Source organism: Streptomyces sp. P9-A4 (assembly GCF_036634195.1).
Taxonomy (GTDB): Bacteria; Actinomycetota; Actinomycetes; order Streptomycetales; family Streptomycetaceae; genus Streptomyces.
Genome location: NZ_JAZIFY010000001.1, coordinates 4,691,676 through 4,803,363, shown reverse-complemented (window position 1 = coordinate 4,803,363; position 111,688 = coordinate 4,691,676). Strand labels below are relative to the sequence as shown.

General features: G+C 72.6%; 108 protein-coding genes and 2 pseudogenes (2 of these 110 only partly in view). 59 read left to right on the top strand and 51 right to left on the bottom strand.

From position 1 onward, the window contains the following. Window positions 1–337, bottom strand: partial view of a DUF5949 family protein gene (locus tag V4Y03_RS21820; protein WP_317875691.1) — the 5' portion only. 170 nt of this gene lie to the left of the window's left edge; the window shows 337 of its 507 coding nt (coding positions 1–337); its start codon is at window positions 335–337; its stop codon lies beyond the left edge, outside the window. Window positions 338–512: 175 nt separating this feature from the next. On the opposite strand from V4Y03_RS21820, the gene V4Y03_RS21815 reads away from it, so the two are divergent. Both V4Y03_RS21815 and V4Y03_RS21810 read left to right on the top strand, forming a co-directional pair. Then, window positions 513–926 (top strand): tyrosinase family oxidase copper chaperone, encoded by a 414-nt coding sequence (locus tag V4Y03_RS21815; RefSeq protein WP_332436003.1) that lies wholly within the window; start codon window positions 513–515, stop codon window positions 924–926. Next, window positions 910–1,776 carry a tyrosinase family protein gene (locus V4Y03_RS21810; RefSeq protein WP_332436002.1) on the top strand — a complete coding sequence of 289 codons (867 nt, stop codon included), beginning with the start codon at window positions 910–912 and terminating at the stop codon, window positions 1,774–1,776. Before V4Y03_RS21815 ends, V4Y03_RS21810 begins: the two co-directional genes overlap by 17 nt. Window positions 1,777–1,843: 67 nt before the next feature. On the opposite strand, the gene V4Y03_RS21805 is transcribed toward V4Y03_RS21810, so the two are convergent. After that, window positions 1,844–2,122: a chaplin gene (locus V4Y03_RS21805; protein ID WP_317875688.1), complete on the bottom strand. Its 279-nt coding sequence runs from the start codon at window positions 2,120–2,122 to the stop codon at window positions 1,844–1,846. Window positions 2,123–2,427: 305 nt separating this feature from the next. After that, the gene (locus V4Y03_RS21800; RefSeq protein ID WP_332436000.1) at window positions 2,428–2,904 is read right to left on the bottom strand and encodes a hypothetical protein; all 477 of its coding nucleotides are present in this window, start codon (window positions 2,902–2,904) and stop codon (window positions 2,428–2,430) included. A 211-nt stretch (window positions 2,905–3,115) separates the two neighbouring features. Here V4Y03_RS21800 and V4Y03_RS21795 point away from each other — a divergent pair, with 211 nt between their 5' ends. Next, on the top strand, window positions 3,116–3,670 hold the full coding sequence (locus V4Y03_RS21795; RefSeq protein ID WP_332435999.1) for a hypothetical protein: 555 nt from the start codon (window positions 3,116–3,118) through the stop codon (window positions 3,668–3,670). Between the two features lie 478 nt (window positions 3,671–4,148). Here V4Y03_RS21795 and V4Y03_RS21790 read toward each other — a convergent pair whose 3' ends face one another. Both V4Y03_RS21790 and V4Y03_RS21785 read right to left on the bottom strand, forming a co-directional pair. After that, complete coding sequence (locus tag V4Y03_RS21790; RefSeq protein WP_332435998.1) at window positions 4,149–4,430, bottom strand: hypothetical protein; 282 nt, start codon at window positions 4,428–4,430, stop codon at window positions 4,149–4,151. A gap of 543 nt (window positions 4,431–4,973) precedes the next feature. Further along, complete coding sequence (locus V4Y03_RS21785; RefSeq protein WP_317878697.1) at window positions 4,974–5,213, bottom strand: chaplin; 240 nt, start codon at window positions 5,211–5,213, stop codon at window positions 4,974–4,976. A gap of 379 nt (window positions 5,214–5,592) precedes the next feature. Here V4Y03_RS21785 and V4Y03_RS21780 point away from each other — a divergent pair, with 379 nt between their 5' ends. From V4Y03_RS21780 to V4Y03_RS21740, 9 genes are all read left to right on the top strand, one after another. After that, window positions 5,593–6,651: a DUF3344 domain-containing protein gene (locus tag V4Y03_RS21780; RefSeq protein ID WP_332435996.1), complete on the top strand. Its 1,059-nt coding sequence runs from the start codon at window positions 5,593–5,595 to the stop codon at window positions 6,649–6,651. Window position 6,652: 1 nt separating this feature from the next. Beyond that, window positions 6,653–7,789 carry a glycosyltransferase gene (locus tag V4Y03_RS21775; RefSeq protein WP_332435994.1) on the top strand — a complete coding sequence of 379 codons (1,137 nt, stop codon included), beginning with the start codon at window positions 6,653–6,655 and terminating at the stop codon, window positions 7,787–7,789. Beyond that, window positions 7,786–9,237, top strand: coding sequence for an exopolysaccharide biosynthesis polyprenyl glycosylphosphotransferase (locus V4Y03_RS21770; protein WP_332435992.1), 1,452 nt, complete (start codon window positions 7,786–7,788; stop codon window positions 9,235–9,237). The genes V4Y03_RS21775 and V4Y03_RS21770 overlap by 4 nt, the downstream gene beginning before the upstream one ends. A 2-nt stretch (window positions 9,238–9,239) precedes the next feature. Further along, window positions 9,240–10,553 carry an O-antigen ligase family protein gene (locus tag V4Y03_RS21765; protein ID WP_332435991.1) on the top strand — a complete coding sequence of 438 codons (1,314 nt, stop codon included), beginning with the start codon at window positions 9,240–9,242 and terminating at the stop codon, window positions 10,551–10,553. Window positions 10,554–10,872: 319 nt separating this feature from the next. Further along, a complete protein-coding gene (gene murJ / locus V4Y03_RS21760; protein ID WP_332437241.1) occupies window positions 10,873–12,561 on the top strand; it encodes a murein biosynthesis integral membrane protein MurJ in 1,689 nt (562 codons plus the stop codon). Continuing rightward, window positions 12,458–13,261 carry a polysaccharide deacetylase family protein gene (locus V4Y03_RS21755; protein ID WP_317879027.1) on the top strand — a complete coding sequence of 268 codons (804 nt, stop codon included), beginning with the start codon at window positions 12,458–12,460 and terminating at the stop codon, window positions 13,259–13,261. Before murJ ends, V4Y03_RS21755 begins: the two co-directional genes overlap by 104 nt. Beyond that, window positions 13,258–14,391: a glycosyltransferase gene (locus V4Y03_RS21750; protein ID WP_332435990.1), complete on the top strand. Its 1,134-nt coding sequence runs from the start codon at window positions 13,258–13,260 to the stop codon at window positions 14,389–14,391. The genes V4Y03_RS21755 and V4Y03_RS21750 overlap by 4 nt, the downstream gene beginning before the upstream one ends. A 13-nt stretch (window positions 14,392–14,404) precedes the next feature. Continuing rightward, window positions 14,405–15,088: a lipopolysaccharide biosynthesis protein gene (locus V4Y03_RS21745; protein WP_332435988.1), complete on the top strand. Its 684-nt coding sequence runs from the start codon at window positions 14,405–14,407 to the stop codon at window positions 15,086–15,088. Continuing rightward, window positions 15,085–16,227, top strand: coding sequence for a GNAT family N-acetyltransferase (locus tag V4Y03_RS21740; RefSeq protein WP_332435986.1), 1,143 nt, complete (start codon window positions 15,085–15,087; stop codon window positions 16,225–16,227). The genes V4Y03_RS21745 and V4Y03_RS21740 overlap by 4 nt, the downstream gene beginning before the upstream one ends. Window positions 16,228–16,266: 39 nt before the next feature. On the opposite strand, the gene V4Y03_RS21735 is transcribed toward V4Y03_RS21740, so the two are convergent. Continuing rightward, window positions 16,267–17,856 carry a glycoside hydrolase family 26 protein gene (locus V4Y03_RS21735; protein WP_332435985.1) on the bottom strand — a complete coding sequence of 530 codons (1,590 nt, stop codon included), beginning with the start codon at window positions 17,854–17,856 and terminating at the stop codon, window positions 16,267–16,269. Window positions 17,857–18,133: 277 nt separating this feature from the next. Here V4Y03_RS21735 and V4Y03_RS21730 point away from each other — a divergent pair, with 277 nt between their 5' ends. Together V4Y03_RS21730 and V4Y03_RS21725 are read left to right on the top strand one after the other, a co-directional pair. After that, window positions 18,134–19,381, top strand: coding sequence for a carboxylate--amine ligase (locus tag V4Y03_RS21730; protein ID WP_332435983.1), 1,248 nt, complete (start codon window positions 18,134–18,136; stop codon window positions 19,379–19,381). Window positions 19,382–19,395: 14 nt separating this feature from the next. After that, window positions 19,396–20,664, top strand: coding sequence for an FAD-dependent oxidoreductase (locus tag V4Y03_RS21725; protein WP_332435981.1), 1,269 nt, complete (start codon window positions 19,396–19,398; stop codon window positions 20,662–20,664). Window positions 20,665–20,732: 68 nt separating this feature from the next. On the opposite strand, the gene V4Y03_RS21720 is transcribed toward V4Y03_RS21725, so the two are convergent. Next, window positions 20,733–20,966: a chaplin gene (locus tag V4Y03_RS21720; protein ID WP_317876862.1), complete on the bottom strand. Its 234-nt coding sequence runs from the start codon at window positions 20,964–20,966 to the stop codon at window positions 20,733–20,735. Window positions 20,967–21,136: 170 nt separating this feature from the next. Continuing rightward, on the bottom strand, window positions 21,137–21,550 hold the full coding sequence (locus V4Y03_RS21715; protein ID WP_317876861.1) for a rodlin: 414 nt from the start codon (window positions 21,548–21,550) through the stop codon (window positions 21,137–21,139). A 218-nt stretch (window positions 21,551–21,768) separates the two neighbouring features. On the opposite strand from V4Y03_RS21715, the gene V4Y03_RS21710 reads away from it, so the two are divergent. Beyond that, a complete protein-coding gene (locus V4Y03_RS21710; RefSeq protein WP_317876860.1) occupies window positions 21,769–22,179 on the top strand; it encodes a rodlin in 411 nt (136 codons plus the stop codon). 120 nt (window positions 22,180–22,299) lie between these two features. Here the strand turns inward: V4Y03_RS21710 and V4Y03_RS21705 are convergent, their stop codons facing one another. Next, entirely contained in the window at window positions 22,300–22,506 is a 207-nt protein-coding gene (locus V4Y03_RS21705) for a hypothetical protein (RefSeq protein ID WP_317876859.1), read from the bottom strand. Between the two features lie 119 nt (window positions 22,507–22,625). Between V4Y03_RS21705 and V4Y03_RS21700 the strand changes: the two genes are divergently transcribed. Then, a complete protein-coding gene (locus V4Y03_RS21700) occupies window positions 22,626–23,666 on the top strand; it encodes an LCP family protein (RefSeq protein WP_332435979.1) in 1,041 nt (346 codons plus the stop codon). A 94-nt stretch (window positions 23,667–23,760) separates the two neighbouring features. Continuing rightward, complete coding sequence (locus tag V4Y03_RS21695; RefSeq protein WP_317876857.1) at window positions 23,761–24,168, top strand: rodlin; 408 nt, start codon at window positions 23,761–23,763, stop codon at window positions 24,166–24,168. 79 nt (window positions 24,169–24,247) lie between these two features. Here the strand turns inward: V4Y03_RS21695 and V4Y03_RS21690 are convergent, their stop codons facing one another. Next, window positions 24,248–26,266, bottom strand: a complete 2,019-nt coding sequence (locus V4Y03_RS21690; protein ID WP_332435978.1) for a thioredoxin domain-containing protein — start codon at window positions 26,264–26,266, stop codon at window positions 24,248–24,250. Between the two features lie 107 nt (window positions 26,267–26,373). Here V4Y03_RS21690 and V4Y03_RS21685 point away from each other — a divergent pair. Next, a pseudogene (locus tag V4Y03_RS21685) lies at window positions 26,374–26,520 on the top strand (Uma2 family endonuclease); the annotation flags it as partial. A gap of 35 nt (window positions 26,521–26,555) precedes the next feature. On the opposite strand, the gene V4Y03_RS21680 reads toward V4Y03_RS21685, so the two are convergent. The 5 genes from V4Y03_RS21680 to mca all read right to left on the bottom strand — a co-directional run bounded on the left by V4Y03_RS21680 (window position 26,556) and on the right by mca (window position 29,745). Further along, window positions 26,556–27,266, bottom strand: a complete 711-nt coding sequence (locus V4Y03_RS21680; protein WP_332435977.1) for a TenA family transcriptional regulator — start codon at window positions 27,264–27,266, stop codon at window positions 26,556–26,558. Between the two features lie 140 nt (window positions 27,267–27,406). Beyond that, window positions 27,407–27,964, bottom strand: coding sequence for an EF-hand domain-containing protein (locus tag V4Y03_RS21675; RefSeq protein ID WP_332435975.1), 558 nt, complete (start codon window positions 27,962–27,964; stop codon window positions 27,407–27,409). A 131-nt stretch (window positions 27,965–28,095) separates the two neighbouring features. Beyond that, window positions 28,096–28,371, bottom strand: coding sequence for a TetR-like C-terminal domain-containing protein (locus V4Y03_RS21670; RefSeq protein WP_443079811.1), 276 nt, complete (start codon window positions 28,369–28,371; stop codon window positions 28,096–28,098). Between the two features lie 255 nt (window positions 28,372–28,626). Next, window positions 28,627–28,863, bottom strand: a complete 237-nt coding sequence (locus V4Y03_RS21665; protein ID WP_317876853.1) for a hypothetical protein — start codon at window positions 28,861–28,863, stop codon at window positions 28,627–28,629. Then, window positions 28,864–29,745 carry a mycothiol conjugate amidase Mca gene (gene mca, locus V4Y03_RS21660; protein WP_317876852.1) on the bottom strand — a complete coding sequence of 294 codons (882 nt, stop codon included), beginning with the start codon at window positions 29,743–29,745 and terminating at the stop codon, window positions 28,864–28,866. It abuts the gene before it with no gap. Window positions 29,746–29,843: 98 nt separating this feature from the next. Here mca and V4Y03_RS21655 point away from each other — a divergent pair, with 98 nt between their 5' ends. The 4 genes from V4Y03_RS21655 (at window position 29,844) to V4Y03_RS21640 (ending at window position 35,825) form a co-directional block, all read left to right on the top strand. Then, window positions 29,844–30,245: a DUF4307 domain-containing protein gene (locus tag V4Y03_RS21655; RefSeq protein WP_332435974.1), complete on the top strand. Its 402-nt coding sequence runs from the start codon at window positions 29,844–29,846 to the stop codon at window positions 30,243–30,245. Window positions 30,246–30,434: 189 nt separating this feature from the next. Next, window positions 30,435–30,932: a transcription elongation factor GreA gene (gene greA, locus V4Y03_RS21650; RefSeq protein ID WP_317876850.1), complete on the top strand. Its 498-nt coding sequence runs from the start codon at window positions 30,435–30,437 to the stop codon at window positions 30,930–30,932. 99 nt (window positions 30,933–31,031) lie between these two features. Further along, window positions 31,032–33,497: a serine/threonine-protein kinase gene (locus V4Y03_RS21645; RefSeq protein ID WP_332435973.1), complete on the top strand. Its 2,466-nt coding sequence runs from the start codon at window positions 31,032–31,034 to the stop codon at window positions 33,495–33,497. Window positions 33,498–33,518: 21 nt separating this feature from the next. Beyond that, window positions 33,519–35,825: a protein kinase domain-containing protein gene (locus tag V4Y03_RS21640; RefSeq protein ID WP_332435972.1), complete on the top strand. Its 2,307-nt coding sequence runs from the start codon at window positions 33,519–33,521 to the stop codon at window positions 35,823–35,825. Window positions 35,826–35,865: 40 nt separating this feature from the next. Here the strand turns inward: V4Y03_RS21640 and V4Y03_RS21635 are convergent, their stop codons facing one another. Further along, window positions 35,866–36,672 carry an ABC transporter permease gene (locus V4Y03_RS21635; RefSeq protein WP_317878659.1) on the bottom strand — a complete coding sequence of 269 codons (807 nt, stop codon included), beginning with the start codon at window positions 36,670–36,672 and terminating at the stop codon, window positions 35,866–35,868. Further along, window positions 36,669–37,712, bottom strand: a complete 1,044-nt coding sequence (locus V4Y03_RS21630; RefSeq protein WP_332435970.1) for an ATP-binding cassette domain-containing protein — start codon at window positions 37,710–37,712, stop codon at window positions 36,669–36,671. Before V4Y03_RS21630 ends, V4Y03_RS21635 begins: the two co-directional genes overlap by 4 nt. A 210-nt stretch (window positions 37,713–37,922) precedes the next feature. Between V4Y03_RS21630 and V4Y03_RS21625 the strand changes: the two genes are divergently transcribed. Then, complete coding sequence (locus V4Y03_RS21625) at window positions 37,923–38,498, top strand: helix-turn-helix domain-containing protein (protein ID WP_332435969.1); 576 nt, start codon at window positions 37,923–37,925, stop codon at window positions 38,496–38,498. Window positions 38,499–38,707: 209 nt separating this feature from the next. On the opposite strand, the gene ilvA is transcribed toward V4Y03_RS21625, so the two are convergent. Then, window positions 38,708–39,937 (bottom strand): threonine ammonia-lyase, encoded by a 1,230-nt coding sequence (ilvA, locus tag V4Y03_RS21620; protein ID WP_332435967.1) that lies wholly within the window; start codon window positions 39,935–39,937, stop codon window positions 38,708–38,710. A 146-nt stretch (window positions 39,938–40,083) separates the two neighbouring features. On the opposite strand from ilvA, the gene V4Y03_RS21615 reads away from it, so the two are divergent. Genes V4Y03_RS21615 through V4Y03_RS21600 form a run of 4 tightly spaced genes read left to right on the top strand, consistent with a single transcriptional unit; the run spans window position 40,084 to window position 41,662 of the window. Then, on the top strand, window positions 40,084–40,653 hold the full coding sequence (locus V4Y03_RS21615; protein ID WP_317878851.1) for a MarR family winged helix-turn-helix transcriptional regulator: 570 nt from the start codon (window positions 40,084–40,086) through the stop codon (window positions 40,651–40,653). Window positions 40,654–40,684: 31 nt separating this feature from the next. Next, entirely contained in the window at window positions 40,685–41,179 is a 495-nt protein-coding gene (locus V4Y03_RS21610; RefSeq protein WP_332435965.1) for a sigma factor-like helix-turn-helix DNA-binding protein, read from the top strand. After that, entirely contained in the window at window positions 41,176–41,427 is a 252-nt protein-coding gene (locus tag V4Y03_RS21605; RefSeq protein WP_332435964.1) for a hypothetical protein, read from the top strand. The genes V4Y03_RS21610 and V4Y03_RS21605 overlap by 4 nt, the downstream gene beginning before the upstream one ends. Window positions 41,428–41,470: 43 nt before the next feature. Continuing rightward, on the top strand, window positions 41,471–41,662 hold the full coding sequence (locus V4Y03_RS21600) for a DUF1059 domain-containing protein (protein ID WP_317878555.1): 192 nt from the start codon (window positions 41,471–41,473) through the stop codon (window positions 41,660–41,662). Between the two features lie 88 nt (window positions 41,663–41,750). On the opposite strand, the gene V4Y03_RS21595 is transcribed toward V4Y03_RS21600, so the two are convergent. Continuing rightward, a complete protein-coding gene (locus V4Y03_RS21595) occupies window positions 41,751–42,905 on the bottom strand; it encodes a cystathionine gamma-synthase (RefSeq protein WP_332435962.1) in 1,155 nt (384 codons plus the stop codon). 72 nt (window positions 42,906–42,977) lie between these two features. Between V4Y03_RS21595 and V4Y03_RS21590 the strand changes: the two genes are divergently transcribed. Together V4Y03_RS21590 and msrA are read left to right on the top strand one after the other, a co-directional pair. Then, window positions 42,978–44,084, top strand: coding sequence for a hypothetical protein (locus V4Y03_RS21590; protein ID WP_332435961.1), 1,107 nt, complete (start codon window positions 42,978–42,980; stop codon window positions 44,082–44,084). A gap of 176 nt (window positions 44,085–44,260) precedes the next feature. Further along, entirely contained in the window at window positions 44,261–44,926 is a 666-nt protein-coding gene (msrA, locus tag V4Y03_RS21585) for a peptide-methionine (S)-S-oxide reductase MsrA (protein WP_317878552.1), read from the top strand. 309 nt (window positions 44,927–45,235) lie between these two features. Here msrA and V4Y03_RS21580 read toward each other — a convergent pair whose 3' ends face one another. Continuing rightward, on the bottom strand, window positions 45,236–46,288 hold the full coding sequence (locus V4Y03_RS21580; protein WP_317877734.1) for an NAD(P)-dependent alcohol dehydrogenase: 1,053 nt from the start codon (window positions 46,286–46,288) through the stop codon (window positions 45,236–45,238). 129 nt (window positions 46,289–46,417) lie between these two features. On the opposite strand from V4Y03_RS21580, the gene V4Y03_RS21575 reads away from it, so the two are divergent. Continuing rightward, the gene (locus tag V4Y03_RS21575; RefSeq protein ID WP_332435959.1) at window positions 46,418–47,290 is read left to right on the top strand and encodes a helix-turn-helix domain-containing protein; all 873 of its coding nucleotides are present in this window, start codon (window positions 46,418–46,420) and stop codon (window positions 47,288–47,290) included. Between the two features lie 73 nt (window positions 47,291–47,363). Here the strand turns inward: V4Y03_RS21575 and V4Y03_RS21570 are convergent, their stop codons facing one another. After that, complete coding sequence (locus tag V4Y03_RS21570; RefSeq protein WP_317877732.1) at window positions 47,364–48,635, bottom strand: L,D-transpeptidase; 1,272 nt, start codon at window positions 48,633–48,635, stop codon at window positions 47,364–47,366. Between the two features lie 221 nt (window positions 48,636–48,856). Beyond that, window positions 48,857–49,198, bottom strand: a complete 342-nt coding sequence (locus V4Y03_RS21565; RefSeq protein WP_056551818.1) for a hypothetical protein — start codon at window positions 49,196–49,198, stop codon at window positions 48,857–48,859. Between the two features lie 111 nt (window positions 49,199–49,309). Here V4Y03_RS21565 and V4Y03_RS21560 point away from each other — a divergent pair, with 111 nt between their 5' ends. Further along, window positions 49,310–49,579 carry a hypothetical protein gene (locus V4Y03_RS21560; protein WP_317877731.1) on the top strand — a complete coding sequence of 90 codons (270 nt, stop codon included), beginning with the start codon at window positions 49,310–49,312 and terminating at the stop codon, window positions 49,577–49,579. 79 nt (window positions 49,580–49,658) lie between these two features. Here the strand turns inward: V4Y03_RS21560 and hutH are convergent, their stop codons facing one another. Then, a complete protein-coding gene (gene hutH, locus V4Y03_RS21555) occupies window positions 49,659–51,200 on the bottom strand; it encodes a histidine ammonia-lyase (protein WP_332437240.1) in 1,542 nt (513 codons plus the stop codon). Window positions 51,201–51,463: 263 nt separating this feature from the next. Beyond that, complete coding sequence (locus V4Y03_RS21550) at window positions 51,464–52,168, bottom strand: hypothetical protein (RefSeq protein ID WP_332435957.1); 705 nt, start codon at window positions 52,166–52,168, stop codon at window positions 51,464–51,466. Window positions 52,169–52,358: 190 nt separating this feature from the next. Here V4Y03_RS21550 and V4Y03_RS21545 point away from each other — a divergent pair, with 190 nt between their 5' ends. Beyond that, window positions 52,359–54,047, top strand: a complete 1,689-nt coding sequence (locus V4Y03_RS21545; protein WP_332435956.1) for a phospholipase A2 — start codon at window positions 52,359–52,361, stop codon at window positions 54,045–54,047. Window positions 54,048–54,361: 314 nt separating this feature from the next. Then, window positions 54,362–57,103, top strand: coding sequence for a S8 family peptidase (locus V4Y03_RS21540; RefSeq protein WP_443079881.1), 2,742 nt, complete (start codon window positions 54,362–54,364; stop codon window positions 57,101–57,103). Window positions 57,104–57,228: 125 nt separating this feature from the next. Here V4Y03_RS21540 and V4Y03_RS21535 read toward each other — a convergent pair whose 3' ends face one another. The 4 genes from V4Y03_RS21535 to V4Y03_RS21520 form a co-directional block, all read right to left on the bottom strand. Then, window positions 57,229–58,362: a GGDEF domain-containing protein gene (locus tag V4Y03_RS21535; protein WP_332435953.1), complete on the bottom strand. Its 1,134-nt coding sequence runs from the start codon at window positions 58,360–58,362 to the stop codon at window positions 57,229–57,231. Window positions 58,363–58,442: 80 nt separating this feature from the next. After that, on the bottom strand, window positions 58,443–59,231 hold the full coding sequence (locus tag V4Y03_RS21530) for an enoyl-CoA hydratase/isomerase family protein (RefSeq protein WP_332435952.1): 789 nt from the start codon (window positions 59,229–59,231) through the stop codon (window positions 58,443–58,445). A 60-nt stretch (window positions 59,232–59,291) separates the two neighbouring features. Then, window positions 59,292–60,431 (bottom strand): adenylate/guanylate cyclase domain-containing protein, encoded by a 1,140-nt coding sequence (locus V4Y03_RS21525; RefSeq protein ID WP_317874145.1) that lies wholly within the window; start codon window positions 60,429–60,431, stop codon window positions 59,292–59,294. Window positions 60,432–60,562: 131 nt separating this feature from the next. After that, the gene (locus V4Y03_RS21520) at window positions 60,563–61,417 is read right to left on the bottom strand and encodes a biotin--[acetyl-CoA-carboxylase] ligase (protein WP_332435950.1); all 855 of its coding nucleotides are present in this window, start codon (window positions 61,415–61,417) and stop codon (window positions 60,563–60,565) included. Between the two features lie 134 nt (window positions 61,418–61,551). On the opposite strand from V4Y03_RS21520, the gene V4Y03_RS21515 reads away from it, so the two are divergent. Both V4Y03_RS21515 and V4Y03_RS21510 read left to right on the top strand, forming a co-directional pair. Continuing rightward, window positions 61,552–63,144, top strand: coding sequence for an acyl-CoA carboxylase subunit beta (locus tag V4Y03_RS21515; protein ID WP_332435948.1), 1,593 nt, complete (start codon window positions 61,552–61,554; stop codon window positions 63,142–63,144). A 26-nt stretch (window positions 63,145–63,170) separates the two neighbouring features. Further along, window positions 63,171–63,383, top strand: a complete 213-nt coding sequence (locus tag V4Y03_RS21510) for an acyl-CoA carboxylase subunit epsilon (RefSeq protein WP_079044482.1) — start codon at window positions 63,171–63,173, stop codon at window positions 63,381–63,383. A 66-nt stretch (window positions 63,384–63,449) separates the two neighbouring features. Here V4Y03_RS21510 and V4Y03_RS21505 read toward each other — a convergent pair whose 3' ends face one another. Then, window positions 63,450–64,826 carry an MFS transporter gene (locus V4Y03_RS21505; RefSeq protein ID WP_332435947.1) on the bottom strand — a complete coding sequence of 459 codons (1,377 nt, stop codon included), beginning with the start codon at window positions 64,824–64,826 and terminating at the stop codon, window positions 63,450–63,452. A 70-nt stretch (window positions 64,827–64,896) separates the two neighbouring features. On the opposite strand from V4Y03_RS21505, the gene V4Y03_RS21500 reads away from it, so the two are divergent. The 3 genes from V4Y03_RS21500 to V4Y03_RS21490 all read left to right on the top strand — a co-directional run bounded on the left by V4Y03_RS21500 (window position 64,897) and on the right by V4Y03_RS21490 (window position 66,391). After that, complete coding sequence (locus tag V4Y03_RS21500) at window positions 64,897–65,532, top strand: TetR/AcrR family transcriptional regulator (RefSeq protein ID WP_317874141.1); 636 nt, start codon at window positions 64,897–64,899, stop codon at window positions 65,530–65,532. Between the two features lie 71 nt (window positions 65,533–65,603). Further along, window positions 65,604–65,732, top strand: a complete 129-nt coding sequence (gene mmpB / locus V4Y03_RS21495) for a morphogenic membrane protein MmpB (RefSeq protein ID WP_277922076.1) — start codon at window positions 65,604–65,606, stop codon at window positions 65,730–65,732. A 44-nt stretch (window positions 65,733–65,776) separates the two neighbouring features. Then, a complete protein-coding gene (locus V4Y03_RS21490; RefSeq protein ID WP_317874140.1) occupies window positions 65,777–66,391 on the top strand; it encodes a nucleoside triphosphate pyrophosphatase in 615 nt (204 codons plus the stop codon). A gap of 64 nt (window positions 66,392–66,455) precedes the next feature. Here V4Y03_RS21490 and V4Y03_RS21485 read toward each other — a convergent pair whose 3' ends face one another. Next, entirely contained in the window at window positions 66,456–66,884 is a 429-nt protein-coding gene (locus V4Y03_RS21485; RefSeq protein WP_332435946.1) for a hypothetical protein, read from the bottom strand. A gap of 384 nt (window positions 66,885–67,268) precedes the next feature. Here V4Y03_RS21485 and V4Y03_RS21480 point away from each other — a divergent pair, with 384 nt between their 5' ends. Further along, window positions 67,269–69,023, top strand: coding sequence for an acetyl/propionyl/methylcrotonyl-CoA carboxylase subunit alpha (locus V4Y03_RS21480; protein WP_332435945.1), 1,755 nt, complete (start codon window positions 67,269–67,271; stop codon window positions 69,021–69,023). Window positions 69,024–69,104: 81 nt separating this feature from the next. Further along, window positions 69,105–69,650 carry a TetR/AcrR family transcriptional regulator gene (locus V4Y03_RS21475; protein WP_332435944.1) on the top strand — a complete coding sequence of 182 codons (546 nt, stop codon included), beginning with the start codon at window positions 69,105–69,107 and terminating at the stop codon, window positions 69,648–69,650. 73 nt (window positions 69,651–69,723) lie between these two features. Here the strand turns inward: V4Y03_RS21475 and V4Y03_RS21470 are convergent, their stop codons facing one another. Further along, window positions 69,724–70,647 carry a DeoR/GlpR family DNA-binding transcription regulator gene (locus V4Y03_RS21470; RefSeq protein WP_056551870.1) on the bottom strand — a complete coding sequence of 308 codons (924 nt, stop codon included), beginning with the start codon at window positions 70,645–70,647 and terminating at the stop codon, window positions 69,724–69,726. Window positions 70,648–70,884: 237 nt separating this feature from the next. Further along, entirely contained in the window at window positions 70,885–72,324 is a 1,440-nt protein-coding gene (locus V4Y03_RS21465) for an NAD(P)H-quinone dehydrogenase (RefSeq protein WP_332435943.1), read from the bottom strand. Window positions 72,325–72,551: 227 nt separating this feature from the next. Between V4Y03_RS21465 and V4Y03_RS21460 the strand changes: the two genes are divergently transcribed. The 4 genes from V4Y03_RS21460 (at window position 72,552) to V4Y03_RS21445 (ending at window position 77,309) form a co-directional block, all read left to right on the top strand. Beyond that, window positions 72,552–72,989, top strand: coding sequence for a gamma-glutamylcyclotransferase (locus V4Y03_RS21460; protein ID WP_317874135.1), 438 nt, complete (start codon window positions 72,552–72,554; stop codon window positions 72,987–72,989). Window positions 72,990–73,157: 168 nt separating this feature from the next. Next, window positions 73,158–73,961 (top strand): purine-nucleoside phosphorylase, encoded by an 804-nt coding sequence (locus tag V4Y03_RS21455; RefSeq protein ID WP_332435942.1) that lies wholly within the window; start codon window positions 73,158–73,160, stop codon window positions 73,959–73,961. A gap of 348 nt (window positions 73,962–74,309) precedes the next feature. After that, the gene (locus V4Y03_RS21450; RefSeq protein ID WP_332435941.1) at window positions 74,310–75,962 is read left to right on the top strand and encodes a phospho-sugar mutase; all 1,653 of its coding nucleotides are present in this window, start codon (window positions 74,310–74,312) and stop codon (window positions 75,960–75,962) included. Between the two features lie 165 nt (window positions 75,963–76,127). Continuing rightward, on the top strand, window positions 76,128–77,309 hold the full coding sequence (locus V4Y03_RS21445) for a hypothetical protein (protein ID WP_332435940.1): 1,182 nt from the start codon (window positions 76,128–76,130) through the stop codon (window positions 77,307–77,309). Between the two features lie 6 nt (window positions 77,310–77,315). On the opposite strand, the gene V4Y03_RS21440 is transcribed toward V4Y03_RS21445, so the two are convergent. The 12 genes from V4Y03_RS21440 to V4Y03_RS21385 form a co-directional block, all read right to left on the bottom strand. Further along, on the bottom strand, window positions 77,316–78,122 hold the full coding sequence (locus V4Y03_RS21440) for a phosphate ABC transporter ATP-binding protein (RefSeq protein ID WP_317878297.1): 807 nt from the start codon (window positions 78,120–78,122) through the stop codon (window positions 77,316–77,318). Window positions 78,123–78,177: 55 nt separating this feature from the next. Next, on the bottom strand, window positions 78,178–79,053 hold the full coding sequence (locus V4Y03_RS21435) for a class E sortase (protein ID WP_332435939.1): 876 nt from the start codon (window positions 79,051–79,053) through the stop codon (window positions 78,178–78,180). Then, window positions 79,050–80,279 (bottom strand): hypothetical protein, encoded by a 1,230-nt coding sequence (locus V4Y03_RS21430; protein ID WP_332435938.1) that lies wholly within the window; start codon window positions 80,277–80,279, stop codon window positions 79,050–79,052. The genes V4Y03_RS21435 and V4Y03_RS21430 overlap by 4 nt, the downstream gene beginning before the upstream one ends. Before the next feature lie 137 nt (window positions 80,280–80,416). Then, window positions 80,417–81,391: a substrate-binding domain-containing protein gene (locus tag V4Y03_RS21425; protein ID WP_317878294.1), complete on the bottom strand. Its 975-nt coding sequence runs from the start codon at window positions 81,389–81,391 to the stop codon at window positions 80,417–80,419. A gap of 131 nt (window positions 81,392–81,522) precedes the next feature. Further along, window positions 81,523–84,063, bottom strand: coding sequence for a hypothetical protein (locus V4Y03_RS21420; RefSeq protein WP_332435937.1), 2,541 nt, complete (start codon window positions 84,061–84,063; stop codon window positions 81,523–81,525). Further along, a complete protein-coding gene (gene pstS, locus V4Y03_RS21415; protein WP_332435936.1) occupies window positions 84,060–85,853 on the bottom strand; it encodes a phosphate ABC transporter substrate-binding protein PstS in 1,794 nt (597 codons plus the stop codon). Before pstS ends, V4Y03_RS21420 begins: the two co-directional genes overlap by 4 nt. Continuing rightward, complete coding sequence (gene pstA / locus V4Y03_RS21410; RefSeq protein ID WP_332435935.1) at window positions 85,850–87,049, bottom strand: phosphate ABC transporter permease PstA; 1,200 nt, start codon at window positions 87,047–87,049, stop codon at window positions 85,850–85,852. Before pstA ends, pstS begins: the two co-directional genes overlap by 4 nt. Before the next feature lie 13 nt (window positions 87,050–87,062). Next, on the bottom strand, window positions 87,063–88,133 hold the full coding sequence (gene pstC / locus V4Y03_RS21405) for a phosphate ABC transporter permease subunit PstC (protein WP_332435934.1): 1,071 nt from the start codon (window positions 88,131–88,133) through the stop codon (window positions 87,063–87,065). A 78-nt stretch (window positions 88,134–88,211) separates the two neighbouring features. Continuing rightward, window positions 88,212–88,583, bottom strand: coding sequence for a DUF1508 domain-containing protein (locus tag V4Y03_RS21400; RefSeq protein ID WP_332435933.1), 372 nt, complete (start codon window positions 88,581–88,583; stop codon window positions 88,212–88,214). A 143-nt stretch (window positions 88,584–88,726) separates the two neighbouring features. Next, window positions 88,727–89,407 (bottom strand): PH domain-containing protein, encoded by a 681-nt coding sequence (locus tag V4Y03_RS21395; protein WP_332435932.1) that lies wholly within the window; start codon window positions 89,405–89,407, stop codon window positions 88,727–88,729. A 34-nt stretch (window positions 89,408–89,441) separates the two neighbouring features. Beyond that, the gene (locus V4Y03_RS21390; RefSeq protein ID WP_332435931.1) at window positions 89,442–90,086 is read right to left on the bottom strand and encodes a class F sortase; all 645 of its coding nucleotides are present in this window, start codon (window positions 90,084–90,086) and stop codon (window positions 89,442–89,444) included. 158 nt (window positions 90,087–90,244) lie between these two features. Continuing rightward, window positions 90,245–91,366 (bottom strand): hypothetical protein, encoded by a 1,122-nt coding sequence (locus V4Y03_RS21385; protein ID WP_332435930.1) that lies wholly within the window; start codon window positions 91,364–91,366, stop codon window positions 90,245–90,247. Window positions 91,367–91,617: 251 nt separating this feature from the next. On the opposite strand from V4Y03_RS21385, the gene deoC reads away from it, so the two are divergent. The 3 genes from deoC to V4Y03_RS21370 are packed head-to-tail and all read left to right on the top strand — an operon-like array spanning window position 91,618 to window position 94,941. Beyond that, entirely contained in the window at window positions 91,618–92,607 is a 990-nt protein-coding gene (deoC, locus tag V4Y03_RS21380) for a deoxyribose-phosphate aldolase (protein ID WP_332435929.1), read from the top strand. Between the two features lie 5 nt (window positions 92,608–92,612). Next, window positions 92,613–94,049 carry an aldehyde dehydrogenase family protein gene (locus V4Y03_RS21375; protein ID WP_332435928.1) on the top strand — a complete coding sequence of 479 codons (1,437 nt, stop codon included), beginning with the start codon at window positions 92,613–92,615 and terminating at the stop codon, window positions 94,047–94,049. Then, window positions 94,042–94,941 carry an aldehyde dehydrogenase family protein gene (locus tag V4Y03_RS21370; protein WP_317875132.1) on the top strand — a complete coding sequence of 300 codons (900 nt, stop codon included), beginning with the start codon at window positions 94,042–94,044 and terminating at the stop codon, window positions 94,939–94,941. Before V4Y03_RS21375 ends, V4Y03_RS21370 begins: the two co-directional genes overlap by 8 nt. A gap of 16 nt (window positions 94,942–94,957) precedes the next feature. Here the strand turns inward: V4Y03_RS21370 and V4Y03_RS21365 are convergent. Together V4Y03_RS21365 and V4Y03_RS21360 are read right to left on the bottom strand one after the other, a co-directional pair. Next, window positions 94,958–95,730 (bottom strand): annotated as a pseudogene (locus V4Y03_RS21365) (IS5 family transposase). A gap of 216 nt (window positions 95,731–95,946) precedes the next feature. Beyond that, window positions 95,947–96,699 (bottom strand): TetR/AcrR family transcriptional regulator, encoded by a 753-nt coding sequence (locus V4Y03_RS21360; protein WP_332435927.1) that lies wholly within the window; start codon window positions 96,697–96,699, stop codon window positions 95,947–95,949. 114 nt (window positions 96,700–96,813) lie between these two features. On the opposite strand from V4Y03_RS21360, the gene V4Y03_RS21355 reads away from it, so the two are divergent. Together V4Y03_RS21355 and V4Y03_RS21350 are read left to right on the top strand one after the other, a co-directional pair. Next, window positions 96,814–97,404, top strand: a complete 591-nt coding sequence (locus V4Y03_RS21355) for an NADPH-dependent FMN reductase (protein ID WP_332435926.1) — start codon at window positions 96,814–96,816, stop codon at window positions 97,402–97,404. A 3-nt stretch (window positions 97,405–97,407) separates the two neighbouring features. Then, the gene (locus tag V4Y03_RS21350; RefSeq protein ID WP_332435925.1) at window positions 97,408–98,958 is read left to right on the top strand and encodes an MDR family MFS transporter; all 1,551 of its coding nucleotides are present in this window, start codon (window positions 97,408–97,410) and stop codon (window positions 98,956–98,958) included. Here the strand turns inward: V4Y03_RS21350 and V4Y03_RS21345 are convergent. Next, the gene (locus V4Y03_RS21345; protein WP_317875128.1) at window positions 98,891–99,289 is read right to left on the bottom strand and encodes a hypothetical protein; all 399 of its coding nucleotides are present in this window, start codon (window positions 99,287–99,289) and stop codon (window positions 98,891–98,893) included. The genes V4Y03_RS21350 and V4Y03_RS21345 overlap by 68 nt on opposite strands. 52 nt (window positions 99,290–99,341) lie before the next feature. Here V4Y03_RS21345 and V4Y03_RS21340 point away from each other — a divergent pair, with 52 nt between their 5' ends. Then, window positions 99,342–100,037, top strand: coding sequence for a uridine kinase family protein (locus V4Y03_RS21340; protein ID WP_332435924.1), 696 nt, complete (start codon window positions 99,342–99,344; stop codon window positions 100,035–100,037). Window positions 100,038–100,237: 200 nt separating this feature from the next. Here V4Y03_RS21340 and V4Y03_RS21335 read toward each other — a convergent pair whose 3' ends face one another. Further along, complete coding sequence (locus V4Y03_RS21335; protein ID WP_317878613.1) at window positions 100,238–100,960, bottom strand: SigE family RNA polymerase sigma factor; 723 nt, start codon at window positions 100,958–100,960, stop codon at window positions 100,238–100,240. Window positions 100,961–101,128: 168 nt separating this feature from the next. On the opposite strand from V4Y03_RS21335, the gene afsQ1 reads away from it, so the two are divergent. The 5 genes from afsQ1 (at window position 101,129) to V4Y03_RS21310 (ending at window position 105,071) form a co-directional block, all read left to right on the top strand. Further along, complete coding sequence (afsQ1, locus tag V4Y03_RS21330) at window positions 101,129–101,806, top strand: two-component system response regulator AfsQ1 (protein WP_017239746.1); 678 nt, start codon at window positions 101,129–101,131, stop codon at window positions 101,804–101,806. Next, window positions 101,803–103,332: a HAMP domain-containing sensor histidine kinase gene (locus V4Y03_RS21325; protein ID WP_332435923.1), complete on the top strand. Its 1,530-nt coding sequence runs from the start codon at window positions 101,803–101,805 to the stop codon at window positions 103,330–103,332. The genes afsQ1 and V4Y03_RS21325 overlap by 4 nt, the downstream gene beginning before the upstream one ends. Then, window positions 103,329–103,961: a hypothetical protein gene (locus V4Y03_RS21320; RefSeq protein WP_332435922.1), complete on the top strand. Its 633-nt coding sequence runs from the start codon at window positions 103,329–103,331 to the stop codon at window positions 103,959–103,961. Before V4Y03_RS21325 ends, V4Y03_RS21320 begins: the two co-directional genes overlap by 4 nt. A 235-nt stretch (window positions 103,962–104,196) precedes the next feature. Continuing rightward, the gene (locus V4Y03_RS21315) at window positions 104,197–104,778 is read left to right on the top strand and encodes a VanZ family protein (RefSeq protein WP_332435921.1); all 582 of its coding nucleotides are present in this window, start codon (window positions 104,197–104,199) and stop codon (window positions 104,776–104,778) included. Between the two features lie 92 nt (window positions 104,779–104,870). Continuing rightward, window positions 104,871–105,071, top strand: coding sequence for a PspC domain-containing protein (locus V4Y03_RS21310; protein WP_317878702.1), 201 nt, complete (start codon window positions 104,871–104,873; stop codon window positions 105,069–105,071). A gap of 96 nt (window positions 105,072–105,167) precedes the next feature. Here the strand turns inward: V4Y03_RS21310 and V4Y03_RS21305 are convergent, their stop codons facing one another. Both V4Y03_RS21305 and V4Y03_RS21300 read right to left on the bottom strand, forming a co-directional pair. Continuing rightward, entirely contained in the window at window positions 105,168–105,548 is a 381-nt protein-coding gene (locus V4Y03_RS21305; RefSeq protein WP_317878703.1) for a hypothetical protein, read from the bottom strand. Window positions 105,549–105,723: 175 nt separating this feature from the next. Continuing rightward, window positions 105,724–106,878: an adenosine deaminase gene (locus tag V4Y03_RS21300; RefSeq protein ID WP_317878704.1), complete on the bottom strand. Its 1,155-nt coding sequence runs from the start codon at window positions 106,876–106,878 to the stop codon at window positions 105,724–105,726. Window positions 106,879–106,982: 104 nt separating this feature from the next. Between V4Y03_RS21300 and V4Y03_RS21295 the strand changes: the two genes are divergently transcribed. Both V4Y03_RS21295 and V4Y03_RS21290 read left to right on the top strand, forming a co-directional pair. Further along, window positions 106,983–107,756: a GNAT family N-acetyltransferase gene (locus V4Y03_RS21295; RefSeq protein ID WP_332435920.1), complete on the top strand. Its 774-nt coding sequence runs from the start codon at window positions 106,983–106,985 to the stop codon at window positions 107,754–107,756. Window positions 107,757–107,844: 88 nt separating this feature from the next. Continuing rightward, window positions 107,845–108,618, top strand: a complete 774-nt coding sequence (locus tag V4Y03_RS21290) for an alpha/beta hydrolase (RefSeq protein WP_332435919.1) — start codon at window positions 107,845–107,847, stop codon at window positions 108,616–108,618. 118 nt (window positions 108,619–108,736) lie between these two features. On the opposite strand, the gene V4Y03_RS21285 is transcribed toward V4Y03_RS21290, so the two are convergent. Next, window positions 108,737–109,708: a LysR family transcriptional regulator gene (locus tag V4Y03_RS21285; protein ID WP_317875916.1), complete on the bottom strand. Its 972-nt coding sequence runs from the start codon at window positions 109,706–109,708 to the stop codon at window positions 108,737–108,739. A 62-nt stretch (window positions 109,709–109,770) separates the two neighbouring features. Between V4Y03_RS21285 and V4Y03_RS21280 the strand changes: the two genes are divergently transcribed. After that, the gene (locus tag V4Y03_RS21280) at window positions 109,771–111,054 is read left to right on the top strand and encodes an MFS transporter (protein ID WP_317875917.1); all 1,284 of its coding nucleotides are present in this window, start codon (window positions 109,771–109,773) and stop codon (window positions 111,052–111,054) included. A 76-nt stretch (window positions 111,055–111,130) separates the two neighbouring features. Beyond that, window positions 111,131–111,688 carry the 5' portion of a L,D-transpeptidase family protein gene (locus tag V4Y03_RS21275; protein WP_317875918.1) on the top strand. It continues 150 nt past the right edge of the window, so 558 of the gene's 708 nt are visible here — the first part of the coding sequence; its start codon is at window positions 111,131–111,133; the stop codon falls past the right edge of the window.

The following is a 111,688-nucleotide window of genomic DNA, read 5'->3' as shown; positions in this document are numbered from 1 at the left end:
CGGCCGTCTGCCACTCGTCGGGCACCGGGCACTGCACCTTGAGGAAGGGCAGGGTCAGGACGGCGGAGCCGCCCTCGACGAGCAGGGAGGCGTGGATCCCGGCGTCCTTGCCCAGGTCGAAGAGCCGGTCGCCGACGGACAGGCCCATGGATTCCAGGGCCGCCCGCATGGCCTGCTGACCGGCCTCCGGCCCGTCCCGGCCGTCGCCGAGCGAGTACGCCATGAGGAAAGGCGTACCGGCCGATTCGGCGGAGGGCTCGCTGGACCACGGAATCACCGTGAGAGTTCCCAGCGGAGAGGCGCTGCGCGCCGAGGAAACGACGTTGGAAGTGGTCATGAATCCGGATGCTAATGCTCCAACCACCTTTTCCCCGCGCTGCTTTCACTCGAACGGCCGACATTCACACCGCCGGCATTTCCGCCGCAACGAACCCGGGGTTCCATCGTTGTGCCCTGAGGGCTCTCCCTGCCTGCGGCGGGGGAACCCCCAGCCGACCCCGAGGAGATCACCCATGATCGTCCCGCGCCGCGTCGCACTGCGGTCCCTCTTCGCCGTGGCCGTCACCGCTTTCACGGGGGGCGCGCTCGGCCGCGTCACGTCCCGGCCGCCGTCCGGGAACCGCGCGGAGGGTCCCCGTGACCCCCACGCCTTCGACGAGATGTACCGGGGCCGCCGCATCCTCGGCTTCTCCGGCCCCGAGGGCACACCGACGGCCCTCGTCGACGGCCGGCCGCTGCATCTGATGCGCTGTGCCGACGGCGGCTACGTCACCCCGATCGACCACTACGAGTCGTGTCCGACACCGCTGGCCGCCACCCGCGCGGCCGTGGACGAGCTGGGTGCGGCCCCGCTCTCCCCGCTCGCCGGCGCCCACGGTGTCCACGCCGACCCGACGGGAGGGAGCCCGCGTGGTGTACACGCGTAAGAACCAGCGCGATCTGACGGCCGCCGAGCGGCGCAAGTTCGTCGCCGCCGTCCTGGAGCTGAAGCGCACCGGCGCGTACGACCGATTCGTCCGCACCCACATCGACCACTACACCGCGGACGGCGAGGGGCGGCTCCGCGTCGCCCATATGACGCCGAGTTTCCTGCCCTGGCACCGGAAGTTCCTGCTGGACTTCGAGACGGCCCTGCGCCGGCTCGACCCGACGGTCTCCGTGCCGTACTGGGACTGGACCCGCGACAACACCCCGGCGTCCTCCCTCTGGCGCGAGGACTTCCTCGGCGGCAACGGCCGGCGCGCCGACCTCCAGGTGATGACCGGGCCCTTCGCGCACTCCTCCGGACGCTGGGACATCACCGAGGCGATGACCGAGGACCGCTTCCTGACCAGGGACTTCGGCCGCCCCCGCGACCCGATCGCGCTCCCCACCCCGGCCCAGCTCGACGAGGTGATGCGGGAGCGGGTGTACGACACGGCCCCGTGGAACTCGACGAGCGCCTCCGGCTTCCGCAACCGCCTCGAAGGCTGGGCGCCGGGCCGGGGCAACGAGCGGTTCCGCGTCCACAACCGGGTGCACCGCTGGGTCGGCGGTCTGATGCTGGGCGGCGGCTCCGTGAACGACCCGGTGTTCTGGCTGCACCACTCCTTCGTCGACCTGGTGTGGTCGCGGTGGCAGCAGCGCAATCCGGGGGCCGCGTACCTCCCCGCCGAGCCGCCGCCGCTGGGCGACTCCCAGTACCGCAAGGTCGTGTCCCGGCACCAGCCGATGGCGCCCTTCGGGGTGACCCCGGCGTCGGTGCTCGACCACAGCCGGATCTACCGGTACGCCTGACGTCCGGCTCCGGACGCACGTGTCCCCCCGGCCCGACGGGCCGGGGGGACACGTGTGATGCGGGGGATCAGCCGCCGTAGCCGCCGTCACCCTTGTCGTGGCCACCGTCGGCGTTGACGCAGGTGTTGCCGAAGGCCGGGTTCAGCAGACCGATCACGTTGACGGTGTTGCCGCAGAGGTTGACCGGAACGTGGACCGGGACCTGGACGACGTTGCCGGAGGCGACACCGGGCGAGTGAGCGGCGACGGCCTCGGCGCCCGAGTCGGCGACGGCCAGGCCGGCTCCGCTGAGGGCAACGGCACCCGTGCCGGCGAGAACAGCGGCAGCCTTCGCGATGCGAGACATCAAAAACTCCTTGGACGTGGAAAGCGACCGCAGGGATCACGGCCGTCGAACCCGTTCAACGCCGGGCGGGCGGGCGGGTCACGGGCATTGGGCCGAAAGAGAAGAGGAAAACCCGAAAAGAATGGCCCGCGGTCCGAGTTCGCCCCCGCCGCCGGATACGGCGGGGCGACGTCGGACCGCGGGCCGCGGCCATGCGACAAGCCTTCCCGTGCAACGAACGAAATCCCTTGGGGTGGCGGGGAAGAAACGCGTCTTCACTCGCCCGGTTCCGATCAGCACAAATGACCGAATGACTCCCGTCGGGGTCAGTGCGCCTCGGGGGCCAGGCCGAGCTGGGAGTCCAGGGCGCCGCTGACCATCGGGGGGAGCAGACCGACCCGGGGCTTCGCGAGGTCCGGCAGTGCGGCGAGGCCGTTGCCCGTGGGCGCGGTCACCGGGTTGCCGAGGACGGCGCCCGGGGTGGCCGCCGCCATCTCCGAGTGCGGGGTGGCGAACAGGGCGTGGCCGGGCTCGCTGCCCCTCAGGAGCTCGGGCAGCGGGGCGTCGACCACCGTCGCGGGAAGGGTGCCGGTGAGCGGCACGCTGGGCAGCGCGACGTCGGGCAGCGAGCCGACGCCCTTCTGGAAACCGGTCGGCGCGCCGGGCATCGGCACCGGGACGCCGGTGGCCACCGTGGGGACATCCATCGGAAGCACCGGATCGAGGCCCTGGAGGGGGATGATCACCGGCGCCTCGACGGCCGCGGCCGGGGAGGCCAGGGCGGCGGAGGCAAGTGCGGTCATGAGGAGTCCCATGCCGGCGTGAGAGCGCAGATTCATGTTCTGACAACGAGACCTTCGGGGGAACGTCGCGGAACTCCCCCGTGTGCAGCAACGGGCGAGGCCCTCACCGGTGACGGCGAGGGCCTCGGTTGACGCTTCGTCGGCCGGGGCCGTACGAGGTCAGTGGCGGCGGGCGACCCGGCCGCCGCGGAGGCGGACGACGGTGCCGCCGATGATCAGCGCGGCACTGATCGCCGCCGCGCCCCAGAGCGCGGGGTCGCTACCGGTGTCGGGGAGGTGCGGGTGCCCGGGGACGCTGGGCGTGGGGGTCGGAGGCGTGGTGGGAGGCGTCGTCGGAGGCGTCGTGGGCGGCGTGGTCGGCGGGTGCGTCGGCGGGTGCGTGGGAGGCGTCGTCGGCGGGTGCGTCGGAGGCGTCGTCGGCGGGTGCGTCGGAGGCGTCGTCGGCGGGTGCGTCGGAGGCGTCGTCGGCGGGTGCGTCGGCGGGTGCGTCGGAGGCGTCGTCGGCGGGTGCGTCGGAGGCGTCGTCGGCGGGTGCGTCGGAGGCGTCGTCGGCGGGTGCGTCGGAGGCGTCGTCGGCGGGTGCGTCGGAGGCGTCGTCGGCGGGTGCGTCGGAGGCGTCGTCGGCGGGTGCGTCGGAGGCGTCGTCGGCGGGTGCGTCGGCGGGTGCGTGGGAGGCGTTGTCGGCGGGTGCGTCGGCGGGTGCGTGGGAGGCGTTGTCGGCGGGTGCGTCGGCGGCGTCGTCGGTTCACCCGGTTCGTCGCCGTAACCGCCGGGTTCCTCCTCGTGGGCGCAGAGGTCGCCGACGGCGGCGGCGACGAACTCGCCGAGGTCCATGCCCTTGCCGCAGACGTCCGCGGGCAGCTGGGCCTGCGCGTGACCAGCGGAAGCGGAGCCGGGACCGTCGCCCGTGGCCGGGTGGGAGTTCGCGGCCAGGGCGAATCCGCCACTCAGCGACAGGATGCCCGTCGCTGCCGCCGCGGTGAGTACTTTCCTGCTGATGATGGACCGCATACCGCTCTTCCTCTGGAGAAAGGGAGAGGCCGGCGAGGATCCCCCCTCGCTCCGACCGGCCTGTTCCACGCAGACGTTCGCGTGGGACTGGCCAGAGGGTACGGGCGCGCGCACCCGCCATCGCGGGGGCAACACGGCAGCTGATCAGAAAATCATTCGATCAGCCGACCGTGAGGAACGGTCACCCGAAAGGCGCCGTAAGTGCCCGGAAGGGCCGTTGCGCTGAGGGAACGTCAGCCGCCCAGCGGCAGGCCGCCGGGGACCGGGAGGCCACCGAGCAGCGGGGCGCCCTTGGTGGTCTTGTTCAGCTGGGTGGTGGCGTCCGTGACGGTCTTCACGGGCGAACCGTCCGTGGTGCTGCTCAGCACGTCCGACTTCAGCCCGTTGGCGGCGATCGCCTCCAGGCCACCGTTGAGGCTGGTGGGGGTGAGCGCCTCCGTGGCCATGGCGGGCGCGGCGGCACCCAGCGCCATCAGCGAACCGGCGAAGATCGCGGCGACCTTGGTGGGCTTCATGGGGAGAGTCCTTCCTCTGCACTTCAAGTCACGTACAGCACAGGCTTCTTGACCGAATCCCGCGCTTCGTTCTGCTTCTGTAACGAGAGGTGCGCTCCCCGGAAACTCCGGGAGCAAGGATTTCTCGACACTGCACCCGATCGATGCGGACCGGTGCTATTTGCCGACCGCGACTTGCCGACCGGCAGCGGGGCGGCCCGGGCGGTCGCCCTGGCCTTGTCGACCGCTGCCGCGATCTTGGGTGAGACGGCGGGCAGCCCGGGGGCGCATATGTGTTCCTTTTCCTTACGCGTCGGACAACCGCTCCCTCACGGTGCCTGCGGGTATAGCCCTCCGCGATCGGGGAACTACGGAGCGCCACACACCCGTTCGAGTGAATCCACCCTCCCGCCCTGCCCCCCGAAGGGGCGTACGCCGTTGCACCGAACGGCGCACGACGGTGCACCCGAACGAGTACCCCACCAGTCCCGGCAAGGAGAAAGCCGGTGCGCCCACCCCATGGGGGGCGCACCGGCTTCGGAAGGACCGATCAGGCGTGCCAGATCAGGCGTTGACGCAGGTGTTGCCGAAGGCCGGGTTCAGCAGACCGATCACGCTGACCGTGTTGCCGCAGAGGTTGACCGGGATGTGCACCGGGACCTGGACGACGTTGCCGGAGCCGACGCCGGGGGACTTCACGGCCGCGGCCTCGGCACCGGCGTCGGCGGCGGCGGCACCGGCGGCACCGGCGACCGCGGCGGCGGCACCCACGGTCATGACAACGGCCTTGGCGATACGGGACATGGGGAAGTGCTCCTCGATCGAAATTCAACGCGGACTGCGCGGACTGTTCGGCCCGACCCCCTCAACAACGCCCCGACTTTTCATCGGTTGCTCTCCCGAACGGGTGACGTTCAACCGATCTTTGGGCCATAAGAGGGCCGCCGGAGGGACTGGGCGCGGAATGGCGCAACACGCTCAACGAGGAACCGGCCTCGCAGATACGGGAGTTAGCGTTTCCAGGCATCTAATGCTTACTATCGCCCCGCGCCGGGGTTATAACGTTCCCGAACGTTGCTTCCGGGCCCGCCGCGCGTTCACCCATTTCGTGCGGACGACACCTTCCTCTCTCCCGGCGTTCTCGGGTCTTCCCTTCCTTCTCTCATCAAAGCGGAGAACCTGTATGCGGAATTCAGCGGTTCTTGCTGTGCGTCGCAGCGTGTTGTGCGCCCTGTCGTGTGCGGCGTTGTCCGCCGCGCTGCCGGTCGCCTCCGCCGCGGCCCCCCGTCCCCGGGAGGCGAGCCGCGTCCCCTTCGCCGCCCGCTACCAGGCCGTGCAGCACGGTGGGGTCGTGCGCGCCGCCAACTCCTCGGCCCGGGGCGCGAAGGGCACCGAGTCGGTCAACGACGGCGCCACGATCGCGTACGTCGACGTGGACGACGACCCCAACACGTACAACTCCAGCCGTGCCGAGCTCGCCGTGCCGGCGGGCGCCCGGGTCAGCTGGGCCCGTCTCTACTGGGGCGGCAACCTGCGGGTGGGCGAGCAGAAGCCCCCCAAGGACAACGGGCGGGTGCTGATCGCCGAGCCCGGCGGACGGTACAAAGCCCTGCTCGCCGACACCCTCATCGGCCACCGCGCGGCCGACGGCGCCGACGCCTTCCAGGCCTCCGCCGACGTCACCGACCTGGTCCGCTCCGCCCGTCCGGGCCAGTGGACCGTCGCCCAGGTGAATGTCGCCATGGGCCGCTCGAAGGGCGGCGGCTGGGGCGGCTGGACGCTGGTCGCCGCGTACGAGAAGGCTTCGGAACCGCTGCGCAGGATCGGTGTCTGGGACGGATTCGAAACGGTCGGTCCCAAGACCGGCGAGTTGCGCGTCCCGCTCGACGCGAACCGTTACGGCAAGGCCGCCGCCGGGCGGCTCGGAGTGATCGCCTATGACGGCGACCGCGGTACTTCCGGTGATTACCTGGCGGTACGCACGAGCCGCACGAAGAGCACCCGGCTCGCCGATTCCGCCAATTCCGCGGACGACGTGATGAACTCCAGCATCACCGAATTCGGCGCCGCCCGTACGGTCCGTTTTCCCGATCGTACGAACACCATGGGGTACGACTCCGACGTCTTCGATCTGCGGAGGGCACTGCGCGATGGGGCCGACCGTGTCCACCTCCGGTTCGGCAGCCGGAAGGACACCGTCTGGCTCGGCGCGCTCTTCTTCCAGGCGGACGTCCGGCGCTGACGTGCAGCCTCCACGAGAAGCGGACCCCGCGTCCGTCACCGTCCTGCACGCGGTCCAGCCCGGCGACGGCGGGGTCGCCCGCGTCGTCGTCGACCTGGTCCGCGCCCAGCGAGCCGCCGGCCTCCGGGTCGCCGTCGCCTGCCCGCCCGGCACCCGCCTGTCCGCCGCCGTCCGCGCCGAGGGCGCCGAGACCCACGCCTGGCGGGCCGGCCGGAACCCCGGGCCCGGCCTCGTCCGCGAGACCGGGGACCTGGCCCGGCTGATCCGTACGGTCCGGCCAGGACTCGTCCACGCGCACAGCGCCAAGGCCGGGCTCTGCGCCCGACTCGCCCTGCGGGGACGGATTCCGACGGTGTACCAGCCGCACGCCTGGTCGTTCGAGGCGGTCGAGGGAACGACCGCCGCGCTCGCCCGCCGCTGGGAGCGGTTCGGCGCCCGCTGGGCGCACCGGATCCTCTGCGTGAGCGACGCCGAGCGGCGTACCGGCGAGGCCGCCGGCGTCACGGCGGCCTGGTCCGTCGTGCACAACGGTGTGGACGTCGCCCGGTTCGCGACCGACGGGCCGCCCGGCAATCCCGCGCCCACCGTCGTCTGCGTGGGCCGGCTCTGCCGCCAGAAGGGACAGGACGTGCTGCTCGCCGCCTGGCCCGCCGTACTCGCCGAAGTGCCCACGGCCAGGCTCGTCCTCGTCGGCGAAGGACCCGACGGCGAGCGGCTGCGCGCGGCCGCCGGCCCCTCGGTGCGCTTCACCGGGGCCGTCGACGACACCGCCCCCTGGTACCGGGCCGCCGATGTGGTCGTCCTGCCGTCCCGCTGGGAGGGCATGGCGCTCGCGCCCCTGGAGGCCATGGCGGCCGGCCGGCCGGTCGTCGTCAGCGATGTCGACGGGGCCCGCGAGAGCCTGCCGCCCGCCCATGAACCCCAGTGCCTGGTCCCGCCCGAGGACCCGGCCGCGCTCGCCACCGCTCTCGGCCGCCTCCTCGGCCGGCCGGAGCTGCGGCACCGCCTGGGCCGCGAGGCCCACGAACACGTACTCAGCAGATTCGATGTCCGGCGCACCGGCGCTGCCGTCGCGGACGTCTACCGCGAACTGACCGGAGTGCGGGGCACCGAGCACAGAGAGCCGATTGCGCAGTGACCACGGAAAGCACCAGCGTCCCCTCCTCGCCGGGCCCCTGGCCCACGGCGGGCCAGGCCTTCGGCCTCGCCTCCCTCGCGCCGCCCCGCGGCACGACCGACCGGCTCGCGCTGCCGCGCCACCGCCGCGTCCGGCCACGCTCCGGCGTGGCCCCGCTCGCGGCCGTCGACGGTCTGGCCGTCCTCACCGGCGCCACATTCCTCGGCGCGGCCCACCACGACGCCCGGCTGCTGCTGCCGGTCCTGGCGCTCGTCCTGGTCCTCGACGGGCACGCCGGGCTCTACCGGCCCGCCGCGCGCACCCGGGCCCTCGACGAACTGCCCGCCCTCGCCTCCCGGGCCGGCGTCGTCTGGTGCCTGGCTGCGGCCGGAGCGGCCGCGTACTCCCCCGACCTGGCCATCGGGCCGCTGCGGCTCTGCGCCGCCTACGGCGCCCATGTCGGCGTCGCGGTCCTGGTCAGGGCCGTGCTGCTCGCCCGGCGCCGCCGGATCGCACGGGCCCACCCGCGCTCGGCGCTCGTCGTCGGCGGCGCGGGGGCCGCGCGCCGGTTCGCCGCCTCGGCCGTCCAGCACCCGGAGTACGGGATGCGGCCGGTCGGCATCGTCGGCGTGCCCGAGCAGGGCGGCGCTCCCCGGCCGGGCGGGGAGGCCGGGCTCCCGGTGCTCGCCACGACCGAGGAGATCCACCGGGCCGTCATCCAGAACACCGTGCGCGACGCGGTGTTCCTCGACGACGACCCGGGGCTCGTGACCCTCTTCCAGAACTACGGCTGCACCACCTGGCAGGTCGGCGGACGGCACCAGGACGGGCCGATGGGCGAGCACATGTGGGGCCACGCCTGGCACCGGATCGTCCCGCTGGAGCAGCGGCGCGGGCGGACCGCCAAGCGCGCCCTCGACCTCGTGTTCACCGCGCCCGCGCTGGCGCTCGCGCTGCCGGTGCTGCTGCTCTGCGCGCTCGCCGTACGCCTCTCCGACGGCCCCGGTGTCCTGTTCCGGCAGGAGCGGGTCGGCCAGCACGGGCGGCACTTCACGCTGCTGAAGTTCCGTACGCTGCGCCCCTCCGACGACACCGAGTCGGCGACCCGCTGGAACGTGGCGGGCGACCGGCGGATGAGCGCGGCCGGGAACTTCCTGCGGAAGACCTCGCTCGACGAGCTCCCGCAGCTGTGGAACGTGCTGCGCGGTGACATGAGCCTGGTCGGGCCCCGGCCCGAACGCCCTTACTTCGTCGCCCAGTTCAGCAAGATCCACGCCGGCTACGCGGCCCGCCACCGGATGCCCGTGGGCCTGACCGGTCTGGCGCAGGTGCACGGGCTGCGCGGCGACACCTCGATCGAGGACCGCTGCCGCTTCGACAACCACTACATCGACCACTGGTCGCTCTGGCAGGACGTCTGCATCCTGCTGCGTACGGCGGCCGGGCTCGTCCGACCCGCGGGGAGCTGAGGATGGCCACGGCCGTGACCGGGCCGGTGCTCGCCCCGGACGACGTACGCGACTGGGCCCGCCGGGCCGGGGCGCTCTCCCCGGTCCTGGCCGTGGTCGCGCTCCTGCTCGTCCCCGGCGGGGGCGGAGCCCAGGGCGGCACCGGTGGTACGGGAACGGTCGCCGACGCGGCCTCCGGACTGCTGGTCCTCATCTGTCTGGTCCGGGTGCTGCGCGGCGGCGCCCGGCCGCTGACCCGGACGGCCGCCGTCGTCCTCGGCCTGCCGGTCCTCGGGATCTGCCTGGCCGCGATCACCTCGAACGACCCGGCGGCGAGCCTGCCGGGCGTCGCCCGCTACCTGCAGATCTTCGTCCTCGTCCCGGCGGCCGTCCTGCTGATGATCCGCGACCGGCGGGACTTCGCGGTGGTCGCCTGGGGCCTGGTCGGACTCGCGCTGCTCCAGGGCGCGGTCGGCGTCGGCCAGTATCTGACCGGTACCGGCGCCTCCTACCAGGGCGAGGACATCCGGGCCGTCGGCACCTTCGGGCCCACCGACGTGATGGGCATGGCGACCGTCGTGGCGTACGGCCTCGTCGTCGTCACCGGCATCGCGCTCGGCAGCGGGCCGGGCCGGACGCGGACGGCGGCCCTCGGCTGCGCGGCACTGCTCTTCGTGCCGCTGGTCCTCTCCTTCAGCCGGGGCGCGTGGATCGCGACCGTCCTCGCCTGCGGCCTGCAGCTGCTGCTGTCGGGGCCCCGGCGGGCGGCCCGCGTGGCGCTGGCCGCCGGTGCGCTCGGGGTGGTCCTGGTCGGCGGTCTCGGCATCGGTTCGTCGATGGTGAAGGAGCGGGTCACCAGCATCACGCAGGTGGCGGCGGCGCCGGACCAGTCGGTCACCGACCGGTACACGATGTGGGCGGCAGCCGGGCGGATGTGGCGGGCGGAGCCGGTCACGGGCGTCGGCCTCAAGGGCTTCCCCGCCTACCGCGACTCGAACGCCTCGCTCGCGCTGTCCTCCGGCAGCGACACGGCGGGCGCGGGCGCCGCCTTCCAGCGGCAGCCGCTGCTGTCCCCGCACAACATGTACCTCCTGGTGCTGAGCGAGCAGGGCCTGTTCGGGCTGCTGGCCCTCGCGGGCAGCTGGGTGGCGCTGCTGGTCGGCGCGCTGCGGCGGCGCCGTCTCGGCGCGGACTGCGCGCTCGTCGCCACGGGCCTGCTCGTCTGGCAGCTCATCGACTTCTTCTACGCGGACATCGGCGGCCCCTCGACGGTCCTCATGTCCGTCGTGCTGGGCCTCGCGGCCTGGTGGGCGCCGGCGGAGGTCAGGCGTGCGTGACCCGTGGGCCGGGGAGCCGGAGCCCACGGACGCGCCGCGGGCGGGCGAACCGCGCCCCCCGGCCCGCCCGCCCTGCGGCACCCCGCTCACCGACCCCTGGCCGACCGCGCCTCCGGGCCCCACGGACTCCCCGTGGACCCCGGAGGCCGTCGTGCTGCCGGGGTCGGGGGCGGGAGCGGCCGTACGCGAACTCCGCGCGACCGAAACCCGTACGTCTTCGGGGTGCGCGACCGATACCCGTACACCTTCGGGAACCGCGGGCGCTCCCCCGTCCCCGCCCGCCGCCTCCCGTCCTCCCGGCCGCCGCGCCCACGCGCGCGTGCGGCCCGCCCGTGCCGGGGCGGCCGAGGGGCGCGGGTTCCTCGCCAGGGCCGCCGCCGTGACCGCCGGGCTCACCGCCGTCGGGGCGCTGCTCGGGCTCGTACGGGACCAGATCCTGGCCGGGTACTTCGGCGCCGGGGCCGAGACCGACGCGTTCCTGGTGGCGTGGACGGTCCCCGAGTTCGCCTCGACGCTGCTCATCGAGGACGCCATGGCGCTGATCCTGGTGCCCGCGTTCTCCCGGGCGCTGGCCCGCCGTGCGCACAGCCCGTTCGGCGACCCGGTGCGGGCCCTGGTGCGCGGCACGCTCCCCCGGATCGTCCTCGTCCTCGGTGTCGTCTCCGCGCTCCTCGTCGCCGCCGCCCCGCTGCTCGTCCCGGTCCTCGCGCCCGGGCTGCCCGATCCGGCGCTCGCAGTCGACTGCACGCGGCTGACCGGCACCTGTGTGCTGACCTTCTCGCTGGTCGGCTACTGCTCGGCGGCGCTGCGCGCGCACGGCCGCTTCCTGCCGCCGGCCGCGATCTACGTGGCGTACAACGCGGGCATCATCGGCACCGTCCTCGTGCTGCGCGAACCGCTGGGGGTGCGCTCCGCCGCCGCCGGGGTCGCGGTCGGCGGGGTCCTGATGGTGCTCGTACAACTGCCCTCGCTGCTGCGCGAGCTGCGCGCCCGTCCGCTGCCGATGCGCGAGCCCGAGGCGCCCGCGTCCGGCGGCAGCGTGGGCGAGGGCCGCGTCCTGGTCCTCGGGCTCATCGCGCCCGTCGTCGCCTTCTCGCTCTGCCGCCAGTCGCAGACCCTGATCGAGCGCTTCCTCGCCTCGCCGCTGCCCGCCGGTGCCATCTCGCATCTGAACTACGCGCAGAAGGTCGCGCAGATGCCGATGATCCTCTCGCTGATGCTGTGCACGGTCAGCTTCCCGATGGTGGCCCGCGCGCTCGCCGCGGGCGACACGGAGACGGCCCGCCGCCGGGTCGAGCGGGATCTGCTGCTGGCCGCCGTCGTCGTGCTCGTCGGCGCGTCGACGGTGATCGCCGCCGCCCCCCGTATCGTCGAACTGCTTTTCGAGCGGGGCGAGTTCGGACGCGCCGACACGGTGGCGACCGCCGCCGTCATGCGGGTGTACGCCCTCGGCCTGCTCGGCCAGACCATGGTCGGCGCCCTCGTCCGCTGCTACTTCTCCGCCGCCCGGCCGCTCTGGTACCCGGCCGCCGCCATGGCCGCCGGGCTCGCCACCACGGCCGCCGCCGGTGTTCCCGCCGCCGACCACTGGGGCGCCGTCGGCATCGCCGCCGCCAACGCCCTCGGCATCACCGTCGCCGCGGTGCTGCTGCTGCGCGGCGCGCGCCGCCAGTCCGTCCCGGTGCACGTCGACCGGCTCGGCAAGGGTCTGCTGCGGCTCGCCACGGCGGGCGCCTGGGCCACCGGCGCCGGCTGGCTCTGCTCGATCGCGATCGGCCCCGCCTTCCTCGCCGTCACCGTCGCGGGCCTGGTCGTCATCGGTGTCTTCCTGCTCTTCATCGCCTGCGCCGCCAAGGCGCCCGAGATTCCACCCCTGCCCCGCTCCGCCTACCGGAGGACCGCCCATGCCCGCCGCCACCGCGCTGCGCCGTCTGCTGCCGAAGCCGCCCCTGTGGGTGAAACCGCCCCTGTGGGTGGCGATGTACCACTCGATCACGGACACCGCTGACGACCCGTACCGGGTGACCGTCTCCCCGGTGCGCTTCGCCCGGCAACTGCACTGGATGGCCGACCGGGGACTGCGCGGGGTCTCGGTGCGGGAACTGCTCGCCGCCACCGCCGAGGGGCGCGCCCGGGGGCTCGTGGGCCTGACCTTCGACGACGGGTACGCGGACTTCGTCGACTCGGCGCTGCCGCTGCTGCGCCGGCACGGCTTCACGGCGACGGTGTACGTCCTGCCGGGGCGGCTCGGCGGGGAGAACGGCTGGGACACGGACGGGCCGCGCAAGTCGCTGCTCACCGAGGACGGCATCCTGCGGATCGCCGACGCCGGTATGGAGATCGGCTCGCACGGGCTCACCCACGTCCCGCTCACCGAGGCGGACGACGCGGCGCTCGCCGCCGAGACCGGGCGCAGCCGCGAACTCCTGGAGGAGATGACCGGCGGCCCCGTGGACGGCTTCTGCTATCCCTACGGGCAGGTCGACGCGCGCGTGATCCGCGCCGTGCGCAAGGCCGGCTACCGCTACGCCTGCGCGATCGACCCGGGCCCGCACACTGGCGCGTACGCCCTGCCCCGGGTCCACATCGGCGAGGACGACACCCCCTGGCGACTCACCGCCAAGCGCGTCCTGCACCCCCTGCGCCGCCGCCACCCCGCCGATCTGACGCCCGCGCCGTACGGCCCCGCCGTGGTCGGTGCGCCGTGAAGGTCCTGCACGTCATCACCGGGCTCGGCATCGGCGGCGCCGAGCAGCAGCTGCGGCTGCTGCTGCGGCACCTGCCGGTGCGGAGCGACGTGGTCACCCTGACCAACCCCGGGGCCGTCGCCGCGGGCATCGAGGCGGACGGCACCCCCGTCACCCATCTGGGCATGACCGGGAACCGCGACCTCGGCGCGCTGCCGCGGCTCGCGCGGATCGTCCGGCAGGGCCGCTACGACCTCGTACACACCCATCTGTACCGGGCGTGCGTGTACGGCAGGACGGCGGCCCGGCTGGCCGGGGTGCGGCGGGTCATCGCCACCGAGCACTCCCTCGGCGAGACGCAGATCGAGGGCCGTCCGCTCTCCGCGGGGACCCGCGCCCTGTATCTGGCGTCCGAGCGGCTCGGCACCTCCACGGTCGCCGTCTCGCCCAGCGTGGCGCGCCGGCTCGCCGACTGGGGGGTGCCCGCCGAGCGCATCCGGGTCGTCCCCAACGGCATCGAGACGGACCGCTTCACCTTCGACGCCCGCGCCCGCCGCCGCACCCGCGAGGCCCTCGGGCTCCCCGAGGACGCCCATGTCGTGGGCGGGGTGGGGCGGCTGACGCCGGGGAAGCGCTTCGACCGGCTCGTCCGGGCGGTGGCCGAGGTCCCGGAGGCCCGGCTGCTGCTCGTCGGCGAGGGCGAGCGGCGCGAGGAACTGCTGCGGACGGCCCGCGCCTGCGGGGCCGCCGACCGGGTGCTGCTGACCGGCGCCTGCGAGGACCCGCCGACCGCCTCCTCCACGGGCCCTTCACTGCCGGAACTGCTCGCCGCCATGGACGTGTTCGTGTCCACCTCCCCCGACGAGACCTTCGGGCTCGCCGTCGTCGAGGCCCTCGCCGCCGGACTGCCCGTGCTGTACGTGGCCTGCCCGGCGATCGACGACCTGGCACCGGACGCCGCCCCGGGCGCGCGCCGGATCGGCGGGTCCGTGCCCGAGCTGGTCTCCGCGCTGCGCGGCATCCGGGACGCCCGGCTCGCCCGCCTCCCGCTGCCGGCGGCGGCCCGCCGCTACGACATCGCGCACAGCGCCGGCCAGTTGATGTCCCTCTACGACCAGGCCGTCCACGGCATCCCCTCCCCCGCGAACTGAGAGAGCCCGACCGATGAACACCACCCCACCCCGCACCTCCCTCCCCGCCGCCCTGCGCAGGCCCGGCCGCTGGGCGGTCCTGCCCGCCGCCGTCCTCGCCGGGGCGGCGCTCGGCGGGGGATACGGGGCCCTCAAGACCCCGCAGTACGCGGCGACCAGCTATGTCATCGTCGTACCGGCCGAGAAGTCCGACCCGGCGGCAGCGCTGGGCTTCGCGCAGGCGTACGGGCGGGTCGCCACCGACATCGCGGTGACCGGCGACGCCCAGGTGTGGGCCGGGGTCACCGCCGACACCCTGCGCCGGAGCGTGCGGGCGGAGACCTCCCCGGACGCGCCGATGATCTCCATCACCGCCCAGGCGGAACAGCCCTCGAAGGCCGTGTCGATGGCCGACGGGGTGGCCCGCGCGCTCGTCCTCAACAGCTCGCACGTCGCGGGCAGCACGGGCGTGAAGGTCGTCCAGTTCTCCCGGGCCACGAAGCCGATCGCCCCCGTCTCCCCCTCGGCGCCGCTCTCCGCGCTCGTCGGCGCCTGCGCGGGCGGCCTCCTCGGCGGTCTCGCCCTGCTGGTCCGCCCGAAGCGCGCCGCCTCGCGCGGCGAGGCCCGCCACTCCCGGCAGACGGCCGCCCCGGCCGGGTCCGCCCCCGCCGCCGTGCCCGCCCCGGCCACCGCCGCGCACCAGCCGGAGGCGGTGTGACCCCGAGATCGCTGAGCACCGGGATCTGCCGTGACGAGGACGCGTTCGGGCGCCTGGCGGCCGAGTGGACGGCGCTGTACGGGCGCTGCTCCACCGCCACCCCCTTCCAGTCCCACGCCTGGCTGCACTCCTGGTGGCTCTCGTACGGCAGGCCCGGAGCGCTGCGGGTGGTGCTCGTACGGGGCGCCGACGGCGCGCTCGTCGCCGCCGCGCCCCTGATGCGGGCCCGGGGGCCGCTGCCCGTCCTCACCCAGCTCGGCGGCACGATCACCGACTTCACGGACGTGCTCGTCGACGACGACTGCCCGGAGGCGGCGCCCGCGCTGGCCCGGGGCATCGCCAGGGCCGCCCGGGGCGCGGTGATCGACCTGCGGGAGGTACGGCCGGGGGCGGCCATCGAGCAGGTCCTCGCCCACTGGCGGGGCCCGCGCAGGCGGCTGCCCGACTCGCTGTGCCTGGAGCTGCCCGCCGTACCCATGGAGGGGCTCCTCGAACGCATCCCCTCCGGGAAGGCGCAGCGGGTCCGGGCCAAGCTGCGGAAGCTGGACGCCCTCGGGATCGACGCGCAGGTCGTCAGCGGGGCGGAGGTGCCCGCCGCGCTCGACCGGCTCCTGAGGCTCCATCAACTCCAGTGGCAGGGAAGGGGGGTGACCGCCGAACACACGAGCGAACGCTTCGCCCAGCACCTCACCCGTGCCGTGCGTCCGATGGTGGAGCGCGGGGACGCGATGGTCACGGAGTTCCGGCTCGCCGGGGACGTGGTGGCCGCCGACCTGACCTTGATGTCCCCCCGGCTCGCGGGCGGCTATCTGTACGGCGCCGATCCCGCGCTGCGCGCCCGCAAGGTCGACGTGGCGACGATGCTGCTGCGGCACGGCGCCGGGGAGACCAGCGCGGGCGGGCGGGCCACGCTGAGCATGCTGCGGGGCACCGAGGCGTACAAGCACCACTGGCGGCCCGAGACGGTGGGCAACCAGCGGCTGATGCTCACCGGGCGCGGTACGGCCCCGCTGCTGTGGCTGCGCGCGGGCGCCGCCGACGCGCGCCGCTGGGCCGCCCGGCAGGCGCGCGAGCGCCCCTGGGTGGGGCGGGCGCTCGGCCGGCTGCCGGGGCGGACGCCGCGCGGCGGCGACGGATGAGTTCCGCCGCCTCCGCGCACGACCACCGGTACGGACCGGTCAGAAGGGCCAGACGCCCTTCAGCGCGCCCTTCCAGTCGAGGTCGACCTTGTCCTTCCAGGAGTCCTTGGGGACGCAGACCGGCCCGCCGATCCAACTCTCGACCCATGAACCGAGGTTCACGGTCCAGCAGGAGGGCTTGGGCTTGGGTTCCGGCTTGGGTTCCGGCTTCGGCTCCGGCTTCGGTTCCGGCTTCGGCTCCGGCTTCGGCTCCGGCTTCGGCTCGGGCTTCGGCTCCGGCTTCGGCTCGGGCTTCGGCTCCGGCTTCGGCTCGGGCTTCGGCTCCGGCTTCGGCTCGGGCTTCGGCTCCGGCTTCGGCTCGGGCTTCGGCTCCGGCTTCGGTTCCGGCTTCGGCTCGGGCTTCGGCTCCGGCTTCGGTTCCGGCTTCGGTTCCGGCTTCGGCTCAGGCTTGGGTTCCGGCTTCGGCTCAGGCTTCGGTTCCGGCTTCGGCTCAGGCTTCGGTTCCGGAACCGTCGGGTCCGTCGGGTCCGTCGGCCATGTCGGATCCGTCGGCCACGTGGGGTCCGTCGGCCACGTCGGCCACGTCGGGTCGGTCGGATCCGTCGGCTGTGTCGGGACTTCCGGTTCCGTGCCGTACAGCATCTGGCGGAACGTCGCCGAAGACCGGGGATTGTCGTCGCACTGCCAGACGCCGTGCGGGCAGTAATCGGTGATCGTGTGGTAGAGCGGCTTGTGCAGCTTCATCCATTCGAGCATGCGCCGCACGTATTCGGGGTTGTCCCCGTTCCGGAAGAGACCCCATTCGGGATAGGAGATCTGCTTTCCGTGCTCGGCGGCGAAATCGACCTGCTTCTGGAGCCCGTACGGCTCACTGACGTGCTGGTCGAAACGCGAACCCGAGGGCTGGTCGTACGAGTCCATCCCGATGATGTCGACGACGTCGTCACCCGGGTAGCACTCGGTCCACGGAACGGCGTCGAGCCCCCGGCTCGGATTGAAGTCGAAGCGGAACCTCTGGCCGGGTACCGACCGCATCGCGGCGACGATCCGGTTCCAGTACTTCTTCCACGCGGTGGGGTCGGGCCCGCACCGGTGGGTGTAGGTGGTGCCGTTCATCTCCCAGCCGAGGGCGACGACGGTGTCGGCGGCCCGGAGCCCGACGAGGCGGCGGGCGAGGGTCCTGAAGTGGTGGTCGTAGTAGCCGGAGGCGCCGAGCCGGAGCTGCCGGCGGACCTCGGCGTCGGAGACCCCGGCCTCGTTGCGCTCCAGCATGGGCACGTTGAGGACGAACATGCGGTCGGACTTCTCGTTGCGCCAGTCCGCCCAGGCGTCGAGGAAGCCGGGGGGTCCCTCGATGTTCTTCCAGAGGTCGCCGGGAAGGTAGGTGTGGCCGACGCGGAGCTCGCGGCCACCGAGCCACTGCTGGAGGGCCTCGATACGGGCGACCCCGAGCGCGCCCGAATCGAGGAAGGCGCCCATGGCGCCGGAGAGCGACGGCCCGGGATCGCCCGCCGTGACGGACTCGGCGGCGTGCGCGGGGGACGACAGCACGACTGAACCCGAGGCGAGAAGACCGGCGGTGAACACCCCCAGCCACGCTCTCGCCGTTCTCCGGTGTGCAGCTCCCATGGCCACTCCCTCACTTCGTACGCCTTTTGACGCTCCGTCAATCTGATACTCCGAAAGTATTCCTAATGAGCCGACCGTGAACTCGGCTTCCCTCCGATCAGTAGTCCATTAGAGGATTTGATCGCCCAGTTGGGGCACCCGAGATGAAGGGCATGCCGTGCCGCGCAGTCAGCGTTTCGACACCAGCGTCCCCACCGTCCTTGTGCGGCTCGATCCGAACCCCTTCCATCACGGCACTCTCGGAGCAGCGCGCTCATTGGGCCGGGCGGGAATTCCGGTGCACGCCGTCATCGAATCGAGCACCAGTCCGGTCGCCCGCTCCCGCCATGTCCGCTCGGTGCGCGCCCGCCCCGCGACGGACTCCGCCGGGGAGCTGGTCGCCCTCCTCCACCGGATCGCCGACGAACTGTCGGAGGGCAGAACGGACGGCCGGACGAGAGACAGGACGGACACACCCGGCGACGACGCCCCCGACGCACCGTCACCTTCCCTTCTCGTCCTCCCGCTCGACGACGTCAGCGCCCTCGCGCTGGCCCGCCGCCGCGCCGACCTCTCCCCCCGGTTCCTGTTGCCCGAGCAGACCGAGGAACAGCTGCTGCGCGTCGCCGACAAGGCCTCGCTCGCCAGGACCTGCGCGGACCTGGGGCTGCCCCACCCCCGTACCGAACTCCCCACCGGCGCCGACGAGGCCGCCGCCATGGCCTGGTCGATCGGGCTTCCGGTGGTGGCCAAGTGGAGCCGGCCCTGGCTGCTCCCGGCCGGCGCCGGGCTCCGCAGTACCTCGATCGTGCGGTCGCCGGCCGAGGTCCGGGAGCTGTACGCCCGCACCCCGGAGGCCGGCAGCCGGCTGCTGCTCCAGGAGCTGCTTCCGGCCGGCCGGGACCTCGACTGGTTCTTCCACGGGTACGTGGACTCGGCGGGCCGCTGTACGACGGGGGCGACCGGCCGCAAGGAGCGTTCCTGGCCGGACGACGCCGGGCTCACCGCCGTCGGCCGCTGGACGGTGAACCCGGCCCTGGAGCGCACGGCCCGGGAACTGCTCGACGCGCTGGGCTACCGGGGCGTGTGCGACCTGGACTTCCGGCTCGACCGGTCCACGGGCGCGTACCACCTGCTCGACTTCAACCCCCGGCCCGGCGCGCAGTTCCGGCTCTTCGCCGACCCCTCCGGCCTGGACGTGGTCCGGGCCCTCCACCTGGACCTCACCGGCCGTCCCGTACCGCAGCACTCCCCCGCGTACGGGCGCCGGTTCGTGGTCGAGAACTACACGGCACTCTCGGTGCTGGCCTCGCCGCGCCGCCGGTACGCGGCCGAGCCCGGGGCCGCGCGCCGGACCGAGTACGCCTGGTGGGCGGCCGACGACCCGGCGCCGGCGCTCGCCATGGGCCGCGCCTGGCTCGCACACCTGCTGCGCAAGGGGCTGTCCGTGCTGCGCGGCGCCCTGGGCTCCGGCCGGACCGGCCCGCCGGCGCCGCCCTCGGCGCCACCGGCCCGCAGCTCCTCCCAGCAGCTCACCCCACGATGAAGGCGGAAGGCACGATGTCGAACACGTACGACCTGGTGGTCGTCGGGGCCGGACCCTACGGCCTCTCCGTGGCCGCGCACGCGGCCTCCCACGGGCTGCGCCTGCGGACCTTCGGCCGCTCGATGGAGTCCTGGCACGCGATGCCCCCGGGCATGTTCCTGAAGTCGGAGCCCTGGGCCTCGCACCTCTCCGACCCGGAGGGGGCGTACGGGCTCGACGCGTACGCCGCCGCGCGCGGCGTGCGCGCCGAGCACGGGGTGCCTCTCCCGGTGGACTTCTTCGCCGCGTACGGCGACTGGTTCGCCCGGCAGGCCGTGCCCGCGCTCGACGAGCGGCTGATCGGCTCGGTCACCCCGACCGCCGACGGCTTCGCGCTGCTCACCGAGGACGGCGAACCGCTCCGCGCCCGGACGGTGGCGCTCGCCGTCGGCGTCCTGCCCTTCATGGAGGTGCCAGGACCGCTGCGCGGCCTGGACCGGCGGTACGTCACCCACTCCAGCCACCACGGCGCGCTGGACCGCTTCGCCGGGCGGGACGTCACGGTCGTCGGCGCGGGCCAGGCGGCCCTGGAGACGGCCGCGCTCCTCGTGGAGCGGGGCGCGGGCACGGTCGGGATCGTCGCCCGCGCGGACCGGCTGAACTGGAACACCCTGCCCCCGGCGCTCGACCGCGGCCTCTGGCCCACGCTGCGCGCCCCGCACACGGGACTCGGCTGCGGCTGGCGGAACAGGCTCTACGCCGACACCCCGGGCATCTTCCGGCGCCTCCCGGCCACCACCCGCGAGCGGATCTTCGACTCGGCGCTCGGCCCGGCGGGCGCCTGGTGGCTCCGTGAGCGCTTCGCGGCGGTCGGGGACGTACGCCTGGGGCAGCGGATCACCGCGGCGGCGGTGACCGGGGACGAGCGGCTGCGGCTCGATGTGACCGGTCCGGGCGGTACGACGGTCCTGGAGACCGACCACGTGATCGCGGCCACCGGTTTCACCCCCGCCCTGGACCGGGCGCACATGCTCTCCCCGACGCTGCGCGGCGCGCTGCGGACGGTCGGCGCGGGCGGCGCCCCGGAGGTGGGCGGGCTCTTCGAGTCCTCGTGGCCTGGCCTCTTCCTCGCCGGACTGCTCACCGCCCCGTCGTACGGGCCCTCGATGCGGTTCGTCTTCGGCGCCGAGTACACGGCGGGGCGTCTGGTGCGCGGGGTGCGGCAGCGGCTGCGCGCGGGGGCCCGGGGCGGCGGCGCGGTGGGCCGGCCGCGTGCGGGCGGGAGGGCGCCGGTCTCGGCATGACGCAGGGCCGGCCCCGGAGAGCGGGTGCGCTCCGGGGCCGGCCCCTGTACCTGTGTGCCGCTGAGGACTCAGGCGTTGATGCAGGTGTTGCCGAAGGTCGGGTTGAGCAGACCGACGACGTTGATGCTGTTGCCACAGGCGTTGATCGGGATGTGGATCGGGACCTGGACGACGTTGCCGGAGAGGACGCCCGGCGAACCGACCGCGACACCCTCCGCGCCCGCGTCGGCGAAGGCGGGGGACGCCGCACCCATGGCCATGATGATTCCGGCGACGACGGCAGCAGCCTTCTTACAGTTCATTTTCGTCTGCATCCTTTCGGTGGCGGAACACGTTTCAGGGAACACAACGAACATCCCGCACAAAGGAAACCGGAAGAACGTCTAGTTCTACTCATTCACTCCGTTGCACGTAAGAAAAGGGCCGGAAGAGAACACGAAGGTTCTCTTCCGGCCCAGTCGCGCGCTGCGGATCAGCCGTTGAAGGCACCGTTGCCGGAGAGCACCGGGATGTCCTCGACGAGGTGCGACAGCGGCTCGTCACCCTTGGCCTGGGTGGAGTTCTCGGCGCACTGCTGGTTCTGCGGGGAGGAGAGGACGTTGACGTCCTGCACCGCGACCGGGACGAGGACACCGACGACCGAGCCGACGTTGCCCTTGACCGGAGCGCCGAGGCAGAGCTTGTTCAGCGAGCCCTGGACGGCCGAGAACTGGGGGCTCATGTCACCCGCGGTCGCCGAGTTGCCGAACGCGGTGTGCGCGCCGTTGCCGCTGAGCGAGGTCGTGCCGCCGTCGTCGGCGATGGCGAGCGCCGGGGAGGCCGCCGCAGCAGAAGCGCCGACAACAGAGGCCGTAACAGCCGCAGCCGCCATAATCTTCTTGATCACGGTGATTCCGTTCCTGTTCCCACCAATCGACCTGATTGATGCGACGGGATCAACTGCGGGGACGGGCTTTGGTTCCGGAGCTTCACCCGTTCGACTGGGACCGTCTTTCGCGCTGCCGCGTGCGCTCCGCCAACGGAGTGACACAGCGGAACCCTTGCGTCCGGGGCCAGTTGATCAGGTCGCTCCCTGCACGGAGCCGGTTCTAGAAGGGAACTCCCGTGATCAAGAAGGTTATGGCCACCGCGGCCGCGGCCGTCTCCATCGTCGGCGCCACCGCCGCCGTGGCCTCCCCCGCGCTCGCCATCAGCAACGACGGCGGCACCACCTCGCTCAGCGGCAACGGTGCGCACCAGGAGTACGGCAACTCCGCCACGTACGGCAGCATGAGCCCCCAGTTCGCGCTGGTCCAGGGCTCGCTGAACAAGCCGTGCATCGGCCTGCCGGCCAAGGTCAACGCCGGTTCGCTCATCGGTGCCATCCCGATCAGCGTCCAGGACATCAACGTGCTGTCCTCCCCGCAGAACCAGCAGTGCACCGAGAACTCCACCCAGGCCAAGGGCGACGAGGCCCTGTCGCACATCCTGGACGACATCCCGGTCCTGTCGGGCAACGGCGTCGGCAACAACTGACGTTCCACCGCCTGCCGGCGTCCGCGCCCGCGCGCGACGACGTCACACGTCAGGGGCCGCCCTCCGGGGCGGCCCCTTTCGCCGTGCCGTGCTCCGTACCGCCGGTGCTTCGCCGCCCGGTTACCAGGTCGGCCAGACCGGCGTCGCCATCAGTCGTTCCCATTCCCGGTCCGGCACCCCCGGCACCGTCCGCCCCGACTGGACCCATTGGGCCACCAGCGCCGAATACACCGGGAACGGTGTGCGGTCGGCCGGGGGCGGGTCACTCACATATCGGCTCTTCGGAATGAAGGCCATCCGTTCCCATTTACCGGGATCCGGCGCCATCTTCGCTCCTTCCGCTGCGATTCCCGCATCATTACACAGGCACCGCAGGAGAGTGATTCTCCCTGTTCAATGTCGCGTCGTGTATCTGTGTGCGATCACAATCGAAATAGCGTGCGGACATGAAATTCCCGCGTGTACGGCGGGCCCGGCGTCCGCTGCTCGTCCCGGCGGCGCTGACCGCGATCGCCGCCCTCGCCCCCGGAGCCCTCGCCTCGGCCCCCACCGATCTCCCCGCCCCGGAACACGGGCTGAACCTCCTCGTGGTCGGCATCGACAGCCGCAGGGGCGTCACCGAGCAGGAGAAGGAGCGCTACCGGCTCGGCGGGAAGGAGTGCGACTGCACCGACGTGATCATGCTGGTGCACGTCTCCGCCGCGAACGACCGGGTCGACGTGGTGAGTCTGCCGCGCGACTCGCTCACCACCTTCCCCGGCCGGCACCGCGACCGGCGTACCGGGGAGCTGCACGCCGCCCACCCCGCGAAGATCAACAACGCCTGGGCCGAAGGGGGTTCCGCGTTCGCCGTGGAGACCGTGGAGTCGATGACCGGGCTGCCCGTCCACCGGTATCTGGAGATCGACTTCCGCCGCTTCATGGACACCGTCGACCAGCTCGAAGGCGGCGTGCCCGTCTGCACGGAGAAGCCGCTCAAGGACCCGGTCACCGGCATCGACCTGACCCCCGGCACCAAGCGCGTCCACGGCGGCGAGGCCCTCCAGTACGTGCGGTCGCGGCGGGCCGACGGGCAGATGGACTTCGGCCGGATCCGGAAGCAGCAGGAGTTCGTGGTGAACACCCTGGAGCGGCTCCGCGACGGCGTCCTGGACGACCCCGCCCGACTGGAGGCCTTCGCCTCGACCCTGCGCGGGACCGGGGCGGCCGAGCGGGGCGTCTCGACGGCGGAACTCCTCGCGCTCGCCGGGCGGCTGCGGGACCTGACCCCGGCCCGTACGGAGTTCGCGACCGTACCCGTACGCGGCTTCAACCCGGACATCGAGAACGTCGGATCCACCCTCGCCTGGGACGAGGAAGGGGCGGCCGAGGTCTTCGCGCGACTGCGCGCGGACGAGCCTCTGCCGCCCGCCGGCACCGTCGCGCCCAGCGAGATCCCCGTGGGCGCCTACCGGCCCACGCCGGGGGTTTCGCTCATCTGCCCGTAGTCCGTCCGGTGGACATCGCGGAACCTCCGGGCCTCCGACCAGTTGATCAGCACGGCTCGGCACTCAGCGAGCCACAACCCGAAAGGCCTGAACAATGAAGAAGCTGTTGGCTACGGCTGCTGTGGCTGCGTCGGTCCTCGGCGCGACGGCTGCGGGTGCCGGTCAGGCGCTCGCGATCGCCGACGACGGTGGCACCACCTCGCTCAGCGGCAACGGTGCCCACCAGGAGTTCGGCAACTCCGCCACCTACGGCAACATGAGCCCGCAGTTCGCGCTGGTCCAGGGCTCCCTGAACAAGCCGTGCGTCGGTCTGCCGGCCAAGGTCAACGCCGGTTCGCTCATCGGTCTCATCCCGATCGCGGTGCAGGACGTCAACGTGCTGTCCTCCCCGCAGAACCAGCAGTGCACCGAGAACTCCACCCAGGCCAAGGGCGACGAGCCGCTGTCGCACATCCTGGACGACATCCCGGTCCTGTCCGGCAACGGTGCGGGCAACAGCTGAGCGACGACGCTCAGCCGGGTGCGGCCCCGCAGCCCCTCCTCGGAGGGGTCGCGGGGCCGTCCCCGTTCCGGCCCCGGTCTCAGATCTTCCGGCGCAGCTCGGCCGGGTCGGTGACCGGCGCGTCACAGGTGAAGTGACGGCACACGTACGCGGCGGGCGCACCGGCCACCAGCGGGCGGTCCCTCAGCAGCGGGAACTCCTCGCTGTCGGGGGTGCCGAAGGCGAGCACCGCGCCCGGGGCGGTCGCCAGGAGCGCGGTACGGCGCAGCTCGCGGAAGGCCTCGTCGCCGGGGGCGCCCACGACGGCGATCTCCCGGGGCCCGTCGAGGAGGGCCTCGGAGACGGCCAGGCCCCAGCCGATGAAGCGGGGCGCGCGGGGGCCGAGGGCCTTGACGACGCCGAGGGCGCCTTCGGCGGCGGCGCGATGGGCCTCCGAGCCGGTCTGGGCGGCGTACGAGAGCAGCGCTCCGGCGGCGGCGGTCCAGCCGGACGGGGTCGCGTTGTCCGTGGGGTCCTGCGGGCGGCGGATCAGAGCCTCGGCGTCGTGGGCCGTGTCGTACAGGGCGCCGCCCTCGGCGGTGAAGCGGTCGAGGACCAGGTCCAGGAGGAAGCCGGCGAACTCCAGCCAGGCGCCCTCGCCGGTGACGGCGGCGAGGGCGAGGAAGCCTTCGGCGACGTCGGCGTAGTCCTCGAGGACGCCCGCGTTGGTGCCGGCCCGGCCGTCCTTGGACGTACGGGTGAGGCGGGCGGACTCGTCCATGTGGACCCGTACCAGCAGGTCGGCGGCCTCCGTGGCGCGCTCGACGAGGTCGGGGCGGTCGAAGAGGGCGCCCGTCTCGGCCAGGGCGGCGATCGCCAGGCCGTTCCAGGCGGCGACGACCTTGTCGTCACGGCCGGGGCGCTCGCGCTCCTCGCGGGCGGCGAGGAGGCGGGCCGCGATCGAGGCGATCCGGTCGGCGTCGGCCGGGCCGGTCCCCTCCGGGAGCTGGAGCACGGAGCTGCCGTGCTCGAAGGTGCCGTCCTCGGTGACGCCGTAGTGGGCGGCGGCGAGGGCGGCGTCCTCCGCTCCGAGGACCTCGGTGAGCTGCTCCGGGGTCCACACGTAGAAGGCGCCCTCGACGTGCCTGCCCGTGCCGTCGTCGCTGTCCGCGTCGAGCGCGGAGGCGAAACCGCCCTCGGGGGTGCGGAGTTCGCGGACCAGGAAGTCGGCGGTCTCCAGGGCGACCCGGCGGGCCAGGTCGCTGCCGGTCGACTTCCACAGGTGCGCGTACACCCGGCAGAGCAGGGCGTTGTCGTACAGCATCTTCTCGAAGTGCGGCACGACCCAGGCGCGGTCGACGGCGTAGCGGGCGAAGCCGCCGCCGAGCTGGTCGTAGATACCGCCGCGGGCCATCGCCTCGCAGGTGTCGGCGGCCATCTGGAGGGCGCCCTCGGAGCCCGTACGGGCGTGGTGGCGGAGCAGGAACTCCAGTGCCATCGACGGCGGGAACTTGGGGGCGCCGCCGAAGCCGCCGCGCTTGGCGTCGTACTCGCGGACGAGGCCGAGGAGGGCCTGCGCGAGCTCCTCCTCACCGGGGACTCCGTCGCCGCCGTAGGCGAGGGAGCGGCCCGCGAGGTCCTTGACGATCCGCTCGGCGACCTCGCCGACCTCTTCGCGGCGGTCGGCCCAGGCGCCCCGGACGCCTTCGAGGACCTCCGGGAAGGAGGGCATGCCGTGGCGGGGCTCCGGCGGGAAGTACGTACCGAAGTAGAAGGGGGCGGCGTCCGGGGTGAGGAAGACGGTCATCGGCCAGCCGCCCTGACCGGTGGCGGCCTGGACGGCCTCCATGTAGACGGCGTCGACGTCGGGGCGCTCCTCGCGGTCGACCTTGACGGCCACGAAGTTCTCGTTGACCAGGGCCGCGGTGACCTCGTCCTCGAAGGACTCGTGCGCCATGACGTGGCACCAGTGGCACGCGGAGTAACCAACTGACAGCAGAACGGGCACATCGCGCCGTTTCGCTTCCTCGAACGCCTCGGGCCCCCACGGCCACCAGTCGACCGGATTGTCAGCGTGCTGAAGCAGATAAGGCGAGGTCGTACCAGCCAACCGGTTCATACGCCCCAGCCTCTCACGGCGCCTGGCGCGACCGACGAAACCTTCACGAGATCTGGGCTGGGCGCGGCAGCGCCGGACCTGCCGAGGCTCCTCGACGGAGGTACACCATGACCGCCGAGAGGGTGACGCCCGCGTGGATGCATTCGCAGATCAGCGCGGAACAGTACGACTCCTGGTCCGAGGAGCAGTGCGCCGGCATCGAGATCGTGGACAGGATGGTCGTCGTGAGCCCGAGCGCCTCGAAGACGAATTCACCGCGCTCGCAGCCTTCCTGCTCGCCCAGCCGTGATCAGTTTTGCTGCGAAAGACCCAGTTCGAACAGATCACTGTAGAGGCGGTTCAGCGCGTACGCGCCCAGGCCGAGGCCCTGGTCGATTCGGCGTCGTCCGGCCGGGTTTCGGTAGTGGGGTTCCAGCAGCAGGAAGAAGTCCTCTGCGTGTTGTTCGTCGATTTCGGAGTGGAGGCCGTAGTGCATCAGGTCGGCTTGAGCGACCCAACCGCGGTTCACAGCCGCGTTGCCCGTGATGGCCGATACCGAGGCGAATGCGTACTCGATCGCACCCATGCAGCCAATTCCTACCTGCGGGTCCTCCAACGTACACACCGCACTGAGAACGCTGTTGTACGCGTGGACGGCCGGCATCATCTTCAGGCCGTTCAGCCGTACGGTGTCGCTGCCGATGCTGGCCAGAAATCCGCGGAAGGTCTCGTGATGGAATTCCTGAGGGCGGAATCCGCCGTGCTCTTCCACGACATTGCCCAGGATGCCGATGCGATCCGCGGGGTGCTCGATCCGGGACACCAGCGCAGCCATCGGGCGGGCGAAGTAGGTGACGGCGAAACCTAGTTGCTCCTGGCTTGTGCGGAAGTTCTCCAACGACATGCTTCCGTCTACCAGCGTTCGGAAGTACGGATTGTTCAGGACGCCGGTCTCGGCCACGATGCGCTTGGCGTGCGCTGTCACCAGCGGGGCCTTGGTTGTCCGCAGATGGGTGGTCACGGTCGTTTCTCCTGGCGTGTTGTTCCTGAGCGCGGCTCGATGCGGGACCGGCGGAGCCCCTCTGATCGCCGGTGCCGAATGGAATCAGCACCCGACGGCGAGGGGCTCTGGACGAGAGGACGCTGTCCGGTTCTGTCGGCTCAGGAACGCAGGGGTCCCAGGAGGCGGTGACCTCGGTCGTTCGGATCAGTACTGCTGTGGAACACGCGAATGGCTGCTCTCAGCTCGTCAGTTGAGATGGAGCCGGAGTTGTCGGTGTCGATGTCGGCGAACGACACGTCGATGTCTTCGTCGCTCAGCGCGAAAGAGGACTGAAACAGGCGCTTGAACTCGGACTTGTCGAGTTCGCCGTCTCCGTCGACGTCGGCGGTGGCCACGAAGACCTTGGCGGACGGCGTGACAATCCGCGCGTAGTCATCCGGCTTGTCCCCCAGGCTGACGAACCCGGCCAGGAATTCGTCGCGTGATACGACGCCGTCCCCGTCCGTGTCCATAGGGACAAACAATCTCTTCCAGTACTCCAGAAGGGATTTCTGCAGCGCGCTGGCGGGGGCGGTTCCTGGCGTGAGGTTGAATTCCCGCGTCGTGCGGCCCACCCAGGCGTACACGTCGGTTTCGCCGACCCACCCGTCGCGCTCGTGATGGAACACGTCGTAGTAATGCTGGGCCTTGCTGTGGATAATGGATTCTTCCGGCACGCGAAGACCTCGAATTTTATTGTTCGGTGGGTGAATCGAATACCCGCCGCGACCTGGTCGACGGGCAATGACTCGTGAGCTCAGGGTGGCAGCGTTTCCCTTCCCGGGCGCCGGCACCAAAGCTTCACCACTCATTCGAGTGAATAATTCGACCTGGAGAACACCTCAAGGGCGACGAGGCCATGCAGGTCTCCCCACGCGATCAGCAGGAGCGCGGGTGAGAGTGCGGGGGTGTCGACTGCGGCGCGTTGCGCCGAGGTGAACTCCTCGAACATCTCGCGCTCGAAGATCACACTCATCCGGCGCGACGCCTGGGTGGTCGGGCCTTCGACGGGTGCCGCGTAGTCCCGTAGCGGCGTTCCGCAGAGGAGCTGGAAGTGCTCGGGATGGGAGATGGACGACGGCACCCTGCTGGATGCTCCGCGACAGACGCTGCTGGACACGGTGGCGGGGCAGTCGTCCTCCAGCGGCTCAGCGGCGGACGGCTCCGCCGAGCGGCACGCCCGTTTGCCGGTGGGTGACGACCGGAGGCGGTCGTCCCTGACCCGTGGGTCCCTGGGCCCGGACCGGCCGGAGGCGGGGTCGCCCGGAGGCTCTGTCGCCCGGGCACGCGTCCGCCCCCCGTCCCGTACCACCGGGGTACGGGACGAGGGGCGTCGTGGCTACTTCCCCGCGGCGGCCGGGGCGGCCGGCGTGTCCGTGCCGGGTGCCGTCGGGTCCGGGGCCTCCTCGAAGGAGACCTTGCCCATGTGGCGGTTCATCGACTTCATCAGCAGCCAGACCGCGACGGCCAGGACGGCGAAGACGACGAACCCGAGGACGCCGGGGGTCACCTTGTTCTTGTCCAGCTCTTCGGCGGCGAAGGGGACGAGCTGGGTCAGTGCCAGATGTGCGCTCATCTATGCATTGTCGCGGATGCCCGCGAAGAGATCTTCCTCGGGGAGGGAGGTGGGCACCAGCGCCTTGCTGAGCTCGTACTCCTCCGTCGGCCAGACCTCCTTCTGGAGGTCCATCGGCACCCGGAACCAGCCGCCGTCGGGGTCGATCTGGGTGCGGTGGGCGATCAGGGCCTTGTCGCGGATCTCGAAGAAGTCCGCGCAGGGGACGAAGGTCGTGAGGGTCCGCTCCGTGCGCTCGAACTCCTTCCAGCGCTCCAGCCACTCGCCGTACGGGGACTCCAGGCCGCGGGCGAGGAGCGCCTCGTGCAGGGCGGTGGTGCGGGCGCGGTTGAAGCCCTGGTTGTAGTAGAGCTTCAGGGGCTGCCAGACCGGTCCGAACTCGGGCTCCGGGTACTTCTCGGCGTCGGTCGCGCCGTCGAAGGCCGCCATCGTGATCTTGTGGGTCATGATGTGGTCGGGGTGCGGGTAGCCGCCGTTCTCGTCGTAGGTCGTGATGACCTGCGGACGGAAGGAACGGATCTCGCGGACCAGGGTCCCGGCCGCCGTGTCGACGTCCGCCAGGGCGAAACAGCCTTCGGGGAGCGGGGGCAGCGGGTCGCCCTCGGGCAGACCCGAGTCGACGAATCCCAGCCAGTGCTGGGAGACGCCGAGGATCTCGCGGGCCTCGTCCATCTCCTTGCGGCGCACCTCGTGGATGTTCGCCTCGATGTAGGGGTCGCCCTGAAGCTGGGGGTTCAGGACCGAGCCGCGCTCGCCGCCCGTGCACGTCACGACCATGACGTCCACCCCCTCGGACACGTACTTGGCCATCGTGGCCGCACCCTTGCTCGACTCGTCGTCGGGGTGGGCGTGAACGGCCATCAGTCGCAGCTGCTCAGTCAAGACTCGATCCTCAGTGATTCGACTCGGAGGGTGGTCTCTATAGTGACGGAATCGGGGGGGTGAAAATTCCGCCACCCCCGGCTTCGAGAGGATCGATCATGAGCGCGGTGCGAGAGCAGCTGCCCGAGGGGCGCTACGGGCGCTCGGCGGACGAGGCGGCGGACCGCAAGCTCAAGATCACCGGCGCGGTGCTCGGGGTGCTCTTCCTCGGCATGATGGGCTGGTTCGGCTGGCACTACGTCGTCGACAACAAGATCAGCGCCGAGATGATCAAGTTCGACGTGGTGAGCGCCACCGAGGTCCAGGTGCACCTGGAGATCCGCAAGGACGAGGGCGTCAAGGGTGTCTGCACCCTGCGCTCGCGCTCCGAGGACGGCGCCGAGGTGGCCCGCAAGGACGTCCGGGTCGACGACCCCGGCACCCGGGTCGACCGCGTCTTCTCGCTCCGTACGACCGCCCGCGCGACCAGCGCCGAGCTGATCGGGTGTACGGCCCGGTAGCGGTGGGTAGGGACGTGGTGTCGAGTCCCGGCGGGTCACCACGGTGACCTGGGATGACGCCATCCTGATGGTTTATGTCCTCCCGCTTTTCGCCACTCATTGTTAGGCTCGTGGTTTCGCCCACCCGGGACGCACAGCTTTCCCGTGTAGGGCGATGCTTTGTATTCCCAGTACCTACGAGGAGCACCCGTGACCCAGACCAGCGACAACGTCACCTGGCTCACCCAGGAGGCGTACAACAAGCTCAAGGACGAGCTTGAGTACCTGTCTGGTCCCGCGCGTACCGAGATCACCGTCAAGATCGCCGCGGCACGCGAAGAGGGCGACCTGCGCGAGAACGGCGGGTACCACGCGGCCAAGGAGGAGCAGGGCAAGCAGGAGCTGCGGATCCGCCAGCTCACCCAGCTGCTCCAGCACGCCAAGGTCGGCGAGGCGCCGGCGGACGACGGCATCGTCGAGCCGGGCATGGTCGTCACGATCGCTTTCGACGGCGACGAGAACGACACGATGACCTTCCTGCTCGCCTCCCGCGAGTACGCGAGCGGTGACATCGAGACCTACTCGCCGCAGTCGCCGCTCGGCGTCGGCGTCAACGGCAAGAAGGCCGGCGACGACGCCCAGTACGAGCTGCCGAACGGCAAGAAGGCCACGGTGAAGATCCTCAGCGCGAAGCCGTACACCGGCTGAGGCACCTGTTCCGAGTGAAGGGCCGGACCCCATGGGGGTCCGGCCCTTCATGTCGTACACGCGTGTCATGATGCGGCCTGACATCGCGTCACAAGGGGGATGGGCTCAGTGCTGGAACCGCTGCGCGAGGGGGCGCCACGCTGGATCGGACCGTACGAGGTGCTCGCCCGGCTCGGGGCGGGCGGCATGGGCGAGGTGTACCTCGGGCGGGGTGACGGCGGCGCTGAGGGCCTCGCGCCGGAATCGGGCCCGGCCGGAGGGGCCGCCGCCGGCGGGACCTTCGTCGCCGTGAAGACCGTGCGGCGGGACGTCGCCGGTGATCCCGCTTTCCGGGACCGGTTCCGGCGTGAGATCCGGGTCGCCGCGCTCGTCGACAGCCGCTACGCCGCCGCGCCCGTCGGCGGCGACGCCGACGCCGAGGTGCCCTGGCTGGCCACCGCGTACGTCCCCGGGCCCAGCCTCTCGCAGGCCGTACGGCGCGGCGGCGCGCTGCCCGTCGCCACCGTCCGCGCGCTCGGCGCCGACGTGGCCCGCGCCCTCGCCGACCTGCACCGGGCCGGGGTCCTGCACCGCGACCTCAAGCCCGGCAACGTCATGCTCTCCGTCGAAGGCCCCCGGCTGATCGACTTCGGCATCGCCCGCAGCAACACCGCCACCACCATGACCGCGACCGGGGTGATGGTCGGCACGCCCTCCTTCATGTCCCCCGAGCACGTGGCCGGGGCCCGGCGGGTGACCGCCGCCTCCGACGTCTTCTGCCTCGGCTCCCTCCTCTGTTACGCGGCGACCGGCGAGGACCCCTTCGGCGACGGGCCGCTCGCCGCCGTCCTCTACCGGGTCTCGCAGGCCGAGGCCGACCTGAGCCGGGTCCCGGAGGAACTGCGGGCGACCGTCGCCGCCTGTCTGGCCGTCGACCCGGCGGACCGCCCCGCCCCGGAGGCGCTCGCGGAACTCCTCGGCGGCGGGGCGCCGAAGGTCTTCCCGTGGCCGGAGGCGGTACGGGACCACATCGGCGCGTACGGGACGGAGCTGGCCCAGCTGGTGGCCTCGGGCGGCCCGCTCGTCGAGGTCGCTCCGGCGGTCGGTCCCCGGGGGCCCGTGGTGAACCCGGCGGTCCCCGGGCCGCACTCCGTACCGACGCAGGCACCGCTCTCGCCGCCCGCACCGCCCGCCGCTCCCCCGCGCGGGCGGCGGGGGCGGCTGGTCGCGGCCGTCGTGGCCCTGGCGGTGGTGGCCGGTGGAGTCGGCGCGTACCTCCTGTGGCCGGAGGGCGGGACGGGCGAGTCCCCGTCCCCCGCGAAGGCCGCGCCGCCCGCCGCCCCGCGCGTCCCGGGCGTCGACGACCGGGGACTCGCCGACGCCTCCGGGGTCGTCCCGCAGAACGCCGCCCAGCGGCCGGCCGGCTGGAAGCCCTGGCAGGGGAAGCTGAGCGCGCCGGCCCTCGGCTGTTCGGCCGGCGACCAGGTGCTGGTCTGCCGGACGACCGACGGACGGTTCGAGGCACTGGACCCGGCGAGCGGGAAGAAGCTGTGGGAGGTGGCCCTCCCCCCGGACACGCCCGGCGACACCTACATCAGCCCGACCGGTTACCCCTTCGTCGCCGGGGGCGCCACCCGGCCCACCGTCCACGACGGCGCCGTCGTCCTCGTCTCCGGCTTCGAGCTCCAGGTCCGTGACGCCCGCACGGGCGCGGTGCGCTGGAAGAAGCCCGCGCGCGGCCCCCAACTGCTCTGGGACAGCCGCCCCGTGGTCGCCGACGGCACCGTCTTCGCCGCGACCGAGGTGGCCTCGGACGTCAGCTCGGACCGGGTCGCGCTCACCGCCTTCTCGCTCGCCGACGGACGGGTCCTCTGGTCGAAGGCGCTCACCAACGCCGAGATCAGCTCGGCCGAACGGCAGGCCTACGAGCCGGTGGCCTACGCGAAGGGCATCGTCTACGCCCACAGCCAGGGCGGACTCGTCGCCTACGACGGGAAGAAGGGGACCCAGCTCGGGCAGGCCGACCCGGACGCCCGCGCGTGCCAGGAGCTGAAGGTGCTCGGCGCCTCGGCGTACTGCGCGGGCGCCGGATACGGCACCGCCAAGGACACCACCCTGCATCTGCTCGACGCCCGCACCCTCGCCTCGAAGGCCTCGCTGCCCGCTCCGCTCGGCGGGACCGCCCCCACGGCGGTCGGCCCGCGCACGCTCGTGAGCTGGGACAAGGGCCTGCACGTCCTCGATCCGCGCAGCGGCGCGGAGCTCGCCTCCTTCCCGGTCGGGAAGACCCCGGCCGGGCTCGCGCAGAGCTGGTCGTCGCCGCTGCTCGCCGGTGACCGGGTCGTGTACGCCGACTTCTCCGCGCTCTACACCGTGCGGCTCGGCGCCGACGGGAAGCCGGGCCGGCTGGAGGTCACACCGGTCCCGGGGGCGCCCCGGCCGCGCGTACCGGAGGAGGACTTCGACCTCTCCACGGGCACCACGATCGACAAGCAGGTCCGGCCGCCGGAGGTGCTGCCGGTCGGCGGGATCGCGTACATCGTCTACGACAAGGGGGCCGTGGCCTCCGTGGAACTCCCCAAGTAACCGCCCGGAAGGACCTGTTCGGTGCTGGAAGCTCTGCCCCCGGGGCAGCCCCCGACGCTCGTCGGCCCCTACCGGCTGCTCGCCCGGCTCGGCGCCGGCGGCATGGGCGAGGTGCACCTCGCCTGCCGGGCGGACACGCCGACGGCCGATCCGTACCGGATGGTCGCGGTGAAGACCGTACGGAGCGACCTGGAGGTCGACGGGGACTTCCGGACCCGGTTCCGGCGGGAGATCACGGCGGCGCGGACCGTGGACGGGCCGGGGGTGGCGCGGCTCGTGGACGCCGACGCGGACGCGCCCTCGCCATGGCTGGCGACCGAGTACGTGCCCGGTCCCTCGCTCGCGGAGGCGGTCGTACGGGCGGGGGCGCTGCCCGTCCCCGCCGTACGGGCCCTGGGGGCCGCCCTCGCCACCGCCCTGGCGGGGGTGCACGCGGTGAAGGTGCTGCACCGGGACCTCAAGCCGGCGAACGTCCTGCTCGGCCCGGCCGGGCCCCGGCTGATCGACTTCGGCATCGCGCAGGCCTTCGAGGCGACGGCCCTGACCTCGACCGGTCTGGTGGTGGGCTCCCCCGGCTTCATGTCGCCCGAGCACCTGGAGGGCAGCCGGGCGGTGGTGCCCGCCTCGGACGTGTTCTGTCTGGGCGCGGTCCTCGCGTTCGCGGCGAGCGGCCGGGGGCCCTTCCACGACGACGAGATGGCGGCGGTGGTCTACCGGATCATCCGGGCCGACGCCGACCTGGACGGGGTGCCGGAGGAGATACGGGCCGTCGTCGAGCACTGTCTGCGGCTCGACCCGGCCGGGCGGCCGACGGCGGCGGAGGTCGCGGCGCTGCTCGGTGACGGTGGCGATGATGGCGGTGGTGACGGTGGGGCCGCCGCGGAGGTCTTCCCCTGGCCCGGTGGCGTGCTTTCGCTGTGCGCCTCCTACGGGGAGGCGGCGCGCGAGGCCGGGGAGGCGGCGGCCTCCGGCGCGGGCGTCGCGGACCTGCCGACGCTCGGCCCGGTGGTGCCGTACTCCCCCACCGCGATGACCGGCCGGCCGGTGGTCCCGGCCGCCCCCGGCGAGCGCCGCCGCCCCTGGGGGGCGGTCGTGGCGGGCGCGGTGGCGGTGGCCGTCCTGGCGACGGCGGGCGTGGTGCTGCTGAACCGGACGGACGGGACGGGGGGCGCGTCGACCGGCGGGGCCGCCGGGCCGAGCGCGAGCGGCAGCCCCGGCGCGAGCGGCACCGGGGCTCCGGCGCCCGTCGCGCTGGACCGGGTCGTCCTGCCGTACGGCGGCCCGGGGCACACCGGCGACTTCAGCGGGTCCGCGACCGGCCGCTCGTCCCGGCCGGCCGACTGGGCGCCCTGGACGGCCGAGGTCGAGCCGGGCGTCAGCGCCTGCGCGCTCTCCCCGAAGGTCCTTGTCTGCCCCGGTAACGGCGGCGCGGTCACCGCCCTCGGCGCGGCGGACGGCAAGCAGCTGTGGAAGGTCCCCGGGCGCGGCGAGGGGCTGCGCAGCGGGCCGCAGTACCCGGCGGTCGTCGGCGACACCGCGTATGTGACGGGTCCGGACGGGGTCGTCGCGTACGGGCTCCGGGACGGCCGGGAGCTGGGCGGGATCCCGGGGCCCGGGGACGAGTGGGCCGTGAAGGGCACGGACCTCCTGGACGGGGTCCTCTACTCCACGTACGTCAACCAGCGCGACGAACGGACCGGGCTCGTCACCGCCGTCCGCCTCGACCGCCGGGAGGAGCTGTGGCGCTCCCCGCTGGACGGTCTTCCGGAGCAGCCGGTCGCGGCGGGCGGCCGGGTGCTGGTCACGGTGGGACACCTCCCGCTGTCGCTGGACGCCCGGACCGGGAAGGCCGTGGCGCGCGGCACGGAGGACTGCGGCGGCCTCACCGTCCACGAGAAGAGCGGCAGCGTGCTCTGCTCCGGACGGCAGGACGGCACGATCGGCGTGCTCGACGCCGGGACGCTCCGGCTGCGGCGCACCCTGGGCGGTACGGTCTCGGCCGAACCGGCGGTGAACGCCGACGGTCTCGTCGCCGTCGTCGACGGGGACACCGAGGTCGTCGCGTACGACCTGGGGAGCGGCCGGGAGCGGTGGCGGCGGCAGACGAGGGCCGGGGACCGCGTCTATCTGGTGGGCGACCGGGTGGTGACCACGGGCCGGGACACGGTGGAGTCCCATCCGGTCTCCGGCTCCGGCGACTCGCAGGACTACCGGATCAATCTGCCCGACGACTTCGATCAGGAGGTGTCCGGGAACATGCTGGCCGCCGGAGGGGTGGTCTACCTCTCCCTCCCCGACGGCCTGGTGTCCTCCGCGTACCTGCCGTGATCGTTCCGGCCGTTCTCCGGGTGGCCGCCGCGGCCGGCCGTCATCCCGCCGCGTTGCGGTACTTGCGGACGGACAGGGTGCGGAAGACGGCGACGATCAGGATCGAGTAGATCAGCGACGCCCACACCGGGTTCTGCATGGGCCAGGCGTCGGAGGGTGACAGGCCCGGGTCGCCGAAGAGTTTTCGGCACGCCTGCACGGTCGCGCTGAACGGGTTCCACTCCGCGATGGGCTGGAGCCAGCCGGGCAGGTTGCTGGAGTCCACGAACGCGTTCGAGATGAAGGTGACCGGGAAGAGCCAGATCAGTCCGCCCGAGGTCGCCGCCTCCGGGGTGCGGACCGAGAGGCCGATCAGGGCGCCGATCCAGGTGAAGGCGTAGCCGAGGAGCAGCAGCAGGGCGAACCCGGCGAGGATCTTCGCGAAGTTGGTCGGTGCCGCGTACCCGGGGCGCCAGCCGATGATCAGCCCGACGATCGCGAGGACCAGCAGGGTCAGCGCGGTCTGGACGAGGTCGGCCAGGGTGCGGCCGGTGAGGACCGCGCCCCGGGCCATGGGCAGCGACCGGAAGCGGTCGATGAGGCCCTTGTGCATGTCGTCGGCGATGCCCGCGCCCGCGCCGGCCGTGGCGAAGGTGACCGTCTGGGCGAAGATGCCCGCCATCAGGAAGTTCTTGTAGACGTCCGGGTCGGTGCTGCCGCCGATCTGCATGGAGCCGCCGAAGACGTACGTGAAGAGGATCACGAACATCACCGGCTGGATCAGCCCGAAGAGGATCATCTCGGGGATCCGGGTCATGCGGATCAGGTTCCGCTTGGCGATGACCAGGGAGTCGCTGGTGTTGCTCACGCCGCCGTCTCCTTCTCCTCCGCGCGCTTACGGCCCCGGCCGTCCGGCCCCGCCGGGCCGCCGCCGTCGCCGTTCTCCTCGGCCAGCTCGGCCGCGTGGCCGGTGAGGGAGATGAACACGTCGTCGAGGGTCGGGCGGCGCAGTCCGATGTCGTCGATCTCGACGCCGAGGCCGTCCAGGTCCCGGATGACCTCGGCGAGCAGCTTGGCGCCGCCGGCGACGGGGACGGTGAGCCTGCGGGTGTGCTCCTCCACGGAGACCTCGCCGTGGCCGATGCCCGCGATGCCGTAGCGGGCGAGGACGTCCTTGGCGTCGGGGATCATCCCCGGCTCCTGGACGACGACCTCGACGCGCTCGCCGCCCGTCTGGGCCTTGAGCTGGTCGGAGGTGCCGCGCGCGATGACCTTGCCGTGGTCGACGACGCAGATGTCGTGGGCGAGGTGGTCGGCCTCCTCCAGGTACTGGGTGGTGAGGAGCAGCGTCGTACCGCCCGCGACGAGTTCCTTCATGACCTCCCACAGGGCCTGCCTGTTCCGGGGGTCGAGGCCGGTGGTCGGTTCGTCCATGAACATGACCGGCGGGGAGACGACCAGGGCGGCCGCGAGGTCCAGCCGCCGGCGCATGCCGCCCGAGTACGTCTTCGCCGGGCGGTCGGCGGCGTCGGCGAGGCCGAAGCGGTCGAGCAGTTCGCCGGCCCGCTCCTTCGCCGCCTTCGCCTTCATCTGGTAGAGCCGGGCGACCATCTGGAGGTTCTCGCGGCCGGTGAGGTACTCGTCGACGGCCGCGAACTGGCCGGAGAGCCCGATCGCGCGGCGCACCCGGTCGGGGTGTTCGAGCACGTCGATCCCGGCGACGAGGGCCCGGCCGCTGTCCGGCAGGAGGAGGGTCGTCAGGACCCGCACGGCGGTGGTCTTCCCGGCGCCGTTCGGACCGAGCAGGCCCAGGACGGTGCCCTCGGGTACGTCGAGGTCCACTCCGTCCAGGGCTCGTACGTCGCCGAAGGTCTTCACCAGCCCCTCGGCGTAGATCGCGCCTGGCATGTCGATTCCCCCAGGGAGATTCGGGCGTTTTCCACCGATCGTAGGCATATCGAACGGCTTCCGCACAGTGGATTTGTGATCCACGCCACATGATCATGGTGGTGGCGGGGGCGGCGCGGGACGCCGTTGGCGGGCTGTTGGAGGGCTGTTGGATCAGCGGGGGAAGCTGGGGTCCTGACACGGAGTACGACGGAATCGGGGGAACCGTAGATGACGGTCGGAACGCACCGCACGAGTGACACCGGCTGCATGGGAATCAACGGCCGGACGGACGGGACGGAGGCCATGACGGAGGGACGGACGCGGGGTGCGGAGGAGAGATCCGGCGGGTGCGCCGGCTGCGAGGGCTGCGAGGCGACGCCGTGGGCGGAGCTCGCCGCCGAGATGCGCCGGATCAAGAGCACCGCGGAGCTGAGCTACGGGCAGCTCGCGCAGCGCACCCACTACAGCCGCTCCTCCTGGGAGCGGTTCCTGAACCAGAAGCAGCTGCCGACCCGGATCGCGGTCGAGCAGTTCGCGGCGGCCTCGGGGCAGGACCCCCGGCCGCTGCTGATCCGCCTGGAACGCTCCCTCGCCCATGAGACGGCCGCGCGCACGGGGGTCGCGCGGACGGAGGCGCCGCTGGTCGGCGCGGCGGCGGGCACGCGCTCGGGCGGGGGGCCGGGAGGCGACCGGCCCGAGCACGTCCCGCCGCTCCAGCCCCTCGGCCTGGTCGTGGTGGGGGCGCTGGTCGGCGGGCTGGCGACGCTGCTCGCACGCGCGAACAGGGCGCGTCGGCTGGGGTGAGGGGGGCGGGGGCCGGGTCTCCGGGGGCGCCTGGCGGGTCTCCGGGGGCCACGGGGGACGCCCGGCGGGATTCCGGGGCCACGGAGCGCGGGTCCTGTCGGGTTTCCGGGTCTACGGGGGACGCCCGGCGGGATTCCGGGCCACGGGGCGAGTCCTGTCGGGATTCCGGGGCTACGGGGGTGCCCTGCGGGATTTCCCGCGGGCGCCCCTCAGTCCAGGATCTTGTAGCCCGCGTCCCGCAGCGCCTCCTCCACCTCCCGGCAGTGCTCCGGGCCCTTCGTCTCCAGGTGCAGTTCGACCTCCGCCTCCGTCAGGCCGAGCCGGGGATCGGTCCGCACATGGCTCACGTCCAGGACGTTCGCGTCGACGACGGTGAGCACCGTGAGCAGCATCGCGAGGGCCCCCGGCCGGTCCGTCACCCGCAGCCGCAGGCTCAGATAGCGGCCCGCGGCGGACATGCCGTGCCGCAGGATGCGCTGGAGCAGCAGCGGGTCGACGTTTCCGCCGGAGAGGACCGCCACCACCGGCCCCCGGAAGGCCTTGGGGTCGCCGAGGATGGCCGCCACCGGGCTGGCGCCCGCCGGTTCGACGACGAGCTTGGCCCGTTCGAGGCAGAGCAGCAGCGCGGAGGAGAGCTGGTCCTCGGTGACCGTACGGACCTCGTCGACGTACTCCCGGACCAACGCGAACGGCACGTCGCCCGGCCGCCCCACCTTGATGCCGTCCGCCATCGTCACCGGCGACTCGACCACCACCGGGTGCCCGGCGGCCAGCGAGGGCGGGTAGGCCGCCGCGCCCTCCGCCTGCACCCCGACCACCCGCACGTCCGGGCGCACCGACTTCACCGCGAGGCCGATGCCGGCCGCGAGCCCGCCCCCGCCGACGCCCACGAGGATCGTCCGGACCTCCGGGCACTGCTCCAGGATCTCCAGTCCCACCGTGCCCTGCCCCACGATGACGTCGGGGTGGTCGAAGGGGTGGATGAAGACGGCGCCGGTCTCCCGCGCGTACTGCTCCGCCGCCGCGAGCGTCTCGTCCACGACATGGCCGTGCATCCGGACCTCGGCGCCGTACTCCCGGGTCGCCGCGACCTTCGGGAGCGGGGCGCCGACCGGCATGAAGACGGTGGCGTGCACCCCGAGCAGCTTCGAGGCGAGCGCGACGCCCTGCGCGTGGTTGCCGGCCGAGGCGGCGACGACGCCCGCCGCCCGCTCCTCGGGCCGCAGGCCGGCGATCCGGACGTACGCCCCGCGCAGTTTGAAGGAACCGGTCCGCTGGAGGTTCTCGCACTTGAGCTGTACGGGCGCCCCCACCAGCGAGGACAGATGGCGGCTGCCCTCCATGGCCGTCACCCGGGCCACCCCGGACAGCATCTTCTGCGCCCCCCGCACGTCATCGAGCATCAGGCGGTGCAAGGGGTCTGGCCCACGGAAGCTCATGACAGCAAGTCTCGCAGCTCACGGCCCTGATGGCCGCCCGGCGGGCGGGGGCCGCGGCGGGTTTGCGCAGCCCCGGTACGGACCTCCCCGGGGCCGCGTACTCTGTCCCCCACCAACCGGCCCCCGCACGAGAGAGACCCACAGCCATGCCCACATCTCAGGACATGACGACTGCGCTCGACCCCGGTCTCCTCGATGCCCTCCAGCACCAGGTGGCCGTCTTCGCCCGGCGGGCCGAGCAGACCCGCCTCGGCGGGACCGGCCAGCTCCGCAACTCGATGGACCGCGCCGCCTATCTCCTCCTCAACCGGCTCGACCAGGAAGGCCCGATGGGCGTCAAGGCGCTCGCGGCGGGGATGGGAATCGACTCGTCGACCGTCACCCGGCAGGTCGCCCCGCTCGTCGACACCGGCCTGGTGAAGCGGACTTCGCACCCGGAGGACGGGCGGGCGGTCGTCCTCCAGCTGTCGCAGCGCGGTCTCGCACGGCTCGAGGAGGTGCGCTCCTCGCGCCGCCAACTGATGGTGGAGGTCACCGAGGGCTGGACGCCGGACGAGCGGGAGTCGTTCTGCACGCTGCTCACACGCTTCAACACCGCACTGTCCGCGAGGCAGTCGGGTCAGGCGGCGGGAACGGGGAGCGGATCGGCCGCGGGGTCCGTGCCCGGCGCCGACGCCGGGAAGGTCTCCGGGAGCGAGTCCGCGCCGACCTCTTGACCCCGCCCTCGCGCTGCCCTCAGATGAGGAGGTGCGAGAGCGTCGGAGCAGCGCCAGAGAGGCCGAACGCGCCTACCGCACCCGGGAGTTCGACTCGTTCGTGGCCGGGGCGGCGGGTCGGCTGCTGCACGCCGCGACCCTGCTGACCGCCGAGACCCGCTCCCACAACCCGTATGCCCAGGCCCTGTTGACGGCCTCGCTGGCGCATACCTACGCGGTGTGGGGCCGGTTGCGCGGCGAGGACCCGTACGAGCTGACACGGTCCGATCTCGCCGCCCGTTTCGCGCGCACCGCGTGGCGGCACCACGGCGGCCGGGGCGTGCTCGCCGCGCTGCACCCGAGGGAACGGCTCGTCGTCGTCCTCCGGCTGTACGAGGGGGTCGCCGAGGAGCAGCTCGCGGCACTGCTCGGGCTGCCCGAGGCCCGCGTGCGCGCCGTCTGCGCCCGCGCGGTCGCCGCGCTCGGGGCGGCGGCCCGGCGGGAAGCCGCCCGGCCGGTGCCGGTACGGCGGGAGCCTGCCGCGTGAGCCGGTACGAGGACCGGGAGGACGCCGTCCGGCGGCTCCTCGACACCCCGCACCCGCCGGTGCCGGGCGGCCTCGGGCGCCGGGCGGCCGAGCGGGGGTCCCGGCGGCTGCGGCTGGCCGGGAAGGCGCGCCGGGCGCTGTGGGCCCTGGGGGTGCTCGCCGTGTTCGCGTTCGTGGTGTGGGCGTCGGCGGTCCGGCCGTGGGAGGTCCCGCCCGCGGCGACGACTCCGCCGCTCGAAGGCTGGTGAGCACGGGCTTAACCTGGGAGGAGCAGAGGGTCAGGAGGTCGACATGACCAGGAAAGCAACCGACTGCCGCGACACCCCCAGCGTGTCGAACTGCTCGCTCTACATCTCGGGCGAGGAGGAGGAAGTGATCCGGGCGGCCGCCGAGCACATGGTCTCCGTCCATGAGCACCAGGACAGCCCCGCGATGCGGGAGGAGATCCGCGCCAGCCTGAAGGAACCGGTGGCGGGCTCCTGACGGGTGCGGGACGCACCTTCGCGAGGCGGCGCCGTACGCCCCGGACGCCGGACGCCCCGGTGGGGACGCCCGGCGGTCACCGTGGGGACTAGCCCAGCGCCTGGCGCAGGTCCGCGAGCAGGTCGTCGACGTTCTCGATGCCCACCGAGAGGCGGACGAGGTCGGCGGGGACCTCCAGGGCGGAGCCCGCGACGCTCGCGTGGGTCATCCGGCCCGGGTGCTCGATGAGGGACTCCACGCCGCCGAGGGACTCGCCGAGCGTGAACAGCCGCGCGCGGTCGCAGACCGCGACGGCCGCCTCTTCGCCGCCCTCCACGCGGAAGGAGATCATGCCGCCGAAGGAACGCATCTGCTTGGCCGCGATCTCGTGGCCCGGGTGCTCGGGGAGCCCCGGGTAGAGGACCTGGGTGACCTTCGGGTGCTGGGTCAGCATCTCGACGATCTTCCCGGCGTTCTCGCTGTGCCGGTCCATGCGGACCGCGAGGGTCTTGATGCCGCGCAGCACGATCCACGAGTCGAACGGACCGGCGACCGCGCCCATCGCGTTCTGGTGGTACGCCAGTTCCTCGCCGAGCGCCTCGTCGGCGGTGACGAGCGCGCCGCCGACGACGTCGGAGTGGCCGCCCATGTACTTGGTGAGCGAGTGCACGACGACGTCCGCGCCGAGCGCCAGCGGCTGCTGGAGGTACGGCGAGGCGAAGGTGTTGTCGACGACGAGCTTCACGCCGGCCTGCCGGGCGACGCCCGCGACGGCCTCGATGTCGGTGATGCCGAGGAGGGGGTTCGAGGGGGTCTCGACCCAGATCAGCTTCGTACGGTCGTTGACGGCCGCCCGCACCGCGTCGACGTCGGAGGTGTCCGCCACCGAGAAGTCGACGCCCCAGCGCTGCACGACCTTGGCGAACAGCCGGAACGTGCCGCCGTAGGCGTCGTTCGGGATGACCACGTGGTCGCCCGGCGCGAGGAGGGTGCGCAGCAGGCAGTCCTCGGCGGCCAGTCCGGAGGCGAAGGCGAGACCGCGCCGGCCGCCCTCCAGGGCCGCCAGGTTCTCCTCGAGCGCGGTACGGGTGGGGTTGGCGCTGCGGCTGTACTCGTAACCGCCGCGCAGCCCGCCCACGCCGTCCTGCTTGTAGGTGGACACCTGGTAGATGGGCGGGACGACCGCGCCGGTCAGCGGGTCGGCGGTGTTGCCCGCGTGGATCGCGCGGGTCTCGAAGCTCTGATGGGAGTGCTGGTCGCTCATGGGTCAGGAGCGTAGTCCCGAGCGGAGCCCGCCGCCGCGATCGTCTCATCGGGTGTCCTGGACAATGGACACATGGAGATTCTCTGGTTCCTGATCGCCCTTGGCCTGCTGTTCGGTGTCCTCGGGCCCTACGTGCTGCGCCGCCGCGCCGGCGGGATCCGTCAGGTCGCGCCGGGCACCCCGGACGCGGCGGACCCGGACGCGTACGGATTCGCGCGTCAGGAGGAGCTGGACGTGCGGCTTCCGGGTGCGGACGACGAGCTTCTGCACGTGCTCGACGTCGTCCAGGCCACCCAGGACTGGCGGGCGGCCTCGCGGCTGCTCGACGCCACCGACAAGGACGGCGAGGTTCGCTGGCAGCGCGTCCAGGCCTTCGCGGGCGCCGCGTCGCTGGAGCTCCAGCGGCGGCCGGGCGTCGGCGGGGCGTGGCTGCGGACCTGGCGGGCGGAGGCCCCGAAGGACGCGGGCGGCGCGGCCGTGCACGCCGAGTTCCTGGTGCAGCAGGCGTGGCGGTCGTCGGCGGCCGGTACGGACGACTTCCGGATCATCCTGGAGGAGGGGCTGAAGGTCTCCGAGGAGGCGGCGCTGCTCGCCCCGGGCGACCCCGTCCCCTACATCACTCAGCTGGCCGTGGCACGCGGTCTGGGCTACGGCCACGAGCAGTTCGACCAGGTGTGGGCGAAGGTCATCGACCGGGCGCCGCAGCACATGGGGGCGCATCTGGCGGCCCTGCACTACTGGTGCGAGAAGTGGCACGGTTCGCGCGAGGAGGCCGACCACTTCGCGACGACGGCCGCGGCGCGCGCGCCCCGGGGTTCGCTGCTCGCGGCGCTGCCGCTGTTCGCGGTGTACGAGCACGTGCCGGACGTGGTGCTCGTGCAGGACTTCTTCCGTACGGCCGTGGTGTCGAAGGCGATGGACGGCGCGCTGTACGCGGTGCACTCGGCCCGGCCCGACGACCCGATGCTGGCGCACGTCCGCCATCTGCTCGTCTGGTTCCTGGTGCGCGCGCAGCGCTGGTCGGAGGCCATGCACCAGCTGGTGCGGGTCGACGGGCACGTGGGCGCGGTGCCGTGGACGCTGAGCGCGGACCCGGCGGCGGAGTACACGGTGTGCCGGAACCTGGCGGTGGCGGGCTACGAGGCGAACGGCGGCAGCCCGGCGACCCTGCCGCGCTGAGGGCGGCGCTCGCGGGAGCCTCGTCGAGGACCGGGACCGCGCAAGGACCGGGACCGGGACCGGAGCCAGGCCGGACCGGGAGCGCGTCAGTACCGGGACCGCGCGAGGGCCGGAGGGGAATCCCTTCCGGCCCCGCCTTGTTGTGACCACTGCCGACCGTCGAGGAGAGATGCAGCATGTTCCTGTCCCGCACCCCCGTCCTCCCCACCCCCGAGCAGGCCCTGCGCGGGCGCGCCGAGCCGGAGTTCGCCGTTCCCGAGCGCCACACCGTCCTCGGCAACCCGCTCGTCGGCCCGTACCCGGAGGGCCTGGAGGTCGCCGACTTCGCCCTCGGCTGTTTCTGGGGCGCCGAGCGCAAGTTCTGGCAGACCGACGGCGTCTGGACGACCCTCGTCGGCTACCAGGGCGGCCTGACGCCGAACCCGGCGTACGAGGAGGTCTGCTCGGGCCTGACCGGCCACACCGAGGCCGTCCGGGTCGTGTTCGACCCGTCGAAGGTCTCGTACGAGAGCCTCCTGAAGCTGTTCTGGGAGTCGCACGACCCGACGCAGGGCTTCCGCCAGGGCAACGACGTGGGCACCCAGTACCGCTCCGCGATCCACACCCACACGCCCGCCCAGGCCGCGGCGGCCGAGTCCTCCCGCGAGGCCTACCAGCGGGTCCTGGCGGGTTCGGGCTACGGCACGATCACCACCGAGCTGCTGCCGGCCGACGACACCCGCCCCTTCTACCCGGCGGAGCCGTACCACCAGCAGTACCTGGACAAGAACCCGGCGGGTTACTGCGGCATCGGCGGCACGGGCGTCTCGTGCCCGATCGGTGTCGCCAGGGCCGACGGCTGACCGCAGGCCTCCCCGCGTGAGCTGCCCTCGTCCCCGACGACCGGGCGCGGGAGCTCGCGGAGCTGCACGGCCGTCTCGACGCCTGCGGCACGGCGTACCTCACCGCCCTCGGGCGGCCGGACGATCCGGTACGGGAGGAGCTGGCCGGCACCCTCGCGGGCATCGGCCGCCGGCTGACCCCGGGGTACGGCGCACCGCTGGACCTTCCCCTGCCGCGGTGGCTGCGTTTCGCGGAGCTTCTCGCCTACGCGGCCTCCGCTCACGCGGCGCCGGCCGCCGTCGGGCCGTAGCCCCCGGGGACACCGGCCGTCAGATCGTCGACGTGTCGATCACGAAGCGGTAGCGGACGTCGCTCGTGATGACGCGCTCGTACGCCTCGTTGATCTGGTCGGCGCGGATCAGCTCGATCTCGGCGCCCAGCCCGTGGGTGGCGCAGAAGTCGAGCATCTCCTGCGTCTCCGCGATGCCGCCGATCATCGAGCCCGCGAGGGTCTTGCGGCCTCCGATGAGGGAGAAGAGGCCGATCTTGACGGGCTCCTCGGGGGCGCCCACGTTCACCAGGGCGCCGTCCGTCTTCACCAGGCTCAGGTAGGCGTCGAAGTCCAGCGGCGCCGAGACCGTGGAGATCACCAGGTCGAAGGTGCCGGCGAGCTTCTTGAAGGTCTCCGGGTCGCCGGTCGCGTGGAAGTGGTCGGCGCCCAGCTTCAGGCCGTCCTCCTGCTTGCGGAGCGACTGGCTGAGCACGGTCACCTCGGCGCCCAGCGCGTGGGCGATCTTGACGCCCATGTGGCCGAGGCCGCCGAGGCCGACGATCGCGACCTTCTTGCCGGGGCCGGCCTGCCAGTGGGCGAGCGGCGAGTAGAGGGTCACGCCGGCGCAGAGCAGCGGGGCGGCCTCGTCGAGGCCGATGCCCTCGGGGATGCGCAGGGTGTAGTTCTCGTCGACGACGATGTGGGTGGAGTAGCCGCCGTAGGTGGGCTCGCCGTTCTTGTCGAGGGCGTTGTACGTGCTGGTGCCGCCCTGTGTGCAGTACTGCTCCAGGCCCTGCGCGCAGTGGTCGCACGCGCGGCATGAGTCGACGAAGCAGCCGACGCCGACCCGGTCGCCGACCTTGAACTTCGTGACGCCGGGGCCGGCCTCGGCGACGATTCCGGCGATCTCGTGGCCGGGGACCATCGGGAAGATGCCCTTGCCCCAGCCGTCGCGGGCCTGGTGGATGTCGGAGTGGCAGATGCCGGCGTACTTGATGTCGATGAGGACGTCGTGCTCGCCGACGGCCCGGCGCGGCACGGTGGTGCGCTCCAGCGGGGCGTTGGCGGCGGGTGCGGCGTAGGCGGGGACGGTGGTCACGTTCGTGGTCATGGATACGAGCCTGCCGGATCGTTCCTTCACCGCCCAGCCCCCTGCTCTGCCTACGACCACCGTGCCTACCACTGGCAGGGACAGGAACACCCGTCCGTCCGGCCCGGCGGCCTGGGATAATCGGGACGCATGGATCTCAGTGCCGAACTCAGCGAATTCCTGCGCTCGCGCCGGGCCCGGCTGAAGCCGGAGGACGTGGGGCTGCCGGAGCTCGGGCGCCACCGGCGGGTGCCGGGGCTGCGCCGCGAGGAGCTGGCGCAGCTGGCCGGGGTGTCGGTGGCGTACTACACCCGGCTCGAACAGGGCAACGGGCGGAACGTGTCCATGGAGGTGCTCGACTCCATCGCGCGGGCGCTGCGGCTGAACGACAGCGAGCGGGCGCATCTGACCCACCTGGCCAAGCCGACGGCGAAGAAGCGGCAGCACCGGGCGGCCATCGTCCGCCCCCAGCAGGTGCGGCCCGGTCTCCAGCACCTGCTGGACTCGATGGACGGCGTCCCCGCGCTCCTCGTCGGCCGGCGCATGGACCTGCTGGCCTGGAACCGGATGGCGCGGGCGCTGATGGGTGACTTCACGGCGATGGAGCCGGAGGAGCGCAACATGGCCCGGCTGGTCTTCCTCGGGGCGAACGCGCGCGATCTGTACGTGGAGTGGGAGTGCAAGGCCACCGAGGTGGTGAGCATGCTGCGGATGTACGCGGGCTGCTACCCCGACGATCCCGCGCTGCTGGCGCTGGTCGGCGAACTGTCGGTGAAGAGCGAGGAGTTCCGGTCGCTGTGGGCGGCGCACACCGTCGCGGACAAGGGGCACGGGACGAAGCGGCTGCGGCATCCGCTGGTGGGCGAGATGACGCTGTCGTACGAGAGCATGAAGGTGGCGGGCGGTGACCCGGACCTGGTGCTGGTGACATACCAGGCGGAGCCGGGGACGGCCTCGGCGGACGCGCTGCGGCTGCTGGCGCAGTGGGGTGTGGACGAGGCGGCGGCGGACGTACGGAAGTAGGTGGCGGGTACGGGAACGGCCCCCTCCCTGTGCGGGAGGGGGCCGTTCGTCGTCTGCGGGGTCCCGCGGCGGCTCAGGCCTCCGAGCCGGCCTTCCAGTCCGCCCAGCTCAGGTTCCAGCCGTTGAGGCCGTTGTCCGGGGCGATCGTCTTGTCCTTGGAGTTCTTGACGATCACGACGTCACCGACGATCGAGTGGTCGTAGAGCCAGGCGGCCGACTGGTTCGGGTCGCCGGCGCCCTTGACGTCGTTGAGGCCCACACAGCCGTGGCTGGTGTTGGAGGAGCCGAAGATCGAGTCCGGGCCCCAGTAGTTGCCGTGGATGAACGTGCCCGACGTGGACAGGCGCATGGCGTGCGGCACGTCCTTGATGTCGTACTCGCCCTTGCCGTCGGAGTCGGTGAAGCCGACGGTCGCGCCGTTCATCCGGGTCTCCTTGAACTTCTCGGAGATCACCATCTGACCGTTGTAGGTCGGGTTGTCCGGGGAGCCGGCGGAGATCGGGATGCTCTTGATCGTCTTGCCGTCCTGGGTGACCGTCATGGTCCTGGTGGCGACGTCGACGGTGGAGACCTGGTTGCGGCCGATCTTGAAGGTGACGGTCTTCTGCTGGACGCCGAAGACACCGTCGGCGCCCTCGACGCCGTCGAGGTCGAGCTTGAGGGTGACGGTCGAGCCCTCGGTCCAGTACTTGTCGGGGCGGAAGTCGATGCGCTGGGAGTTGAACCAGTGCCCGACGACCTCCTGGCCGGAGCTGGAGGAGACCGTGATGCCGCCCTGGACGGCCTTCTTGTCGGTGATCGCCTTGTTGAAGTTGATCGAGACCGGCATGCCGACGCCGACGGTCGAGCCGTCCTCGGGCGTGAAGTTGCCGATGAAGCTGTTGGCCTTGGAGACGGTGGTGAACGAGGAGTTCTCGTGGGCCTCCAGGCCGGTCGCGTCCGTGGCGGTCGCGGCGATCTTGTAGACCGTGGCGCGCTTCAGCGCACCGTCCGGCTTCCAGCTGAGGCCGTCGGCCGCTATCTCACCCTTGACGGCCTCGCCCTCGGCCGTGGTCATGACGACCTCGGTGAGCTTGCCCTCGGCGACGGTGACCTTGGCGTCGTTGTTGATCGAGGCGTTCTGCGTGCCGCTCTTCGGCGAGATGGTGATCTGCGCCTTGGAGGTCTTCTGCGCCGCCGCCTCGTCGACCTGGGCCTGTGAGTTCGGCGTCGCGGAGCCGGTGGCACCCGCGCCCTTGTCCCCGTCGTTGCACGCCGAGAGCACCAGCACGCCGCCGAGCACGGCGGCCGCGGCGGCCAGGCTCCTGCGGCGGCGCTTGCCGTCCGTCATCACACGCTTCTCCATCGTCGCCGGTTCCCTGCCAACTTCTTCTGGGAACGCCATGACACCCCGTCCGGTTCCGGAAGCGGAGCGTTTGTGGGGAACACCACTGATCGACACGCTCGTACGGTCCGTCCGGTTCCACCGGCCCGGCGCTTCGTCCCGGCGGGGCCGCCTGCGCCGTCGCGCACGGGCAGGGCCCCGGGACGGCGTCCCGGGGCCCTGGAACAGGATGGATGCCTGCTCTACGACCGGTCGTCGTCGTCTTCCTCGTCCCCATCTTCCTCGCCGAGGTCGTACTCCAGCGCATCGGGGTCGTACTCGATCTCCTCGCTGCTCCAGGAGGCCTGGACCATCTCGATCCCGGGGACGTCGCGGATCAGGTCGAAGGGCTCGACCAGGTACGCGAGGGCCTCGGCACCGTCCTCGCGCGCGGCGGCGCGGGCCTGCACCCGCTCCTCCTCGGGCATGAACTCGTCGGCGTCGATCCGGGCCTCGGCGGCCTCGGCGAGTTCGGCCGGCCCGTCGATCTCCAGGACCACATCGACGCGAAGGCGGACATAACGTGCTGTCTCAGAAGTACTCATGAGTCGGAGCGTAGGCGCCTGCGGGCCCTCGGCTTTCCCACGACCCGCTGTGTTCATTAGCATCGGCGCACCGACCAATTCGCGGTTTCCGCAAGGGGGATCGAAATTTCCGTGTCCGCCGCCCGACGCCCACTGCTGACCGCGACCGCCGCCGGGACGCTGCTGTGCGCACTGTGGTTCGTACCGTCCGCCAACGCCACCGACGAGCAGGGCGGGGTCCAAATCGGGGTCACCCAGGAGGGGCCCGCCCCGGACGACGGACGCCTGGCGGAGACCGGAAGCAGGGACACCACGCCGTATCTGCTCGGCGGGACGGGTTTCCTGGGCGTCGGCGCGGGCTTCGTGGCCCTCGCGATGCACCGCAGGGGCCGGGCGTCCTGAACGTCCGTACATGACATGAGCCAGGGACCGCCCCGGGAAGCCCCGGGGCGGGCCCTGCGTCGTTCCGTGCTGTTCGTGCCTACTCCAGCGGTCCGGTGACCGGCTCCACCGCGGCGACCAGCTTCCCTTCCCGTACGAAGGTGTCGGCGGCGGCCAGGTCGGGGGCGAGGAAGCGGTCCGGGCCGGGGCCCTCGACGCCGGCCGCGCGCAGGGCGGCGATGGCGGCCTGCGAGGCGGGGGCCGGGGTGAGGCCCTCGCGGAGTTCGACACCCCGGGTGGCGGCGTACAGCTCGACCGCGATGATCCGGTTGAGGTTGCCGATCGCGGTGCGCAGCTTGCGGGCGGCGGACCAGCCCATGGAGACGTGGTCCTCCTGCATCGCGGAGGAGGGGATGGAGTCGGCGGAGGCCGGGACGGCGAGCCGCTTCATCTCGCTGACCAGGGCGGCCTGCGTGTACTGGGCGATCATCAGGCCCGAGTCCACGCCGGCGTCGTGGGCGAGGAAGGGCGGCAGGCCGTGCGAGCGGTTCTTGTCGAGGAGCCGGTCGGTGCGGCGCTCGGCGATGGAGCCGAGGTCGGCGGCGGCGATGGCGAGGAAGTCGAGGACGTACGCGACGGGGGCGCCGTGGAAGTTGCCGTTGGAGCGGACCTGGCCGTCGGCGAGGACGACGGGGTTGTCGACGGCGGCGGCGAGCTCGCGCTCGGCGACGAGCCGGGCGTGGGCCATGGTGTCGCGGCCGGCGCCGGCGACCTGCGGGGCGCAGCGCACCGAGTAGGCGTCCTGGACGCGGGGAGCCTCGCCTGCCTGGGCGTGGCCGGTGAGGCCGGAGCCCTTGAGTACCGCGAGCATGTTGGCGGCGGAGGCGGCCTGGCCGGGGTGCGGGCGGATGGCGTGCAGCTCGGGTTCGAGGACCTTCTCGGTGCCCAGGAGGGCTTCGAGGGAGAGCGCGGCGGTGATGTCGGCCGACTTGTAGAGGGTGTCGAGGTCGGCCAGGGCCATGATCAGCATGCCGAGCATGCCGTCGGTGCCGTTGAGGAGGGCGAGGCCCTCCTTCTCCTTGAGCTCGACGGGGGCGATGCCGTGGGCGGCGAGCAGCTCGCCGGCCGGCTTCAGCACGCCGTCGGGGCCCTCGGCGTCGCCCTCGCCCATCAGCGCGAGGGCGCAGTGGGAGAGCGGGGCGAGGTCGCCGGAGCAGCCGAGGGAGCCGTACTCGTGCACGACCGGGGTGATGCCGGCGTTGAGGACGTCGGCCATGGTCTGCGCGACCTCGGGGCGGACGCCGGTGTGGCCGGAGGCGACGGTCTTCAGCCGCAGGAACATCAGGGCGCGGACGACCTCGCGCTCGACGCGCGGGCCCATGCCGGCGGCGTGCGAGCGGACGATGTTGCGCTGGAGCTGGGCGCGCAGCTCGTGGCCGATGTGCCGGGTGGCGAGCGCGCCGAAGCCGGTGGAGACCCCGTAGACGGGCTCGGGCTTGGCGGCGAGCGCGTCGATGACGTCCCGGGCGGCGGCGAGCGCCCGCACGGCCTCGTTCGACAGCTCGACGCGGGCGCCGTGGCGGGCGACGTCGATGACGTCCTGCGGGGTCGTGCCGGACGTGCCGAGGACGACTGTCTGCATATCCATATTCAGCAGCCTACGGATTGAAGACCGACATGTCACTAGGGGAGCGCCGAGGGGCATGTCACCACCCCTCGCCGCTCCGGACCCTTACCGATCCGCCGCCCGCCCGCGCCGGCGGCACGGGCCCCCGAGGGCTCACCCCGAATCCGGCGTGAACTCCGCACGGGAATCGGTGGAACGGCACGGGAAAATCACCGGTCGAAACCGTCGGCCGGAATGGACTCGAAATGCGTGCGGCTTGCCGCACATTGACACAATAGCTAATTCCCGACATTCGCGGGCGAGAACTCACCGCTCAGGGGCGCCACACAGGTGTCGACGACGGTGTTCTCACCGGCGGCCGAACCCTTGACGCAAAGCCGACCCCCCTTCTCCCTCAGATCGAGGAAGAAGACCGTGGCCGGACCTGTCCGTCCGAGGCCGTGGATGCGCCCGTCGATGTAGCCGAGGCGGTTCAGGATCTTCCTGACCTCGGCCGGAGCGGGATCTTTCAGTTTCAGGAGCGCCTGGGTGATGCGCTCCTCGTGCAGCCCGCTCGCGCACCAGTCGCGCGCGCTCAGCTCCACCTCGGGGCCGGAGGTGGGGAAGCCCGGTTCGATCGGACCGGTCGGCGGCATCTCTCCCGGGCGGACGGTCGGCTCCTCCCCGCCTCCCGCCGGGGCGCTGGGCCGGTCGGCCGGCGCGTGGCCGACGGGGCACGGCTGGGCGACCCGGGCCAGCATCGCGGCGAAGGCGGCGCCGTCCGCGCCGTCCTTCGCACCGCCGGCCGCACCTTCCTCCGTACTGCTCGCGCCGCCGGCCGTGGAGACGGAAGGGGCTGGTCCGGCGGCCTTTCCGCCACCCTCCGTCCCCTCGGCGCCGCAGGCGGTGAGCGCCAGGGCGCCGAGGACCGCCGCCGCGAGGGCGCGTCGCGGACGGCCCGGGGAGCGTACGGACGTGCCCTTCGAGGCATGGATTCGCGTCATGCGCACAGTCTCGGGGCGCGTCGCCCAGTCCGCATGAGTACCCCTACTCATACCTGTCTCAGCCACTTGACCGAAAACGAATGCAAATCACTTCCGCAAATAAAAGCGAATTCTTTTCACCTCTCCCGACCTCTTGTGAACGTCTCGTGAAGCGCCCTAAGGTCCGCATCGATCGGCAAACGATCAACTCGTGAATGAGGGGGAATTCGTGCGCAGAACCGCTCTACCCGTCATCGCCGCACTCTCCATGGCGCTGCTGCTCCCGCAGAGCGCCATCGGGGTCGCGACCGCCGGACCGCAGGCGTCCGGTACGGGCACGGCCGGACTGGGGCTCGTCGACCCGCCGGCCGCGACCGGCGAGTTCGAGGAAGTCGGCCCGGGTATGTACTCGACCGGCAGCCAGACCTTCGAGATCGCCGAGAACGACGTCGCCGTCGGCTCGGTCGGCCGCAGACACACCGTCGCCGCCCAGGCGGGCGGCGGCGTCTCCAAGCCCGAGTCCGCCCCCGCGGGCCGCACCGACATGGGCGTCTTCGGCCCCGGCTGGGAAGCCGAGTTCCTGGGCGGCGAGCTCAACCAGAAGCTGGAGCAGCAGGGCGACGCCATCGTCGTCACCGACCTCAACGTCGGTGAGTCGGTGCGCTACCTGCTCAAGAGCAGCCTCGACTACCCCGACGGCGGCGGGGTGAAGAAGTACGAGACCGCCGAGGGCGACAAGCTCACCGACACCGCCCGGTGGGACGCCGCCACCGGCACCCTGGTCTCCACCGTCGTCGAGACCCTCAACGTGGATCTCTCGGTGGCCGACGAGGGGCAGTCCGGAGGCACCGGCGAGGTCGGCGACGACCCCGTGCCGGCCGCGAACCTCAAGCCCACCCGCACCTGGAAGCAGGTCGCCCCGGGCACCAACGCCTGGCGCGTCACCAGCTCGGGCAACGCGGCCTACGGCGTCTCCACCGTCGGCTACGACACCAAGGGCCGGGTCTCCACCATCACGGAGCCGGCCGTCGGAGAGGCCCTGAAGGAGACCGTGTCGATCAGCTACGCGAGCGCCACCACGGCCTCCGGAGCGACGCTCGGCGACTACTCGGGCCGCGCCAAGGAAGTCAAGGTCACCACCGGCACCACGACGCAGACCCTCGCCCGGTACGCGTACGACGCCTCGGGTCTGCTGCGCACGGTGACCAACCCGGTCGAGAGCAGCGCCGCGGTCTCCTCGTACGTGTACGACACCACCGGCCGCGTCTCCGACATCGTCTCGCCGGTCAACGGCGACTGGGACCTCGCCTACCCGGCCACGTCGGCCTCCCCCGACGTGCTGCCGACCGGCCCGGCCCGCCCGGCCTCGGACGCCCCGATCGAGGGTGCGACCGGGATCGCCGACGAGACCGCCGTCGCTCCCCCGGCCACGGACATCGGCCCGGGTGAGATCTCCGACCCGGAGGCCTACCCGCGCAAGTGCAGCTGGGCCCGCCACTGGCTGTACTACTGGAAGACCGGCTGCGCCGCCTGGGCCGCGCACTACGGCTGGCACAAGCCGTACTTCAAGTACACCAAGACCGGCTACCGCGTCGTGGGCATCAACTACGACGGCTGCAGCACCCCCGGCCCGAACGTCAGCAAGCCGGGCGGCTGGAACTTCCGTCCCGCGTGCGACATGCACGACTACGGCTACGGCCTGATCGGCAACACCTACAAGGGCTACTCGTACTACCTCGACCGCAGGAAGAAGACGGCGGTGGACGACGTCTTCTACACCACGCTGCGCGACAAGGTCTGCTCGGGCTACTTCTGGAAGCGGGCCTGCCGCGCCACCGCGTGGACCTACCGCCAGGGTGTCCGCGCGGGCAACCCGAAGAACGGTGCCAACAAGACCTGATCCACGGCTCCACCTCCTGACGGAGCCTGCCCCGGGGCGTCGAGGGCCGGGGGGCGAACCCCTCGCCACCCGGCCCTCGCCGACCGGCCGCGCCGACCGGCCCGTGCCACCCGGCCGCGCCGAGCGGCCCTCGCCACCGGGCCGGCACTCCTCCGTACGCCGTACCCCGGCGCTCCGTCACCGCTTCCCGCACATGCGTGCTGCCACCGTCTCCACGGGCTGAGCCGTGCCCTCGTACCCACGGGCCGGGCGACGTCCTCTTTCTCTCCGAGGCAACTGTGAAGAAGAAGATCTGGGCCACGGTCATCACCGCGATGACGACCGTGTCGCTCGGCGCGATACCGGCCCAGGCCGCCGCGCCGCAGAGTGTCCCCGCGGCGGCCGGGGCGGCCGACAGTGTCGTCGACCCGCCGCTCTACGACGCCACCGCCACCGGCGGCACCGTCCGCGTCAACGTCGTCACCGAGAACCGTACGGACATCCCCGACGCGGCGACCGCGGGCGAGACGAAGCTGTCCTTCGCGGTCCTGCCGGTGGTCACCCTCAAGGTCGACCAGGCCGGACTGGAGAAGCTGGCAGCCAAGCCCGGCGTCGTCAGCGTCACCGAGGATGTCCCGGTGCCGCCGACGCTGGACGTGAGCATCCCCCTCATCGGCGGTGACAAGGCCTTCGCCGCCGGGAAGACCGGCGCGGGCAGCTCGATCGCGATCCTGGACACCGGTGTCGCCACCCAGCACCCCTTCCTGAAGGGCCGCGTCAAGACCGAGGCCTGCTTCTCCCCCGGCGACGCGGACCTCGGCGCCACCAGCCTCTGCCCCAACGGCACCGAGCAGCAGGAGGGCATCGGCACCGCCGACGCCGGCACCGGGGCCTGCGCGACCCTCACCGGCTGCGACCACGGAACCCATGTGGCCGGCATCGCCGCGGGCAACGGCGCCGGACTCACCGGCGCCCCGGCCCACGGTGTGGCCCCCGGCGCCGACCTCATCGCCATCCAGGTCTTCAGCAGGTTCGACTCCGAGGACTACTGCGGCAGCACCGAACCCTGCGTCCTCAGCTTCACCAGCGCCCAGCTCGCGGGCCTGGACAAGGTGCTGCAGCTGCGTCAGGCCGGCACGCCCGTGATCGCGGCGAACCTCAGCCTCGGCGGCGGCCGTTACACCTCCGACTGCACCGCCGACCCGCGCAAGATGGCCATCGACAAGCTGCTCGCCGCCGGTGTCGCCACCGTGGTCGCGGCCGGAAACAACGGCTACGGCGACGCGGTCAGCGCCCCCGGCTGCGTCTCCTCCGCCGTCACCGTCGGCTCCACCACCCCCGACGACGAGGTCTCCGCCTTCTCCAACCGGGGCCCGCTGCTCGATCTGTTCGCGCCCGGCACCAGCATCGTCTCCTCCGTTCCCGGTGGCACGTACGCCCCGAAGAACGGCACCTCGATGGCCGCGCCGCACGTGGCCGGCGCCTTCGCGGTGCTGCGGCAGGCGTACCCCGACAAGAGCGTCACCGACCTCCTCGCGCTCCTGAAGTCCAGCGGCAGGCCCATCGCCTACACGGGCGCCAGCACCCCGCGCATCGACCTCGGCCAGGCCATCGCCCCGAAGCGGACGAACATCGTCGACTTCAACGGCGACGGCGCCGAGGACGTCGCCATCGCCGACCCGGCGGCCACCGTCGGCGGCAACACCACCGCCGGCGCGGTCTGGGTCACCTACGGCGGCGGCAAGGGCACCACGGGCATCAACCAGGACCTCGACTGGGTGCCGGGCGGCGCCGAGCAGAGCGACTGGTTCGGTGAGGAACTCGCCACCGTCGACTACGACAAGGACGGCTACACCGACCTCGTCGTGGGCACCCCCGCGGAGGACGTGGGCACCGCCGTCGACGCCGGCTTCGTCGACGTGCTCTACGGCGCGCCCGGCGGTCTCGGCACCGGCACCAAGAAGGCCACGCACTACGAGCAGGGCCAGGGCAACGGCGCCATCGCCGCCTCCACCGCCGAGGCGGGCGACCGCATGGGCGACTCCCTCGCGGCGGGCACCACCAAGGCGGGCGAGCCGTACCTGCTGATCGGCGTCCCCGGCGAGGCCCTCGGCACGGTCACCAAGGCGGGCAGCGCCTTCTACGTGCACGGCGCCACCAACGTCACCATCCACCAGGACAAGGCGGGCGTCCCCGGTACCGCGGAGAAGGACGACAAGTTCGGCTTCAGCGTGGCCGGCGACTCCAACTTCCTCGCCATCGGCTCCCCCGGCGAGGCCATCGGCACCCTGGCGAAGTCCGGCGGCGTCGTGATCTTCAACCCCAACAAGCTGGACTCCGAGGGCCGCCCCACCCCGCTGGCGGGCCTCGACCAGGACAACGCCGCGATCTCCGGCGGCTCCGAGGCCGGTGACGAGTTCGGCTACGCGCTGGCCATCGCCCCGTTCCGCGCGGTGGGCGCCGCCACCGCCGCCGAGTCGATCCTCGCGATCGGCTCGCCCGGCGAGGGCGTCCTCGTGGGCACCGAGGACCAGGCCAACGCGGGCCGGGTCGTCCAGATCCGCATCAAGGCCGACGGCACCTGGAGCTATCTGCGCGAGCTCAAGCAGGGCACGGCGGAGGACACGGTCTCCGGCGTCTCCGAGACCGGGGACCGCATGGGCGAGACCCTGGCCGCCGTCAACACCGCCCCCGACGCCGTGAGCACCTCGGCGTCCATGCGGCTCGCCGTCGGTACGCCCGGCGAGGCCATCGGCACGGTCGCCCAGGCCGGCGCGGTCCACATGTTCTCGCTGGCCGGTTCGGCCGGGACCAACGACCGCTGGATCGAGGCGGGCGACGGCGACGGCATCCCCGGCACCCCGGGCACCAAGCAGTACCTCGGCAAGAGCCTCTCCTTCACCGCCACCCGCCTGTACGTCGGCATGTCCTACGGTCCGAACGCCGGCGGCGCGATGTACGCCCTGCCGATGTCCAACGTGACCGTCGGCGGGGCGGTCGGCCCGACGACCACGTACAAGCCGGGAACGGGCGGTGTGCCCTCGGGCGGCGTCCGCTTCGGGTACGCCTCGCGGTAGTCGTACGGCAGGTGGTCGCACGACCGATGGTCGTACGACGGGAGGAACCGACCTCCTGAACCCGGGAGCCCCCCGAAGACCCGTCCGGTCTTCGGGGGGCTCCGGCCTTTCCGGAGCCGTGGCCGTCAGGACTCCGGCGGTGGTTCCACCGGCGGGGCGTCCCGGAAGCGGCGGCGGTCGCGGGCTCCCGGCGGGGCGTCGGCCAGGCGGACGACCGTGCCGTCACGGCCCGCCACCACCGGTTTCGCCGAGCGGGCCGCCTTGGCCTGGTACTGGGCGGCGTCGGCGAGGCGGAAGAGCCGGCGGGCCGACCTGAGGGGGCCGATGGGGTCGCCGGTGGACGCCACCCCGCAGGCCACGCCCTCGCCGAGTTCGAGTTCCGCCGCCCGGACGCACAGCTCCTCCGCGACCGCGACGACCTCGTCCGCCGTCGGGCCGACCGTGAGCAGGCAGAACTCGTCGCCGCCGAGGCGGGCCGCGAGGGCGCCGGGCAGCATGGCACCGCAGCGGGAGAGGACCGAGCCGAAGCGTTCGAGGAGCCGGTCGCCGACGGCATGGCCGTGGGTGTCGTTGACCCGCTTGAGGCCGTTGAGGTCGCAGACCACCAGGCTGACGACGGAGCCGTCCGCCCGGTAGCGCTCGATGGCCTCGTCGAGGCGGGTGTCGACGGCCCGCCGGTTGGCCAGCCCGGTGAGCGGGTCGGTGAAGGCGAGCTTGCGGACCTCCTCCAGGCGCTCGGCCTGGGCGATGCCCGCCGCGACGACCGCGGCGAGGACGGTCGCGAAGTCGGCGTCCGCGCGGCTGAAAGGTTTCTGCTCCGGTGGGCGGGCCACATACAGCTCGCCCCACGCGCGCCCGTGCAGCACGATCGGCGCCACCACGCAGCAGCCGCGCCCCCGCCGCCGCAGGCCGGTCACCCGGCCGGTCGGCACCGGGTCGGTCACGGTCTCCACCCAGGCGTCGGGCTCGCCGCCGCCCGCCCACCGCTCGTGCAGGAACTCGGTGATCTCGGGGAACTGGTGCACCGGATACGTCTCCGAGTCCGGGAACTCCTCCTCCCCCGCCGCCCGCTCCCCGGCGTTCACCAGGACCTTGAGACGTCCGTGGTCCCGCTCCCAGACCGACAGGGCGGCGAAGCTTCCGTCGAGGCCCTCGCAGGACCCGAGCGCCGCCGCCCGCCAGAACTCGCGCGGAGTGTGCGCCGCCGCCATCCCCTGCGCCAGCGCCACCACGGCCCGCAGCCGCACATCCTCACCCATTCCTCCAGCTTAGGGAGGTTTGATCCGTTTTCCCTTCCGAGACGTCACCGTAAGTGACATTTAGTGCAGAACGGTGAAAGTCACTCACCCGGCCAGTTCGGCTTCCGCTTCTCGTTGAAGGCCGCGACGCCCTCCGCGCGGTCCCCCGAGAACGCCACCGAACGCCAGGCCGCGTCCTCGACCTCCAGGCCCGCCCGCAGGTCCAGGCCCTGACCGAGCCGCATGGCCTTCTTCGCCGCGCGCAGCCCGACCGGCGAGTTGGCCGCGATCCGCCCGGCCAGCTCCAGGGCGGCCGTCCGCGCGTCCTCCTCCAGGAGGTCGACGAGTCCCAGCTCGCGGGCCTCCACGGCCTCCACCCGGCGGGCCGTGAAGACCAGCTCGGCCGCGCGCGCCGCGCCGACCCGGCGCGGCAGCAGCTGCGTACCGCCACCGCCGGGGATGACACCGACGGAGACCTCGGGGAGGCCGACCACGGCGGTCGCGTCGGCGACGATCACATCGCAGGCCAGCGCCAGCTCGAAGCCGCCGCCGAGGGCGAAGCCGTGCACGGCGGCGACGGTCGGCATGGGCAGCTCCAGGACGCCGGTGTACGCGGCGCGGGCGGTCGGCCGCTGGCGGACCAGCTCGGCGTCGGTGAAGGAGTTGCGCTCCTTGAGGTCGGCGCCGACGCAGAAGGCCCGGTCGTTCGAGGAGGTGAGCACGGTGACGCGTACGGAGGCGTCGGCGGCGAGCGCCTCGCAGGCGGCACCGAGGGAGCGGGCCATCTCCGAGGAGACGGCGTTCATCGCCTTGGGCCGGTCGAGGACCAGCTCGGCGACGTACCCGTCCCGCCGGACCACGACGAACTCACCAAAACGCTGCTCGGTCATGCCGCACACCCTCCCGATCAAGGTCTGTTAACGGCTGTTAACAGACGTTCACCGGAGATCCTAGGTGGGGCGGCGGGTCAGGAGCCAGGGTTCGATGACGCCGAGGCCGCGGACCGGGCGCTGCCACATCGGCTGGAGCGCGAAGCGGTACGTCGCCGACCTGCGGCCCTCCTTCTCCGCGCGGACCGCCTCCTCGGCGGCCTCGGTCTCCGAGACGGGCGCCTCCCCGGTCCTGGACAGCTCCTCCGCGAGCGCGCCGTCGACGAGGACGGCGTCCTTCGGAGCTATCGACGTGAGGCGGCTCGCGAGGTTCACGGTGGTGCCGAAGACGTCGCCCATCCGGGTCGTCACGGTGCCGAAGGCGATGCCGACGCGCAGTGCGGGCATCGTCTCGTCCTGGCCGAGGGTCTCGATCAGGCGCAGGGCGATCTCGGCGGCCGTACCGGCGTCGTCGGCCGCGTACAGGACCTCGTCGCCGAGGGTCTTGATGAGCCGGCCGCCGTGCGCGGCGACGAGGTCGGCGCAGGTGGTCTCGAAGGCCTCGACGAGTTCGCCGAGCTCCTCCTCCTCCAGGCGGCGGGTGAGCCGGGTGAAGCCGACGAGGTCCGCGAAGCCGACCGCGAGCCGCCGGTCGACCATCTCCTCGTCGTCGGCGGCCTGCACGACCCGGCCGGTGGCGGCGGCGAGCTGGCGGCGCCAGACGTAGATCAGGAACTCCTCCAGCTCGGGCAGGAGCAGCTCGACCAGGGGGTACGTGACCTCGGTGCGGGTCATGCCGGGCTCGGGCGGCTCGGTGAGGCCCTCCAGGAAGGAGTCGATCTGCCACTCGGCGAGCCGGGCGGTGGTCTGTCCGGTGGAGCGGGCGACCTGCACGGCCATCGGCTCGCTGAGCAGCCCGGCCTCGACGAGACCGGCGAGCCGCCGCAGGGCGAGGACGTCGGCCTCCGTGAGCGCCTTGGCCTGGCCGATGTCGGCGAAGCCCATGGCCCGCCAGAAACGGGAGGCCAGTTCCATGGAGACGCCGGCGGTGCGGGCGGCCTGGAACGGGGTGTAGCGGCGGTCCGCGCCGAGGATGAGCTGTTCGAGGCGGATGGCGAGCGGGTCGTCGCTCGGTTCGGCCGTGTGATCGACCTCGTGGTGAGGCGTCGGGTACGTGGGTGGCTCTGTCCCGCCGCCCGCGTTCGCGTCGTCGACGGTCACCGGCCGCCTCCTGCCCGTTCCCTGCCCACTGCCCTGCCGATCTGTCGCCTGGATCGCGCTCCACGATACGGCAGGTGTGGAATGGCTCACGCGCGAAACGGCTGCCGCCGGTGTTCCGCCCGCTCCGATGGTCAGCCCGCCGGCGTCCGCAGGTGGACGATGTCGCCCGCTCCGACCGCTTCCGTGCCGCCGCCCTCGGTGTCGACCACGAGCCGTCCGTCGCCGTCCAGGGCGACCGCCTCGCCCTCCAGCATCCGCTCGCCGGGCAGCTCGGCCCTGATCCGGCGGCCGAGGGTCGCGCAGCCGGCCGCGTAGGCCGCCCGGAGTCCGGAGGCCTCGGGGTCGCCGTCGGCCCGCACCCAGTCCCCGTACCACTGGGCGAGGGAGCGCAGGACGGCCCGCAGGAGGGTGTCGCGGTCGGTGGAGACGGCGTCGGCGAGGAGGAGGGAGCCCGCCGTGGGGACGGGCAGTTCGCCGGCGCGGAGGGTGACGTTGATGCCGAGGCCGACGACGATGCCGTCCGCTCCGGCGCGTTCGGCGAGGATGCCGCCGGTCTTGCGTTCCTCGCCCGCGACGGAAACCAGCAGGTCGTTGGGCCATTTGAGGGACATGTCGACCCCGCCGGCCTTCGCGAGGCCGGTCGAGGCGGCCACGCCGGTGAGCAGCGGGAGCCAGCCCCAGCGGTGGACCGGCACGTCGGGCTTGAGCAGGACGGAGACGAAGAGCCCGGAGCGGGCGGGCGCCGTCCAGCTGCGGTCGAGCCGGCCGCGGCCGGAGGTCTGCTCCTCGGCGACGAGCACCGCGCCCTCGGGCAGCTCGTCGGCGCGGGCGGCGAGGTCGCTGTTGGTGGATCCGGTGCTGGTGACCACGTCGAGCGAGGTCCACAGGCCGTCGGGGAGGACGAGGGCGCGGCGCAGTGCGGGTGCGTTCAGCGGAGGCCGGTCGAGGTCGGACCAGGGTCCGCCGGAGCCTTGGGAGGACGTCATGCAAGCCAGACTAGGTGTGGCAAAGACCGCAGTGCCGAACCGTATCTGCGTCGATACGCTACGGCTCAGTAGCTGAGCAGTAGCCCATTCGTAGTCAACGAACCCCCCGTGACCAGGCAGGGAGCCGCATCCCGATGTCCGAGCCGGCAGAGCAGTACGAGATCGACATTCACACGACCGCAGGCAAGATCGCGGACCTCAAGCGCCGTATCGACGAGGCCACCCACGCCGGCTCGGAGCGTGCGGTGGAGAAGCAGCACGCGAAGGGCAAGCTGACCGCGCGCGAGCGGATTGACCTGCTCCTCGACGAGGGCTCCTTCGTGGAGCTGGACGAGCTGGCCAGGCACCGGTCGACGAGCTTCGGCCTGGAGAAGAACCGGCCGTACGGAGACGGTGTCGTCACCGGCTACGGCACGGTCGACGGCCGCCCGGTGGCGGTCTTCTCGCAGGACTTCACGGTGTTCGGCGGCGCGCTGGGCGAGACGTACGGCCAGAAGATCATCAAGGTGATGGACTTCGCGCTGAAGACGGGCTGCCCGGTCGTCGGCATCAACGACTCCGGCGGCGCCCGCATCCAGGAGGGTGTGAGCGCGCTCGGCATGTACGGCGAGATCTTCCGCCGCAACACCCACGCCTCCGGGGTGATCCCGCAGATCTCCCTGGTCGTCGGCCCGTGCGCGGGCGGCGCGGTGTACTCCCCCGCGATCACCGACTTCACGGTGATGGTGGACCAGACCTCGCACATGTTCATCACGGGTCCCGACGTCATCAAGACGGTGACCGGCGAGGACGTCGGCTTCGAGGAGCTGGGCGGCGCCCGGACGCACAACTCGACCTCGGGCGTGGCCCACCACATGGCGGGGGACGAGAAGGACGCGATCGACTACGTCAAGTCCCTGCTGTCCTACCTTCCGTCGAACAACCTCTCCGAGGCGCCGGCCTTCCCCGAGGTCGCGGAGACCGAGGCGACGGACGAGGACCGCGAGCTGGACACGCTGATCCCGGACTCGGCGAACCAGCCGTACGACATGCACACGGTCATCGAGCACGTCCTCGACGACGGCGAGTTCCTGGAGACGCAGTCGCTGTTCGCGCCGAACATCCTGACCGGCTTCGGCCGTGTCGAGGGCTTCCCGGTCGGTGTGGTCGCCAACCAGCCGATGCAGTTCGCGGGCTGTCTGGACATCAACGCCTCGGAGAAGGCGGCGCGGTTCGTCCGCACCTGCGACGCGTTCAACATCCCGGTCCTCACCTTCGTGGACGTCCCGGGCTTCCTGCCGGGCGTGGACCAGGAGTACGGCGGCATCATCCGGCGCGGCGCGAAGCTGATCTACGCGTACGCGGAGGCCACGGTCCCGCTGATCACGGTCATCACCCGGAAAGCCTTCGGCGGCGCGTACGACGTCATGGGCTCCAAGCACCTGGGCGCGGACCTGAACCTGGCGTGGCCGACCGCGCAGATCGCGGTGATGGGCGCGCAGGGCGCGGTGAACATCCTGCACCGCCGGACCATCGCCGCCGCAGAGGACCAGGAGGCGGAGCGGGCGCGGCTGATGCGGGAGTACGAGGACGCGCTGCTCAACCCGTACACGGCGGCCGAGCGCGGTTACATCGACGGCGTGATCCTGCCGTCGGACACGCGCCCGCAGATCGTGAAGGGCCTGCGTCAGCTGCGCACGAAGCGGGAATCCCTCCCTCCGAAGAAGCACGGCAACATCCCGCTGTAGCCCGTACGCGCGTCGAAGGAGCCGTTGTGATCAGGGTCGTACGAGGAAACCCGACTCCGGAGGAGTTGGCCGCCGCACTGGCGGTGGTTCAGGCGCGGGCAGCCGCGACGGCGGCGGCGTCCGCCGAGAGCGGCGGCCCGGCGGTGCCGGAGGGGTGGTCGGACCCCTCCCGTATCGCACGGGCGGTACGTCACCGGCCGGGCCCGCGGGCCTGGGCGAGGTCGTACTGGCCCGTGTAGCCGCCACCGCCGGAAGGCCGGACCCCGTGTGCGGGGGGTCCGGCCTTTCGCGTGTGCGGGCACCGCTCACGAGCGGCGCAGGAAGACCGCCGACGCGAGGACACCCGCCAGCACGATCGCCGCGTTGACGAGGACCGCGAGGCCGATGCCGTCGAGGAGTACGGGGGCGGTGACGACGACGGCGCTCATGATCGGGGTGCCCATGGTGATGCCGATCTGCTGGGTCATGGTCGCGAGCCCGGTCGCCGTGCCCTGTTCGTGGTCGGGGATGCCCGAGGTGGCGGTGACCATGAAGCCGACGATCGCGAGCATGTTGCCGACGCCGCCCGCGAAGGTCGCGGCGAGCAGCAGCCAGAGGCTGCCCCGGTCGTCGCCGAGGCCGTAGAGGGCGAGGGTCGCGGCGGCCTGGAGGAGGCCGCCGGCGACGAGGGCCGTACGGGCGCCGAAGCGGGCGATGAAGCGGGCGGCGCCCACCCCGCCGAGGACCGTGCCCGCGCCGAGGACGCCGAAGGAGAGGCCCGCGGCGAGCGGGGAGAAGCCCAGGACGTCCTGGAGGTACAGCGTCAGCAGGAAGACCAGCGAGGTCTCGGTGACGAAGGCGACGAGCCCGGCGAGGTTGCCCCCTACGACGGTGCGGCGGGTGAGGATCCGTACCGGTACGAGGGGTGAGGCGGCCCGCCGCTCCACGAACGGGAAGGCGATGAGCAGGGCGGCGCCGACGAGCAGGGCCCACGGCTCGGTGGTGAGGCCGTGGACGAGGGCGAGGAGGCCGCCGGTGACGGTGATCGCGCCGGGCACGTCGAGGCGGGGGCGGACGGCGGGGCGGCTCTCCTTGAGGACGGCGGGGGCGACGAGGAGGACGGCGAGGGCCACCGGCACGTTGACGAGGAACGCCCAGCGCCAGGAGAGCAGGTCGGTGAGGACGCCGCCGAGGATGGCGCCGGTGGTGAAGCCGGCGGACATGAGGGCGCCGTTGAGCCCGAGCGCCCGCGCCCGCAGCGGGCCCTCCGGGAAGGAGGAGGTGAGCAGGGAGAGCGCGGCGGGGGTGACGGCGGCGGTGGCGAGGCCCTGGGCGACGCGGGCGGCCATCAGCAGACCCGGGCCGGTGGCGAGGCCGCCCGCGAGGGAGGAGATCCCGAGCAGCGCCATGCCGCCGAGGAAGACGCGGCGGCGTCCGACGAGGTCGGCGACGCGCCCGAAGAGGAGGGTGAAGCCCGCGGCGGCGAGGGCGAAGGCGGTGGCGATCCACTGGAGCCCGCCGAGGGTGAAGCCGAGTCCCTGGCCGATGGCGGGCAGGGCGACGTTCAGGATCGAGAAGTCGACGGCCAGCATGAACTGGGCGAGGAGGAGGACGGCGAGGACCAGCCGCATGGGTCCGGTCATCCGGGTGTCCGGGGCGCCGGACGTGGCGGGTGCGGCGGTGGGGAGATCCAGGGCAGCCATGCGCGTGACCCCTTAATGGGAGACTGGTTCCGTTAAGATGTCCCGTACCGTAGCAGAGTCGAAGGCTTTAATGGAACAGGAGACCCGTTTGACCGAGAGCCAGCCGGCCTCGCCCGGCACCGTGCGCCCCGGCGGCCGCACCGCGAAGGTCCGCAGGGCCGTCCTCGACGCCACCCTGGACGCCCTCGCCGACACCGGCTTCCACACCCTCAACATGGACCGGATCGCCGCGGGCGCCGGCGTCGGCAAGACCACCGTCTACCGCCGCTGGGGCTCCCCCGTCGGCCTCGTCACCGACCTCCTGCACGACATGGCCGAGCAGTCCCTGCCCGCCTCCGACACCGGCAGCCTCCCGGGCGATCTGCGGGCCAACGCCGAACTCGTCCGCGCCACCCTCACCGACCCCCGGATGGGAGCCGTCTTCCGCGCCGTCATCGCCGCGGCCGGCTGCGACGAGGAGTGCGCCCGCGCCCTCGGCGCCTTCTACCGGACCCGGCTCGGCGAATGGGCCCCCGTCGTCACCAGGGGCGCGGCGCGCGGCGAGATCCCGGCCGGGACCGACCCCGCCGAGCTGCTCCGCGCCGTCTCCGCGCCGCTCTACTACCGCTTCGCGGTCACCCGCGAGGAGCTGACCGGGGCCGTCGCGGAACGGGCCGTGGCGGCGGCGCTGGCGGCGGCCCGGGACGGCGTGTTCCTCCGCGAATAGTCCATCGGCACCGGGGCGCCTGAGTATCCGTACTCAGGCGCCCCGGCCACCCCGGCCGCAGGATCGGAGGCATGCTGTGGTCCGACCCGAAGAATCAGCCGCCGAAGTTCATGCGCGACATGCAGGAGAGACTCCGCCGCGCGGGCGTCCTGCTGGCGCTGGCGATGGTGGTGGCGATGATCGTGGTCGGCGCCCGCTGAGCCGTCGACGCGAACCGGCCCCCGCGACTGGCTACGCTTCCCCCATGACTGCTGATCCGCGCCGCGTCGTGCTCGCCTCCGCCTCCCCCGCCCGGCTCGGTCTGCTCCGGCAGGCCGGTCTCGACCCCGAGGTGATCGTGAGCGGGGTCGACGAGGACAAGGTGCACGCCCCCACCCCGGCCGAGCTCGCGCTCGCCCTCGCGGAGGCGAAGGCCGCCCATGTGGCCGCCCGCCCCGAGGTGTTCGGCGCCCTGGTCATCGGCTGCGACTCGGTCCTCGAACTCGACAGGCGGGCCCTCGGCAAGCCCGCCGACGCCGAGGAGGCCACCGCCCGCTGGAAGTCGATGCGCGGCCGGGTCGGCATCCTGCAGACCGGTCACTGTGTGTACGACACGGCCGCCAAGCGCTTCGAGTCGGCGACGGCCTCCACCGTGGTCCGCTTCGGCGAGCCGACGGACGAGGAGATCGCGGCGTACGTGGCGAGCGGCGAACCGCTGCACGTGGCGGGCGCGTTCACCCTGGACGGGCGTTCGGCGCCGTTCATCGACGGCATCGACGGCGACCCGGGCAATGTGATCGGCCTGTCGCTGCCGCTGCTGCGCACGCTGCTCGCGAAGCTGGACGTGCGGATCACCGACCTCTGGACCCGAGAGGCCTGACACGGCCGACGACTCACGCCACCGCTCGGATCACGCCACCGCTCGGATCACGCCACCGCTCGGGTCACGCCGCCGCCGGAAGCTCCTCGCGGGCTCCGGCGGCGGTCTTGCCGTACGCCACCAGCGTCAGCACGATCAGGCCGAGTACGGCCACCAGGAAGGCGAACGCGCCCCAGCCGATCAGCCCCACCGCGACCGCGCCGAGCACCCCGTGCACGATCGCGCAGCCGATGAGCAGGCCCCGGCCGAAGCGGCCGGGACGGCGGTCCCGGACGCCCGCGACGAGGGCGACCAGGGCGCAGAGGACGAGCGCGGCGCCGGAGGCGATGCCGAGCACCCAGGTGCCGGTGGACATCGCGTCGGGGTCCATGCCGTCGAGGGACATCGACTGGGCCTTCACGAACCGCGCCATCACCGCGTTGACCGCGACGATCCCGGGCGCTTCGAGGAGCAGCACCGCCGCCGTCACGAGAGCTATCGGTCTGCGGGCCACCTCGGCCACCCCCTGCACATGACTGTTACCGACAGTACGATCGACAGCGCGAAGGCTACTGGCCGGTAAACCCCTGGACAAGAGTGCGGACACGGCGGGCGACGCGGGTCCGTCCGGCGGCGGCGCGGCAAAGAATCGCCGGGCCATTCGTAGAGACTCCACAAAGAAACCCGAACGGCCACTGGCCGGACGAACAGAGACCTGCGCCACACCTCGGAGCTACTGTGCCGTAAAGGAACCCTGCGTACCGTGGTGCGACAAGGGAATTCACGACCCGAGCGGGCCCGGGGTCACGCTCCGTGTGGGCAAGCTCACCACTGGGGACGGGTCGAAAGGCCGTGTCGGCAGTCCCTAAACTCAGCTTGTTTCAAGGAGGGAGCCATCGTGCGCAAGGTGCTCATCGCCAACCGTGGCGAAATCGCTGTCCGTGTGGCGCGGGCGTGCCGTGACGCGGGTATCGGCAGCGTGGCCGTGTACGCCGAGCCGGACCGGGACGCTCTGCACGTCCGGGCCGCCGACGAGGCGTTCGCTCTGGGCGGTGACACTCCGGCGACCAGTTATCTGGACATGGCCAAGGTGTTGCAGGCGGCGAAGGACTCCGGTGCCGACGCGGTCCACCCGGGCTACGGCTTCCTGTCGGAGAACGCCGAGTTCGCGCAGGCCGTCCTCGACGCCGGGCTGACCTGGATCGGCCCGCCGCCGCAGGCGATCCGTGACCTGGGCGACAAGGTGGCGGCGCGTCACATCGCACAGCGCGCCGGCGCCCCGCTCGTCGCGGGCACCCCCGACCCGGTGTCGGGCTCCGACGAGGTCGTGGCCTTCGCCGAGGAGCACGGACTGCCGATCGCGATCAAGGCCGCGTTCGGTGGCGGTGGCCGTGGTCTGAAGGTGGCCCGGACGCTGGAAGAGGTTCCCGAGCTGTACGACTCGGCGGTCCGTGAGGCCGTCGCGGCCTTCGGTCGCGGCGAGTGCTTCGTGGAGCGCTACCTGGACAGGCCGCGGCACGTGGAGACGCAGTGCCTGGCCGACTCCCACGGCAACGTGGTCGTCGTGTCCACGCGTGACTGCTCGCTCCAGCGCCGTCACCAGAAGCTGGTCGAGGAGGCCCCGGCGCCGTTCCTGACCGAGGCGCAGAACGCGGAGCTGTACGCGGCGTCGAAGGCGATCCTCAAGGAGGCCGGCTACGTCGGCGCCGGCACGGTCGAGTTCCTCGTCGGCACCGACGGCACGATCTCCTTCCTGGAGGTCAACACCCGCCTCCAGGTGGAGCACCCGGTGACCGAGGAGGTCACGGGCATCGACCTGGTGCGCGAGATGTTCCGGATCGCCGACGGCGAGGAGCTCGGTTACGGCGACCCCGAGATCCGCGGTCACTCCTTCGAGTTCCGCATCAACGGCGAGGACCCGGGCCGCGGCTTCCTGCCCGCCCCCGGCACCGTCACCGTCTTCACCCCGCCGACCGGCCCCGGTGTCCGCCTGGACGCGGGCGTGGAGTCCGGCTCGGTCATCGGCCCGGCCTGGGACTCTCTCCTGGCCAAGCTGATCGTCACCGGCGCCAGCCGTGAGCAGGCCCTGCAGCGCGCCGCGCGTGCGCTGGCCGAGTTCAAGGTGGAGGGGATGGCGACCGCGATCCCGTTCCACCGGGCCGTCGTGGTCGACCCCGCCTTCACCGCGGACCCGTTCCGCGTCCACACCCGGTGGATCGAGACGGAGTTCGTCAACGAGATCAGGCCGTTCGCCCCGGCCGGCGCGGACGCCGACGAGGACGAGTCGGGCCGCGAGACGATCGTCGTCGAGGTCGGCGGCAAGCGTCTCGAGGTCTCTCTGCCGTCCTCGCTCGGCATGACCCTGGCCCGTACGGGTCTGGCGGCCGGCGCGAAGCCGAAGCGGCGGGCGGCGAAGAAGTCCGGTCCGGCGGCTTCCGGCGACACCCTCGCCTCCCCGATGCAGGGCACGATCGTGAAGGTCGCGGTCGAGGAGGGCCAGGAGGTCAAGGAGGGCGATCTGATCGTCGTCCTGGAGGCCATGAAGATGGAGCAGCCGCTCAACGCGCACCGCTCCGGCACCGTGAAGGGCCTGACCGCGGAGGTCGGCGCGTCCGTCACCTCCGGCGCCTCGATCTGCGACATCAAGGACTGATCCGTCGCACCGAGTACGGTACGAAGGGCCCGCAGGCACTCGCCTGCGGGCCCTTCGTCGAGGGGAGGGGATGAGGAGACCATGCGAGCCGACGCACGCCGCAACCACGAGCGCCTGCTCACCGAGGCCCGTGCCACCTTCGCCGAACAGGGCGCCGACGCGCCCCTGGAGGAGATCGCGCGCCGCGCGGGCGTGGGCATCGGCACGCTCTACCGCCACTTCCCCACCCGGGCGGACCTGCTGAACGCGGTCTTCCAGGAGGCCCTGGCGGCCCTGCTGCGCCGCTCGGCGGAGCTGGCCGAGGCCGAGGAGCCGTGCGGGGCGCTGGTGGAGTGGCTCCGGGGCCTGATCGCGCACGCGGGTGAGTACCGGGGGCTCGCGCACGCGCTGATGTCCGCCTCGTACGACCGGAGTTCGGCGCTCGCCGGGTGCAGCGATCCGCTGCGCGCGGCGGGTGAGCGGCTGCTCGCGCGCGCCAGGGAGGCGGGCCTGGTGCGGGCCGATGTGTCGATCGGCGATCTGATGCAGCTGACCAACGCGATCGCGCTGGCGGCGGAACAGTGCCCGGAGGACGCGGAGCTGGCGGACCGTCTGCTCGCGCTGACGCTACGGGGCATCAAGGACTGACGTACGGGAGGGGCTCGGGCGCGTGGGACCCCTGGGGGAGGGTCCCTCGGGACCGGGCGGGTGCGGTCCGGTGTCAGCGGCGCCGCATGTCGGCGACCCGCGCCGTGCGTTCCAGGGTCTCGGCGGCCATCCCTCCGCCCGGTCCCCGGTACTGACCGGCCGCCATACGGCCGCGCTGGACCGGGAGCGGCATGTCACGGCGGGGCCGGGCGCCGGGGGGGACCTGGTCGCCGCCCGTGGGGGTGGCGGCGCCCGTGCCCGCGACGGCGATCTGCACGCCCTGGTCGGCGAGGGCCTGGAGCTCGGTGGCGGCCCGGTCGTCGTGCGCCGGGGGTTCGTCGGTCACCAGGCGGGTGATCACGTCCGTCGGCACGGTCTGGAACATGGTGTCGGCGCCGAGCTTGGTGTGGTCGGCGAGGACCACCACCTCCGCCGCCGCCTGGACGAGCGCCCGGTCCACGCTCGCGGAGAGCATGTTGGACGTGGACAGGCCGCGCTCGGCGGTCAGTCCGCTCCCGGAGAGGAAGGCGCGGGAGACCCGGAGGCCCTGGAGCGACTGCTCGGCCCCGCTGCCCACGAGGGCGTAGTTGGAGCCGCGCAGGGTGCCCCCGGTCATGACGACCTCGACCCGGTTGGCGTGGGCGAGGGCCTGCGCGACGAGCAGGGAGTTGGTGACCACGGTCAGACCGGGCACGCGGGCGAGCCGGCGGGCCAGCTCCTGCGTGGTCGTCCCGGCGCCGACGACGATGGCCTCGCCTTCTTCGACGAGGCTCGCGGCGACGTCGGCGATGGCCGTCTTCTCCGCGGTCGCGAGATGGGATTTCTGCGGGAAGCCGGATTCTCGCGTGAATCCGCCCGGCAACACCGCACCGCCGTGGCGGCGGTCGAGGAGTCCTTCTGCCTCAAGGGCCCGTACATCTCTCCGTACGGTCACTTCCGAGGTCTGGACGACGCGGGCGAGCTCGCGGAGCGACACGGCCCCATTGGCTCGCACCATTTCGAGGATCAACTGGCGACGTTCTGCAGCGAACACGAAACTGACAGTAACGTGACCGGCCGATACTTTTCAGCGGTATGCGCCGAATTGCAGAAGATGCACACAGACGGGGTCCCCAAGTGATATGGGAGACCCCGTCGTTGATCACCCCGACCCCGGACCTATGCCCCGGCTTGCCGGGGGTTGTCCTGGTCGGCGAACCGTTCCCGCAGGCGGGAGCCGTGCCCGCCCCGAGGGTTACGCCTCGCCCGCCGACTTACGGGTGTGCAACTGCCGTGCCACTTCCGCGATCGAACCCGACAGGGAGGGGTACACGGTGAAAGCATTTGCGATCTGTTCGACCGTCAGATTGTTGTCGACCGCGATCGAGATCGGATGGATCAGTTCGCTCGCCTTCGGCGCGACGACACAGCCGCCGACCACGATGCCGGTGCCCGGACGGCAGAAGATCTTGACGAAGCCGTCCCGGATGCCCTGCATCTTCGCGCGCGGGTTGCGCAGCAGCGGCAGCTTGACGACCCTCGCGTCGATCTTGCCCGCGTCCACGTCGGCCTGGGTGTAGCCGACGGTGGCGATCTCCGGGTCGGTGAAGACGTTCGACGAGACCGTCTTCAGGTTCAGCGGGGCCACCGCGTCGCCGAGGAAGTGGTACATCGCGATACGGCCCTGCATGGCGGCCACCGAGGCGAGCGCGAAGACACCGGTGACGTCACCGGCCGCGTAGACGCCGGGGGCGCTCGTACGGGAGACCTTGTCGGTCCAGATGTGACCGGATTCCTTCAGCCTGACCCCGGCCTCCTCCAGGCCCATCCCGGCCGAGTTCGGGATCGCGCCGACCGCCATCAGGCAGTGCGTGCCCGAGATGACGCGGCCGTCCGCGAGGGTGACCTCGACCCGGTCGCCGACCCGCTTGGCGGACTCGGCGCGGGAGCGGGCCATGACGTTCATGCCGCGGCGGCGGAAGACGTCCTCCAGGACGGCCGCCGCGTCCGGGTCCTCGCCCGGAAGGACGCGGTCGCGGGAGGAGACCAGGGTGACCCGGGAGCCGAGGGCCTGGTAGGCGCCGGCGAACTCGGCGCCGGTGACACCGGAACCGACCACGATGAGCTCCTCGGGGAGCTCCTTGAGGTCGTAGACCTGCGTCCAGTTGAGGATGCGCTCGCCGTCCGGCTTGGCGTCCGGCACCTCGCGGGGGTGGCCGCCGGTCGCGATCAGCACGGCGTCCGCGGTCAGCGTCTCCTCCGTGCCGTCCGCGGCGGTGACGATCACCTGGCGGGAGCCGTCCATGGCCTGCCGGCCGGAGAGCCGGCCACGGCCGCGCAGCACCCGGGCGCCGGCCCGGGTGACGGAGGCGGTGATGTCGTGCGACTGGGCCAGCGCGAGGCGCTTCACCCGTCGGTTGACCTTGCCGAGGTCCACACCGACGACGCGGGCGGCCTGCTCGATGTGCGGGGTGTCGTCCGCGACGATGATGCCCAGCTCCTCGTAGGAGGAGTCGAAGGTGGTCATCACCTCGGCGGTGGCGATCAGGGTCTTGGAGGGGACGCAGTCGGTCAGGACGGACGCGCCGCCGAGGCCGTCGCAGTCGACGACGGTCACCTCCGCGCCGAGTTGGGCGCCCACCAGGGCCGCCTCGTATCCGCCGGGTCCGCCGCCGATGATCACGATCCGGGTCACTGGGATCTACGCCTCGCGCTCTCGTTCTGCCGGGGGGTCCCCCCGCTGGGATGCAGTGCGTACGCCATTGTCCCGCACGCTTCAAGTGCGTACCCCATTCTCGCGCACGCCCGGCGCGGTCTCACGCCGGGGCCTCCGAAGGGGTGCGCGGCGCCCCGCGGGCGTACCCCACGGCCGCCACCTCGGAGTTCGCCGGACACCCCGCCCCCTCCCGTACCCTCGGTCCCATGTCGCTCTACGCCGCTTTCGCCGGCAACCTCGACGCGCGGCTGATGAGCCGCCGCGCACCGCACTCCCCGCTGCGCGGCACCGGCTGGCTGAACGGCTGGCGGCTCACCTTCGGCGGCGAGCAGATGGGCTGGGAGGGGGCGCTGGCCACCATCGTGGAGGCCCCCCGGTCGCAGGTCTTCGTCGCGCTGTACGACATCGCGCCCATGGACGAGGAGTCCATGGACCGCTGGGAGGGCGTCGGCCTGGACATCTACCGCCGGATGCGGGTCCGGGTGCACACCCTGGACGGCGAGGAGCCGGCCTGGGTGTACGTGCTCAACGCCTACGAGGGCGGGCTGCCCTCCGCGCGGTACCTGGGCGAGGTCGCCGACGCGGCCGAGTCGGCGGGCGCACCGCACGACTACGTGATGGAGTTGCGCAAGCGGCCCTGTTGATCCGCCGGAGGCGGTCGCCCCGTCCGTTCGTCGGAAACGACAAGACAACGATCGCATGTCCGTCGGCATCGTCATCTACGCGCGTAGGCATTCTCCGGCTACGCTTCTGCGCGTAACAAATCCGTCCGGGGCGCACCTCGGACCACCCTCCCCGAGGCGAGAGAGTCAGTGAACGCAACTGCCACCCCGTACGAGGCCGCCGAGGCCGCTGCCGCACGTCTTCGCGAGCTGACCGGAGTCGAGAACCACGACGTCGCCCTGGTCATGGGCTCGGGCTGGGCGCCCGCCGTCGACGCGCTCGGTGCCCCCGAGGCCGAGTTCCCCGTCACCGACCTTCCCGGCTTCCCGCCGCCCGCCGTCGAGGGCCACGGCGGCAAGATCCGCTCGTACAAGATCGGTGAGAAGCGCGCGCTGGTCTTCCTCGGCCGCACCCACTTCTACGAAGGCCGCGGCGTCGCCTCCGTCGCCCACGGCGTCCGCACGGCCGTCGCCGCCGGCTGCAAGACGGTCATCCTCACCAACGGCTGCGGCGGCCTGCGCGAGGGCATGCGCCCCGGGCAGCCCGTCCTCATCAGCGACCACCTCAACCTGACGGCCGCCTCGCCGATCGTCGGCGCGAACTTCGTCGACCTCACCGACCTGTACTCGCCGCGGCTGCGCGCGCTGTGCAAGGAGGTCGACGAGACGCTGGAGGAGGGCGTCTACGTCCAGTTCCCCGGCCCGCACTACGAGACCCCGGCCGAGATCAACATGGTCCGCGTCATGGGCGGCGACCTCGTCGGCATGTCCACCGTCCTGGAGGCCATCGCCGCGCGCGAGGCCGGCGCGGAGGTCCTCGGCATCTCCCTGGTCACCAACCTGGCGGCGGGGCTCTCGGGCGAGCCGCTGAACCACGAGGAGGTCCTGCAGGCGGGGCGGGACTCGGCCGCGCGGATGGGCGAGCTGCTGACGCGGGTCCTGGACCGGATCTGAGTTCCTCCGGCGCCCCTCGCACCGCTCGGCCCCCAGGGGCCGAGCGGGCTTCGGAGCGCTGCGGCGGCCTCCGGCCGCCGGTCGGCCCCTGACCCCCGGCCTGCCGCTGCGCGGGGCTTCTCCCCCATCCCTCTCCTTCCCGTAACCGGGTCTCCGCCCCGGACCCCGCGCCTCGGACGCCGACGAGGCTGAATTTTCGGCCCGCCCGGCGTTCGAGGGCACGGCCGCAGGCCGTACGGGGGGTCCGGGGGCCTGCCCCCGGTTACGGGAAGGGGAGGGGTGGGGAAAGGCTTCGCGCAGCGGCGCACCGTTCGTAACCTCCCGCCCGCCCACCCCGAAAGGCACACCGTGACGCAGGACGATCTCCTCACCCGGGCCCAGGCATGGCTCGCCGAGGACCCCGACAGCGAGACCCGCGAGGAGCTCGCGAAGCTCATCGAGGCGGGCGCGACCGACGACCTCGCCGCCCGTTTCGCCGGCACGCTCCAGTTCGGCACCGCCGGACTCCGCGGTGAGATCGGCGCCGGGCCCATGCGGATGAACCGCTCCGTCGTCATCCGCGCCGCCGCCGGCCTCGCCGCGTACCTCAAGGCGAAGGGCCAGGACGGCGGCCTGGTCGTCATCGGCTACGACGCCCGCTACAAGTCCGCCGACTTCGCCCGCGACACCGCCGCCGTGATGACCGGCGCCGGGCTGCGCGCCGCGCTGCTCCCCCGCCCGCTGCCGACGCCCGTCCTGGCGTACGCCATAAGGCATCTGGGTGCCGTCGCCGGCGTCGAGGTGACCGCGAGCCACAACCCGCCCCGCGACAACGGTTACAAGGTCTACCTGGGCGACGGCTCGCAGATCGTGCCGCCCGCCGACGCGGAGATCGCCGCCGAGATCGACGCGATCCGCTCGCTGCACGACGTGCCCCGCCCCGAGACCGGCTGGGAGACCCTCGGCGACGAGGTCCTCGACGCCTATCTGGAGCGTACGGACGCCGTCCTGACCGCCGGTTCCCCCCGCACCGCGCGGACCGTCTACACGGCCATGCACGGCGTCGGCAAGGACGTCCTGACCGCCGCCTTCGCCCGCGCCGGCTTCCCGCCGCCCGCGCTGGTCGCCGCGCAGGCCGAGCCCGACCCCGCCTTCCCGACGGTCGCCTTCCCCAACCCGGAGGAGCCGGGCGCCATGGACCTCGCCTTCGAGGCCGCCCGCGCCGTGGACCCCGACCTGGTCATCGCCAACGACCCGGACGCCGACCGCTGCGCCGTGGCCGTGCCCGACGCCTCGGTCACCGGCGGCTGGCGGATGCTCCGCGGCGACGAGGTGGGCGCGCTGCTCGCCGCGCACCTGGTGCACAAGGGCGCCACGGGCGTCTTCGCCGAGTCGATCGTGTCGTCCTCGCTGCTCGGCCGGATCGCACAGGCCGCGGGCGTCGGCTACGAGGAGACGCTGACCGGCTTCAAGTGGATCGCCCGTGTCGACGGCCTGCGGTACGGCTACGAGGAGGCGCTCGGCTACTGCGTCGACCCCGAGGGCGTCCGCGACAAGGACGGCATCACGGCGGCGCTGCTCGTCACCGAGCTGGCCTCGGTGCTCAAGGAGCAGGGCCGGACGCTGACGGACCTCCTCGACGACCTGGCGGTGGCGCACGGACTGCACGCCACGGACCAGCTGTCGGTGCGGGTCGAGGACCTGAGCGTCATCGCGAACGCCATGGCGGCGCTGCGCGAGCGCCCGCCGGTGTCGCTGGCCGGTCTGACGGTGGTCTCGGCGGAGGACCTGACGAAGGGCACCGAGTCGCTGCCGCCCACGGACGGGCTGCGCTACCACCTGGAGGGCGCGTACAAGGCCCGGGTGATCGTCCGCCCGAGCGGTACGGAGCCCAAGCTGAAGTGCTACCTGGAGGTCGAGGTGCCGGTCGCCGCGGCGGTCGACCTCGCGCCGGCCCGCGCGAAGGCCTCGGAGCTGCTGGTCGCGATCAAGCGGGACCTCTCGGCGGCGGCGGGGCTCTGACCCGCCGAAGCGCGAGCGAGGGGGCCGGTACGGAAGCGATTCCGTACCGGCCCTTTCGCGTTCTCCGCGGTCCCGTCCCCTTCCTTCGCCCGTCCGGGTGAACCCCGTACGGCACGTGACGTAAGACGGGGCCCGCACGCCGGGGGCGCACGCCAGGGTGACCCGGTGTCCGTCACCCCCCTGCCGTCCGTGCCCGCCACCCGTACCCCCGGACCCGCCCCGGGCCGGTCCGCACGGTCCGCCCGCCCGGCCCCCCGGTTCGGCGCGCTGCGGCACGCCGCCCCCGCGCTGCTCGGGTATCTGGCGGTACGGCTGCTGGGCCTCGCGGTGCTCACCCGCTGGGCGCATCTGAAGGGGCACGGGCTGCTGCCGCTGCTCGCCGGGTCCTGGGACTCGCTCTGGTACCTGGACATCGCGGGTCACGGATACACGGCGGAGCCCTCGTACCCCCGGAACCTGGCGTTCTTCCCGCTCTTCCCCGGGCTGGTCCGGGCGCTGTCGGCGGTGCTCCCCGGCTCCCGTGCCGCGCTCGCGCTCGGGCTGGCCGTGGTCTGCTCGCTGGCCGCCGCCTGGGGGATCTTCGCGGTCGGCGACCGGCTGCGGGGACGCCGTACGGGCACGGTCCTCGTGGTCCTGTGGGGTGCCTCGCCGGTGGCCGCGGTGCAGTGGACGGCCTACACGGAGTCGCTGTTCACGGCGCTCGCCGCCTGGGCGCTGTTCGCGGTGCTCGACGGGCGCTGGGCGTGGGCGGCGGGGCTCGCGGTCGCCGCCGGGCTCACCCGGCCGACGGGGCTCGCGGTGGCGGCGGCGGTGTCCGCGGCGGGGCTGCTCGCCGCCCGGCGTGGCGAGGGCCGCGCCCTGGCCGCCGCCCTCGTCGCCCCGCTGGGCTGGCTCGGGTACGTCGGCTGGGTGGGGCTCGTACGGGGGCGCTGGGACGGCTACTTCGAGGTGCAGCGGCTGTGGGGGAACCAGTGGGACGGCGGCGCGATGACCCTGCGGGCGCTGCGCAAGTACCTGGTCTACACCCAGTACGAGCCGTTCTTCCTGTCCGTCGTGTCGGTGGTGCTGCTGCTCTCGGCCGGGCTCTTCCTGTGCTGTCTCGCCGACCGGCAGCCGCTGCCGCTGCTGGTGTTCACGGGGGTGCTGCTGCTGGTGGTGCTCGGCAGCGGCGGGGTGTGGTTCCCCCGGGCCCGCTTCCTGCTGCCGGGCTTCCCGCTGCTGCTGCCGCTCGCGTCGGGGATCGTCCGGGCCCGGCGGCCGGCCGCCGCCCTCGTGCTCACGGGGGCGGCGCTCTCCTCGGCGTGGCTGGGCGGCCACATGCTCCTGGTGTGGGACGGGGCGCCCTGAACAGGGTCAGCCGAAGCGGCCGTTGACGTAGTCGGCGGTGCGCGGGTCGACCGGGGAGCCGAACACGGTCTCCGTGGGCCCGTGTTCGACGATCACGCCGGGGGTGCCCTGTTCGGCGAGGAAGAAGGCGCAGGAGTCGGAGACCCGGGCCGCCTGCTGCATGTTGTGGGTGACGATGACGACGGTGACCTCGGACTTCAGCTCGGCGATGGTCTCCTCGACGCGCCGGGTGGAGGTCGGGTCGAGGGCCGAGCAGGGCTCGTCCATGAGCAGCACCCGGGGGCGGACGGCGAGCGAGCGGGCGATGCAGAGCCGCTGCTGCTGGCCGCCGGAGAGCGCCCCGCCGGGCTGCCGCAGCCGGTCCCTCACCTCGCGCCAGAGTCCGGCCTTGGTGAGGCACTCCTCGACGAGGTCGTCCTTGGCCTCCTTGCCCGCGCGGATGCCGCCGAGTTTCAGGCCGGCGAGGACGTTCTCGTACAGCGACATGGCGGGGAACGGGTTGGGCTTCTGGAAGACCATGCCGATCTCGCGGCGGGCGTGGGTGATGCGGCGGCCCCGGTCGTAGATGTCGGCGCCGTCGAGAAGGACCCGGCCGGCGAGCGAGGCGGTGCCGGTGAGTTCGTGCATCCGGTTGAGGATGCGCAGGAAGGTCGACTTGCCGCAGCCCGAGGGGCCGATGAGGGCGGTGACCTCGCGGGCGGGCATGGCGAGGGAGACCCGGTCGAGGACTTTGCGGTCGCCGAACCAGGCGGAGACGGCCTCGGCTTCGAGGGCGGCGGCCCGGGACGGGGCCGCCGGTCCGGTGCCCGGCACGGGCGGCAGGGTGACGGTGTCGGCGAGATCGGTCACGGTGTGGACTCCACAGCGGTCAGAGGAGGTTGGGGAGGAGACGGGTCAGCTCGCCGGAGACGAGGACGCCGAGGGCGACGAGGACGGGCACGGCGGTGACCCAGGCCTGCCGGGCGCCCCAGCGGCGGCGGGCGAACACGGCGAGCAGGGCGGCGAGGAGCAGCGCCTGCGCGCCGAGGAAGATCCCCGGCCAGGCGTCGGGGTCGCCCGCGAGGGGCTTCTCGGCCGCCGTGATCCAGCCGGGGCGCAGCGGCCGGGGCGGGCTGGGCCGCGCGGTGCCGAGCAGCTTGGCGTCGATGCGGACGACGTCCTCGGGGGTGTACGCGCCGCCGCTCGCGGTCATCAGAGTGAGCCGTCCCTGGCCGGCGCCGAGGGCCGCCGGGTTGGGGTCGCCGGGGTGGCGGACGCCGGTCACCTCGTACACGGCCTCGCCCTGTCCTGTGGTGACCTCGATGCGGGCGCCGTCGGGCAGCCGGTGCACGTCGTTGAAGGGGCTGCCGTACCCCCATCTGCGGCCCATGACGACGCTGGTCCCGGCCTGGCCGGGCAGGGCCGTGTCGCGGCGGTGGCCGGGGCCCGACATCAGGACCTCGGAGGTGGTGCCCTCGGCGACGACCTCGCGCAGGCCGAGCGCGGGGATGCGGATCAGGGCCACCGGGGCGCCGGGGACGAGCGGCTTGCCGTCGTAGGTGAGCTGCCCCACCGGGGCGGTGCCGAGGGCGAGTTGCTCGCGCAGTTCGTCGTAGGCGGTGGACTGGTCGCGGGCGTGCTGGAGGTGGCCGAGGACGGTGAGGTTGGCGGCGAAGCCGATGAGCAGCGCCGCGAGCACGGACAGCGCCGCCCCGGCCAGGGCGAGCCCGGCGCGGGGGGCGGTGGGTGGCGGTGCGGTCGTCACGGGCGGGCGCCGCCCTTGCGGCGGCGGGTCTGGATGACGGCCGCCGCGCCGAGGAGGCAGAGCGCGAGCGAGCCGAGGGCGGCGGACGCGGCGGTGGAGCCGGTGGCGGCGAGGGAGCCGTTGCCGCCGTTGGTGGTGGTGCCGCCGGTGGAGCCGGAGCCGCTGTCGCCGCCGGAGGTGCCGGAGCCGCCCGAGGTGTCCGTACCGCCGGAGGTGCCGCTGCCGCCGGTGGAGTCGGTCGCGGTCGGCGTGGGGCCGGTGCTGTCCGTGGGGGTGGGCTCGTCGGTCGGCTCGTCGGTGGGTCCGTCCGTCGGCCCGTCGGTGGGCTCGCCCGTCGGGGTGCCGGTGGGGGTGGGCTCACCGGTCGGTGTGCCGGTCGGGGTGCCGGTCGGGGTCGGGGTGGTGGCCGGGCCCGCGGTGAACACGGCGAGGTACGAGGCGGCGGTGTACGCGGCGGGGTCGGCCGGCGTGAACTGCGCCAGGACCGCCATGTCCAGGTTGACGGTGTCGGGCATGGTGGCGGTCACCTCCGCCTTGCCGTCGACGAGTTCCTTCGTCCCCAGCTCCACGGGCTCGCCGTTGCTGTCGAGGGTGAGGAAGGTGACCGTACCGGCCGCGCTCGCCGGCTGGACCTCGGCCCGGACCGGGTAGGGGCGGCCGGCGGGCGGGAGGGCGCTGTCGGTGGAGACCGTCAGGTTGGTCGCCTGCTGGCCGACGGCCGCCCAGTCGTCCCCGGTGACCTCGATCAGCTGGGAGAAGTACTCGGCCCGCGTCTCCGCGTCCGCCGTCTCGCAGAAGAGCCGCAGCTCGTACCGGCCGTCCATGGGCCCGGAGGGCACGATCTCGCGCAGCCGCTCCTGGAGGGTGCCGAAGCCGGCGCCGGAGGCGCCGAGGGTGCCGGATATCGGGGTGGTGCCGAGCGGGCCGCCGGGCACGACCTCGGCGATGGGGGCGGTGAGGGTCGGGTCGCCGGGGTTGACGAGGGCGAGGACGCCCTTGACGTACGGCTTCGCGGCATCGGCGGGCGTGGGGCAGGGGCCGGCGGCGGTGAGCGAGACCGGCCCGGCCGCGAGGGTGCCGGAGGCGGGGGTGAGCGTGAAGGTGCCGTGCCGGGTGAGGGCGGAGGCGGGCGTGGACATGGCCAGGACGATCGCCAGCGTGCCGCAGAGGAGGGCGAGCGCCGTGAGCATGGCCACGGGTGATCTGAGGGGTGCGACCGGGTTCATGGGGTGGAGTTCCTCCGAGGCGGGGCGGGGCCGGGTGGTGACCGGTGACGGTTCGTGGTGATCGCTGCTGCGGGATACGCCGGGGGGCCGGGCACCCGAGGGTGCCCGGCCGGTGTGCGGTCAGGGGAGCCTGGTGATCAGCGCTCGCCCTTGAGGGTGGTGGTGCCGCAGTCGGCGCCGAGGGTGCCGAAGCCGTAGTTGGTGATCGTGGTGCCGGCGGCGCAGACCTTGGAGGCCGAGCCGACGAACGTCTGGGCGATCGTGGCGTTGGTGAGCTTCGCCGTCGGGACGACGTTGTAGACGTCGCGCTTGATGCTGAAGAGCGGGTTCAGCGTCTTGTCGGTGTTGCGCGGGGCGACACCGGCGACGGAGCCGAGCACGGCGGCGCCGCGGCGGTCCGTGACGACGGCCTTCTCCTGCGCCGTGTACTGGGCGACGGAGTAGGGCGCGATGTCACCGGCGCTGTCGAGGACGGTGCCGTCGTTCTCCTGGACGCCCTGCTGGACGCAGGTGCCCGGGGTGGTCACGCCGATGGAGGAGAGGAAGAACTGACGCGTGCCGGAGTTGGCCTGCGGCAGGATCGGGGTGAGGGCCACGCCGTTGAGGGACGTGGTGGTGCACTCGTAGACGGCCTTCAGCTGGGCCACCGTCAGGTCGGCGGGCAGCGCGCTGTCGGAGCGCTTCACCCAGGACACCGCGTCCTTGGCGAAGGGGATCCAGGTGAGGTCCGTGGTGCTGTTGTCGACCGGGCCGCGCGAGGAGCGGGCGAAGTCGAGGCAGCCGGAGTTGGTGTCCACGGCGTTGCGCAGGGCGTCGATGCCGCCCGAGGAGCCGTTGGGCCGGTTGATCACACAGCCGGTCGCCTTGGTCTTGACGGTGGCGGTGCCGGTGGCGTCCCAGGACGCGATGATCTTCTGGCCGAAGGCGTTCACGACCACGTTGCCGAGGCCGTTCACGACGTCCTGGGTCGTGTCGGAGCCGACGCCGGCGAGCGTGCGGTACTGGGTGACCGGGCTGGGGTCGGCCTGCGCGGCGGGGGCGAGGGCGACACCGAGACCGAGGGCGGCCACACCGAGGGCGGCACCGATACGAGCGCGGGACTTGACGTTCACTTCTGATCTCCTCCGTGGAAACGGATGCCATGGAATGGACGCACAAGCAAAATCCGGATTTCTTTATCCGGCCGGTCCGTCGACCGGCCGGGAACAACAATTCCGTACGGCGAAGGCGGCGACCACCACTTTCAGCCGCTCTTCAGGTTACGAATTCCTGTCCTAGGTGAATCCGAGGGAATCCGGCGACGCCCGGCGATTCCCAGGACGACGGGTCCCGCGAGGCCCGCGAGGCCGCCGGCGACGAGGACCGCGAGGAGGACCCAGCGGACGACGCCGAGGACCTGGGAGGGGGTGCTGCCGGTGTCGGCGAGCCGCTCGGCGGTGGAGCCGCCGGAGCCGCCCGCGCCGCCGGACGCGCCGCTCGCGCCCGTGGTGCCGGAGCCGCCGGCCGCGCCGGTCCCGCCGGAGGAGCCCGCCGCGCCCCCGCCGGCCGTACCGCCGGAGCCGCCGCCCGTGGCGCCGCCCGTCCCCGTACCGCCGGAGTCCCCGGAACCGCCCGTGGCGGAGCCGGTGCCCGTCGACGAGCCGGAACCGGAGTCCGTCCCCCCGGTGGTGCCGGGACCCGACGGCGTGCCGCGCTCCAGCCGGCCGGCCGCGGCCACGGTCTGCGCCTTCAGCTTCGCGGGCAGCGGGGCGTAGCCCAGGGGCAGCTCACCGGGGGCGGTGCCCTGCTTCTGTCCGGGTCCCGCCGCGTACCGCAGCACGCGCGCGTAGTCCCGGCGGGCGTCCGCCGGGAGGGCGGTGGAGGCCGCCGCGTAGGTGACGACCGTCAGCGGGTAGGCGCCCTTCCTGGCCCGGGTCGGGTCGGGGGCGAGGACGCCGGGGACGGCCGAGTCCTTGAGCTGCCCGACCGCTTCGAGCAGGGACGGGGTGCTGGGCCGGACGAAGTTGCCGTCGGCGTTCGGCAGGGCGGCGATCTGGAGCTGGTAGCGGGCGGCCGTGGCGGCGTCGACGATGCCGTAGGCGCGCCGGCCGCCGGGGCGGATGTCGCTGCTGACGAGCTTCAGCTCGTTGGTCACGGTGTCGGTGGCCACCTGGTCCTTGGCCCCGTTGGTGCCCCGCCGGACCCAGCGTGCGGCGTCGTGCATGTCGAGGGCGTACGGCGAGCGGTCGACCTGGCCGTACTTGATGGCCTTCGGCGGCAGCACGAGTTCCGTTTCCGTGGGGTCCGCCTTCATGAATTCGTCGGAGCCCGCCGTGGCGAGCCCGAGATTCTTGAAGTAGGGGTTGATCTTCGTTCCCCAGGGGTCCGGATTTCCGGCCAGGAAGGCGCGCGCATCCCGGTCGGCGCGCAGATAGTCCCAGATGACCCGGGCGCTGTCGGAGCGGTCGGCGGCGACCATGATTCCGCCGGGGTAATTCTGGGGGGCCTGCGGGAACCGGGTGAACTCCGGATTCAGTTCCAGGAATTCCTGGTCGCGGAGGACGGACTCCGGGTTGCCCTTGAGGTGGTCGGGGACGGGCGCGGTGTTGCTGAGCAGCCGGACGTCGTACGGGTAGGAGGCGGTGAGCAGTTTCGCCAGGAGCCGGGGGTTCAGTTTCAGGTCCCTGACGAGGCCGATGCTGTCCGCCTCCCAGTACAGGCCGACGGCGAGCCCGTTGACGGCGACGGGCGCGTGGACGAAGCCCGCCTTCTCGCCGCCCTCCACCGGCTGGACCGTGAAGGCGAGGCCCGGCGAGGTGGCGGTCGGACTGAGCAGGTTGCCCCGGGCCAGGTCCTCGCCGCGCTGGGTGAAGGTGAAGCGGGTGGTGCCCTCGGCGCAGAGCGCGGACTGCCAGGAGGTGAGGGCGTCGGTGACCAGCTCGGAGCCGGTCATGCGGCGCTCCTCCTTGTCGGCGGGGCAGGCCTCGCGGACCGGAAGGAAGTCGAGCGGGAAGACGATCCGCTGGTTCCAGTTGGTGGTGGAGAGGGCGGAGGTGACCGGGCGTCCGTTGGTGCCGGGGGTGCCGTTCGGGTCGTGGGAGCCGCGGGGCACGACGACGAGCCAGCAGCCGCGGCCCCGGACGTCCGCGCCCGTGCCGACGGGGTCGCCGCAGCCGAGGTGCGGGGCCTCCCGGGTGGTCTGGAGGCTCACGGCCGCCTCGCCGGTGCCGTCGGGCTGGGTGGCGGCGAAGAACTCCTCGTTGGTGTCGCCGGAGCTGAAGTAGGTCCAGTCGGTGGGCTTGGTCGTCGGCGGGCCGGAGACGGGGGTGAAGGGCACGAACGGATCGGTGGTCTGCCCGGGGTACTCCGGGCTGGGGATCTCCGCGGCGTACTGCTTCTCCAGCGGGTCGGAGCCGACCGGGAGGAGGCGGCTGCCGACGAAGGCGCCGAAGTCGGAGCCCTTGCTCCCGGCGCCGAACTGGCACTGCTCCCGCTTCGGTCCGGCCGGGTCGTCGCCCCAGCACTGCATGATCTGGAGGTAGTCGGTGTTGTAGCCCTGGGTCGGCTTCCCGCCCTTCCAGGTCACCTTGAGGCCCTGGGCCCGCAGGTTCCTGGTCTGGTGGACGGTGACCTCAAGGCCGGAGAAGTCGTCGTACGGGCCCTTGGTGCCGCGTTTCGTCAGCGCCGAGCCGTCGGGCCCGGCAGCCGCCGCCGCGGGCCCCGAGGGCAGCGGCAGCAGGGCGAGGACGACGGCGGCGAGCAGGGCGCCGATGCCGGCGCCCCGCCTTCGGGCTGCGGGCTTCATCGGGTGCCTCCCTGGCGCCGGGCGCGGGCGGTGAGGGCGCGCCCGACGAGCGGCGGGCCGACGACGGTGGCGAGGAGCAGGATCACGGAGAGGGCCATGAGGACCCCGCGCAGGCCGCCGCCGGTCTCGGCGGCGAGGGTGACCGGGGTGCCGACGATGCCGGTGCCGGAGTCCCCTCCGCCGGTGGCGCCGTTGCCGCCGCCCGCGTCCCCGGCGAGGACCTCGCCGGTGTCGGGGTCGACGGCTCCGCCGCCGGTGCCGCCGCCGGAGGCCGAGCCGGCCCCGGCGGCCGTACCGCCACCGCTGGAACCGCCGTTGCCGGTACCGGAGTTGGTGGCGGAGCCGGTGCCGCCGCCGGAACCGCCGGTGGTGGAGCCGTCGTTGGCGCCGGAGCCCTGGGTGCCGCCGGCCGTGGAGCCGTTCGCGTTCCCGCTGCCGCCCGTGGAGCCGCCACCGGCGGCCGAACCACCGTTGTTCACCGGGGTGTTCGAGCCGCGTGCGCCACCCGTCCCGTCCCCGCACTGGGTCGCGCCGCGCTTGTCGCAGGCCTTCGGCATGGGTGCGTTCCTGGCGAGGGTGTTGGTGCCGTCCGCCGAGAAGGTGGGGTTGCGGCAGCCGGACAGGTCGACGGCGCCGGTGGGCGCCCCGGGTATCCGGCGCACCTGCTCGAAGCCCGCCTGGACGAGGTTCTTCGGCAGCGGCGAGTAGCCGAGCTCCTCGGCCTGCTGCTGGCCCTCGCAGAGGAAGTAGCGGGCGAAGGTGCCGATCGAGCGGCCCTTGTCGCGGGTGTGCGGGGCCGTCTCGGTGGTGGGGACGACCATGTAGCTGTAGCTGGAGAGCGGGTAGCCGCGGCGGTCGTTGGTGCGGTAGACGCCGTCGAGGATCTGGGTGAGGTAGTCGGTCGAGTTCTTGTCGTCGTTGATCCGGGCCCTGAGCAGGGCGACGGCGACGCTGGAGGCGGTCGGTTCGACGTAGTACCCGGCGGAGTTGAGGATCTTGGCGACCGGGAAGTGGGCGTTGATCGCGTACGAGTACTCGACGTAGGTGATGGCCCCCTCGCCCTGCGGCTGGCGGACGTGGGCGGAGACGCCGAGGGAGCCGGACTTGGCGACGGTGGTGGTGCCGGGCACCACCGGGAAGTACGAGGTCATGCCGCAGGGCGTGTCACGGCCGGCCCGCCGGCAGTAGTCGTTCCAGACGGCGCCCTGCTCCTTGGCGAGCCAGGTGGTGAACTGGGCGGTGGTGCCCGAGCCGTCGGAGCGCACCACGGGGACGATGCGGCGCGCGGGGAGGGTGAGGCCGGGGTTGTCGGCCTTGATCTCGGGCGCGTTCCACATGGTCAGCCGGCCGGTGAAGATCCTCGCGAGGACGGGTCCGGAGAGGCGCAGGTTGGTGACCTGGCGGCCGCTGATCCGCAGGTTGTACATGAAGGCGGTGCCACCGGCGACGATCGGCATGTACGCGTAGCCGCGGCGGGGCGGCACATCGGTGGCGTTGCCGTCCTTGAGGCCGTACGGGATCTCGGAGACGGCGAAGTCGACGGTGCCGTTCTTGAACTGCTCGCGGCCCTGGGAGGAGCCGTTGGCGTTGAAGTTGACGGTCAGTCCGGTGTTGGCGCCGATGTTGCGGCGCCACTGCTCGACGGCGTTGGAGCTCCAGGTGGAGCCGGACCCGGTGATCTTGGTGTAGCCGGCGGCCTGTGCGGCGGGCGGCTGGACGAGCAGGGCGAGCAGCGCGCACAGGACGGCGGCGAGGCCCAGCAGGGTGCGGGTGGCGGACACGGCTCTCACGGCGTACTCCTCGGCGATACGGGTGCGGATCGTTCCGCGCGGGCGGCGTCGCGACGGGACGCCTCGGCCCGGCGCCGCTCCTGGCGCTTCGTCAGCTGTCCGGGGCCTCGCCCGCCCGCGATCCGGGCGAGGACGAAGAGGAGCAGGACGAGCAGCATGAGGACGGCGGCGGTGCCGAAGCCGCGGGCGATCATGTTCGGTTCGGGCGACTTGACGAGCTCGAAGGTGGCGAGCGGCAGGGAGACCTGGGCGCCGGAGGTCGGCAGGGCGTTCAGCTCGGCGGTGAAACCGGCGGTGAGCAGCACGGGCGAGGTCTCCCCCACCCCGCGCGCGGTACCGAGGATCACGGCCGTGGTGAGCCCCGAGCGGGCGGTGGGCAGCACCACGTGCCAGACGGTGCGCCAGCGCGAGGACCCCATGGCGTACGAGGCCTCCCGCAGCGTGCCGGGGACCAGCCGGATGACGACGTCGGCGGCGCGGATGATGATCGGCAGCATCATCACGGAGAGGGCCAGGGAGGCGGCGAGGCCGGAGCGCTCCATGCCGAGGCCGAGGATGACGGTCGCGTAGACGAAGAGGCCCGCGACGATCGAGGGCAGCGCCGTCATGGCCTCGACGACGGTGCGGACGAGGCGGGCGAAGGCACCCGGCACCTCGGTGAGGAAGACCGCGCAGACGATGCCGGTGGGCACGGTGAGCGCGAGGGCGATGCCGACCTGTTCGAGGGTGCCGACGACGGCGTGCAGGATGCCGCCGACGTCGAGCGGTTCGAGGGGGCCCGCAAGGCTCATGTCCTGGGTGAAGAAGTTGAGGTGGACCAGGGCCTCGCGGCCCTCCCAGAGGGTGAAGGCGACGACGAAGACGAGGACGGTGAGGAGCACGAGACCGAAGGTGCGGACGACGACGCCCGCGATCCGGTCGCGTACGGCGGGCCCGTCCTCGTCGAAGGAGACGAGCAGCGCGTAGAGCCCGAGGAAGAGGACGTACGCGACGAGGGCGAAGCCGACGGTGCCGCTGAAGGGCAGCAGGCGGGCGAAGACCAGCCAGGTGAGGGCGAGCGAGGCGGCGGCGGCGCCGAGCACGGCGTACACGTCGGAGGCGCGCAGGCTGCCGGTGGTCCGGCGGTGTTCGGGTCCGGGCGGCGGGGACTTCTCGGCGGGCGGGCGCAGCCGCGGCCGCTCCGGGGCGATGGTCATGTGGTTTCCCCTGTTACGCGTCGCTGGTGGCGCCGGAGCGGCTGCGGGCGACGATGGACGAGGCGGCGAAGTTGACGATCAGGGTCATGACGAAGAGCGCGAAGCCGGCCGCCATCAGGGCGGACATCCCGAAGGGCGTGGCCTCGCCGTAGCGCAGGGCGATGAGGGAGGACACCGAGCTGGTGCCGGTCTGCAGGACGTGCCACTGGACGGTGAAGACCTGCGAGATGACCATGTAGACGGCGATGGTCTCGCCGAGGGCGCGGCCGAGGCCGAGCATGGTGCCGCCGATCATGCCGCCCTTGCCGAAGGGCAGGACGACGCTGCGGATCATGCCCCAGCGGGTGGCGCCGAGCGCGTAGGCGCCCTCGCGTTCGCCGGCGGGGGCCTGGGAGAAGACCTCGCGCATGATCGAGCAGATGATCGGCGCGACCATCATGGCGACGACGAGGCCGGCGACGAAGGTGGACGAGGTGTAGACGGTGGGCGGGGCCAGCGGGTCGTCCGGGTCGGCGCCGTCGACCCGCAGGAACGGGATCCAGCCGAGGTAGGTGGCGATCCAGCGGGCGATCGGGAGGATCGACTCCTCCAGCCAGAAGACGCCCCACAGGCCGTAGACGACGGAGGGCACGGCGGCCATCAGGTCGACGGTGGAGACGAGGGTGCGGCGCAGCCGGGGCGGCGCGTACTCGGAGATGTAGAGCGCGGCCCCGGTGGCGAGCGGGACGGCCACGACGATCGCGACGAGCGCGATGAGGACGGTGCCGAGGAGGACGGCCGCGATCCCGAAGCGTCCGCCGTCCGGTTCCCAGGTCTCGGTGCTGAGGAAGGCGAGGCCGGCGCGGTCGAGGGCCTGCCAGGCGCGGTGCAGCAGGAAGCCGCCGACGAGGAGCATGACCGCGAGGACGAGGCCGCCGCCGGTGCGGGCGACGGCGCGGAAGACCCGGTCGGGGAGGCCGGGGTCGGCGTGCAGCCGTCTCGGCGTGTCGGTCGGCGGGTCCGCCGGGCCGCCGGACGGCGGGGTGCCGGTCGGCGGTCCCCCGGGCGGCGGGCCGGGCGGCGGGTCAAGGGTCTCGGTCGTCACGGGAAGGACGTAAGTCCCGCCCGGTGGACATGCGCGCCACTCGATGTGAACGAGGGGCGTGCGCGGGGCAACTTCCGTTCACCGTAAGGCTGTTGAGGCCCATCCGGGGCCTTCTTCGGCGATCAGCGCTCGGAACCGCGCATAGGCGGTACGGCAGGTGGAATGGCGCTCGTAGGAGCGTCCGGAGAGGGCGGCGGTACGCCCTTCCGCGTCGCGCAGCAGCCATACCCAGCCGTTGCCGCCCGCGGTGTGCTGTACCCCGCCGGCCAGGGCCGTGTGCCCGGCGCACAGCGCGGCGAAGGCCGCCCGGCACCCGGCGTGGTCGTCGTAGCAGCCCCCCGACCGCGCGACGACCCTTCCGTTCTGGGCGACGAGTCGCCACCCGTAGCGCCCGTCGGCCCCCATGTCGACCAGACAGCGCGTTCCGGACACACCGGTGCCCTTGGTCATCGCCCCCACCCCCACAGTCTCGGCAAGCGCAATCTATTGAGACGGGGGTGACTGTTGGGTGCTAAACCAATTGCGCGATGGCACGCTTCACCGGGCCGTTGCCCCTAGGACACCGGCCCCCGGCGGACACCGTCGAGAACCGGTCAGCCTGTCGCGATCAGGATGATCAGGAGCAGCAGTCCGGCCACCGCGGGACCGACGATCTCGTACGCCCAGCGCACCCGCACCTCGCCCCGCGCCCCCGGGTTCCCGGCGTGCAGCGAGGCCAGCTCGCGCAGATCGGCGACGGTCTGGTCGGTGGGCGCCGTCCGGGAGGCGCTGTCCCGTACGTCGGCGGCGGTGGACGTACGGCCGTGCGGATCGTCCTGGGAGGCACGGGCGGCCCGGCGGGCCGCCTTCTTGCGCTGGCGCAGCGAGACGGGGACCGCCCACAGCTGGTACTTGGCGCCCTCCTGCGTGAAGACCTCGCTGGAGTAGCCGGCCCTGATGTCCGCGACGGCCGCCCAGGGCAGGGTGATCGACCGGAACGGGTTGCGGACCCGGAGCCGGTGGTCGTTGGCGTACACGGCCGGCCGGATCGTGAACGCCACGATCAGCGGTACGGCGAGCAGGAGACCCGCGAGCGCGATCCAGGGCGACCGGCCCTCGCCCCTGACCATCGCGTCACCGGCGAAGAGCGCCGCGAGAAGCAGCAGGAACACCCCGCTCGCGATCCCGAGGGGCGACCGGAAGACCCGATCGGCGAACTCGACGGACGGCTGCTCGGGGATCGACTCGCGACCCGGCTCGCGGCTGGGCTCGGGGGTCGGCTCGGGGGTCGTCATGCCGCCGATTGTGCCTCAGGGGGGCGGCGGGGGCTCAGGCGGCCCGCGCGGCCACGAGGTCCGCGTACAGAATGATGTTGTCGGGGCGGTGGCCGTCGGTCAGCTCCCCGCCGCAGGTGACGAGCCGCAGCTCGGGCCCCCGGGTGTCGCCGTACACCTTGGCGGTCGGGAAGTCGTCCTTGTCGACCTGCTCCAGTGCCCTGACGCGGAAGACCGCGGTGGTGCCGTCCGCGCGGGACACGGTGATCTCGTCGCCGACGCGCACCCGGGAGACGTTCTTCAGGACCGCCGGGCCGCGGGCGGTGTCGAAGTGCCCGATGAGGACGGCGGGACCCGTCTCGCCGGGCGTGACGCCCTTGCCGTACCAGCCGATGCGGTCGGCGTCCGCGACCGAGGGCACCTCCACGGTCCCGTCGGCGGCGAGCCCCAGTTCGAGCACCGGCCCGGTGTCGACGCCGGCGGCGGGCACCCGGACCCGGACGGGCAGCGAACGCGCGAGCGGCTTCACGGGCCCGGCGGTCTTCGCGGGTGCGGGCGTGGGCGTGCCGCCGGCCTGCGAGATCCGCGCGGGCGGAGTCTCGGGCACGGCCCCGGCGGAACAGCCGGTGAGCGCGACGAGGGCGGCGAGGAGGAGGGCGGGGGCGGCGGCGGTACGGGAGGGGTGACGGCGACGGTTCACGGGCGGGCTCCGGACGGAGGGGAGGCGCGGAAGGTACGGGAGGTGTACGCGGCCTACGGGATGTACGGGGTGCGGCCGGCCGCCGCGTGGGTGCGGCGACCGGCCTCGGGGTGGGGTGCGCTCCCGCTCGGGTCAAGGGGCGGAGCGTGCGGTACGGATCAGACGCGGGCGGCGGCCCGACGGCGCAGGGCGACGAAGCCGAGCCCGGCGGCGGTGACCGCGGCGGCGCCCGCACCGGCGGCGATCAGGGCGGTGGAGTCGTCGGCGGGAGCGAACTCGGCACCGGCCGCGACGCCGCCCCGCGGGATGACCGAGGTCTGACCGGTGTTGACGGTGGTGTTGCCGTTGCCCGCGGGGACCGTGGTGGCGTCGTTCGTGCCGCAGCCCGTGGGGAGCTTCGGGAAGGCGCGCCAGTACTGCCGCGGCGCCACACTGTCCTGGACGCGCTGGCCGAGGACCGGGGTGGGGGTGTTCGCGCCCTTGATCCGGAGGCCGAAGGCACCCAGGCCGGGGTCGGTGCGGTCGGCGGTCTCCATGACCACACCGTTGGGGTCGAACATGACCGCCTTCGGGCCCTTCCTCAGGTCGTTGGTGAGGACGATCCGCCAGCGCGCGCCGAAGGCCGCGGTGATGACCTCCCGGACGGTGCAGTCACCCGTCTTGACCGGGCCGGAGAGCTCGGGCTGCGGGGTGGCGTAGCAGTTGGCGGGGATCCGCATGAAGGAGTTCCAGCGGAAGGGCGTGTCGCCCCCCTGGGTGCGCTGGCCGAAGCCCGGGTTCCGGGTGTCGGCACCGGTGATCTTGAGACCGACGCGGCTGTCGAACGGGTGGGCCCGGTCGACGCTGCCCTGGATCTTGCCCTCGGGGTCCCGGAGGACGGCCGACGGGCCCTTCTTCAGGTCGTTGACGAGGGTCACCGTCCAGCCCTCACCGAACACCGACGGGAGGACCCACTCGGTGGTGCAGGGCCCGAGCATCTTCGCCGAGCCGACCCGGGGCGCCGTGGAGGCCGGTGCCTTCTCCGTCGGCTGCGCGGAGGGCTTGACCGAGGCCTTCGCGGTCGGCGCCGCCGAGGGCCGACCGGACGGCTGGGCGGACGGCTGGGCGGAGGCCCCGGTGGTCGGCGCCGCGGACTGCTGGGCGGACGGATTCGCACCGGCGGTGGCGATGGCGGCCGGGCCGTCGGCCGCGAAGGCGGCTCCGGCGGTGAGCGCCGGGGTGGTGATCGCGACGCCCGCGAGGAGGGCGACGGCGGTGGCGGTGCGAAGGGCGGTGCGCATAACGACTCCTGGAATTCAGGCAGGTGGATGGGAGAGTCGCATGCCGCTTTTTCTCGGTCCGTCTCTTGTCCGGTGAGGTCTGGCCGGCTGCAGAAAGAAATCTATTGATCTTGCATCCAGGACGTGTCCGCTCCATGTCACGGCCCTGTGACAGGGGTCACCACACCGCCGGACCCCGTGTGACCTCGGGCTCTACGAAGGGACGGCCCTGTACAGGTCGCTACGCGCGTAGATATGCTCGACTGGTGACCATGCCCACCACTGCATCCTCCCCCACGGCCTCCGGCGCGGGTGGTGCCCCCACATCCGCATTCGCCGACGTGACCGCGTCCGACAGTGCGCTGCGCCGCTTCCTCCACGGGCTGCCCGGCGTCGACGCCGTCGGCCTGGAGGCGCGCGCCGCGTCCCTCGGCACCCGCTCGATCAAGACCACGTCCAAGGCGTACGCCATCGACCTGGCCATTTCCATGATCGACCTGACGACGCTCGAAGGCGCGGACACCCCGGGCAAGGTCCGGGCACTCGCCGCCAAGGCCGTCCGTCCCGATCCGACCGACCGTACGACCCCGACGACCGCCGCCGTCTGCGTCTACCCCGACATGGTGGCCACCGCCAAGGCCGCCGTCGCGGGCTCCGGCGTCAAGGTCGCCTCCGTCGCCACCGCCTTCCCGGCCGGCCGCGCCGCCCTCCCGGTGAAGCTCGCCGACACGGCCGACGCCATCGCCGCGGGCGCCGACGAGATCGACATGGTCATCGACCGGGGCGCCTTCCTCGCCGGCCACTACCTCCAGGTCTTCGAGCAGATCGCCGCGATCAAGGCGGAGTGCGGTGACCGCGCCCGCCTCAAGGTGATCTTCGAGACCGGCGAGCTGTCCACGTACGACAACATCCGGCGCGCCTCCTGGCTCGGCATGATGGCCGGCGCGGACTTCATCAAGACCTCGACCGGCAAGGTCGCGGTCAACGCCACCCCGGCCAACACGCTCCTGATGCTGGAGGCCGTGCGCGACTTCCGCGCCCAGACCGGCGTCCAGATCGGTGTGAAGCCGGCCGGCGGCATCCGGAACACCAAGGAAGCCATCAAGTTCCTGGTGCTCGTCAACGAGACCGTGGGCGAGGACTGGCTGGACAACCACTGGTTCCGCTTCGGTGCTTCCAGCCTGCTCAACGACCTGCTGATGCAGCGCCAGAAGCTGGCGACCGGCCGTTACTCCGGCCCCGATTACGTGACGGTGGACTGATCAACATGGCATCTGCATTCGAGTACGCACCGGCGCCCGAGTCCCGGTCCGTCGTCGACATCGCGCCGAACTACGGCCTGTTCATCGACGGCGAGTTCGTCGAGGCCGCCGACGGCAAGGTCTTCAAGACCGTCTCCCCGGCCACCGAGGAGGTCCTGTCCGAGATCGCCCAGGCGGGCGCCGAGGACGTCGACCGCGCCGTCAGGGCGGCCCGGAAGGCCTTCGAGAAGTGGTCGGCGCTGCCCGGCTCCGAGCGCGCCAAGTACCTCTTCCGCATCGCCCGGATCATCCAGGAGCGCAGCCGCGAGCTGGCCGTCCTGGAGACCCTGGACAACGGCAAGCCGATCAGGGAGACGCGCGACGCGGACCTCCCGCTGGTCGCCGCGCACTTCTTCTACTACGCGGGCTGGGCCGACAAGCTCGACCACGCCGGCTACGGGGCGAACCCGAGGCCGCTGGGCGTGGCCGGCCAGGTCATCCCGTGGAACTTCCCGCTGCTGATGCTGGCGTGGAAGATCGCCCCGGCGCTCGCGACCGGCAACACGGTCGTCCTGAAGCCGGCCGAGACGACCCCGCTGACCGCCCTGTTCTTCGCGGACATCTGCCGCCAGGCGGGACTGCCGAAGGGCGTCGTCAACATCCTTCCCGGGTACGGGGAGACGGGCGCCGCGCTGGTCGCGCACCCGGACGTGAACAAGGTCGCCTTCACCGGTTCGACCGCCGTCGGCAAGGCCATCGCGCGCTCGATCGCCGGCACCGACAAGAAGGTCACCCTGGAGCTGGGCGGCAAGGGCGCGAACATCGTCTTCGACGACGCCCCCATCGACCAGGCCGTCGAGGGCATCGTCAACGGCATCTTCTTCAACCAGGGCCAGGTCTGCTGCGCGGGCTCCCGGCTGCTGGTCCAGGAGTCGATCCAGGACGAGCTGCTCGACTCGCTCAAGCGCCGGCTGAGCACCCTGCGGCTCGGCGACCCGCTGGACAAGAACACCGACATCGGCGCCATCAACTCCTCGGAGCAGCTGGCCCGGATCACCTCCCTCGTGGAGCAGGGCGAGGCGGAGGGCGCCGAGCGCTGGACCGCCGCGTGCGAGATCCCGTCGGCCGGTTACTGGTTCGCCCCGACGCTCTTCACGAACGTCACGCAGGCGCACACGGTGGCCCGCGACGAGATCTTCGGCCCGGTCCTGTCGGTGCTGACCTTCCGTACGCCCGACGAGGCCGTCGCGAAGGCCAACAACAGCCAGTACGGCCTGTCGGCCGGCATCTGGTCGGAGAAGGGCTCCCGCATCCTCGCGGTCGCGGGCAAGCTCCGCGCGGGTGTCGTCTGGGCCAACACGTTCAACAAGTTCGACCCGACCTCGCCGTTCGGCGGATACAAGGAGTCGGGCTTCGGCCGCGAGGGCGGCCGTCACGGTCTGGAGGCCTACCTCGATGTCTGAGAAGTCCGAGCAGCGTCTGAGCGTCTTCAAGACCTACAAGCTGTACGTCGGGGGCAAGTTCCCCCGCTCCGAGAGCGGCCGGGTGTACGAGGTGAGCGACTCCAAGGGCAACTGGCTGGCGAACGCGCCGCTCTCCTCCCGCAAGGACGCCCGTGACGCGGTCGTCGCCGCCCGCAAGGCCTTCGGCGGCTGGGCGGGCGCGACCGCGTACAACCGCGGCCAGGTCCTCTACCGCGTGGCCGAGATGCTGGAGGGCCGCCGGGACCAGTTCGTCCGCGAGGTCGCGGAGGCGGAGGGCCTGTCGAAGTCGAAGGCGGCCGTCGTCGTCGACGCGGCGATCGACCGCTGGGTCTGGTACGCGGGCTGGACGGACAAGATCGCCCAGGTCGTGGGCGGCGCCAACCCGGTCGCGGGCCCGTACTTCAACCTGTCGACCCCCGAGCCGACCGGTGTCGTCACGGTCGTGGCCCCGCAGGACTCGTCCTTCCTGGGCCTGATCTCGGTGATCGCCCCGGTGATCGCGACGGGCAACACGGCCGTCGTCATCGCGAGCGAGAAGTCCCCGCTTCCGGCGCTCTCGCTCGGCGAGGTCCTGGCCACCTCCGACCTCCCCGGCGGTGTGGTCAACATCCTGTCCGGCAAGGCCGCCGAGATGGCCCCGCACCTGGCGGCCCACCAGGACGTCAACGCGATCGACCTGACGGGCGCGACCGAGGGCGACCTCGCGCGCGACCTGGAGATCGCGGCGGCGGACAATCTGAAGCGCGTCCTGCGCCCGCGCACCGAGGACTTCGCGGAGTCCCCGGGCACGGACCGCATGACGGCGTTCCTGGAGACGAAGACGGTCTGGCACCCCACGGGCAGCCTGGGCGCGGGCGGCTCTTCGTACTAGGGTCTGTCGTCAAATGTCACGCCCACATCAGGAGTGAGGCGAGGGCGACGGCGGCTTCGTAGGACTGGGCGGTCTTGTCGTATCGGGTGGCGATGCCCCGCCACTGCTTCAGGCGGTTGAAGCACCGTTCCACGACGTTGCGATGCTTGTATGCCTCGCGGTCGAAGGCCGGCGGGCGCCCTCCGCGGCTGCCTCGCCGGGCCCGGTTGCGGACCTGGTCGGCCCGCTCGGGAATCGTGTGCGGGATGCCCCGACGGCGGAGCCAGGCACGGATCGCCTTCGAGCTGTAGCCCTTGTCTCCCAAGACGTGATCGGGCCGGACCCGGGGCCGTCCCGGACCGATCCGGGGCACCCGGATCGCCTCCATCACCGCGGTGAACCGGGTGCAGTCGTTGGTGTTGCCGCCCGTCACGACGAAGCCGAGCGGACGGCCCCGCCCGTCGCAGGCCAGATGAATCTTGCTGGTCAGGCCACCCCTGGACCGGCCGAGGGCCGGGTCGCGGAGCCCCCTTTTCGGGCCCCGGCCGCGTGCTGATGGGCGCGGACGACCGTGGAGTCCACCGACACCAGCCACTCGATGTCGCCCGCCGCGTCCGCCTTCGCCTGCGCGGCCCGCAGCATCCGGTCGAACGTCCCGTCCGCCGCCCACCTGCGAAAACGCGTGTGGAGCGTGGCCCACGGCCCGTAACACTCGGGCACGTCCCGCCAGGCCGTCCCGGTCCGGAACTTCCACACGATCCCGTTCAACACCCTGCGATCGTCCAGCCGCTTCCGCCCCCGCAACGACACGGGAAGCAACGGCCGGACGAACTCCCACTCGGCATCAGACAGCTCATGACGACGTATCACGCAACCATGATCCACCAGCAGCGATCATTTGAAGACACCGCCTAGCACTGTGAGAGACGGCCCCCGGGTGATCCCGGGGGCCGTTCCTCATGCCCGCCCGGGGCCGTTCCTCATGCCCGTCCGATGCCGTTCCTCATGCCTGCCCGGGGCCGTCTCTCATGCCCGTCCGGGGGTGCCCCGCTCCACCAGCCCGGCGACGCCGTCGAGCACGCAGTCGAGCCCCGTCACGAACTGCCATTCCGCGTCGTCCTTGCGCGCCGCGCCCTGTGTGTAGCGCCGGTAGGTCGGGTAGCGCCCGGTCTCCATCAGGTACGCCATCTGCGGGGCGAGCCCCCGCCGCGACTCGTCGCCGCTCTGCCAGCCCTGTTCCGCCATGTACTGACGCAGCGCCGCCTCCGACTGCGTGGCGCCGTGCACATAGGCGTTGACCGCCCGGAACGCGGCCATCATCGTGTCGACGTCGAGGCCGAGGCCGTCGAGGGCGGCCAGCTGGCGTTCGGCCGCCGCCATCCGGTTCGGGGTGAGCGCGAAGAGCGGCGCCGGCATGTGGGACAGCCAGGGGTGGCGCAGCATCGTGTCGCGGGTGCGCAGCGCGTGGGCGCGGAGCGTCTCGCGCCAGCCGGACACCTCGTCCGCGGGCTCCAGCTCGCCGGACACGCGGTCGATCATGAGCGCCCACAGCTCGTCCTTGCCGTCGACGTGCCGGTAGGCGGCCATGGGTGCGACGCCCAGTTCGGCGGCGACCTTCCGCATGGTCACGGCGGCGAAGCCCTCGCGGTCCGCGATGCCGATCGCGGCGTCGGCGATCCTGCCGGGGGTGAGGGACGCCCGCGGTGCCGCCGCGGGCCGCTCCAGGCGCTCCCACAGCGAGACGCCGTCCGTCTCTTCCTTCTCGTCCCTCTTCGCCACTGCGGCCTCCCTCTCTCGCGTACAGCGTATGCCCTGTGGACGCTGTACACACTGACGTGTACGTTGTACACCGCTCGGTATACGCCGTACACATCACTGTTTCCAGGGGGAACCATGCCCACACCGCTGCGCCTCGCCGTGATCCAGGGCTCGACCCGCGACGGCCGCCTCGGCCCCACCGTCGCTAACTGGCTGCTCACCCACGCCGCCACCCGGCCGGAGTTCACCACCGACCTGATCGACCTCGCCGAGACCCCGCTGCCGACCGTCTTCCCCCAGCTCGGCCAGGCCCCGGAGCGCGCCGAGGACCGCGCCCTGCTCGCCGCCGTGTCACCGCGCCTGGCCGCCGCCGACGCGTTCGTCGTGGTGACACCCGAGTACAACCACAGCTACCCGGCACCCCTGAAGAACGCGATCGACTGGCACAACCGCGAATGGCACGCCAAGCCCGTCGGCTTCGTCGCCTACGGCGGCTTCTCCGCCGGCCTGCGCGCCGTCGAGCACCTGCGCGGCGTCTTCGCCGAGCTGCACGCCGTCACCATCCGGGAGGCGGTCGGACTCCAGGGCGTCTGGGGGCAGTTCGACGCGGAGGGCCGGGCCGTCGACCCGACGGCCGACGCCGCCGCCAAGGCCATGCTCGACCGGCTCACCTGGTGGGCCGAGGCACTCCGCGGCGCCCGCGCCGACAGGCCCTACGCGGCCTGAGCCATGACGCCACCTCAGGACACGCGCCTCCCCTACCTGGGCGTCACCGGCCTCATGCTCGGCATCGTCCTCGCCACCCTCGACGGCACCGTCGTCGGCACGGCCCTGCCCACCATCGCTGGTGAACTCGGCGGCCTCGACCGGCTCTCCTGGGTCGTCACCGCCTATCTGCTCACCGCCGCCGTCACCACCCCGCTCTGGGGCAAGGCCGGCGACCTCTACGGCCGCAAGGGCGGCTACCTGTCCGCCGTCGCCGTCTTCCTCGCCGGCTCGGTGCTCTCCGGCCTCGCCCAGAGCATGGGCCAGCTCATCGCCTTCCGCGCCCTCCAGGGCGTCGGCGCCGGCGGCCTGATGGTCGGCGCCTTCGCGCTCATCGGCACCCTGGTGGCCCCGAAGGACAGCGCCCGGGTGCAGGCGATCACCGGGACGATGCTGCCGGTCGCCTTCGCCGGCGGCCCGCTCCTCGGCGGCGTCCTCACCGACCATCTGAACTGGCGCTGGGCCTTCTACGTCAACCTGCCGGTCGGCCTCGCCGCCCTGCTGATCGTCTCGCTCGCCCTGCGCGTCCGGACCGCCCGCGTCCACGCGCGCGTCGACTGGGCGGGAGCCGTGCTGCTCACCACCGGGGTCCTGGCGCTCACCCTGCTCGCCGGGTGGGCCGGCACCGCCCACGCCTGGACCTCACCGCGGATCCTGGCCCTGGGAGCCCTCGCGGTGGCGGCCCTCGCCTGGTTCGTCCGGGTCGAGCGGCGCGCCGAGGAACCCGTGATCCCGCCCCGCCTCTTCCGCCGCGACTTCACCCTCGCGCAGATCCTGAGCTTCCTGGTCGGCGCGGGCATGGTCGCCGCGATGAACTACCTGCCGCAGTACCTGCAGTTCGTCCGCGGGCAGTCCTCCACGGCGAGCGGACTGCTGCTGCTCCCCCTGATGCTCGCCATGGTCGCCGCGCAGCTGGCCTCGGGCCGGATCATCGCCAGGACCGGGCGCTACCGGATCTTCCCGATCCTCGGCGGCGCCCTGATGACGGCGGGCGCACTCGCCCTGCTGCTGCTCGGCCCGGACACCCCGACGGCCGTCGCCTCCGCGCTCACCACGGTCCTCGGCGCGGGCATGGGCTTCCTGACGCAGGCGACCCTGCTCGTCACGATGTACGCCGCCGAGCCGCGCGACATGGGCGCGGCCAGCGGTACCGTCACCCTCGTCCGGACACTCGGCGGCTCGCTCGGCGTGGCCGTCCTCGGCGCGGTCTTCACCGCGCGCCTCGCGGGGACCGACACGCATCTGACCCCGGCGCAGGCCCAGCGCCTGCCGGAGCCGGTACGGGAGGGCCTGCGGGCGGCGGTGACGAACGGGGTGCACGGGGTCCTGCTCGGCACGGCCCTGCTCGCCGCGCTGGCCTTCGCCGTGGCCTGGCTCGTACGGGAGGTGCCGCTGCGGACCGCGGCGGACGGGACCACAGAAGGGGCCCCCGCACCGGCGGACCCCGTTACGGAAGCAGCCCCTGGGTCAGCGGCCCCGCCACCGGCAGGTCGGCCACTGCCCCGCCCTTCGTGAGGTGGTCGGTCACCAGGGCGGTGCCGACCGGCTTGAAGTCGGCGACCTGGGTGCCCAGACCGTTGTCCAGGGGGTCGACGCCCGTGTTGGCCAGCGGGTCGAGCTGGAGCCGGGTCAGCGGGCCGAGGCCCTGACCGACACCGGACAGCGCGCCCCCGCCGGCCGCGCCGACGTCCGTGCGGGTCAGCGAGTCGACGGGCAGCGGCAGCGGAGCCGCGGCCTGGGCCGCCGCACCCGCGCCGAGCATCGCCGCACCCGCCGCCGTGACGGTCAGGCCCGCCTTGAGCAGGGCACTGCGGCGGGAGGTACGGGGTTCTGCGTGACGCGCCATGATGATCCTTCCGAGGGGTGACCGGGCGGACACCGACAGTAGTTGAGGTGTGATGCTCGATACCAACGGCCTTCCTCGGGGGTCCCCTGCACGGGGGAATGGTTCACACTGGTGTCCCGTGAGTTCCCAACCGATCCCGACCCGTGTCGTCCTGCTCGCGGGCCCCTCCGGCTCCGGCAAGTCGTCCCTCGCCGCCGTCACCGGCCTTCCGGTCCTGCGCCTCGACGACTTCTACAAGGAGGCCGACGACCCGTCGCTGCCACTCGTCGACGGCAGCCCGGACATCGACTGGGACTCCCCACGGTCCTGGGACGCGGACGCCGCCGTCTCCGCCATCGTCGAGCTGTGCCGTACGGGCCGGACCGACGTCCCGGTGTACGACATCTCCACCAGCTCCCGGGTGGGCCGCGAGCGGCTCGACATCGAGCGGACGCCGCTCTTCGTGGCCGAGGGCATCTTCGCCGCCGAGATCGTGACCCGCTGCCGTGAGCTCGACGTCCTCGCCGACGCGATCTGCCTGCGCGGCCGCCCGTCGACGACCTTCCGGCGCCGGCTCGCCCGCGACCTCAAGGAGGGCCGCAAGTCGGTGCCGTTCCTGCTGCGCCGCGGCTGGCGGCTGATGCGCACCGAGCGCGCGATCGTCGCCCGCCAGACGGAGCTGGGCGCCCACCCCTGCGCCAAGCCGGAGGCCCTGGGCCGCCTGGCGGCAGCGGCGGCGGGCCGCCACCGCACCCCGGCGGCCGGCTGACCGACCCGGCCGACCCGCACGGAGCGGGCCACACGCCACACGCCGGACCCCGGACACGAAAACGCGACGCGGGTCGTACAAGCCCCCCGGCTTGTGCGACCCGCGCCGTTCCCCCGTACCCCCGTACGGTTCCCCCGTGCTCCCCCGACGGCCTCGTTCCCCCGTGGCCCCCTGGGTCCTTCCCCCGTTCCCCCCGACCTTCAGGCCACCAGCTCGCCGAAGGACTCCTCCTCGTCACGGCCGAAGCTGAGCACCTCGTCCTCGCGCAGCCGCCGCAGCGACCGCCAGATGCTCGACTTCACCGTGCCGACACTGATGTCCAGGATCTCCGCGATCTCCGGATCGGTCCGGCCCTCGTAGTAGCGCAGCACCAGCATGGTCCGCTGGAGCTCGGGCAGCCGGGCGAGGGCCTGCCACAGCACCGCGCGCAGCTCCGTGCCGCGCATCGCGTCCGTCTCGCCGACCGTCTCCGGCAGCTCCTCGGTCGGGTACTCGTTCAGCTTGCGCCGGCGCCAGGCGCTGATGTGCAGGTTCGTCATGGTGCGGCGGAGGTATCCGCCGACCGCGGCCTTGTCACTGATCCGCTCCCAGGCGCGGTACGTGGAGAACAGCGCGCTCTGGAGCAGGTCCTCGGCCTCGAACCGGTCACCGGTGAGGTGGTAGGCGGTGGCGTACAGGGAGGCACGACGCTCCTGGACGTAGGCCGTGAACTCGGCCTCCGAACAGTTGACGCGCTCCCCCGTGACCTCCCCGTACGCCGCTCCCCCGTCAGCAACGGCCGCCATGTACGGCGCCTTGCGCTGACGCCCGACGCTGCGAACGCACCCCCGTCCGATCACACCGCCGGACTTCTCCGTGCTCCGTACGACGTCGTGGAGACGCGTGACTACTGCGCTTGAGGTGCTGCTGTGCAGTGCGTTCATCTCGCGCCCCCCGTCGGTTGGAGTGTGTTCGGTCCGTGTGCAATGAAGCTTGCCCAGCGGACTTCATGGCGTTGTCCGCCGACTGTCACAGGCGTGTCACAGGGCCCGGAACAGAAGCGCGCCTCCCCACGGTCGAACTCGGACGGCCGCATGCGACAGAATGCGTCCGTGCCTTTTCTGTTGCTGATCGAGGACGACGACGCCATCCGCACGGCCCTCGAACTCTCCCTGTCACGGCAGGGCCACCGGGTGGCCACTGCCGCGACCGGAGAGGACGGCCTCCAGCTGCTGCGCGAGCAGCGCCCCGACCTGGTCGTTCTCGACGTCATGCTGCCGGGCATCGACGGCTTCGAGGTCTGCCGGCGCATCCGCCGCACCGACCAGCTGCCGATCATCCTGCTGACCGCCCGCAGCGACGACATCGACGTGGTCGTGGGCCTGGAGTCCGGCGCCGACGACTACGTCGTGAAGCCGGTCCAGGGCCGCGTCCTCGACGCCCGCATCCGGGCCGTACTGCGGCGCGGCGAGCGGGAGTCGACCGATTCGGCGACGTACGGCTCGCTGGTGATCGACCGCTCCGCGATGACGGTCACCAAGAACGGCGAGGACCTCCAGCTCACCCCGACCGAGCTGCGCCTCCTCCTCGAACTGAGCCGCCGGCCCGGACAGGCGCTCTCCCGCCAGCAGTTGCTGCGGCTCGTGTGGGAGCACGACTACCTGGGCGACTCCCGTCTCGTCGACGCCTGTGTGCAGCGGCTGCGCGCCAAGGTGGAGGACGTGCCGTCCTCGCCGACGCTCATCCGTACTGTGCGCGGGGTCGGCTACCGGCTGGACGTTCCTGCGTGAGCAAGGGAATCCTGACGCGGCTGCGGCTCTCCAGCCTGCGGCTGCGCCTCGTGGTCGTCTTCGCGCTCGTCGCCCTCACCGCCGCCGTCGCCGCCTCCGGCATCGCGTACTGGCTGAACCGGGAGGCGGTGCTCACCCGCACCCAGGACGGGGCGCTCAACGACTTCCGGCAGGAGATGCAGAACCGGGCGGCGACGCTGCCGCTCCGGCCCACCCAGGACGACCTGCGGCGGACCGCCGAGCAGATGGCGAGCGGCAGCGCCAACTACCAGGTGCTGCTGCTGGGCGAGCGGGACGCGGGCAAGCCGATCGTCGGCGCCTCGGACCCGGACGACTTCACGCTGGCCGACGTGCCGCGCACGCTGCGGGACGCGGTGGACACCGAGCGCCCCGTGACGGAGGCCAACCCGTACCCGTACCACCTGTTCTGGCAGCGTACGGAGCGGAACGGGACCCCGTACCTGGTCGGCGGCACCCGCATCGACGGCGGCGGACCCTCCGGATACATGTTCAAGTCGCTGGCCGCGGAGAAGGCCGATCTGAACTCGCTCGCCTGGTCACTCGGGATCGCCACCGCGCTCGCGGTGGCCGGCTCCGTGCTGCTCGCGCAGGTCGCGGCGACGACCGTGCTGCGCCCGGTGCACCGGCTCGGCGACGCGGCCCGGCAGCTCGGCGAGGGCAAGCTCGACACCCGCCTCCGGGTCACCGGCGCGGACGAACTGGCCGATCTCACCCGTACGTTCAACAGCGCGGCCGAGTCCCTGCAGAAGAAGGTCACGGACATGAGCGCCCGGGAGGAGTCCTCCCGGCGTTTCGTCGCCGACATGTCGCACGAGCTGCGCACCCCGCTGACCGCCCTGACGGCCGTCACGGAGGTCCTGGAGGACGAGCAGGACTCCCTCGACCCGATGATCGCCCCCGCGGTGGCGCTCGTGGTGAGCGAGACCCGGCGCCTCAACGTCCTGGTGGAGAACCTGATGGAGGTGACCCGCTTCGACGCGGGCACCGCCCGGCTCGTCCTCGACGAGGTGGACATCGCCGACCAGATCACCGCGTGCATCGACGCGCGCGCCTGGCTGGACGCGGTCGATCTGGACGCCGAGCGCGGGATCGTGGCACCGCTCGACCCGCGCCGACTCGACGTGATCCTGGCGAACCTCATCGGGAACGCGCTGAAGCACGGCGGTTCGCCGGTGCGGGTGTCGGTGCGCACCGAGGACGACGAGCTGGTCATCGCGGTGCGCGACCACGGCCCCGGCATCCCCGAGGAGGTGCTGCCGCATGTCTTCGACCGCTTCTACAAGGCGAGCGCCTCCCGGCCGAAGTCGGACGGCAGCGGGCTCGGTCTGTCGATCGCCATGGAGAACGCGCTGATCCACGGCGGTTCGATCACCGCGTCCAACTCGGTGGGCGAGGACGGGACGGTGGACGGCGCGGTGTTCGTGCTGCGGCTGCCGCTGGACGCCTCAGGGATCACACGCGAGGTGCAGACCCGCAGCAGTCAGGGCGAGGTGGAGGAAGAGTGAGACGCCGCACCTACGGGCGTACGGCCCTGGCGGCCGGGCTCCTCGCGCTGGGCGCGCTGGTGACCGGCTGCGGGATCAGGACCACCTCGGTCCCGGTCGACGCGGGCGCCGCCCCGTCCCGGGTCCCCTGCCGGACGACCGACGAGGCCACGACGGGGGCGCCGCTCCAGGGCGTGCCGGTCCGGGTGTACCTGCTCTGCGGCTCCCAGCTGGAGGCGGTGGACCGGCGGTCGCCGCTGCCGGAGGAGAAGGCGGGCGGCGACCCGGTGCGCACGGCGCGGGGCCTGCTGGCGCAGCTGCTCGCCGAGCCCTCGGACGCCGAGCGGCAGGCCGGGTTCACGACGGCGGTGCGGGGTCCGCTGACGGTGGGCGGCGGTCACCGGGGCGACCCGGCGGGCACGCTGCGGCTGAGCCGTCAGCCGGAGGACCTGGCGCCGATGGCGTTCTCGCAGCTCGTCTGCTCCTTCGCGGAGAGTTCGGCGGGCGCGGGCGGCCACTCGGTGCTGCTCGGCGGCCCGGGGGCGTACCCGCCGAAGCGCTACCGCTGTACGGCGGAGCTGCGGGAGCGCCCGGAGTCGGCCCCGCCGACGGCGGCCGTGACCGCCCCGGCGGCGACCGCGACGGGCTGATCGACGGGCGGTACGGGGGCGGCCGTCACAGGCTGGGCCACGGCCGGTCCGGGGCGACCCCTACGGGCTGGGCCATGGCCGGTCCGGGGCGACCGTCACAGGCTGAGCGGCGGCCGGTCCGGGGCGACCGTCACAGGCTGAGCCGCGGCCGGTCCGGGGCGACCGTCACAGGCTGAGCGGCGGCCGGTCCGGGGGCGGTGGAACCGATTCCGCCCCGGGGGGCGTCTTGGGGGGCGTGCAGCGTCAAGGTTCGGGCGGCAGTGCCGCCGTGGTCGTCCGCGTCGCGGGGTTCGCCCTGGTCGTCGCGCATCTGCTGCTCGTCGCCTGGGTCAGCCTGCGGCCACGGGACGTGGCCTGGGTGACCCCGCCGAACACGATCCCGCTGGCGGGCCTCCGGGCCGATCTGGCGCTCGGCGTCCCCGAGGCGGCCCGGCTGATCGCCGAGGGACTGCTGCTGCTGGCCCCGCTGGGCGTACTGCTCCCGATGGCCGACGGACGGCTGCGCGTCTCCGGGTGGGCCTCCCTGGTCCGTACGACGGCGGCGGGCGCGCTGGTGTCGCTGGCCGTGGAGCTGCTGCAGACCGCCGTGCCGGGCCAGGTCGTGGACGTGGACTCGGTCCTCCTGAACACCATGGGCGTGGCGCTCGCGCATCTGCTGCTCGTGCCGGTCGGGCGGAGCTGGCTGCGCCGCAGGTCGGAGGCGGGCCAGCCGGTCTCCTCCCCCGGTACCGGGCCGGGTCGGGGTTCGGCCCTGCTGCGGGACGACGGTTCTCAGGGTGCGACCCCGAAGATTTCCAGGGTCCCGGTCGCCCGGTAGACCGACGCCGCCGGACCCCGTCCGGCGGCACCATGGAGTCATCGGGAGCCCGGAAGAGCGGCTCCCGGACAACGACTCCGAAGGAGCCCACCATGGCCGCACTTGCCCGCCCCCGTGACGGACGCATGATCGGCGGAGTGTGCGCGGCGCTGGCCCGGCGCTTCGGCATCTCGGCGAACACGATGCGCCTGATCTTCCTGGTCTCGTGCCTGCTGCCCGGTCCTCAGTTCCTGATCTACCTGGGTCTGTGGATCTTTCTGCCGGCCGAGAAGGACGCGTCGTCGGCCTGGTAGCCGTCCGCGTCGTACATCGTCGTACGCCGAAGGGGCGCGTGCCCGGGAGACCGGGTGCGCGCCCCTTCGGCGTACGTGCGGTGCCGTGCGGCGGGGTCAGCCGATCGGCAGGCCGCCCAGCGGGAGAGCACCCAGCGGCAGGCCGCCGAGGAGGCCGCCGAGCGGGGTGGCGCCGAGGCCACCGGCGGCGGCGTCGAGCGGGAGGTTCTGGGTGGCCTGGCCGGCGGCGGCCGGGAGGGTCTTCACACCCTGGTCGAGGCCCTGGCCGAGGGCGCCCTGGCCGGCACCGAGGGACCCGGCGGCGCCGTCGGGGAGCTCGGTGAGGCCGTCACCCAGCGGGACGGCCTGGGACACCGTGCCCAGCGCGTCGGCGTCGAGCGGCAGGGACGGCGCGGCGGAGGCCGTGCCGGCGGCGGCAGCGGCGAAAGCGGCACCGAGAGCGGCGACACCGAGCTTCTTGGCGGCAGACTGCTTCATCTGAAAATCTTCCTTGTGGAATCCGGGGGCTTCGGACAGAGAAGCCGGGAGGGGAAATCCTGTGGAATGCAGAGGGCTCTGCAACCTAACCAGTGAACGACTCCTCCGCAAACACCGGAAAGCGGCCGGGTGTCGCCCCCACCCGGCCGCTCGAATACCCGTTTCAGGGCGGTTTTCAGCCAGCAGTGCGGGAGGACTCGCTGGTCGTGGCGGTCTGCTGGAACAGCCATTCGGACTTCAGCTCGGCATATCCGGGCTTGATGACCTCATTGATCATGGCGAGGCGTTCATCGAAAGGAATGAACGCTGATTTCATCGCATTGACCGTGAACCACAGCATGTCGTCGAGCGTGTAATCGAATGCCTCGGTCAGCAGCTCGAATTCACGGCTCATGCTCGTGCCGCTCATGAGACGGTTGTCGGTGTTGACCGTCGCCCGGAAGTGGAGCTTGCGGAGCAGACCGATGGGGTGCTCGGCGAACGAGGCGGCGGCGCCGGTCTGGAGGTTGGAGGACGGGCACATCTCCAGCGGGATGCGCTTGTCCCTGACGTACGCGGCGAGCCGCCCGAGGCTCACCGTGCCGTCCTCGGCGACCTGGATGTCGTCGATGATCCGGACGCCGTGCCCGAGGCGGTCGGCGCCGCACCACTGGAGCGCCTGCCAGATCGACGGCAGCCCGAAGGCCTCGCCCGCGTGGATCGTGAAGTGGTTGTTCTCCCGCTTCAGGTACTCGAAGGCGTCGAGGTGGCGGGTGGGCGGGTAGCCGGCCTCGGCGCCCGCGATGTCGAAGCCGACGACGCCGGAGTCGCGGTAGCGGTTGGCGAGTTCCGCGATCTCCAGGGAGCGGGCCGCGTGCCGCATGGCGGTCAGCAGGGCGCCGACCCTGATGCGGTGCCCGTTCGCCCTGGCCTGCCGCTCGCCCTCGCGGAAGCCCTCGCTGACGGCCTCCACGACCTCTTCGAGGGTGAGGCCGGACTCCAGGTGCTGCTCGGGGGCGTAGCGCACCTCCGCGTAGACGACGCCGTCCTCGGCGAGGTCGACGGCGCACTCGGCGGCGACGCGGAAGAGGGCGTCACGGGTCTGCATGACGGCGCAGGTGTGCGCGAAGGTCTCCAGGTACCGCTCCAGGGAGCCGGAGTCGGCGGCTTCGCGGAACCAGATGCCGAGCTTGTCGGGCTCCGTCTCGGGGAGCTGCCGATAGCCCTGCTCCCGGGCGAGTTCGATGATCGTGCCGGGGCGCAGTCCGCCGTCGAGGTGGTCGTGGAGGAGCACCTTCGGGGCGCGGCGGATCTGGTCCGCGGTGGGGACGGTGGGGGTCTGGCTCGTCATTTCCGCACTGTAGCGCCTACGCGCGTAGAGCGCGCCTCGTGGCACCACGTCCGTCCTGCCTTTCTCCGTCGCCCCGCCCGGCCCCGAACACCTAGCCTGCGCCCATGACTTCCAGCGTTCCCGGCACCGAACTGCGCCGCATCCACGGCTTCCTTTCCGACTTCCGCCGCCGCCAGGCGGTCCGTACCGTCGACTTCCCCGGCGGGTTCGCCGTGTTCGACGAGGAGTACGCGCTGTCGCGGGGGAACAACCACCTCCTGGTCGACGGCGAGACCGACCCCGGGGCGCTGCCCGCGCGGGCCGAGGAGCTGATGGCCCACCTGCCGTACCGCTTCGCCTATGTGCTCGACGAGCGGACCGCGCTGGCCTGCGCGGGGCCGATGGTCCGCGCCGGGTACCGGCACTCGCAGTCGCTGATCATGCGGTACGACGGCCCCGTACCGGCCCACGGCGGGGCCCGGGAAGTGGACCTGGAGGCGCTGCGCGGGCCGGCCGTCGCGTCCTGGCGCCGCTTCGCCCCGGACGCCGGGGAGGAGCTGGTCCGCGCCCTGGTGGAGCGGCGGGCGGCCCGGCGGCGGGGCGCCGAGGCCGTCAGGTTTCTCGCCTCGTACGGCGCCGGGGGCGAGGTCGCCGGATGGGTCGACCTCTATCTGGACCCGGCGACCGGAGTCGCGCAGATCGAGGACCTGGTCACGGACGGGAACCATCTCGGGCAGGGGCACGCCGGCGTCGTCCTGGACACGGCGCTGCACCTGGCCGCCGACGCGGGCTGCACCACCGTCTTCCTGACCGCCCGCCCGGACGACTGGCCGCACCGCTGGTACGCGCGGAAGGGCTTCGCGGCGGTCGGCAGCGTGTCCCGTTTCGAACGGGCTTAGGAGTTACGGGCGTTCGCTGAGCGGACGATACGTAACAGAGACCGCGCGTACGGCTGGCGTACACCTCCGCTTCTGAGACTGTTCTGTCATGGCCCACTTCGCACTCGTGGGGCCGTCCGAAGCGCGGAGACCCCGGCTCGGACGGCCTGTTGGAGGTTCCCGGACGTCGGCGGTGGGGGGCGTGGTGCTGCTCCTGCCGGACGGCGAGCCGGTGTCGGGGCGTCGTGCCTCCGCGCGGGCCCACGCCGCGATGCTGCCGCTGGCGCGCGGTCTCGTCCGCGCGGGCCGGGCCGAGGGCCTCGTCGCGCACGTGGTGCGCTACCGGGGGCGCGGCTGGAACGGGACGGACGCCAACCTCGCGGCGGACGCCTCCTGGGCCGTCGCCGAGGCGGTACGGCGCTACGGCGACGTCCCCGTCTGCCTCGTCGGCCACGGGTTCGGGGCGCGGGCAGCGCTGCGGGCCGCCGGGCACGGCGCGGTCGGCGCGGTGCTCGCGCTGGCCCCCTGGCTGCCGGAGGACGACATGGCGGCGGAGCCGGAGCCCGTGCGCCAGCTGGTCGGGCGCCGGGTGCTGCTCGTACACGGCACCAACGACGCCAGGACCGACCCCGAGCTGTCGTTCCGCTTCGCCGAGCGGGCGAAGAAGACGAACCGGGAGACCTGCCGGTTCGAGGTGCACTCCGACGGCCACGCGCTGCGCCAGTACGCGGCCGAGGTCCGGGCCCTCGCCGCCGACTTCGTCCTTGGCGCCCTCTTCGCCCGCCCGGTCGCCCGCCCGGTGACCGACGCGATGGCCGCTCCCCCGCCGCTGGGCCTGCGGATGCCGCTCGCGGCGGGCTTCGGGGGCACGCTGCGACGGTGAGCGGGCCCCGGTTCGCTCGCCGGGGTGGAGGCGCCCCCGGCTCACCGGGGTGGGGCCGCCCCCGACTCACCGGGGTGGGGCCGCTCCCGGCTCACCGCGACCGCACACCCGCCCCCGCTCACTGCGGCTGCGCGGGCTCCTTCGGCAGCAGGTGGCCCCTGCGGCTCAGCAGGAACTTCTTGAAGGCGGCCACCGGTGCCGTGTCCGGGTGGCCGTCGAGCCAGGCGACCCCGATCTCACGGACCGCGCGGGGGGCCGTGACGGTGAGTTCGACGACGCCGGGGCGCGGGACCGCCGGCGGGGGCAGCAGCGCCACGCCGAGACCGGCGGCGACCAGGCCGCGCAGCGTCTCCGCCTCCTCGCCCTCGAAGGCGATCCGGGGCTTGAAACCGGCCTCCGCGCACAGGTCGTCGGTGATGCGGCGGAGCCCGTACCCCGGTTCCAGGGTCACGAAGGTCTCGTCGGCGGCCTCGGCGAGACGGACCCGCTTGCGGCCCGCGAGCCGGTGGTCGTCGGGGACGACGAGCCGGAGCCGCTGTTCGTCGAGGCGCCGGGCGACCAGGTCGGGGGCGTCCGGCACCGGGGAGGTCAGACAGAGGTCGAGGTCGCCGGCCCGGAGCCGTTCGATCATGGCCTCGCCGTAGTTCTGCACCAGGGTGAAGCGGATCCGCGGGTGGTCGACGCGGAAGGCGCGGATGAGCCCGGGGACGGTCTCGGAGCCCATGGTGTGGAGGAAGCCGAAGGCGACCCTTCCCGCGGTGGCGTCGGCGTCGGCCCGTACGGTGTCGGCGGCCCGCTCCACCTCGGCGAGCGCCCGCTCGGCGGCGGTGAGGAAGCGGCGGCCCGCCGGGGTGAGCGAGACCGTCCGGCCGCGGCGGGCGAAGAGGGTGACGCCGAGGTCCTGTTCGAGCCGGACCATCGCCCGGGAGAGCGTGGACTGCGGGACTCCCATCTCGGCGGCGGCCCGGGTCACGTGCTCGTGCCGGGCGACGGCGGCGAAGTACGCGAGCCGGGGCGCGAGCACCGGTCCCATGTCTTCTTCGTTACTGTTCGGTGACAGGCGAGGCTGTGACCTGTACTCATGCACCATAGGAACGATTACAGCAGTTCCGTGCATTGGACGCATGAAACGGTCCGTCCTACGTTCGTGACATGCCTTCCGCCAGTACCGAGGCGGCCGCCGTCACCGCGTCCGCCGAAACCCGCCCCGCCCCCGCCGACACCCGCCTCGCGCCCGGCACCCCCGCCTTCCGCCGGATGAGCCTCGCGCTCTTCGCCGCGGGCCTCGCCACCTTCGCGCTCCTCTACTCCACGCAGGCCCTTCTCCCGGCCATCTCGGCCGAGTTCGGCGCCACCGCCTCCGCCGCCTCCTGGACGGTCTCGGCCGCGACCGGCGCCCTGGCCCTCTGCGTCCTGCCGCTCAGCGCCCTCTCGGAGCGCTACGGCCGGCGCGCGATGATGACCGCCTCCCTGACGGTCGCGGTCGCCCTCGCGCTCCTGGTGCCGCTCGCCCCGAACCTGGAGTCCCTGATCGCGCTGCGCGCCCTCCAGGGCGCCGCGCTCGCCGGGCTCCCCGCCTCCGCGATGGCCTTCCTCGCCGAGGAGGTGCGGCCCAGGGCGCTGATCGCCGCGATCGGCCTGTTCGTGGCGGGCAACTCGATCGGCGGGATGAGCGGACGCCTGGTGACCGGCTGGGTGGCGCAGATGTGGGGCTGGCGCGCGGGTCTGGCCGCCGTCGGCCTGACCTCGCTGCTGTGCGCGGTGGCCTTCCGGGCGCTGCTGCCGAAGGCACGGCACTTCACGCCCGGCACGCTCAGCCCGAAGGCGCTGGCCCGGACCGTACGGACGCATCTCGCGGACCCGCTGCTGATGCGGCTCTATGTGATCGGCGCCCTGTTCATGACGGTGTTCGGCGCGGTGTACACCGTGATCGGCTACCGCCTGGTGGAGGCCCCGTTCTCGCTGCCGCAGGGCGTGATCGGCTCCATCTTCCTGGTCTACCTGGTCGGCACGGTCTCCTCGGCGGCGGCCGGCCGCCTCGTCGGGCGGCTCGGCCGGCGCGGCGCGCTCTATCTGGCGGTCTCCACCACCGCCGCGGGGCTGCTGCTCTCGCTCGCCGACTCGCTGCCCGCGGTCCTGGCGGGCCTGGTGCTGATCACGGCCGGCTTCTTCGCGGGCCACGCGGTCGCCTCCTCCTCGGTGAGCCGTACGGCGAAGACGGGCCGCGCGCAGGCCTCGGCGCTCTACCAGTCCGCGTACTACCTGGGCAGCAGCGCGGGCGGCACGCTCGGCGCCGTCGCCTTCCACTCCGGCGGGTGGGCGGGCACGGTCGTCATCGGTCTCGTCGCGGTCCTCGGCGTCGTGACGGTCACCCTGTACGGCAGCCTCAGCGCCCGCACCGAGGCGCGCCGGATCCAGCTCGCCGCGTCCTGCTGATACGGCCGGTTCCGCTGCAACTTTCCGGCTCCCCCGGACGTCCTGATTCACAGGACTCTAGGGGGAGTTGACAGATATGAAGAGAATCGCGGGTCACATACGGAAGAGGGCCGGTATCGCGGTCGGCCTCACCTCGCTGGTGGTGCCGATGACGATCGCGCTCGGTACGGCTCCGGCGCAGGCGGCGTCCTGCAACGTGACGACGGGCCCGTACCAGAAGCAGGTGGAGAAGTTCCTCGGCCGGCCGGTCGACGGACGCCAGTCGCTCGCCGACTGCAAGGCCATCCAGGCGTTCCAGGGGAAGCACGGCATCACCCCGACCGCCGGGTACGCGGGGACGATCACCTGGCGCACCATGAACACGATGCTCCAGCAGAAGGCGGCGGGCACCAACCCCAACCGGGCGGGCTCCTGTCCGACCAACCGGGGCCGGATCGCCTGCGTCGACCTGACCCGGCAGCTCAGCTGGATCCAGGACGGCGCCCGCCTCAAGTACGGTCCCGTGCCGGTCCGTACGGGCAAGGACGGCACCGAGACGCGGACCGGATCGAAGAACGTCTACTGGCGGAACATCAACCACTGGTCGACGATCTACCACGTCTCCATGCCGTACTCGCAGTTCTTCGACGGCGGC

Coding starts and splice junctions, on each gene's coding strand:
- V4Y03_RS21780 (WP_332435996.1), top strand. CDS start 5,593: ATGCGGAATTCAGCGGTTCTTGCTGTGCGTCGCAGCGTGTTGTGCGCC.
- V4Y03_RS21375 (WP_332435928.1), top strand. CDS start 92,613: ATGGCATCTGCATTCGAGTACGCACCGGCGCCCGAGTCCCGGTCCGTC.
- V4Y03_RS21790 (WP_332435998.1), bottom strand. CDS start 4,430: ATGAAGCCCACCAAGGTCGCCGCGATCTTCGCCGGTTCGCTGATGGCG.
- V4Y03_RS21805 (WP_317875688.1), bottom strand. CDS start 2,122: ATGTCTCGCATCGCGAAGGCTGCCGCTGTTCTCGCCGGCACGGGTGCC.
- V4Y03_RS21460 (WP_317874135.1), top strand. CDS start 72,552: ATGTCGCTCTACGCCGCTTTCGCCGGCAACCTCGACGCGCGGCTGATG.
- V4Y03_RS21470 (WP_056551870.1), bottom strand. CDS start 70,647: ATGGTGCGAGCCAATGGGGCCGTGTCGCTCCGCGAGCTCGCCCGCGTC.
- V4Y03_RS21630 (WP_332435970.1), bottom strand. CDS start 37,712: ATGCCAGGCGCGATCTACGCCGAGGGGCTGGTGAAGACCTTCGGCGAC.
- V4Y03_RS21385 (WP_332435930.1), bottom strand. CDS start 91,366: ATGCGCACCGCCCTTCGCACCGCCACCGCCGTCGCCCTCCTCGCGGGC.
- V4Y03_RS21500 (WP_317874141.1), top strand. CDS start 64,897: ATGGAACAGGAGACCCGTTTGACCGAGAGCCAGCCGGCCTCGCCCGGC.
- V4Y03_RS21520 (WP_332435950.1), bottom strand. CDS start 61,417: ATGACGTCCTCCCAAGGCTCCGGCGGACCCTGGTCCGACCTCGACCGG.
- V4Y03_RS21280 (WP_317875917.1), top strand. CDS start 109,771: ATGCCTTCCGCCAGTACCGAGGCGGCCGCCGTCACCGCGTCCGCCGAA.
- V4Y03_RS21565 (WP_056551818.1), bottom strand. CDS start 49,198: ATGAGTACTTCTGAGACAGCACGTTATGTCCGCCTTCGCGTCGATGTG.
- V4Y03_RS21815 (WP_332436003.1), top strand. CDS start 513: ATGATCGTCCCGCGCCGCGTCGCACTGCGGTCCCTCTTCGCCGTGGCC.
- V4Y03_RS21540 (WP_443079881.1), top strand. CDS start 54,362: ATGACGACCGTGTCGCTCGGCGCGATACCGGCCCAGGCCGCCGCGCCG.
- V4Y03_RS21725 (WP_332435981.1), top strand. CDS start 19,396: ATGTCGAACACGTACGACCTGGTGGTCGTCGGGGCCGGACCCTACGGC.
- V4Y03_RS21310 (WP_317878702.1), top strand. CDS start 104,871: ATGGCCGCACTTGCCCGCCCCCGTGACGGACGCATGATCGGCGGAGTG.
- V4Y03_RS21335 (WP_317878613.1), bottom strand. CDS start 100,960: ATGAACGCACTGCACAGCAGCACCTCAAGCGCAGTAGTCACGCGTCTC.
- V4Y03_RS21515 (WP_332435948.1), top strand. CDS start 61,552: ATGTCCGAGCCGGCAGAGCAGTACGAGATCGACATTCACACGACCGCA.
- V4Y03_RS21475 (WP_332435944.1), top strand. CDS start 69,105: ATGCGAGCCGACGCACGCCGCAACCACGAGCGCCTGCTCACCGAGGCC.
- V4Y03_RS21505 (WP_332435947.1), bottom strand. CDS start 64,826: ATGGCTGCCCTGGATCTCCCCACCGCCGCACCCGCCACGTCCGGCGCC.
- V4Y03_RS21590 (WP_332435961.1), top strand. CDS start 42,978: ATGGAGATTCTCTGGTTCCTGATCGCCCTTGGCCTGCTGTTCGGTGTC.
- V4Y03_RS21570 (WP_317877732.1), bottom strand. CDS start 48,635: ATGGAGAAGCGTGTGATGACGGACGGCAAGCGCCGCCGCAGGAGCCTG.
- V4Y03_RS21340 (WP_332435924.1), top strand. CDS start 99,342: ATGCTCGATACCAACGGCCTTCCTCGGGGGTCCCCTGCACGGGGGAAT.
- V4Y03_RS21655 (WP_332435974.1), top strand. CDS start 29,844: ATGAGCGCGGTGCGAGAGCAGCTGCCCGAGGGGCGCTACGGGCGCTCG.
- V4Y03_RS21745 (WP_332435988.1), top strand. CDS start 14,405: ATGAACACCACCCCACCCCGCACCTCCCTCCCCGCCGCCCTGCGCAGG.
- V4Y03_RS21580 (WP_317877734.1), bottom strand. CDS start 46,288: ATGACCACGAACGTGACCACCGTCCCCGCCTACGCCGCACCCGCCGCC.
- V4Y03_RS21530 (WP_332435952.1), bottom strand. CDS start 59,231: ATGACCGAGCAGCGTTTTGGTGAGTTCGTCGTGGTCCGGCGGGACGGG.
- V4Y03_RS21695 (WP_317876857.1), top strand. CDS start 23,761: ATGAAGAAGCTGTTGGCTACGGCTGCTGTGGCTGCGTCGGTCCTCGGC.
- V4Y03_RS21370 (WP_317875132.1), top strand. CDS start 94,042: ATGTCTGAGAAGTCCGAGCAGCGTCTGAGCGTCTTCAAGACCTACAAG.
- V4Y03_RS21295 (WP_332435920.1), top strand. CDS start 106,983: ATGACTTCCAGCGTTCCCGGCACCGAACTGCGCCGCATCCACGGCTTC.
- V4Y03_RS21550 (WP_332435957.1), bottom strand. CDS start 52,168: ATGACGCGAATCCATGCCTCGAAGGGCACGTCCGTACGCTCCCCGGGC.
- V4Y03_RS21755 (WP_317879027.1), top strand. CDS start 12,458: ATGCCCGCCGCCACCGCGCTGCGCCGTCTGCTGCCGAAGCCGCCCCTG.
- V4Y03_RS21345 (WP_317875128.1), bottom strand. CDS start 99,289: ATGGCGCGTCACGCAGAACCCCGTACCTCCCGCCGCAGTGCCCTGCTC.
- V4Y03_RS21400 (WP_332435933.1), bottom strand. CDS start 88,583: ATGACCAAGGGCACCGGTGTGTCCGGAACGCGCTGTCTGGTCGACATG.
- V4Y03_RS21765 (WP_332435991.1), top strand. CDS start 9,240: ATGGCCACGGCCGTGACCGGGCCGGTGCTCGCCCCGGACGACGTACGC.
- V4Y03_RS21705 (WP_317876859.1), bottom strand. CDS start 22,506: ATGGCGCCGGATCCCGGTAAATGGGAACGGATGGCCTTCATTCCGAAG.
- V4Y03_RS21785 (WP_317878697.1), bottom strand. CDS start 5,213: ATGTCCCGTATCGCCAAGGCCGTTGTCATGACCGTGGGTGCCGCCGCC.
- V4Y03_RS21430 (WP_332435938.1), bottom strand. CDS start 80,279: ATGAACCCGGTCGCACCCCTCAGATCACCCGTGGCCATGCTCACGGCG.
- V4Y03_RS21575 (WP_332435959.1), top strand. CDS start 46,418: ATGGATCTCAGTGCCGAACTCAGCGAATTCCTGCGCTCGCGCCGGGCC.
- pstA (WP_332435935.1), bottom strand. CDS start 87,049: ATGACCATCGCCCCGGAGCGGCCGCGGCTGCGCCCGCCCGCCGAGAAG.
- V4Y03_RS21800 (WP_332436000.1), bottom strand. CDS start 2,904: ATGACCGCACTTGCCTCCGCCGCCCTGGCCTCCCCGGCCGCGGCCGTC.
- msrA (WP_317878552.1), top strand. CDS start 44,261: ATGTTCCTGTCCCGCACCCCCGTCCTCCCCACCCCCGAGCAGGCCCTG.
- V4Y03_RS21595 (WP_332435962.1), bottom strand. CDS start 42,905: ATGAGCGACCAGCACTCCCATCAGAGCTTCGAGACCCGCGCGATCCAC.
- V4Y03_RS21535 (WP_332435953.1), bottom strand. CDS start 58,362: ATGGGTGAGGATGTGCGGCTGCGGGCCGTGGTGGCGCTGGCGCAGGGG.
- V4Y03_RS21420 (WP_332435937.1), bottom strand. CDS start 84,063: ATGAAGCCCGCAGCCCGAAGGCGGGGCGCCGGCATCGGCGCCCTGCTC.
- V4Y03_RS21615 (WP_317878851.1), top strand. CDS start 40,084: ATGCCCACATCTCAGGACATGACGACTGCGCTCGACCCCGGTCTCCTC.
- V4Y03_RS21625 (WP_332435969.1), top strand. CDS start 37,923: ATGACGGTCGGAACGCACCGCACGAGTGACACCGGCTGCATGGGAATC.
- V4Y03_RS21395 (WP_332435932.1), bottom strand. CDS start 89,407: ATGACGACCCCCGAGCCGACCCCCGAGCCCAGCCGCGAGCCGGGTCGC.
- V4Y03_RS21735 (WP_332435985.1), bottom strand. CDS start 17,856: ATGGGAGCTGCACACCGGAGAACGGCGAGAGCGTGGCTGGGGGTGTTC.
- V4Y03_RS21290 (WP_332435919.1), top strand. CDS start 107,845: ATGGCCCACTTCGCACTCGTGGGGCCGTCCGAAGCGCGGAGACCCCGG.
- V4Y03_RS21720 (WP_317876862.1), bottom strand. CDS start 20,966: ATGAACTGTAAGAAGGCTGCTGCCGTCGTCGCCGGAATCATCATGGCC.
- ilvA (WP_332435967.1), bottom strand. CDS start 39,937: ATGAGCTTCCGTGGGCCAGACCCCTTGCACCGCCTGATGCTCGATGAC.
- V4Y03_RS21700 (WP_332435979.1), top strand. CDS start 22,626: ATGAAATTCCCGCGTGTACGGCGGGCCCGGCGTCCGCTGCTCGTCCCG.
- V4Y03_RS21355 (WP_332435926.1), top strand. CDS start 96,814: ATGCCCACACCGCTGCGCCTCGCCGTGATCCAGGGCTCGACCCGCGAC.
- V4Y03_RS21350 (WP_332435925.1), top strand. CDS start 97,408: ATGACGCCACCTCAGGACACGCGCCTCCCCTACCTGGGCGTCACCGGC.
- deoC (WP_332435929.1), top strand. CDS start 91,618: ATGCCCACCACTGCATCCTCCCCCACGGCCTCCGGCGCGGGTGGTGCC.
- V4Y03_RS21600 (WP_317878555.1), top strand. CDS start 41,471: ATGACCAGGAAAGCAACCGACTGCCGCGACACCCCCAGCGTGTCGAAC.
- V4Y03_RS21300 (WP_317878704.1), bottom strand. CDS start 106,878: ATGACGAGCCAGACCCCCACCGTCCCCACCGCGGACCAGATCCGCCGC.
- mmpB (WP_277922076.1), top strand. CDS start 65,604: ATGCTGTGGTCCGACCCGAAGAATCAGCCGCCGAAGTTCATGCGCGAC.
- V4Y03_RS21490 (WP_317874140.1), top strand. CDS start 65,777: ATGACTGCTGATCCGCGCCGCGTCGTGCTCGCCTCCGCCTCCCCCGCC.
- V4Y03_RS21665 (WP_317876853.1), bottom strand. CDS start 28,863: ATGAGCGCACATCTGGCACTGACCCAGCTCGTCCCCTTCGCCGCCGAA.
- V4Y03_RS21795 (WP_332435999.1), top strand. CDS start 3,116: ATGATCAGCGCGGCACTGATCGCCGCCGCGCCCCAGAGCGCGGGGTCG.
- V4Y03_RS21305 (WP_317878703.1), bottom strand. CDS start 105,548: ATGAAGCAGTCTGCCGCCAAGAAGCTCGGTGTCGCCGCTCTCGGTGCC.
- V4Y03_RS21690 (WP_332435978.1), bottom strand. CDS start 26,266: ATGAACCGGTTGGCTGGTACGACCTCGCCTTATCTGCTTCAGCACGCT.
- hutH (WP_332437240.1), bottom strand. CDS start 51,200: ATGCAGACAGTCGTCCTCGGCACGTCCGGCACGACCCCGCAGGACGTC.
- V4Y03_RS21645 (WP_332435973.1), top strand. CDS start 31,032: ATGGGCTCAGTGCTGGAACCGCTGCGCGAGGGGGCGCCACGCTGGATC.
- V4Y03_RS21285 (WP_317875916.1), bottom strand. CDS start 109,708: ATGGTGCATGAGTACAGGTCACAGCCTCGCCTGTCACCGAACAGTAAC.